At 61.5% G+C, this 97,494-nt stretch carries 93 protein-coding genes, 1 tRNA gene and 1 riboswitch (1 of these 95 only partly in view); of the genes, 40 read left to right on the forward strand and 54 right to left on the reverse strand.

The features are described from left to right. The 3 genes from EE36_RS13000 to EE36_RS13010 all read right to left on the reverse strand — a co-directional run. Window positions 1–540, reverse strand: the start of a protein-coding gene (locus tag EE36_RS13000) for a M23 family metallopeptidase (protein ID WP_005852951.1). 789 nt of this gene lie to the left of the window's left edge; only the first 540 of its 1,329 coding nucleotides appear in the window; it begins with the start codon at window positions 538–540; its stop codon lies off the left edge, out of view. 189 nt (window positions 541–729) lie between these two features. After that, window positions 730–1,539 carry a ferritin-like domain-containing protein gene (locus EE36_RS13005; RefSeq protein WP_005852952.1) on the reverse strand — a complete coding sequence of 270 codons (810 nt, stop codon included), beginning with the start codon at window positions 1,537–1,539 and terminating at the stop codon, window positions 730–732. Beyond that, window positions 1,536–1,997, reverse strand: coding sequence for a peroxiredoxin (locus tag EE36_RS13010; protein ID WP_005852954.1), 462 nt, complete (start codon window positions 1,995–1,997; stop codon window positions 1,536–1,538). The genes EE36_RS13005 and EE36_RS13010 overlap by 4 nt, the downstream gene beginning before the upstream one ends. Window positions 1,998–2,096: 99 nt before the next feature. Here EE36_RS13010 and EE36_RS13015 point away from each other — a divergent pair, with 99 nt between their 5' ends. From EE36_RS13015 to uvrA, 6 genes are all read left to right on the forward strand, one after another. Next, window positions 2,097–5,441 (forward strand): DUF3971 domain-containing protein, encoded by a 3,345-nt coding sequence (locus EE36_RS13015; protein ID WP_005852956.1) that lies wholly within the window; start codon window positions 2,097–2,099, stop codon window positions 5,439–5,441. 9 nt (window positions 5,442–5,450) lie between these two features. Next, the gene (queA, locus tag EE36_RS13020; protein WP_005852957.1) at window positions 5,451–6,515 is read left to right on the forward strand and encodes a tRNA preQ1(34) S-adenosylmethionine ribosyltransferase-isomerase QueA; all 1,065 of its coding nucleotides are present in this window, start codon (window positions 5,451–5,453) and stop codon (window positions 6,513–6,515) included. A 74-nt stretch (window positions 6,516–6,589) separates the two neighbouring features. After that, window positions 6,590–7,852 carry an MFS transporter gene (locus EE36_RS13025; RefSeq protein WP_005852959.1) on the forward strand — a complete coding sequence of 421 codons (1,263 nt, stop codon included), beginning with the start codon at window positions 6,590–6,592 and terminating at the stop codon, window positions 7,850–7,852. An 81-nt stretch (window positions 7,853–7,933) separates the two neighbouring features. Continuing rightward, entirely contained in the window at window positions 7,934–8,500 is a 567-nt protein-coding gene (locus tag EE36_RS13030) for a DUF924 family protein (RefSeq protein ID WP_005852961.1), read from the forward strand. Between the two features lie 107 nt (window positions 8,501–8,607). Then, window positions 8,608–10,002: a dihydrolipoyl dehydrogenase gene (lpdA, locus tag EE36_RS13035; RefSeq protein WP_005852963.1), complete on the forward strand. Its 1,395-nt coding sequence runs from the start codon at window positions 8,608–8,610 to the stop codon at window positions 10,000–10,002. 190 nt (window positions 10,003–10,192) lie between these two features. Continuing rightward, a complete protein-coding gene (uvrA, locus tag EE36_RS13040; RefSeq protein ID WP_005852965.1) occupies window positions 10,193–13,075 on the forward strand; it encodes an excinuclease ABC subunit UvrA in 2,883 nt (960 codons plus the stop codon). Window positions 13,076–13,163: 88 nt separating this feature from the next. Here the strand turns inward: uvrA and EE36_RS13045 are convergent, their stop codons facing one another. From EE36_RS13045 to EE36_RS13065, 5 genes are all read right to left on the reverse strand, one after another. Then, window positions 13,164–13,604 (reverse strand): hypothetical protein, encoded by a 441-nt coding sequence (locus tag EE36_RS13045; protein ID WP_005852967.1) that lies wholly within the window; start codon window positions 13,602–13,604, stop codon window positions 13,164–13,166. A 98-nt stretch (window positions 13,605–13,702) separates the two neighbouring features. After that, the gene (gene mmsB, locus EE36_RS13050) at window positions 13,703–14,578 is read right to left on the reverse strand and encodes a 3-hydroxyisobutyrate dehydrogenase (protein ID WP_039911914.1); all 876 of its coding nucleotides are present in this window, start codon (window positions 14,576–14,578) and stop codon (window positions 13,703–13,705) included. A 2-nt stretch (window positions 14,579–14,580) separates the two neighbouring features. Then, window positions 14,581–15,624 (reverse strand): enoyl-CoA hydratase/isomerase family protein, encoded by a 1,044-nt coding sequence (locus EE36_RS13055; RefSeq protein WP_005852971.1) that lies wholly within the window; start codon window positions 15,622–15,624, stop codon window positions 14,581–14,583. Next, a complete protein-coding gene (locus tag EE36_RS13060; protein ID WP_005852972.1) occupies window positions 15,621–16,763 on the reverse strand; it encodes an acyl-CoA dehydrogenase family protein in 1,143 nt (380 codons plus the stop codon). The genes EE36_RS13055 and EE36_RS13060 overlap by 4 nt, the downstream gene beginning before the upstream one ends. A 117-nt stretch (window positions 16,764–16,880) precedes the next feature. Next, window positions 16,881–18,380: a CoA-acylating methylmalonate-semialdehyde dehydrogenase gene (locus tag EE36_RS13065; protein ID WP_005852974.1), complete on the reverse strand. Its 1,500-nt coding sequence runs from the start codon at window positions 18,378–18,380 to the stop codon at window positions 16,881–16,883. Window positions 18,381–18,613: 233 nt separating this feature from the next. On the opposite strand from EE36_RS13065, the gene EE36_RS13070 reads away from it, so the two are divergent. From EE36_RS13070 to coaD, 3 genes are all read left to right on the forward strand, one after another. Continuing rightward, window positions 18,614–19,510, forward strand: a complete 897-nt coding sequence (locus tag EE36_RS13070) for a LysR family transcriptional regulator (RefSeq protein WP_005852976.1) — start codon at window positions 18,614–18,616, stop codon at window positions 19,508–19,510. Window positions 19,511–19,570: 60 nt separating this feature from the next. Continuing rightward, window positions 19,571–20,005: a CBS domain-containing protein gene (locus EE36_RS13075; RefSeq protein ID WP_005852978.1), complete on the forward strand. Its 435-nt coding sequence runs from the start codon at window positions 19,571–19,573 to the stop codon at window positions 20,003–20,005. An 83-nt stretch (window positions 20,006–20,088) separates the two neighbouring features. Continuing rightward, window positions 20,089–20,583 (forward strand): pantetheine-phosphate adenylyltransferase, encoded by a 495-nt coding sequence (gene coaD / locus EE36_RS13080; protein ID WP_005852979.1) that lies wholly within the window; start codon window positions 20,089–20,091, stop codon window positions 20,581–20,583. A gap of 3 nt (window positions 20,584–20,586) precedes the next feature. Here the strand turns inward: coaD and gap (EE36_RS13085) are convergent, their stop codons facing one another. The 3 genes from gap (EE36_RS13085) to gap (EE36_RS13095) all read right to left on the reverse strand — a co-directional run bounded on the left by gap (EE36_RS13085) (window position 20,587) and on the right by gap (EE36_RS13095) (window position 22,911). Then, complete coding sequence (gap, locus tag EE36_RS13085; protein ID WP_005852980.1) at window positions 20,587–21,588, reverse strand: type I glyceraldehyde-3-phosphate dehydrogenase; 1,002 nt, start codon at window positions 21,586–21,588, stop codon at window positions 20,587–20,589. A gap of 113 nt (window positions 21,589–21,701) precedes the next feature. Further along, a complete protein-coding gene (locus EE36_RS17635; protein ID WP_005852981.1) occupies window positions 21,702–21,845 on the reverse strand; it encodes a hypothetical protein in 144 nt (47 codons plus the stop codon). Window positions 21,846–21,909: 64 nt separating this feature from the next. Then, entirely contained in the window at window positions 21,910–22,911 is a 1,002-nt protein-coding gene (gene gap / locus EE36_RS13095; RefSeq protein WP_005852983.1) for a type I glyceraldehyde-3-phosphate dehydrogenase, read from the reverse strand. Between the two features lie 192 nt (window positions 22,912–23,103). Here gap (EE36_RS13095) and EE36_RS13100 point away from each other — a divergent pair, with 192 nt between their 5' ends. Both EE36_RS13100 and EE36_RS13105 read left to right on the forward strand, forming a co-directional pair. Then, window positions 23,104–24,099, forward strand: coding sequence for a DUF808 domain-containing protein (locus EE36_RS13100; RefSeq protein ID WP_005852984.1), 996 nt, complete (start codon window positions 23,104–23,106; stop codon window positions 24,097–24,099). A gap of 292 nt (window positions 24,100–24,391) precedes the next feature. Next, window positions 24,392–25,438, forward strand: a complete 1,047-nt coding sequence (locus EE36_RS13105) for a transketolase (RefSeq protein ID WP_254655584.1) — start codon at window positions 24,392–24,394, stop codon at window positions 25,436–25,438. A gap of 145 nt (window positions 25,439–25,583) precedes the next feature. Here EE36_RS13105 and tkt read toward each other — a convergent pair whose 3' ends face one another. Continuing rightward, window positions 25,584–27,599, reverse strand: a complete 2,016-nt coding sequence (gene tkt / locus EE36_RS13110) for a transketolase (protein ID WP_037944997.1) — start codon at window positions 27,597–27,599, stop codon at window positions 25,584–25,586. 248 nt (window positions 27,600–27,847) lie between these two features. On the opposite strand from tkt, the gene EE36_RS13115 reads away from it, so the two are divergent. The 3 genes from EE36_RS13115 to EE36_RS13125 are packed head-to-tail and all read left to right on the forward strand — an operon-like array spanning window position 27,848 to window position 29,138. Then, entirely contained in the window at window positions 27,848–28,348 is a 501-nt protein-coding gene (locus tag EE36_RS13115) for a hypothetical protein (RefSeq protein WP_005852990.1), read from the forward strand. Next, on the forward strand, window positions 28,348–28,785 hold the full coding sequence (locus EE36_RS13120) for a cell division protein ZapA (RefSeq protein WP_005852992.1): 438 nt from the start codon (window positions 28,348–28,350) through the stop codon (window positions 28,783–28,785). The genes EE36_RS13115 and EE36_RS13120 overlap by 1 nt, the downstream gene beginning before the upstream one ends. Continuing rightward, window positions 28,782–29,138, forward strand: coding sequence for an MliC family protein (locus EE36_RS13125; RefSeq protein WP_005852994.1), 357 nt, complete (start codon window positions 28,782–28,784; stop codon window positions 29,136–29,138). Before EE36_RS13120 ends, EE36_RS13125 begins: the two co-directional genes overlap by 4 nt. Window positions 29,139–29,242: 104 nt before the next feature. Here EE36_RS13125 and grxD read toward each other — a convergent pair whose 3' ends face one another. Genes grxD through EE36_RS13140 form a run of 3 tightly spaced genes read right to left on the reverse strand, consistent with a single transcriptional unit; the run spans window position 29,243 to window position 30,088 of the window. Beyond that, window positions 29,243–29,605, reverse strand: coding sequence for a Grx4 family monothiol glutaredoxin (grxD, locus tag EE36_RS13130; RefSeq protein WP_005852996.1), 363 nt, complete (start codon window positions 29,603–29,605; stop codon window positions 29,243–29,245). Then, window positions 29,602–29,847: a hypothetical protein gene (locus tag EE36_RS13135; protein ID WP_005852998.1), complete on the reverse strand. Its 246-nt coding sequence runs from the start codon at window positions 29,845–29,847 to the stop codon at window positions 29,602–29,604. Before EE36_RS13135 ends, grxD begins: the two co-directional genes overlap by 4 nt. A gap of 4 nt (window positions 29,848–29,851) precedes the next feature. After that, window positions 29,852–30,088 carry a BolA/IbaG family iron-sulfur metabolism protein gene (locus EE36_RS13140; RefSeq protein ID WP_005853000.1) on the reverse strand — a complete coding sequence of 79 codons (237 nt, stop codon included), beginning with the start codon at window positions 30,086–30,088 and terminating at the stop codon, window positions 29,852–29,854. A gap of 154 nt (window positions 30,089–30,242) precedes the next feature. Here EE36_RS13140 and EE36_RS13145 point away from each other — a divergent pair, with 154 nt between their 5' ends. The 6 genes from EE36_RS13145 (at window position 30,243) to EE36_RS13170 (ending at window position 38,469) form a co-directional block, all read left to right on the forward strand. Then, complete coding sequence (locus tag EE36_RS13145) at window positions 30,243–31,211, forward strand: XdhC family protein (RefSeq protein WP_005853001.1); 969 nt, start codon at window positions 30,243–30,245, stop codon at window positions 31,209–31,211. Then, the gene (locus EE36_RS13150; protein WP_005853003.1) at window positions 31,208–32,191 is read left to right on the forward strand and encodes a molybdopterin-binding protein; all 984 of its coding nucleotides are present in this window, start codon (window positions 31,208–31,210) and stop codon (window positions 32,189–32,191) included. The genes EE36_RS13145 and EE36_RS13150 overlap by 4 nt, the downstream gene beginning before the upstream one ends. 131 nt (window positions 32,192–32,322) lie before the next feature. Continuing rightward, on the forward strand, window positions 32,323–32,808 hold the full coding sequence (locus EE36_RS13155; RefSeq protein WP_005853005.1) for a (2Fe-2S)-binding protein: 486 nt from the start codon (window positions 32,323–32,325) through the stop codon (window positions 32,806–32,808). Between the two features lie 192 nt (window positions 32,809–33,000). Then, complete coding sequence (locus tag EE36_RS13160; protein WP_005853007.1) at window positions 33,001–35,364, forward strand: xanthine dehydrogenase family protein molybdopterin-binding subunit; 2,364 nt, start codon at window positions 33,001–33,003, stop codon at window positions 35,362–35,364. Window positions 35,365–35,517: 153 nt separating this feature from the next. After that, complete coding sequence (locus EE36_RS13165; RefSeq protein ID WP_005853008.1) at window positions 35,518–36,309, forward strand: xanthine dehydrogenase family protein subunit M; 792 nt, start codon at window positions 35,518–35,520, stop codon at window positions 36,307–36,309. 162 nt (window positions 36,310–36,471) lie between these two features. Then, window positions 36,472–38,469 (forward strand): OmpA family protein, encoded by a 1,998-nt coding sequence (locus tag EE36_RS13170; RefSeq protein ID WP_005853010.1) that lies wholly within the window; start codon window positions 36,472–36,474, stop codon window positions 38,467–38,469. Between the two features lie 79 nt (window positions 38,470–38,548). Here EE36_RS13170 and infC read toward each other — a convergent pair whose 3' ends face one another. Continuing rightward, on the reverse strand, window positions 38,549–39,097 hold the full coding sequence (gene infC / locus EE36_RS13175) for a translation initiation factor IF-3 (protein ID WP_037944998.1): 549 nt from the start codon (window positions 39,095–39,097) through the stop codon (window positions 38,549–38,551). Window positions 39,098–39,314: 217 nt separating this feature from the next. On the opposite strand from infC, the gene EE36_RS13180 reads away from it, so the two are divergent. Continuing rightward, the gene (locus EE36_RS13180; protein WP_005853014.1) at window positions 39,315–40,097 is read left to right on the forward strand and encodes a hypothetical protein; all 783 of its coding nucleotides are present in this window, start codon (window positions 39,315–39,317) and stop codon (window positions 40,095–40,097) included. Between the two features lie 111 nt (window positions 40,098–40,208). Here EE36_RS13180 and EE36_RS13185 read toward each other — a convergent pair whose 3' ends face one another. The 6 genes from EE36_RS13185 to cysG form a co-directional block, all read right to left on the reverse strand. Continuing rightward, window positions 40,209–41,045, reverse strand: coding sequence for a ferredoxin--NADP reductase (locus EE36_RS13185; RefSeq protein ID WP_005853016.1), 837 nt, complete (start codon window positions 41,043–41,045; stop codon window positions 40,209–40,211). Window positions 41,046–41,133: 88 nt separating this feature from the next. Then, window positions 41,134–41,547, reverse strand: coding sequence for a DUF934 domain-containing protein (locus EE36_RS13190; protein ID WP_005853018.1), 414 nt, complete (start codon window positions 41,545–41,547; stop codon window positions 41,134–41,136). After that, on the reverse strand, window positions 41,544–42,332 hold the full coding sequence (locus EE36_RS13195) for a phosphoadenylyl-sulfate reductase (protein ID WP_005853020.1): 789 nt from the start codon (window positions 42,330–42,332) through the stop codon (window positions 41,544–41,546). The genes EE36_RS13190 and EE36_RS13195 overlap by 4 nt, the downstream gene beginning before the upstream one ends. Beyond that, window positions 42,322–43,986, reverse strand: coding sequence for a nitrite/sulfite reductase (locus EE36_RS13200; RefSeq protein ID WP_005853021.1), 1,665 nt, complete (start codon window positions 43,984–43,986; stop codon window positions 42,322–42,324). The genes EE36_RS13195 and EE36_RS13200 overlap by 11 nt, the downstream gene beginning before the upstream one ends. Next, the gene (locus EE36_RS13205) at window positions 43,986–44,282 is read right to left on the reverse strand and encodes a DUF2849 domain-containing protein (RefSeq protein WP_005853022.1); all 297 of its coding nucleotides are present in this window, start codon (window positions 44,280–44,282) and stop codon (window positions 43,986–43,988) included. The genes EE36_RS13200 and EE36_RS13205 overlap by 1 nt, the downstream gene beginning before the upstream one ends. Next, entirely contained in the window at window positions 44,282–45,676 is a 1,395-nt protein-coding gene (gene cysG / locus EE36_RS13210) for a siroheme synthase CysG (RefSeq protein WP_005853024.1), read from the reverse strand. Before cysG ends, EE36_RS13205 begins: the two co-directional genes overlap by 1 nt. Before the next feature lie 141 nt (window positions 45,677–45,817). On the opposite strand from cysG, the gene EE36_RS13215 reads away from it, so the two are divergent. After that, on the forward strand, window positions 45,818–46,279 hold the full coding sequence (locus EE36_RS13215) for an Lrp/AsnC family transcriptional regulator (RefSeq protein ID WP_005853026.1): 462 nt from the start codon (window positions 45,818–45,820) through the stop codon (window positions 46,277–46,279). Window positions 46,280–46,303: 24 nt separating this feature from the next. On the opposite strand, the gene EE36_RS13220 is transcribed toward EE36_RS13215, so the two are convergent. Next, on the reverse strand, window positions 46,304–47,488 hold the full coding sequence (locus tag EE36_RS13220; RefSeq protein ID WP_005853028.1) for a cytochrome P450: 1,185 nt from the start codon (window positions 47,486–47,488) through the stop codon (window positions 46,304–46,306). A gap of 71 nt (window positions 47,489–47,559) precedes the next feature. Between EE36_RS13220 and EE36_RS13225 the strand changes: the two genes are divergently transcribed. From EE36_RS13225 to EE36_RS13245, 5 genes are all read left to right on the forward strand, one after another. Then, window positions 47,560–49,326 carry an ATP-binding protein gene (locus EE36_RS13225; protein ID WP_005853029.1) on the forward strand — a complete coding sequence of 589 codons (1,767 nt, stop codon included), beginning with the start codon at window positions 47,560–47,562 and terminating at the stop codon, window positions 49,324–49,326. Beyond that, a complete protein-coding gene (locus tag EE36_RS13230) occupies window positions 49,323–50,552 on the forward strand; it encodes a sigma-54 dependent transcriptional regulator (protein ID WP_005853032.1) in 1,230 nt (409 codons plus the stop codon). Before EE36_RS13225 ends, EE36_RS13230 begins: the two co-directional genes overlap by 4 nt. A 248-nt stretch (window positions 50,553–50,800) precedes the next feature. Next, window positions 50,801–51,802, forward strand: a complete 1,002-nt coding sequence (locus EE36_RS13235) for a DctP family TRAP transporter solute-binding subunit (RefSeq protein WP_005853033.1) — start codon at window positions 50,801–50,803, stop codon at window positions 51,800–51,802. Between the two features lie 112 nt (window positions 51,803–51,914). After that, window positions 51,915–52,595 (forward strand): TRAP transporter small permease, encoded by a 681-nt coding sequence (locus tag EE36_RS13240; RefSeq protein ID WP_005853035.1) that lies wholly within the window; start codon window positions 51,915–51,917, stop codon window positions 52,593–52,595. A 4-nt stretch (window positions 52,596–52,599) separates the two neighbouring features. After that, window positions 52,600–53,976: a TRAP transporter large permease gene (locus EE36_RS13245; RefSeq protein ID WP_005853037.1), complete on the forward strand. Its 1,377-nt coding sequence runs from the start codon at window positions 52,600–52,602 to the stop codon at window positions 53,974–53,976. Between the two features lie 99 nt (window positions 53,977–54,075). On the opposite strand, the gene tpiA is transcribed toward EE36_RS13245, so the two are convergent. The 5 genes from tpiA to rimK all read right to left on the reverse strand — a co-directional run bounded on the left by tpiA (window position 54,076) and on the right by rimK (window position 58,577). After that, complete coding sequence (gene tpiA, locus EE36_RS13250) at window positions 54,076–54,825, reverse strand: triose-phosphate isomerase (protein ID WP_005853038.1); 750 nt, start codon at window positions 54,823–54,825, stop codon at window positions 54,076–54,078. 99 nt (window positions 54,826–54,924) lie between these two features. After that, window positions 54,925–55,269 (reverse strand): iron-sulfur cluster assembly accessory protein, encoded by a 345-nt coding sequence (locus EE36_RS13255; protein ID WP_005853040.1) that lies wholly within the window; start codon window positions 55,267–55,269, stop codon window positions 54,925–54,927. A 138-nt stretch (window positions 55,270–55,407) separates the two neighbouring features. Then, window positions 55,408–56,619, reverse strand: coding sequence for a glycerophosphodiester phosphodiesterase family protein (locus EE36_RS13260; RefSeq protein WP_184582287.1), 1,212 nt, complete (start codon window positions 56,617–56,619; stop codon window positions 55,408–55,410). Between the two features lie 126 nt (window positions 56,620–56,745). Continuing rightward, complete coding sequence (locus tag EE36_RS13265) at window positions 56,746–57,108, reverse strand: SUF system Fe-S cluster assembly protein (RefSeq protein ID WP_005853043.1); 363 nt, start codon at window positions 57,106–57,108, stop codon at window positions 56,746–56,748. A gap of 86 nt (window positions 57,109–57,194) precedes the next feature. After that, window positions 57,195–58,577: a 30S ribosomal protein S6--L-glutamate ligase gene (gene rimK / locus EE36_RS13270; RefSeq protein ID WP_005853045.1), complete on the reverse strand. Its 1,383-nt coding sequence runs from the start codon at window positions 58,575–58,577 to the stop codon at window positions 57,195–57,197. Between the two features lie 229 nt (window positions 58,578–58,806). Here rimK and tgt point away from each other — a divergent pair, with 229 nt between their 5' ends. The 4 genes from tgt to EE36_RS13290 all read left to right on the forward strand — a co-directional run bounded on the left by tgt (window position 58,807) and on the right by EE36_RS13290 (window position 64,370). Beyond that, the gene (gene tgt / locus EE36_RS13275; RefSeq protein ID WP_005853046.1) at window positions 58,807–59,934 is read left to right on the forward strand and encodes a tRNA guanosine(34) transglycosylase Tgt; all 1,128 of its coding nucleotides are present in this window, start codon (window positions 58,807–58,809) and stop codon (window positions 59,932–59,934) included. 105 nt (window positions 59,935–60,039) lie between these two features. Next, the gene (locus EE36_RS13280; protein ID WP_005853048.1) at window positions 60,040–61,137 is read left to right on the forward strand and encodes an alkene reductase; all 1,098 of its coding nucleotides are present in this window, start codon (window positions 60,040–60,042) and stop codon (window positions 61,135–61,137) included. A gap of 295 nt (window positions 61,138–61,432) precedes the next feature. Then, window positions 61,433–63,844, forward strand: a complete 2,412-nt coding sequence (gene lon, locus EE36_RS13285; RefSeq protein WP_005853049.1) for an endopeptidase La — start codon at window positions 61,433–61,435, stop codon at window positions 63,842–63,844. Window positions 63,845–64,004: 160 nt separating this feature from the next. Beyond that, window positions 64,005–64,370, forward strand: a complete 366-nt coding sequence (locus EE36_RS13290; RefSeq protein WP_005853054.1) for an HU family DNA-binding protein — start codon at window positions 64,005–64,007, stop codon at window positions 64,368–64,370. A gap of 201 nt (window positions 64,371–64,571) precedes the next feature. Here the strand turns inward: EE36_RS13290 and EE36_RS13295 are convergent. Then, window positions 64,572–64,647, reverse strand: a tRNA-Val gene (locus EE36_RS13295). Window positions 64,648–65,017: 370 nt separating this feature from the next. On the opposite strand from EE36_RS13295, the gene EE36_RS13300 reads away from it, so the two are divergent. Beyond that, complete coding sequence (locus tag EE36_RS13300; RefSeq protein WP_005853055.1) at window positions 65,018–65,827, forward strand: crotonase/enoyl-CoA hydratase family protein; 810 nt, start codon at window positions 65,018–65,020, stop codon at window positions 65,825–65,827. A gap of 12 nt (window positions 65,828–65,839) precedes the next feature. On the opposite strand, the gene EE36_RS13305 is transcribed toward EE36_RS13300, so the two are convergent. From EE36_RS13305 to thiD, 10 genes are read right to left on the reverse strand one after another with little or no spacing between them, the layout of a single operon-like run. Continuing rightward, window positions 65,840–66,613, reverse strand: a complete 774-nt coding sequence (locus EE36_RS13305) for an ABC transporter permease (protein ID WP_005853057.1) — start codon at window positions 66,611–66,613, stop codon at window positions 65,840–65,842. Further along, window positions 66,610–67,335, reverse strand: a complete 726-nt coding sequence (locus EE36_RS13310; RefSeq protein ID WP_005853059.1) for an ABC transporter ATP-binding protein — start codon at window positions 67,333–67,335, stop codon at window positions 66,610–66,612. Before EE36_RS13310 ends, EE36_RS13305 begins: the two co-directional genes overlap by 4 nt. After that, the gene (gene tenA, locus EE36_RS13315) at window positions 67,332–68,015 is read right to left on the reverse strand and encodes a thiaminase II (protein WP_005853061.1); all 684 of its coding nucleotides are present in this window, start codon (window positions 68,013–68,015) and stop codon (window positions 67,332–67,334) included. The genes EE36_RS13310 and tenA overlap by 4 nt, the downstream gene beginning before the upstream one ends. Further along, complete coding sequence (locus tag EE36_RS13320) at window positions 68,012–68,950, reverse strand: ABC transporter substrate-binding protein (protein ID WP_005853063.1); 939 nt, start codon at window positions 68,948–68,950, stop codon at window positions 68,012–68,014. Before EE36_RS13320 ends, tenA begins: the two co-directional genes overlap by 4 nt. Then, entirely contained in the window at window positions 68,937–69,959 is a 1,023-nt protein-coding gene (locus EE36_RS13325) for a ThiF family adenylyltransferase (RefSeq protein ID WP_005853069.1), read from the reverse strand. The genes EE36_RS13320 and EE36_RS13325 overlap by 14 nt, the downstream gene beginning before the upstream one ends. Continuing rightward, entirely contained in the window at window positions 69,938–70,534 is a 597-nt protein-coding gene (locus tag EE36_RS13330; RefSeq protein ID WP_005853071.1) for a thiamine phosphate synthase, read from the reverse strand. The genes EE36_RS13325 and EE36_RS13330 overlap by 22 nt, the downstream gene beginning before the upstream one ends. Then, window positions 70,531–71,304 (reverse strand): thiazole synthase, encoded by a 774-nt coding sequence (locus tag EE36_RS13335; protein WP_005853073.1) that lies wholly within the window; start codon window positions 71,302–71,304, stop codon window positions 70,531–70,533. Before EE36_RS13335 ends, EE36_RS13330 begins: the two co-directional genes overlap by 4 nt. A gap of 1 nt (window position 71,305) precedes the next feature. Further along, window positions 71,306–71,503, reverse strand: a complete 198-nt coding sequence (gene thiS / locus EE36_RS13340) for a sulfur carrier protein ThiS (protein WP_005853074.1) — start codon at window positions 71,501–71,503, stop codon at window positions 71,306–71,308. Beyond that, on the reverse strand, window positions 71,487–72,482 hold the full coding sequence (locus EE36_RS13345; protein WP_005853076.1) for an FAD-dependent oxidoreductase: 996 nt from the start codon (window positions 72,480–72,482) through the stop codon (window positions 71,487–71,489). The genes thiS and EE36_RS13345 overlap by 17 nt, the downstream gene beginning before the upstream one ends. Continuing rightward, the gene (gene thiD / locus EE36_RS13350; RefSeq protein ID WP_005853078.1) at window positions 72,479–73,285 is read right to left on the reverse strand and encodes a bifunctional hydroxymethylpyrimidine kinase/phosphomethylpyrimidine kinase; all 807 of its coding nucleotides are present in this window, start codon (window positions 73,283–73,285) and stop codon (window positions 72,479–72,481) included. Before thiD ends, EE36_RS13345 begins: the two co-directional genes overlap by 4 nt. A 67-nt stretch (window positions 73,286–73,352) precedes the next feature. Then, window positions 73,353–73,453: riboswitch (TPP riboswitch) on the reverse strand. A gap of 560 nt (window positions 73,454–74,013) precedes the next feature. Between thiD and EE36_RS13355 the strand changes: the two genes are divergently transcribed. After that, entirely contained in the window at window positions 74,014–75,204 is a 1,191-nt protein-coding gene (locus tag EE36_RS13355) for a TAXI family TRAP transporter solute-binding subunit (RefSeq protein ID WP_005853082.1), read from the forward strand. A 101-nt stretch (window positions 75,205–75,305) separates the two neighbouring features. Continuing rightward, the gene (locus EE36_RS13360) at window positions 75,306–77,243 is read left to right on the forward strand and encodes a TRAP transporter fused permease subunit (RefSeq protein WP_005853084.1); all 1,938 of its coding nucleotides are present in this window, start codon (window positions 75,306–75,308) and stop codon (window positions 77,241–77,243) included. A gap of 36 nt (window positions 77,244–77,279) precedes the next feature. On the opposite strand, the gene arsJ is transcribed toward EE36_RS13360, so the two are convergent. Genes arsJ through EE36_RS13375 form a run of 3 tightly spaced genes read right to left on the reverse strand, consistent with a single transcriptional unit; the run spans window position 77,280 to window position 80,377 of the window. Continuing rightward, window positions 77,280–78,533 carry an organoarsenical effux MFS transporter ArsJ gene (gene arsJ / locus EE36_RS13365; protein WP_005853086.1) on the reverse strand — a complete coding sequence of 418 codons (1,254 nt, stop codon included), beginning with the start codon at window positions 78,531–78,533 and terminating at the stop codon, window positions 77,280–77,282. Next, a complete protein-coding gene (locus EE36_RS13370; protein ID WP_005853087.1) occupies window positions 78,530–79,528 on the reverse strand; it encodes an ArsJ-associated glyceraldehyde-3-phosphate dehydrogenase in 999 nt (332 codons plus the stop codon). The genes arsJ and EE36_RS13370 overlap by 4 nt, the downstream gene beginning before the upstream one ends. Window positions 79,529–79,534: 6 nt before the next feature. Then, the gene (locus tag EE36_RS13375) at window positions 79,535–80,377 is read right to left on the reverse strand and encodes a helix-turn-helix domain-containing protein (RefSeq protein ID WP_005853089.1); all 843 of its coding nucleotides are present in this window, start codon (window positions 80,375–80,377) and stop codon (window positions 79,535–79,537) included. A 195-nt stretch (window positions 80,378–80,572) separates the two neighbouring features. Here EE36_RS13375 and EE36_RS13380 point away from each other — a divergent pair, with 195 nt between their 5' ends. Further along, a complete protein-coding gene (locus EE36_RS13380) occupies window positions 80,573–81,376 on the forward strand; it encodes a thioesterase family protein (protein WP_005853094.1) in 804 nt (267 codons plus the stop codon). A gap of 76 nt (window positions 81,377–81,452) precedes the next feature. On the opposite strand, the gene bioB is transcribed toward EE36_RS13380, so the two are convergent. From bioB to EE36_RS13425, 9 genes are all read right to left on the reverse strand, one after another. Next, a complete protein-coding gene (bioB, locus tag EE36_RS13385) occupies window positions 81,453–82,436 on the reverse strand; it encodes a biotin synthase BioB (protein WP_005853096.1) in 984 nt (327 codons plus the stop codon). Continuing rightward, the gene (locus EE36_RS13390) at window positions 82,433–82,990 is read right to left on the reverse strand and encodes a biotin transporter BioY (RefSeq protein WP_005853098.1); all 558 of its coding nucleotides are present in this window, start codon (window positions 82,988–82,990) and stop codon (window positions 82,433–82,435) included. Before EE36_RS13390 ends, bioB begins: the two co-directional genes overlap by 4 nt. 83 nt (window positions 82,991–83,073) lie before the next feature. Next, on the reverse strand, window positions 83,074–83,742 hold the full coding sequence (locus EE36_RS13395; protein WP_083776468.1) for a GntR family transcriptional regulator: 669 nt from the start codon (window positions 83,740–83,742) through the stop codon (window positions 83,074–83,076). A gap of 45 nt (window positions 83,743–83,787) precedes the next feature. Further along, window positions 83,788–84,711, reverse strand: a complete 924-nt coding sequence (locus tag EE36_RS13400) for a nickel/cobalt transporter (protein WP_005853101.1) — start codon at window positions 84,709–84,711, stop codon at window positions 83,788–83,790. Continuing rightward, window positions 84,696–85,346 carry a DUF1007 family protein gene (locus EE36_RS13405; RefSeq protein ID WP_005853102.1) on the reverse strand — a complete coding sequence of 217 codons (651 nt, stop codon included), beginning with the start codon at window positions 85,344–85,346 and terminating at the stop codon, window positions 84,696–84,698. The genes EE36_RS13400 and EE36_RS13405 overlap by 16 nt, the downstream gene beginning before the upstream one ends. Before the next feature lie 76 nt (window positions 85,347–85,422). After that, complete coding sequence (locus tag EE36_RS13410) at window positions 85,423–86,157, reverse strand: ABC transporter permease (protein ID WP_005853104.1); 735 nt, start codon at window positions 86,155–86,157, stop codon at window positions 85,423–85,425. Then, on the reverse strand, window positions 86,154–87,089 hold the full coding sequence (locus EE36_RS13415; protein WP_005853106.1) for an ABC transporter ATP-binding protein: 936 nt from the start codon (window positions 87,087–87,089) through the stop codon (window positions 86,154–86,156). The genes EE36_RS13410 and EE36_RS13415 overlap by 4 nt, the downstream gene beginning before the upstream one ends. Next, complete coding sequence (locus EE36_RS13420; RefSeq protein ID WP_005853108.1) at window positions 87,086–88,258, reverse strand: ABC transporter permease; 1,173 nt, start codon at window positions 88,256–88,258, stop codon at window positions 87,086–87,088. The genes EE36_RS13415 and EE36_RS13420 overlap by 4 nt, the downstream gene beginning before the upstream one ends. 11 nt (window positions 88,259–88,269) lie before the next feature. Continuing rightward, window positions 88,270–89,184, reverse strand: coding sequence for an ABC transporter substrate-binding protein (locus EE36_RS13425; protein ID WP_005853109.1), 915 nt, complete (start codon window positions 89,182–89,184; stop codon window positions 88,270–88,272). 208 nt (window positions 89,185–89,392) lie between these two features. Here EE36_RS13425 and ampC point away from each other — a divergent pair, with 208 nt between their 5' ends. Beyond that, complete coding sequence (gene ampC, locus EE36_RS13430) at window positions 89,393–90,559, forward strand: class C beta-lactamase (RefSeq protein WP_005853111.1); 1,167 nt, start codon at window positions 89,393–89,395, stop codon at window positions 90,557–90,559. Between the two features lie 33 nt (window positions 90,560–90,592). Here ampC and EE36_RS13435 read toward each other — a convergent pair whose 3' ends face one another. Next, window positions 90,593–91,753 (reverse strand): amidohydrolase, encoded by a 1,161-nt coding sequence (locus EE36_RS13435; protein ID WP_005853113.1) that lies wholly within the window; start codon window positions 91,751–91,753, stop codon window positions 90,593–90,595. 123 nt (window positions 91,754–91,876) lie between these two features. Further along, window positions 91,877–92,851: a transcriptional regulator FtrA gene (ftrA, locus tag EE36_RS13440; RefSeq protein ID WP_254655585.1), complete on the reverse strand. Its 975-nt coding sequence runs from the start codon at window positions 92,849–92,851 to the stop codon at window positions 91,877–91,879. Between the two features lie 97 nt (window positions 92,852–92,948). Between ftrA and EE36_RS13445 the strand changes: the two genes are divergently transcribed. Then, window positions 92,949–93,338, forward strand: a complete 390-nt coding sequence (locus EE36_RS13445; RefSeq protein WP_005853116.1) for a nuclear transport factor 2 family protein — start codon at window positions 92,949–92,951, stop codon at window positions 93,336–93,338. 54 nt (window positions 93,339–93,392) lie between these two features. Next, complete coding sequence (locus EE36_RS13450) at window positions 93,393–93,773, forward strand: VOC family protein (RefSeq protein WP_005853117.1); 381 nt, start codon at window positions 93,393–93,395, stop codon at window positions 93,771–93,773. Window positions 93,774–93,833: 60 nt separating this feature from the next. Here the strand turns inward: EE36_RS13450 and EE36_RS13455 are convergent, their stop codons facing one another. Further along, complete coding sequence (locus EE36_RS13455) at window positions 93,834–94,379, reverse strand: YaeQ family protein (RefSeq protein WP_005853118.1); 546 nt, start codon at window positions 94,377–94,379, stop codon at window positions 93,834–93,836. A gap of 323 nt (window positions 94,380–94,702) precedes the next feature. Between EE36_RS13455 and EE36_RS13460 the strand changes: the two genes are divergently transcribed. Continuing rightward, the gene (locus EE36_RS13460) at window positions 94,703–95,173 is read left to right on the forward strand and encodes a (2Fe-2S)-binding protein (RefSeq protein WP_005853119.1); all 471 of its coding nucleotides are present in this window, start codon (window positions 94,703–94,705) and stop codon (window positions 95,171–95,173) included. Further along, on the forward strand, window positions 95,166–97,478 hold the full coding sequence (locus EE36_RS13465; protein WP_005853120.1) for a xanthine dehydrogenase family protein molybdopterin-binding subunit: 2,313 nt from the start codon (window positions 95,166–95,168) through the stop codon (window positions 97,476–97,478). Before EE36_RS13460 ends, EE36_RS13465 begins: the two co-directional genes overlap by 8 nt. Window positions 97,479–97,494 lie beyond the last annotated feature (16 nt).

Raw genomic sequence — 97,494 nt, forward strand, 5'->3', positions numbered from 1 at the left:
AATCGGGGCGGAGGACCCGTTGGCAGCGCGTGTCGCTTTACCTTCGCCGGCGGCGGCCCCTTCCAGTTCGGCGACCTGGGTGCGCGCAGCTTCGCGGTCTTTCATCGTGTCGCGCAGGGTGCTTTGAATGACTTCGATGCCGGTCTCAAGCTCGCGGCGGCGCGTCTCGGATTGCAGCAGCTCGGACTGCATGACCGAAATCTGCTTCAGCGCGGCGTTAAACCGTTCCTGCGCGGCGACGGCCTCTTCCGCGCGTCCATTGCGCTGCGCTGAAAGATCGCTCAACCGGGCCTGATAGGTGCGTTGGTCGCGTTTGGCTTGTTCGCGAAAATTGCCCGACCCAATGCTGTCCATCAGGATCACGGCGGTGGCGACGATCGACCAGGCCACAAACAAAGAGGCCCCGGTGAAGACGAAAAGCTGGGTAACGGGGCGCAGGCGGATAAAGCGTGTGTCGGTATCGGATTTCAGGAAAACGCGGCGTTCGGGAAAAAACCGTTCAAGCGCCGAATGAATTTTGATCGCAAACCTTGTCCGCACGCGTGGTATCCTTGTTCCGTCCCTGTCACAGCACGCAAGGCCCCCACCGCGTGCTGATTGTCACCCGCCGTGCTTAGCCAGTGGGGGTCCGTCGGGCAACCCTTCAGACTTTCCCACCGGCGGTTAATGAAAGTTTAACGACAAATTTGGCAATAAATTGCCGATTCAACGGTTTGGAGGGCGAATATTTTAAACACTCTCGGTCAAGGGCCAGTAAAAATCCGGTGGAATCCCGGCCTCTGCCCGCTTCTCTTCATTGAACGGGGGCTTGAGAACACCGTGGAAATAGGTGCGCACCAGATCGTGGAACGCCTCTTTCGGGTCAAGCTCGTGACGCCCGCACAGGAAGTGGAACCACTTTGACCCATAGGCCACATGCGCGACCTCTTCGGCGTAAATCACCTCAAGCGCGTCGACGGCCTGCGTGGCCTTGGCGCTTTTGAACACCTGAATCATATTGGGCGTCACATCCAGCCCGCGCGCCTCAAGCACCATAGGCACAACGGCGAGACGACCCATGAAATCATCCACCGTATCCTCGGCAGCGCGCCACATACCGGCATGGGCGGGCAAGGCCCCGTAGTGGCTGCCCAAAGCTTCAAGGCAATCGCACATCAGATTGAAATGTTTGGATTCATCGTCGGCGGCGCTGACCCAATCATCGTAAAATCCCATCGGCATTTTAACATCGGTAAAGCGCGCAATAATGTCCCAGTGCAGATCAACCGCGTTCAATTCGATATGGGCCACGGCGTGCAGCAAGGCGATGCGCCCTTCGGGCGATCCGGGCTTGCGGTGGGGGACATCGCGGGGCGACAAGAGTTCTGGCTGGTCGGGGCGGGCGGGGCGCAACGGCGGGTTTGACGTGCCGATTTCCGGTGTCTCGCCTGCGGCGCGGGCAGCCCGCCACTCGGCTGCGTACTTGTGAGAAAGCGCAGTTTTTTCACGGCCATCCGCAGTGCGCAGCACGTTTTCCGCCATTTGGGCCAGCGCGATCATAGCGCGCGCACCGCGTCCAGTACCTCTTCCACGTGACCGGCGACTTTCACCTTGCGCCAGATGCGGGCGATATTGCCGCTCGCATCGATCAGATAGGTGGCGCGTTCGATCCCCATGGATTTTTTGCCGTACATATTCTTTTCGACCCAGACGCCATAGGCTTCGGTCACGGCCCCATCGATATCAGCCAGCAGGGGGACCGTCAGGGCATGTTTGGCCGCAAAACGGTCGTGTTTTGCCATCGTGTCACGGGATACGCCAAAAACCACGGCACCGGCGTCGGCAAATGCTTCAAGATGTTCGGAAAACCCCACGGCCTCCTTGGTGCAGCCCGGCGTGTCGTCACGGGGGTAGAAATACAAAACCACAGCCTTGCCCCGCAGATCGGAGAGCGAAATTTCGCCACCCCCCGTCACAGGAAGCGTAAAGTCTGGTGCAGGTTGGGAAATCTCTGGCATGGGTCACTTTCTTATGTATTGGAAGCCGTTGTCTGCACTGTCATACTAGTCGGGCTTGGCGAAACTTAAACCCCAAGCCGCCCTAAAAACCGGACGCCCATGCCCAACACCAGCGCAGCCCCCCGCAGCCCCAAGCGGAGACGACTTTGGCAAGCCACCAAATGGTCGCTGCTGGTTATTTCGCTGATTGTTGCCACCATCGCGGGGGCTGCCATCTATATGATCCGCAGCCCCATTGTCGTGCCGGAATGGCTCGAGACGCGGATCGAAGAGCGGTTTGCCAAAGATATGCCGCTTGCTCGGATCGGCTTTGGAGAGATGGTGCTGATCGTGGACGAAGGGTGGCGGCCGCGCGTTCGGCTGCGCGACGTGAATATCACCAACCCCCAAGGGGTTAGCTTTGCCGCCTTCCGTGAAGTGCGCGCCAGTTTTTCCATTCAGGGTCTGCTGGCGGGTGATGTGCAGCCGCGCGATATTGCGATGTCCGGGGTGGTGGCCAATCTGCGTCGCGATAAGGATGGCCGCGTCGCGCTGAGCGCAGCAAGCGGGACTGCCCCGGCAGAGCGGCGGGCGGCCACGATGCCGCAGTTGATCGGCCAGCTTGATACGGTGTTCGAGACGAAGGCGCTGTCGCGGCTGCGGTCGATAGAGCTGCGCGCCCTGACCTTGCGCTACACCGATCTGCAGTCCGACAGGATGTGGACTGTCGATGGCGGGCGGCTGTTGCTGGACCGCGAAGGCGATAACCTGCGGATGACGGCCGAGCTCGCCGTTTTGGGCGGGGGGGCGGATGTTGCCACGCTTTCTGCCAACTACAGCAGCAAAATCGGTGATACCGCGTCGCAGTTCGGCGTGAATTTCGATGGCGTGAGCGCGGGTGACATCGCGGTGCAGAACCCAGCGTTTGCTTGGTTGAAAGTCCTGCGCGCGTCTATCTCCGGTTCGGTGCGCAGCAGCCTTGACGAGGACGGTACCTTCGAGCCGCTGAACGCGACGCTGCAGATCGGGGCCGGGGTGGTTCAACCCAATGAACGTGCTACGCCGATCCCCTTTGACGGGGCCCGCAGCTATTTCAGCTATGACCCAGATCAGCGTCTGCTGCGTTTTGACGAGCTTTCGGTCGAAAGCAAATGGGTGTCGGGCCGGATCGAGGGGGCCGCAAGTCTGGGTATCGATGACAGCGGTAAACTGGGCGAGCTGGTCGCACAGGTCCGTCTGCGCGATCTGGTGGCTGACCCTGCCGATATTTATGACGTCCCGGTTTCGATTGAGGGTGCCGACCTAGATGCCAAAATCACGTTCAACCCGTTTCACATGTCCGTCGGCCGTATGGATATCGTTGACGGGGGGACGACGTTGAATCTGTCGGGGGATTTGCGGGCGGGGCCGCAGGGGTGGCAAGTTGCACTGGATGCTGGGTTGAACGCGTTGAAACCAGCGCGCCTGCTTGAGCTTTGGCCAGAAAACGTCAAACCAAAAACCCGCAAGTGGGTGGACGAAAATATCTACGCCGGCGCGTTGAGCGATGTTGACCTTGCCTTTCGCTTGAAGCCAGGCGAGGCACCGCAAGCATACCTCGACTTTGATTTTCAGGGTGCCGAGGTTCGATTTTTGCGCACCATGCCGAATATCACCGACGGCAGCGGTCATGCGAGCCTTTCGCGCAATCGCTTTGTTGTCAGCGTGGATACCGGGGTGATCACACCGCCCGACGAGACGCCTGTGTCGGTGAACGGGTCTTCGTTCATCATGCCGGATGCCACGGTCAAGGACGGCCCTCCCGGCATCGTTCGGTTGCGCGCCGATGCGGACATCACCTCGATCCTGGCGCTGTTGAACCGGCCCCCGTTGCAGGCGATGGACAAGGCCAACCTGCCGGTTGACGTCGCCAATGCACGGGCCCAGTTGGCGGGCACTTTGTCCTTTCCGATGAAAAAAGGCTCTGACCCGAAGCTGACCATCTTCGACATCAACGGAACGCTGGCGGAATTCCAAAGCGACCGCCTGGTCAAAGATCGCGCGCTGCGCGCCGACCAGCTGACATTGAACGCGTCCAACAGCGGCCTGACGATCAAGGGCGAGGGCGCGCTGGACGGCGTTCCCTTTGACGGCGAATGGTCCCAACCCTTCGGGAAGCCGGGCGCTGCGAGCAGTGTCAGGGCAGATATTGCGCTGAACGCCAAAACGCTCGAGACTTTCAAGATCGCGCTGCCCCCTGATACGATCGCAGGTGAAGGGCGGGCGTGGTTCGCGATGGATCTGGTTAAAGGCCAGCCCCCAGATTTTTCTGTCACATCGGATCTGCGGGGTTTGAGCATCACCGTTCCACAGATCGGCTGGACCAAAGCGCGATCCCAGACGGGCACGTTGGAGATATCGGGGCGGCTTGGGCCGGTTCCAGACGTCGATACCTTGAAGATCAGCGCCGCGGGGCTGTCGGCGCAGGGAAATGTCACATTGCACCCAAGTGGTGCGTTGGACAGATTGCATTTTCACCGATTGCAGGTCGGGAACTGGCTGGATGTGCCTGTGGATCTGATTGGGCAGGGGGCAGGCCGCCCGGTGCAGGTGGTGGTGAAAGGCGGCCGTCTTGATTTGCGCAGGGCGGAGCTCGGAAAAAGCAAGCCCAGCAGGGTCGCGAGCCCGCCGATGTTGTTGTCGCTGGATCGATTGCAAGTCACGGATAAAATTGCCCTGACAGTAATGCAGGGCGAATTTAACGTCGCGCGTGGCCTGGATGGACGGTTCACGGCAGCCTTGAACGGGGGTGCGCCGGTTTCGGGTCGCGTCGTACCCAAGGATGGCCGTAGCGCGGTGCAATTGACGGCAACCGATGCTGGTGGCGTTTTGAGGTCTGCCAACATTGCACAACAAGTCCACGGCGGCGCGCTTTCGTTGACCCTGGTACCCGCCGGATCGGGCGGTGCTTTCGACGGTCATGCAGAGATTAAAGACGTTCGTATCAAGGACGCCCCGACGATTGCAGCGCTGGTGAACGCGGTTTCCGTGGTCGGGCTGATCAACGAGTTGAACGGGGACGGGATATATTTTGACACGGTCGAAGCTGATTTTCGCCTGTCTTCCAATCGCGTCAACCTGACCCAAGCCAGTGCGACGGGGGCGTCGCTTGGGATTTCTATGGATGGTGTCTTTGCTACTGACACCGGCCAGATGGCGCTGCAGGGTGTGATCTCTCCTGTATATATGTTGAACGGAATAGCCAGTTTTCTGACCCGCAAGGGCGAGGGTCTTTTGGGTTTCAACTACTCTATCGGCGGGACGGTGCAGAGCCCGTCTGTCTCGGTGAACCCGCTGTCGGGGTTTGTACCCGGTGCGATGCGGGATATTTTTCGCAGCGCCCCTCGCACGACGCCCGCTCAGGATGGGGGGGCTGCCACCCCCGCGCCGCAAAAACCTGTTGCTCAACGCTTTGAGGGGCGCTAACGGGCGCGTATGAAACTCAGTGACTTCGATTTTGAACTGCCCGAGCGTTTGATCGCGACGCGCCCTGCCGTCCCTCGTACGTCGGCCAAGATGCTGGTTGCGCAGGGGGATCATATGACTGACACGACCGTCGCCAATATGAGCGATTGGTTGCGTCCCGGGGATCGGCTGGTGCTGAATGACACAAGGGTCATTCCGGCGCGGTTGTCGGGGCTTCGCCACCGGGAGAGCGCACAGGGTCCGGTGCAGGCGCGTATCGAAGTAACCTTGCTGGAGCCACGGGGCGATGCGGATTGGACTGCGCTGATCAAGCCTTTGAAAAAGCTCAAGATTGACGAGACTGTCGTCTTCAGCGCCGATCTTTCTGCCCGTTTGGTTGGCGTCGAGGATGGGCAGGGTCGACTGCGCTTCAACTGCAGCGGCGACGATTTTGACGCCGCGCTGAATGATGCCGGTGCGATGCCATTGCCGCCCTATATTGCGGGCAAACGTCCGGCAGACGCGCAGGACATGACGGATTATCAAACCGTTTTCGCCAAGAATGCAGGCGCGGTGGCCGCGCCTACGGCGTCGCTCCACTTTGATCAGCCGCTTCTGGATCAGCTCGCGGCGATAGGCGTGTGCTTTAGCCACGTCACCTTGCATGTGGGCGCGGGGACGTTTCTTCCCGTGAAGGTCGATGACATTGCTGACCATAAAATGCACAGCGAGTGGGGGCAGGTGAGCGCGCAGGCAGCTGCCGAAATCTCCGCCACCAAAGCTGCTGGCGGGCGGGTCATACCCGTTGGGACCACTGCCTTGCGGCTGGTCGAGACCGCTGCGCGGTCCGGGAATATCCAACCCTGGGAAGGGGATACCGATATTTTCATTACCCCTGGTTTTGAATTCAATGTCGCAGACGCGTTGATGACGAATTTCCATCTTCCGAAGTCGACCCTTATGATGCTGGTTTCGGCATTGATGGGGCAGAAAACTATACAAAAGATTTACAATCACGCGATTGAATCGAATTATCGGTTTTTCTCCTATGGCGATGCGTCGCTGCTCTTTCCAAAGACGCAAATAAACGCCTGAATGTCGTTCGGGGGGGTGACACCTCTTGGGATCGCCGTCAGGGAGGGGGCTGATCGCGTTAAAGGATTCGTAAGATGTTTCAGGTACTGAGCAGCGCATGGGCGCTTTTGTTGGGCATGTGTTTGCTGATGGTGGGCAACGGCATGCAAGGCACGCTCTTGGGGATTCGCGGCGGGATCGAGGCATTTTCGACCTTCGAAATGTCGATCGTGATGTCGGCATATTTCGTGGGCTTTTTGGGCGGCTCGCGTATGGCACCGGGTATGATCCGGCGCGTCGGTCACGTGCGGGTCTTTGCGGCGCTGGCGTCGATGATCTCGGCTGTTATGATCCTGTATCCGACCTTCCCGAACGTCGCTGTCTGGTCGGTGGGCCGCGTGTTGATCGGCTTTTGTTTTTCCGCGGTTTACGTGACAGCGGAAAGCTGGCTCAACAACGCTGCGACGAACGAAAACCGGGGGCAGGCGCTGTCCTTGTATATGATCGTGCAAACCTTTGGCATCGTAATTGCGCAAGCGCTTTTGCTTACCGCGGACCCTTCAGGCTTTGTCCTGTTCGTTATTCCGTCGGTATTGGTCAGTGTGGCGGTGACGCCAATTTTGCTGTCGATCAGCCCGACGCCCGCGTTTGACACCACCAAACCGATGAGCTTGCGCGAACTGGCCGGCTTCTCGCCCTTGGGGTGTGTCGGCATGTTCCTGTTGGGCGGGGTCTTTTCGGCGCAGTTCGGCATGGCATCTGTCTACGGTGCCGAAGCCGGGCTGACCGTGGCGCAGATTTCGATCTTCGTTGCGACGTTTTTCGTAGGCTCGGTGGTTCTGCAATACCCGATCGGCTGGGTTTCGGACCGGATGGACCGCCGTCTTTTGATCGTTATCACCTCCATCATCGGGGGGATCGGGTCTGTCATCGGCATGCTGCTGGGGCATAACTTTAGCGTGTTGCTGCTGACCGCTTTTGTCGTGGGCGGCATGTCTAACCCGCTGTATTCGCTTCTTATTGCGCACACGAACGACTTCCTTGAGCCCGAGGATATGGCCGCGGCCTCCGGCGGGATGATCTTTATTAACGGGTTGGGTGCTATTCTGGGGCCGGTGATCACCGGCTGGATGATGGGCACCGCGCTTGGGCCGGGCGGATTCTACCTTTTCACGGCGGTTCTGTTCTTTGCTTTGGCGGTCTATGCGTCTTACCGCGCGACGGTACGTCCGGCCATTCCTGCGGATGAAACGGGTAACTACATCCCGATTTACCCCGCTGCGACGACCGTTGCGGTCGAATTGGCACAGGAATATGCGATCGAGAGCGAACAAACCGCCGAAGCGGAGCCGACCTAGACGTTTTGCTAATTCGTTACATCTTGTGTCTAATGAAATTAGAAAAGTTTGATCTTTTCTGTGGTCAAAGGAGGCAAGGCTATGAAAACACCTGAGGACGTACGTCGGTTCTGGCTGGAGGAAACTGGGCCTGCGGGATGGTATGCGGTGGATGATGAGCTCGATGCCGCGATCCGGTCACAGTTTCTGGGCACTTGGTCGCTCATCGGGACCCATCGGTTGGACCATTGGCTGACCGATGCGAAAGGCACTTTGGCCTATCTCATTCTAGCGGATCAGTTTCCGCGCAATATGTTTCGCGGGCAGGGGAAGGCGTTTTCGACCGATCTGCGGGCCTTGCGGGCGGCTCAAACCGCTGTGCGCAACGAATGGGATAGGCTCATTGCGCCGCCTGAACGGCAATTTTTTTACCTTCCGTTCATGCATTCAGAAAGTCTGACCGATCAGGATCACTGCGTGCGGCTGGTCTGTGACCGTATGCCCGAGGCCGAGGAGACGCTTCGGCATGCGCGCGCGCATCGAAAGGTGATCCGGCAATTTGGCAGATTTCCGTATCGCAACAACGCCTTGGGTCGGCGAAGCACCGCCGCTGAAACCGCATATCTTGACGATGGGGGGTATGGCTATACCCTGCGGACACTCACGTAAGTGCGGGTCAGGCAGTTTGATCCTGGATCGGAATTCTCCGAGTTGCTGACGCTCGTGAGATAGTTTACCACTAAACTAAATTTCAATACGTGCTGCGAGGTTGCATAATGGCTGCGAAATCCTTTGATCTGATCGTGATTGGTGCAGGGCCGGGGGGCTATGTTGCGGCCATCCGGGGGGCGCAACTGGGGCTTTCGGTCGCCATTGTAGAGCGTGAGCATCTAGGCGGCATTTGTCTTAACTGGGGCTGTATCCCGACCAAAGCGCTTTTGCGGTCGTCGGAAGTGTTCCACCTGATGCAGCGCGCAAGCGAGTTTGGCCTGAAGGCAGAGAACATCGGCTATGATCTGGAGGCAGTTGTCAAACGGTCGCGCAAGGTTGCGGGGCAGCTGTCCGGCGGTATCGGGCATTTGATGAAAAAGAACAAAGTCTCGGTCTTCATGGGCGCGGCGACGTTAGCGGGCAAAGGTAAAGTGTCGGTTAAGTCGAAAGACGGGGAAGAGACGCTGACCGCCAAGAATATCGTGCTGGCGACCGGTGCGCGGGCACGCAACCTGCCTGGGCTGGAAGCAGACGGAAAACGCGTGTGGATGTACAAGGATGCCTTGCAGCCGCCCCATATGCCGAAAAAGCTGCTAGTGATCGGGTCTGGCGCGATCGGTATCGAATTCGCAAGCTTTTACAATACCTTGGGCGCAGACACGACTGTTGTCGAGGTGATGGATCGTATCCTTCCCGTCGAGGATGAAGAGATCAGCAAATTCGCGAAAAAGCAGTTCGAAAAACAGGGCATGAAGATCATGCAGAAGGCCGTTGTTAAACAACTGGACCGCGCTGATGACAAGGTGACTGCCCATATCGAAACGGGCGGCAAGGTGACCAAGCATGACTTTGACACGGTGATCTCCGCCGTGGGTATCGTTGGCAATGTCGAGGATCTTGGGCTGGAGGATCTGGGCGTGAAAATTGATCGGACCCATGTCGTGACCGATGAATATTGCCGGACCGGCGTCGAGGGGCTGTATGCCATCGGTGACATCGCCGGTGCCCCTTGGTTGGCGCATAAAGCCTCGCACGAGGGGGTGATGGTCGCCGAACTGATCGCGGGTCAACACGCGCACCCGGTCAAACCGGAGTCCATCGCCGGCTGCACCTATTGTCACCCGCAGGTCGCGTCCGTCGGGTATACGGAAGCCAAGGCGAAAGAGCTTGGCTTTGACGTTAAGGTGGGTCGCTTCCCCTTCATCGGGAATGGCAAGGCGATTGCCCTTGGCGAGCCCGAGGGGATGATCAAAACCGTCTTTGACGCTAAAACAGGCGAATTGCTTGGCGCGCATATGGTGGGTGCCGAGGTGACCGAGCTGATCCAGGGCTATGTCGTGGGGCGTCAGCTTGAGACCACCGAAGAAGACCTGATGAACACCGTCTTCCCGCACCCGACCTTGTCAGAAATGATGCATGAATCCGTGCTGGATGCTTACGGACGCGTTATCCATATGTAGCGCTTTGCCCGCGCATAGCGGGGTCCTGATCTTTGCAACGCCCGGTGACATATTCAATGTTGCCGGGCGTTTGCCGTCGTAATGGCAGCCCAAAATGCGCCGCGATAATGTCGTTCCCCTTGTGTTCTTATTTTTTCGTTGGAGAATCCGTAGCACGCACCTATGTACTAAGCGTTAACGGGGGTCCGATATGGCTGAGCTAAAGAACATCGAAGTGCGCGGCGCGCGCGAACACAATCTAAAGAACATCGACGTGGATATTCCGCGCGACAAGCTGGTTGTGATCACCGGGCTTTCCGGGTCGGGTAAATCGAGCCTCGCGTTCGATACGATCTATGCCGAAGGGCAACGGCGCTATGTGGAATCGCTCAGCGCCTATGCGCGGCAATTCCTTGATATGATGCAGAAACCCGATGTGGATCACATCAGCGGCCTGTCGCCAGCGATTTCGATTGAACAGAAGACCACGTCGAAAAACCCCCGCTCTACCGTGGGGACGGTCACCGAGATTTATGACTATATGCGCTTGCTTTTTGCGCGCGTCGGCACGCCCTATTCCCCCGCGACCGGCAAGCCGATCGAGGCGCAGCAGGTGCAGGATATGGTTGATCGCGTGATGACCATGCCCGAAGGCACGCGCGCCTACCTGTTGGCCCCGATCATTCGTGACCGGAAGGGCGAGTACCGCAAAGAGTTTCTTGAGCTGCGCAAGCAGGGCTTTCAGCGGGTAAAAGTGAACGGCGAATTTTACGAATTGGACGAGCCGCCCACGCTGGACAAGAAATTCCGCCATGACATCGACGTGGTTGTCGACCGTATCGTGGTCCGCGAGGGGATAGAGACGCGCTTGGCGGATTCCCTGCGCACTGCGCTTGATCTGGCCGATGGAATCGCCGTGCTGGAAACCGCCCCGACCGAGGGCGAGCCCGAGCGTCATACCTTCAGCGAAAAATTCGCCTGTCCTGTCAGCGGCTTCACGATCCCCGAGATCGAGCCGCGTCTGTTTTCATTCAACGCTCCTTTCGGTGCCTGTCCGTCCTGTGATGGTCTGGGCAAGGAGTTGTTTTTTGATGAACGCCTTGTGGTGCCCGACCAGAACCTCAAGGTCTATGACGGTGCGCTGGCCCCGTGGCGCAAGGGTAAGTCCCCGTATTTCAAGCAAACGATCGAAGCCATCGCAAAACACTATCAATTTAGTGAAAATACGCGGTGGAAAGACCTGCCCGAGAAGGTGCAGCAAGTGTTCCTGCATGGCTCCGGCAAGGAAGAGATCAAGTTCCGCTATGACGAAGGCGGCCGTGTGTACGAGGTCAGCCGCGTTTTCGAAGGGGTGATCCCCAATATGGAGCGCCGCTACCGCGAGACGGATAGCAACTGGATCCGCGAAGAATTCGAACGCTACCAGAACAACCGCCCCTGTGGCACCTGCAACGGCTACCGCCTGCGGCCCGAAGCGCTTGCCGTCAAGATCGGCCCGTCGGATGGCGATAGCGATACGCTGCTGCATGCGGGACAAGTCGTTGAAATGTCGATCCGCGAAGCTTTTGACTGGTGCACCAAAGTGCCCGATTACCTGACCGTTCAGAAGAACGAAATCGCACGCGCAATCCTCAAGGAAATTCGCGAACGTCTGGGATTCCTGAACAATGTCGGGTTGGAGTATCTGACGCTGGCACGCTCTAGCGGGACGCTTAGCGGGGGGGAAAGCCAACGTATTCGGCTTGCGTCGCAGATCGGGTCAGGGCTGACAGGGGTGCTTTACGTGCTTGACGAACCGTCCATCGGCTTGCACCAGCGCGATAATGACCGCTTGCTCCAGACCCTGAAAAACCTGCGGGATCAGGGCAATACGGTCATCGTCGTTGAACACGACGAAGAAGCGATCCGCGAGGCGGATTATGTGTTTGATATCGGGCCGGGGGCCGGTGTGCACGGCGGGCAGGTGGTCAGCCACGGGACATCGCAAGAGGTCGCGAATGATCCGAATTCGCTGACAGGGCAATACCTTACCGGCAAACGCGAGATCGCGGTGCCCGCCAAACGGCGCAAGGGCAACAAAAAGAAAATCCGCGTGGTCAAGGCGACGGGGAACAACCTGCAGAATGTCACGGTCGATTATCCATTGGGCAAATTCGTCTGCGTGACGGGTGTGTCAGGCGGCGGGAAGTCTACCTTGACGATCGAGACCTTGTTCAAGACCGCGTCGATGAACCTGAACGGGGCGCGCCAGACGCCCGCGCCCTGCGAGACCATCAAGGGATTGGAGCATCTGGACAAGGTGATCGACATTGACCAGCGCGCCATCGGGCGCACGCCGCGGTCGAACCCGGCGACCTATACCGGTGCCTTCACCCCGATCCGCGACTGGTTCGCCGGTCTGCCCGAAGCCAAGGCGCGCGGGTACAAGCCCGGACGTTTCAGCTTTAACGTCAAGGGCGGCCGCTGCGAGGCCTGTCAGGGCGACGGTGTGATCAAGATCGAGATGCACTTCCTGCCGGATGTCTATGTCGAATGTGAAACCTGCAAAGGCCAGCGCTATAACCGCGAAACGCTTGAGGTGAAGTTCAAGGGCAAATCCATCGCTGACGTGCTGGATATGACTGTCGAGGACGCGCAGAGCTTCTTTCAGGCGGTCCCCAGCATCCGCGAAAAAATGGATGCGCTGATGCGTGTGGGCCTGGGCTACATCAAGGTGGGTCAGCAGGCGACGACGCTGTCTGGCGGGGAGGCGCAGCGCGTCAAACTGTCGAAAGAGCTCAGCAAACGCTCTACGGGCCGGACGTTGTATATCCTGGATGAACCGACCACGGGTTTGCACTTTGAAGACGTGCGCAAACTGCTAGAGGTGCTGCACGAGCTGGTGGATCAGGGCAATACTGTGGTCGTCATTGAACACAACCTCGATGTCATCAAGACCGCGGACCATATCATCGACATTGGACCAGAAGGCGGCGATGGCGGCGGGCAGGTGGTCGCGACCGGTACGCCTGAACAGGTTGCAGAGGTCGAGGGGAGTTATACCGGCCACTACCTCAAACCAATGCTCGCCCCGCGTAAGGTTGCTGCCGAATAGCATTGCCGCCACTGCGGTAGACACAAAAATGCCCCGTCCTAATCAGGCGGGGCATTTTTCAAGAAATCTTAGGGTTTCGCGGCGCAGTTTAGTTTAGGAGGCGCGATGCCAGACCGATCAGCGCCAGCACATCATTGGTTTGCGGGTCCACGGCATAGACATAGCCGTCGTCCTGAACGTAGCGGTTGTAGCGGGTCAGCCCATGCCGGTGGGGCTGTTCGATCACGACGTAGCGCGTCAGCTTGTCGCCTTTGGCGTGGTGGTGCTTGTCATGCCCTTTGGCAAGATGACGCCCGTTGTCGCTGTGCTGCTTCTCGTGTTTCTTGATCGCCTTTTTGTATTCTTTAACAGCTTTCTTGTGCTGCTTTTGATGCTTTTTGTCATCGTGCTTATCATGCTTGGCCAAGATCACCTGTGGTGCCGCGACATCGTAATGCCCCGACGCGCCATAGGAGGCAGAGGCCGCCTGTACGGCCGGGCTGAAGGCCAGCACGGCGAAGGCGCTTGCGGCGAGGGTAAGGGTTTTCATGCTCGTTCTCCGTTACAGTGTCGATACAGTAACAAACGAACGGCGCGCGGGTTTCCGTCGCTGGGAGGAGACGGCGGGAACCCGCTTGCTTTTCCGTGTCAGCCGTTACGGCCGCGGGTTTCGAAACGGGGCAGCATGGCAGAGAAATCCTTGCCGTTTCCGTCTTCGTTCTCGACGAATTGCGCATAGAGCGCGCGGGCCAGCTCTCCCATCGGGGTGTCTGCATCTGCCATCTCTGCTGCCTGCTGCGACAGCCCAAGATCCTTGAGCATCAGCTCCGCCGCGAAGCCCGGCGTATAGCCATTGTCTGCGGGCGAGGTGGGGCCAACACCGGGGGCAGGGCAATAGGCGTTCATCGACCAGCTATAGCCGGACGAGGTGCTGACCACGTCGAACATCTTCTGCCGGTCCAGCCCCAGTTTATCGGCCAGCGCAAAGGCCTCGCAGGTGGCGATCATGGTGACGCCGAGGATCATGTTGTTGCAAATCTTCGCCGCTTGCCCCGCACCGGCATCGCCGCAATGCACCGCCTTTTGCCCCATGATGTCGAACAGGGGCTTGGCCTTGGCAAAGGCCTGCGTCGACCCGCCGGCCATAAAGGTCAGCGTGCCGCCAGATGCCCCGCCGATACCGCCAGACACGGGGGCGTCAACGGCCATTATGCCTGCATCTTCAGCGGCTTGCGCGGTGTTCTTCGCGCTTTCCACATCCACGGTGGAACAATCGATGAACAGCGTGCCTTGCGCCATATGAGGGATCGCCTGCGCCGCCACTTGCCGCAGGATCGACCCGTTGGGCAGCATTGTGATCACCGCGTCCATGCCCGCCACGGCGGCTTCAAGGCTGTCTGCAACGCGCACGCCCTCTGCCGTGGTGCCCGCCACGTCAAAGCCCGTCACCTCGTGGCCCGCTTTGGCGAGGTTGGTCGCCATAGGCGCGCCCATGTTGCCCAGTCCGATAAATCCGATCTTCATGCTCATGTGGTTCTCTCCAGTGTCAGGGCGTCCCCGGCCAGCGGACGCAGCATCTTGGCTGTCGCGGCAAGGGGGACGTTCATATCGGCATATTGCCAGTTGGGGCTGCGGTCCTTGTCGATGATCGCCGCGCGGATCCCTTCAAGGAAGTCGCCATACTCCATCGCGCGGAAGGTAAAGCGGTATTCCATATCCAACGCCTTCTCGATGCTCAGCGAGGGGCCGCGCAGACGGTGGATGATCTCGACCGTGCAGGCCATCGCCAACGGGCTGCTGCGCTGCATCTTCTTGAGCGTGTCTGCGGCAAATTCGCTGTCGGATGCGCGCAGGGCGTTGAGGATATCCGCCAGCGTTTCGCCGCCAAAGAAGCTGTCGATCTCGGCCGCCTGCGCCTCTAGTGCAGAGGCGGGCGGCGTGGTGCTTGCGGTTTCCAGAATGGCCACATCGCCTGAATTCTCAAGCGCGGCTATCACGTCGGGCCAGTTTAACTCTGCGATGTAAGTGTCTGCGAAACCGGCGTAAATCGCATCTTCACCCTTCATACGTGACGCGGTTGTGCCCAGATATTCGCCCACCCGTCCGGGGGCCAGCGCCAGCATCAGGCTGCCGCCCACATCGGGCACCAGACCGATCCCACATTCCGGCATCGCGATCTGGCTGCTTTCCCCCACTACGCGGTGCGAGCCGTGACAGCCGATGCCTACGCCGCCGCCCATGGTGAACCCCTGCAAGAAGGAGACGACGGGCTTGGTATAGGCGAAGATCTTGGCGTTCAGCCGGTATTCATCCGCCCAGAACTTGCGCCCGTAGGCGTAGTTTCCTTTGGTGCCCGTGGCGTAAAGTTCGGCGATGTCACCACCCGAGCAAAAGGCACGATCCCCTTCGGCGTCAAGGATGATCAGATCGACGTTCGGGTCATGCTGCCAAGCGTCAAAGGCGTCTTCGATGGCCAGACACATGTCATAGGTCATGGCGTTCAGCGCTTGGGGGCGGGTGAGGGTGATCCGTCCCGCGCGCCCTGAAATACGGATGGAGATATCGGTCATCGGTTCTTCAGCATATCCCGCGCCACGATGACGCGCATGATTTCATTGGTGCCTTCAAGGATCTGGTGGACGCGCAGGTCACGCACCAGCTTTTCGATGCCGTAATCCGCCAGATAGCCATAGCCGCCGTGCAGTTGCAGACATTGATCGACGACCTTGCTGCCTGCCTCTGTCACGAACTTCTTGGCCATGGCGCAGAACTTGGTGGCATCCGGCGCGCCCGTGTCCAGCTTCCACGCGGCTTGGCGCAGGAAAACGCGGGCGGCTTGCAGTTCGATCTCCATCTCGGCAAGGCGGAATTGCAGACCCTGAAATTGGTCGATGGGTTTGCCGAATGCTTTACGCTCGCCCATATAGGTGAGCGTGGCGTTCAGCGCAGTCTGTGCAGCACCCAAGGAACATGCGGCGATGTTCAAACGGCCGCCATCCAGCCCCATCATCGCATATTTGAAACCTTTTCCCTCTTCACCCACCAGATTTCCAGCGGGAATGTTGCAATCGTCAAACTGCACTTGGGACGTGGGTTGGCTGCGCCAGCCCATTTTATCCTCTAGCCCGCCAAAGGAAAGCCCTGCCGTCCCGTCTTCGACATAGACGGTGGAAACGCCCGCGGCCCCATCGTCTGAGGTGCGCACCATCGCGACATAGGCGTCGGAATAGCCGCCGCCCGAGATGAACGCTTTGGTGCCGTTCAGGGTATAGCCTTCGTTCGTGCGGGTGCATTTCGTCTTGAGCGCCGCCGCGTCAGAGCCCGATCCGGGTTCCGTCAGGCAATAGCTGAGCACCGTGTTCATGCTCAGGATGTCGGGCATGATCCGCGACTTGAGCTCGTCACTGGCAAAGCTGTCCAGCATCTTGGCGCACATGTTATGGATCGACAGAAAGGCCGCAACTGACGGGCAAGCCATGCTGAGCGCTTCGAACACCAGCGTCGCATCAAGCCGCGTCAGGCCAGATCCGCCCGCATCCTCGGACACGTAAAGCCCGCCAAAGCCCAGCTCTGCAATCTTGGGCCAAAGGTCTTTGGGGATTGTTTCGTCTTTCTCCCACTTCTGGGCGAAAGGGGCGATATGTTCCTGGCCAAAGCCATAGGCCATGTCGAAAATCGCGGTTTGCTCTTCTGAAAGTGCGAAATCCATAAACGGTGATCCCTCCCAAGACCGGTCGAATTGAACGTGTGTTTAATTGTAAGCATGCACGTGGGCGTCGCGCAAGCACCCTCCGGCGGGGGAGCCGCCGGAGGGCGAGGAAGGGGCTTATTCCATCGGCTTGAAGTTGAACTCGCCACCTTCTTTGATGCCCGAGGGCCAGCGCGAGGTCACGGTTTTGGTGCGTGTGTAGAATTTGAACGCATCCGGCCCGTGCTGGTTCAGGTCGCCAAAGACCGATTTCTTCCAGCCGCCAAAGGTGTGATAGGCGAGCGGCACGGGAATCGGCACGTTGATCCCGATCATGCCGACGTTGACGCGCGCCGCAAAGTCACGCGCCGCGTCGCCGTCACGGGTAAAGATCGCGGTGCCGTTGCCCATTTCGTGATCCATCGCAAGGCCAAGCGCCTCTTCATAGGTTTTGGCGCGGACGGTGGACAGAACCGGCCCGAAGATCTCGTGCTTGTAGATGTCCATATCGGGGGTGACGTTGTCAAAGAGGTGCGGGCCGACAAAGAAGCCTTCCTCGTAGCCTTGCAGCTTAAAGTCGCGCCCGTCGACAACCAGCGTGGCCCCCTGATCGACGCCAGTTTGTACCAGCCGTTCGATATTTGCCTTCGCGGCTGCGGTGACCACGGGGCCGTAATCGACGTCATTGCCCGAGGTATAGGGCCCGACTTTCAGCTTCTCGATGCGCGGCACCAGCTTTTCGATCAAACGGTCGGCGGTTTCCTCGCCCACAGGCACAGCGACCGAGATCGCCATGCAGCGTTCGCCCGCCGCGCCATAGCCAGCGCCGATCAGCGCGTCCGCGGCCTGGTCCAGATCGGCGTCCGGCATGATGATCATGTGGTTCTTGGCGCCGCCAAAGCATTGGACGCGTTTGCCATTCGCGCAGCCCGTGCCGTAGATATATTCGGCGATGGGGGTGGAGCCGACAAAGCCCACCGATTGAATGACAGGGTGATGCAGGATCGCGTCAACCGCTTCCTTGTCGCCATTGACGACCTGAATGATACCTTTGGGCAGACCCGCTTCTTCCAGCAGTTCGGCCAACATCAGGGGCACGGATGGATCACGCTCGGACGGTTTGAGGATGAAGGCGTTGCCGCAGACGATGGCGGGGGCGAACATCCACATGGGGATCATGGCGGGGAAGTTGAACGGCGTGATGCCTGCGGAGACGCCAAGGGGCTGACGCATGGAATACATGTCGATGCCGGGGCCCGCGCTGTCGGTGAAATCGCCTTTCAGCAGCTCGGGCGCACCGATGCAGTATTCCACCACTTCCAGACCGCGCTGCACGTCACCGGCGGCGTCGGGCAGGGTCTTGCCGTGTTCGCGGCTCAGCGCTTCGGCGAGCTTGTCCATATCGCGGTTCAGCAGGTCCACGAACTTCATCATCACCCGCGCCCGACGCTGGGGGTTCACCGCGGCCCATGCGGGTTGCGCGGCCATGGCGTATTTCACGGCTTGATCCATTTCGGACTCGTTGGCCAGCGGCACCTTGGCCTGCACTTCGCCGGTTGCGGGGTTGTACACGTCGGCAAAGCGGCCTGACGTGCCTTTGACGTGGGCACCGTTCAGGTAATGGGTCAACTCTTGCATGGAATGCTCCTTCTGTGCGTTTGGCGGCAGGTTAGGCTTGCAAAAAACAAAGCAAAAGAGGCATGGCGTCAAAATCGTTTTGCATTATTGCAAAGCCTTGCGCGGGCTGAAAGGGTAGGGTGGGGCGCTGCCCCCGTCCTTCGGACGTCCCCGGAGTTTACGGGCAAAATCCCGGAGTTTACGGGCAAAATGAAGTCTATGCAGAAAACGAAGCGTGAAAGGAGCCGTGGCCGATGATGGGAAACTGGGACGACCTGCGGCTGTTTCTGGCCGTCGCGCGCGAGCAGAGCCTATCGGGCGCGGGGAAGCTGTTGCGGTTGGACCCAGCGACTTTGGGGCGACGCATGGCGCGGCTGGAAAAGACCATGCAGGCGGTATTATTCGTGAAATCGCCCTCGGGCTACGCGCTGACCGAGGCGGGCGTGCAGTTGCTGGCGCGCGCCGAAGCCGCAGAGCAGGCGATGCGGCAGGCCACGGCGGATGTGGTCGTGCCGTCGGACCAATTGGCAGGGCAGATCAGGATCGGGGCACCCGACGGCTGCGCCAATTATCTACTGCCACAGGTCTGCGCCCGTTTGGTGGCGGATAATCCGGGGCTCGATATCCAGATTGTCGCCCTGCCGCGGGTGTTCAACCTGTCGCGGCGCGAGGCGGATATGGCGATCGGGGTCAGCGCGCCCACGGCGGGGCGGCTGGTTGTGCAGAAAATCGCCGACTACCAGCTGCATCTTGCCGCCGCTGACAGCTATCTTGCCGCGCGTCCCGCGATCCGGACCGTTGCAGACCTGCAGGGGCACCGGTTGGTGGGGTATATCCCCGACATGATCTTTGATCGCGAGCTTGATTATCTGGCGGAGCTTGGCATGACGCGGGTGCCTTTGGCCTCTAATTCCGTGTCCGTTCAGGTGAATATGATCCGGCAAGGGGGCGGCGTCGGGATTGTGCATGATTTCTCGCTTCCTGCGACGCCGGGGGTGACGCGCATCCTGACCGGTGACGTGCATCTGAGCCGCGCCTTTTATTTGATTCGCCACGAAGACGACCGGCGCAATCTGCGTCTGAGCCGCTTTGCGGAAGCTCTGGCGCAGGGCGTCCGCGCCGAAGTGGCGAAACTGGAGGCAATTGCTTGACACGCAACAGTATTAAAGGGAACCTGACCTATAGGTAATATTCTTGCGAAGGGGCCGACCATGCTAGTTTCCCAAATCCTGAAAACCAAAGCGGATGACAGTGTTACGACGGTAAAACCGGGCACGCGTATCTCGCAGGCGGCGGCGATGTTGTCGGAAAAGCGGATTGGGACCCTGGTCGTGTCGGCGGACGGCAAAACGCCCGATGGTATCCTGTCAGAGCGTGACATCGTGCGCACCCTTGGCCGCGAGGGCGGCGGCTGTCTGGACGACACCGTAGAGGCGCTGATGACGCGCGATTTGATCACCTGCGCCAAGGATGAAACCGCGGATGATATCCTTGCCAAGATGACGCAAGGCCGCTTTCGCCACATGCCTGTTTTGGAGGATGGGGTTCTGATCGGCCTCATCTCTTTGGGGGATGTGGTCAAGGCCCGCCTGATGGAGCTTTCGATGGAGAAAGACGCCCTGGAGGGGATGATCAGGGGCCACTAGCCCACCGAAATTGGCGTTGCATCTTCGCGGTGTAAATGCTTGCTTGCACTTCGAATAACGACTTGAAATGACTGGACTCTCCCATGCGCGTAGGCCTTTACCCCGGCACCTTCGACCCTATTACTTTGGGTCACATCGACATCATCCGGCGGGCGGCGACGCTTGTTGATAAACTGGTGATCGGGGTCGCGATCAACCGCGACAAGGGGCCATTGTTCGAGCTGGAAGAGCGTGTCGCCCAGATCGAAGAGGAATGCCGCAAGCTGAACCAGGAGACCGGGACAGAGATCGTGGTGCATCCCTTCGAGAACCTGCTGATCGATTGTGCCCATGATGTGGGGGCACAGATGATCATCCGCGGGCTGCGTGCCGTGGCGGATTTCGAGTACGAGTATCAGATGGTGGGGATGAACCGTAAGCTGGATGACAGCGTCGAGACGGTCTTCTTGATGGCAGAGGCCGAGCATCAGGCGATTGCCAGCCGTTTGGTCAAGGAAATCGCCCGGCTTGGCGGGGACGTCAGCAAGTTTGTGACGCCCGCCGTCAATGCCGAGCTGTTAAAGCGTTTTTCGCAGTAACGATCAGAGGGTTTTCGCAACCTCGCGCGAGGTGTCGAGCATACGGTTCGAGAACCCCCATTCGTTGTCATACCAGCCCAGAACCCGCAGCTGTGTCCCGCTTTGGACAGAGGTCTGATCAAGGGCCACGACACAGGAATGTGAATCGTGGTTCAGGTCGATCGACACCAGAGGACGGTCAACCAGACCAAGGATGCCTTTCAGCGGGCCTTCGGCGGCGGTGCGCAGGGTGGCGTTGACCTCCTCCACCGTGGCTTCTTTCGACAGTTCGACCACCAGATCGACACAGGATACATTCGGTGTGGGCACGCGGATCGCGGTGCCGCCGATCAGCCCGTCAAGCTCGGGCAGCACTTTACCCAGTGTCTTGGCCGCACCGGTGGTGGTGGGGATCATCGACAGCGCCGCGGCGCGGGCACGGTACAGGTCGCTGTGGGCCGTGTCATGCACCGGCTGGTCGCCGGTATAGCTGTGGATTGTGGTCATATGGCCGTGCTTGATGCCGAAGGCGTCATGCAGGGTCTTGGCCAGCGGTGCCATGCAGTTGGTGGTGCAGGAGGCGTTGCTCAGCACCGTGTCTTCGGCGGTGATCAGATCGTGGTTCACACCGTAGACGATTGTTTTCATGGCGTCTTTACCGGGGGCAGAGATGACGACCCGTTTCGATCCATTCGCCAGATGTTTGGCCGCCGCCTCGCGCGTGGTGAAGATGCCGGTGCATTCCAGCACGATGTCCACATCGCCCCAAGGCAGGGCAGCGGGGTCGCGCTCTGCGGTCACGCGGATTGGGCCTTGGCCCACATCCATCGTGTTGTCGCCCAGGGTGACCGGACGGCCAAAGCGCCCGTGGACCGAGTCGAATTCGAACAGATGTGCGTTGGTTTCCAGCGGGGCGAGATCGTTGATCGCCACCACCTGCAAATCATCGTCGCCACGCTCCATCAGCGCGCGCAAAACATTACGACCGATACGGCCAAAGCCATTGATTGCCAATTTGGTAGCCATGGGGCGTCCTCCTGAATTTGATAGCGCTAACATCGACATTTATGACAAAGAGTCAACCTGTGCAGGGCAATATTGCGCCGGAAGCGATCGGAGGGAAGGGGCCGACCGTCGGATCAGCGCCAGAACGCCACCCATTCGATCAGGTCGACAAATTTCTTGGTCAGGAAAATCAGATGTTCGCTGCCATAGATCAGCGCATCAATCCCCAGTGCGGTCAGCAGTACAGCAGCGAGAGAGACAGCGATGGGGGTGTCCATGGGGGCGGTGGTCCTTGCCTGCGGGTGGCCCAGATATGACAGGGCAACCCGCGCGTCGCAAGTCTTAGCCCAGTTTGCCCATGGCAACGGCGACATCGGCCATACGGACAGAGAAGGCCCATTCGTTGTCATACCACGCCAGGACACGCACCAGACGGTTGCCAACGACCTTGGTCTGGTCGGGCGCGAAGATCGACGAATGTTCGGTGTGGTTGAAATCGACCGACACTTTCTGTTCCGCATCATAGGCAAAGACCCGCGACGTCGGGCCGTTTGCAGCGGCGCGCATGGCCTCGTTGACCTCTTCAACCGTGACATCACGGCCTGCCATAAAGGTCAGGTCAACCGCGCTGACGTTTGGCGTTGGAACGCGCATGGCGGTGCCATCCAGCTTGCCTTTGAGCGCGGGCAGCACTTCGCCCAAGGCTTTCGCCGCACCGGTAGAGGTCGGGATGATCGCCATCGCAGCGGCGCGCGCGCGGTACAGGTCTTCGTGGCGGCGGTCCAGCGTCGGCTGGTCGCCGGTATAGCTGTGCACGGTGGTCATGATGCCGCTTTCGATGCCGAAGGCGTCATGCAGCGCCTTGGCCATCGGGGCCAGACAGTTGGTGGTGCAAGACCCGTTCGATACCATCGTGTCCGAGGCCTGCAATTCGCCGTCGTTCACGCCGTAGACCACCGTGCGGTCGACGTTCTTGCCCGGTGCCGACAGCAACACGCGTTTCGCGCCCTGATCCAGATGCACCTTTGCCAGCAGCCCGTCGTTGAACTTGCCCGTGCATTCCAGCACGACGTCGCACCCTTCCCAGTTCAGCTCGTTCATCTGGTAGGTCGACATAACCTCCATCTCTCCGCGCCCCAGATCCAGTGTGCCGTTGCCGACTTTGACGTCATTGGGAAAACGCCCGTGGACGGAATCGTATTTGATCAGATGTGCCGCAGTCTCCAGCGGGCCGGTCGCGTTGATGCGCACCACCTCGATGTCATCCCGGCCCGACGCCGCGATATGTGACAGGGTGCAGCGGCCGATGCGGCCAAATCCGTTGATACCGACTTTGATGGTCATGGGGGCGTCCTTTGGCAAAGATCTGGAACTTTGCCGGTTCTATATCTGGTGGTCGTGAACAGGGGAAAGGGCTAAAACCCCCTAATTTCCGTATGTTAGCGATAAATATTCGTGTTAGCGATAACCCTCAGATCGGCTTTGCCTTCTGCCTGCCCTGCGCTACCCTTACGCCAACAAATATGGAGAGACTGAATGAGCGGCCTATTAGCCCTGTTGGATGATGTAGCAGCGATTGCAAAAGTGGCCGCGGCCAGCGTGGATGATGTGTTCGGCCAGGCCGCCAAGGCCAGCGCCAAGGCCGCGGGTGCTGTCATCGACGACGCCGCCGTGACCCCGAAATACGTCAGCGGCTTCGAGGCCAACCGCGAGCTGCCGATCATCTGGCGCATCACCAAAGGGTCGCTGAAGAACAAGCTGGTCTTCTTGTTGCCCGCCGGTTTGCTCCTGTCGAATTTCGCGCCATGGTTGATCGCGCCCTTGTTGATGTTGGGGGGGGCCTACCTGTGTTTTGAAGGCGCTGAAAAGATCGCCCATGCGCTTGGGGTTGGGGGAAAAGGCCACGAGGATCATCCCCCCGGTGCCGATGAAAAGGTAATCAAGGACCCTGCCAAGCTGGAAGAGCAAAAGGCCAAAGGTGCGATCAAGACCGACTTTATCCTCTCGGCCGAGATCATGACCATCGTGCTGTCAAACCTCGAGGTGTCAAATTTCTGGATGGAGGCAGGCGCTTTGGCCGCCGCCGCCGTGATCATCACGGTCGCGGTCTATGGCTCCGTCGCGCTGATCGTAAAGATGGATGATGTGGGACTTTATATGGCCAAGAACGGCAATCTCGGCCTGACCCGTGGTCTGGGTCGCGGGATCGTGCGCGGCATGCCGTGGTTCCTCAAGGCGCTGACCATTATCGGGACGGCGGCCATGCTCTGGGTCGGCGGATCGATCATCGTGCACGGTATGGAAGAGCTTGGCTTCGGCGCGCTTGGCCACCTGATCCACGACTACGCCGTCGCTTTCGGCCATATGGTGCCGGTCGCGTATGAAGGTGCCGCCGAATGGATCGCCAAAGCCGCAATGGACGGTGTGTTTGGTCTGGCCCTTGGGCTGGTGCTGATCCCCGTCGGCGAAAAGATCATCACCCCGCTGTGGCGCGCGGTCTTCAACCGCAAGGATGCCGGCGCACACGCGTAAACGGGGCGTATATGAGGGAGAGGAAGGGGGCGCAGGTTGCGTCCCCTTTTTTTATGGCTTGCCGGGGTTAATCGTTGGCGCACCTACGAACCTTGCCTATGAAGACAATCCCTAGGTTCGAATGCGGGCTGCGGAAGGAAAAGCCCTTGAGGCTGTCATGCGGTGGAACATTTGCCGCGCCTTGTCGGTTGAGCGGTAAGGCATGGGACGCCATAACGTTCACCCCGACATGTCCATTTTTGAAACTCGGTGCTGGATGCTTGATCCGCCACTCTGATATGGAGGTCTTTTCGTGAAATTCACCCCCCTCGCATGTGCGACCATTCTGGCTTGCGCCGTAGCGCCCGTTCTAAACGCAGGGGTCGCGTTGCCCAGTGCGACAATGTCTTCCCTGACCGTGCCTATGGGGCAGGACTCCCAGATCGTGAAGATCAAAAACGACAAGGAAAAAGGCCCCAAGAAGGCGAAGAAGGAAAAGCATAAGAAGGACAAGCACGGGAAGAAAGAGAAGAAACACAAGAAGAAACACGAGAAACAGGCCAAGAAGCTAGAGAAGAAGCTTGAAAAGCACGAAAAGGTAAAAGTGAAAGTCAAACGGTCGAAGGAGGATCGTTCGCGTATTTCAAACGAGGTTCTCGAAGTGCGCGCACCTGAAGGTCGTGACATGAGCGTGCTACTTGGTGCCGTGCCACTCGCGCTCTTGGGCTCTCAAATCGCCTTTGCTGATGTCCCCGAAGATAAACGGCTGACCTATCGCAACTGCCCACCGGGCCTTGCAAAAATGGACCCACCTTGCGTACCCCCTGGACTTGCCAAAAAAGGCGTGACCTATGAGGAATGGGTGGCATACGACGATAAGCAGCTTGACGCCATCTACCTTGATCAGCGTACGGAATTCTTGGATCGGGACATTGTCATTGGTGACGAAAGGGTGCCGGATCGGGACGTGGTTGTCGAAGAAGATGCAAATCGTGACGTCGTCCTTGACGACGATACCCTGTTGCTCAGCTCGGAACAGATTGCATCGCTTTACGATCTTCGCCCCGCACCGGCAGGCAAGCGCTACGCGTTGATCGATGGCCAGCCTGTGTTGCTCACCCAAGAAGATTACACATCGCTACTGCGGATCAATGAATTGGCGCGGGTTGAAAACCTACCAGACGGCGTGCGCATAGCACCTACAGCGGCGTTGACGCAGAACGAATTGCGCCAAACCTACAAATTGCCACAGCTTGAGACCGGCAATAACTATGCTGTTGTGAATGGTGAACTGGTGACGTTGCAGGACAGCGCATTCGAAACATTGCAACTTATCCGGATCGCGCGCGCCATTTTTTGAGGCCACGCTGAAGCTAGGCCAAGGGGCATGTGCCACGCCTCTCGCAGCTTTTGCCAGGGTCAGACGGCCCGCAACATTGTGGTACAAAAATAGAAAGGGGGAGCAAAATGCTCCCCCTTTTTCGTTGTGACTGTATCCGTTCAGATCACAGCAGCGCTTTGGCCTTGTCGGCAACGTTCTGCGGGGTGATGTCGAACTTTTCGAACAGCTCTTCTGCGGGGGCGGAGGCACCGAAGCGGTCCATGCCGACGAAATCGGCCTTGTTCCACTTGCCACGCTCGCCGGTGAGCCAGCGGTCCCAGCCTTGGCGTACGGCGGCTTCGACGCCGACGCGGACAGGGCCGGCGGGGAGGACGCGGCGGCGGTAGGCTTCGTCTTGGGCGGCGAACAGCTCCATGCAGGGCATGGACACGACGCGTGTGCCGATGCCTTCGGCTTGCAGCAGGTCACGGGCTTTCAGCGCGATCTCGACTTCAGAGCCGGTGGCGATCAGGATGACCTGACGTTTGCCTTCCGCGTCCGCCAGAACATAGGCCCCCTGTTCGGTGAGGTTCTTGTTCTTGTGCTCAAGCCGCACGGTGGGCAGGCCCTGACGGGTCAGCGACAGCACCGACGGTGTCTTCTTGCTGCTCAGCGCGATTTCCCAGGCCTCGGCTGTTTCAACCGTGTCAGCGGGGCGGAACACATAGGTGTTGGGTGTCGCGCGGCTGATGGCCAGATGCTCGACGGGTTGGTGTGTCGGGCCGTCTTCGCCCAGACCGATGCTGTCGTGGGTCATGACAAACACGCTTGGCACCTGCATCAGCGCGGCAAGGCGCATGGCGGGGCGGGCGTAGTCGGTGAAACACATGAACGTGCCGCCGTAGGGGCGGATACCGCCGTGCAGCGCCATGCCGTTCATCGCAGCGGCCATGCCGTGTTCGCGGATCCCCCAGTAGACATAACGCCCACCACGGTTATCCACATCAAACACGCCCAGATCAGCGGTCTTTGTGTTGTTCGAACCGGTCAGGTCAGCCGAACCGCCCACGGTTTCGGTATAGAGCGGGTTCAACACCTCGAGCGTCTTTTCGCTGCTGGCGCGGGTGGCAAGTTTCGGCGCGTTTTCCGACGTCTGCTTTTTGAACGCCTTGATCGTCGCGCTCAGCTTCTTGGGGGCGTCACCGGCCAGCGCGCGGTTGAACTCTTCACGCTTTGTGCGCGACATGGCGTCGAAACGCTCTTCCCAGGCGCGGCGGTCGTCTGCGCCGCGTTTGCCGATCTCTTCCCAGGCGGATTTCACGTCGGCGGGGACTTCGAACGGGCCGGTTGTCCAGCCATAGGCGGCTTTGGCGGCGGCCATTTGGTCCGCGTCGGTCAGCGCGCCGTGACCTTTGGACGTGTCCTGTGCGGCGTGACCAAGCGCGATATGCGTTTTGCAAGCAATCATCGTGGGCAGATCGGATTTGCGCGCCTCGGTCAGGGCGGCGTCGATCTCGTCGGGGTTGTGGCCGTCGATCTCGATGACGTGCCAGTCCGCCGCCTTGAACCGCGCGACCTGATCCACTTTGTCCGAGAGCGATACCGGCCCGTCGATGGTGATGTCGTTGTTGTCCCACATCACGATCAGCTTGCTCAGCTTGTGGCGGCCGGCAAGGGCAATCGCTTCGTGGCTGATGCCCTCCATCAGGCAGCCGTCACCCGCGATCACATAGGTGAAGTGGTCGACGATCTTCTTGCCGTATTGCGCGCGCTGGATTTCCTCGGCCATGGCAAACCCGACAGAGTTCGCGATCCCCTGACCCAGCGGGCCGGTGGTGGTTTCAATCGCATCGGCCAGGAAGTTTTCAGGGTGTCCCGCGGTGCGTGCGCCCATCTGGCGGAAGTTCTTGATCTCTTCGAGGGGGAATTGCTCGTAGCCGGTCAGGTGCAGCAGCGAATAGATCAGCATGGACCCGTGGCCGGCCGACAGGATAAAACGGTCGCGGTCAGGCCACAGCGGGTTGGACGCGTCGAACTTCAGGTGCTTTTCAAACAAGACAGTGGCAACATCCGCCATGCCCATCGGCATGCCCGAGTGGCCGGAATTGGCGGCGGCGACAGCGTCCAGCGTCAGGGCGCGAATGGCGGTCGCTTTGGACCAATGGGCGGGATGGGCTTTGGCGAGGGCGTTCAGATCCACGGTGCAAGCTTCCTTATAAGGGGGAAAAGGGATTGCGCGGATCAATACCAGCCACCCCGCAAAGATCAAGGCCCAGAGGGCATCGCCCGCAGCAGAGCTTTTCCGCCGGGCCAAGGCATTGTTCTTAAAGGGGCAGTATTCCGCCTTTGGTTTCGGTAGGATCAGCGGAAACCACGTTGACCAGCGATTCGATGGTTGGCAAACTGCATTTTACGACTGACATACGACGTTTTACGAGGAACCCTGCGATGAGCGACATAGAACACTTGCAAGGCCGTATTCTGGCGGCGCTTGAAAGGGCATCGCGCGGAGCTGACAAACTGGCCGTCGCCAAGGCGGAGGTCCCCGATCTTTCGGAAGAACTGGCGCAGGAACGCGCTGTCAACGCAGAGCTTTCTGAACAGGTCACTGCCCTGAAAAAGCGGCTGGACGATGAAACCGCCCATCTGCGGGCTGAACTGGCCACAGCACAGGCGCGCAACAACAGTGCGGCCGCGGCACAGGCCCAGACCGAAAAGCTTGATCTGGAAATCCAGCGGGTGCGCCGCGCCAATGCGCAACTGGCCGATGCCTGCGCTGCGCTGCGCGCAGCCAATGCCGAAGGGGTGGGGGACGCCGATCTGATCAATGCCGCCTTGCAGGCAGAGCTTGACGCGCTGCATGCCGCCCGTCGCGCCGATGTGGCAGAGGCGGACGCGATCCTCTCTGTTCTTACCCCGCTTGTTCCCACTGCCGAGGAGTCTGCCTGATGCCCGAAGTTTCCATCTCTATCGGCGGTCGCCAATTCGAAGTTTCCTGCCAGGAGGGCGAGGAAGACTACCTGCACGCCGCAGCCAAGATGCTCGACGATGAAGCGCAGGTGTTGTCGGATCAGGTGGGCCGGATGCCCGAAGCGCGGATGTTGTTGATGGCGGGCCTGCTGCTTGCCGATAAAACCGCCAGCGTCGAGGATAAGATCAAGGAAGCCCGCGCCGAACTGGCAGAGCGTGAGGCAGAACTTGCAAGCCTGCGCAATGTCGTGGTGGAGCCCGAGCGGATCGAGGTGCCTGTCATCCCGCAAAGCGTCACCGACAGCCTAGCCGAAATGGCCGCCCGCGCCGAAGCCTTGGCGAGCGAGATCGAAGACAAGGCTAAAGACAGGGCCCGAGACAAGGCCCGAGATAAGGCCCAAGACGGGGCCCAGTGACCCTGCCGCGCGCCATCGCATTCGGGGCCGCGGCGGCGTGGTGGCTCGGGGTAGGGGGCAGCGCTTTGGCGCAGGCCATGCCGGTCACTGCCACCTATATCTGCGAGCGCGGGGTCGAGGTGCCAGTTTCCTATACCACCCCCGAACACGGGGAGGCGACGGCTGTGCTTTATGTGGAAAACCGCATGGTCACGCTGGTCCGGACCCGCGCGGCATCAGGGGCGCGCTATGCATGGCCCTCGGACGGTTCTGGCTATGTCTGGTGGACCAAGGGGGAAGCCGCGACGCTATTCTGGCATGATGCGGCGGCGGAAGAAGATGTCACGCTCTACGCGGCGTGTCAGGCGCGGTGACGCGTTCTATGCAGGGCGCGCGCAGGTTTGCGTAGCGCGGTTCGGGTGCCCCTTGATCCAAGGCGCACCCGTTTTTTTGTCAGCCGACCGTTAGCTGTTAGCCGTTAGCCGTTGGCTTCGCGGATCTTGTCAGCTGCGTCCTTGTCGAAGGCGACGCCGTTGTCTTCCAGCAGCGTGTCCAACTCGCCCGACAACATCATTTCGGTGATGATGTCACAGCCGCCGACGAATTCGCCTTTGACGTAAAGCTGCGGGATGGTGGGCCAGTCAGAGAAATCCTTGATCCCCTGACGCAGCTCTTCGTCGGCCAATACGTTCACGTCGGTGTAGTCGACATTCATATAGTTCAACACGCCCGCCACACGGGACGAGAACCCGCACTGCGGCATCGTCTTGTTGCCCTTCATGAACAGCACAACATTGTTGGCGGTGATGGTTTCCTGAATTTGCGTCTTTGCGTCGGTCATTTCGATTTGTCCTTTGGTATAAAGCGTTTCGCGTATTCTTGAGGGTCGCGGGGGATGCGGTAGTTGGTCTGATGTCCGCCGCCGCCGCCACCCGAATGATAGGTCGCGTCAATTTCGTGATAGCCCTTGCCCGGCTTTGATCCGCGTTCGGTATCGCGTGTGTGTTTCAGCGCCTGTAGGCCGCGCAGAACCGCCACGATCAGCACCAAGACGCTGAGGATCAGGATCAGGATCGGGTCCACCGGATCAATCCGGCGCTTTGGTTGTCAGCGCCAGCGCGTGCAAATCGCCGTTCGATCCATCCATCCGGCCCTTGAGCGCGGCATAGACGGCACGTTGCTGTTGCACACGGTTCTGGCCACGGAAACTTTCGTCGATGATCATCGCGGCCATATGCACGCCGTCATTGCCTTCGACGGTGATCTTGGCGTTTGGAAAGGTCTCGCGCAGCAGGTCTTCGATTTCGCGGGCTTGCATGGGCATGTGTGGGGCGCTCCGTCTGGCATGTCATTGCCCAAGATGTAGTAGTGTGCAGGGCGGCGTGCAAGTTATCTCCCCGTTATCTCATTGAGCGGGGGCATGGGACGCCCTACATAAGAACAGTCGCCGCCGCGACAAGGTAAGGAGACCACCCGCCATGGAGATTTTCGAGAACGCACCGGAACGCGCCTATGCATGGGCGCAAGCGGGCCGCGGGGCCGCGCTGGCCACGGTGGTGGAGACATGGGGCTCTGCCCCGCGACGGGTTGGCGCGCAGCTGGCCATCGCCGCAGATGGCGAGATGCAGGGCTCTGTCTCGGGCGGTTGTGTCGAGGGGGCCGTGGTGGTCGAAGCGCTCGAGGCGATCGAGGACGGCACGCCGCGGTTGCTGGAATATGGCGTCAGCGATGGCGACGCCTTTGCCGTGGGGCTGGCCTGTGGCGGAAAGATTCGCGTATTGGTCGAACCTGTGGGCGAAAAGGCGATGCCGTTTGACGTTCTGGGCGACCTCGTCCGCGCCCGCGCCGCGCGCCAGCCCGTGGCCTATCAGGTGCCCCTGTCGGGCGGGGTGGGGCGCTTGGTCACGGGCGGCTATGCAGACCGCTTTCGCATGGACCGTTCCGGCGTTGAAGAGGATGGCGATACATTTGTCGCGATCCACAACCCGCCGCTGCGGCTGGTGATCGTCGGGGCGGTACATATCGCGCAAGCCTTGGTGCCCATGGCGCAGGTCGCGGGCTTTGACGCCGTGGTCATCGACCCGCGCGAGGCGTTTGGATCGCAAGCGCGTTTTCCCGATGCACAGGTGATCAACGACTGGCCGGACGCGGCGATGGACACTGTCGGCGTCGATACCCGCAGCGCCGTTGTGCTGCTGACCCACGACCCCAAACTGGACGACCCCGCGCTGCATATCGCACTCCGGTCCGACGCCTTCTATATCGGGGCGCTCGGATCGAAACGCACCCATGCCTCCCGCGTGGCACGGCTGGAAGAGGCGGGGTTTACCGCTGCCGACATCGCGCGCATCAACGGCCCCGTCGGGCTGGACATCGGGGCCGCCAGCCCGCCCGAGATCGCGGTGTCGATCCTGTCGCAGATGATCCAAGCCCTGAGAAAACCGTGAAGTTCGGCCCCATCGACACGGCGCAGGCCGAGGGTGCCGTGCTGGCCCATTCCATCGCATTGCCCTCGGGCCGTTTGCGCAAGGGGTTACGGCTAGAGCCCGCCCATCTTGCCGAGCTTCGGGCAGAGGGCATCGACAGCATCATTGTGGCGCAGCTCGCGTCAGGGGATGTGAATGAAAATACCGCGGCGGCACAAGTGGCGCAGGCCGTGCTGGCGGCGCATCCCCATCTGACGATGACGCGCGCCTTTACCGGCCGCGTGAACCTGCTGGCCGATGGGCCGGGGGTGGCGCAGCTGGATGTGGGCGCGCTTGAAGCGTTGAACGCCGTGCACCCGATGATCACGCTGGCCACGGTCCCGCCGTTCCAGCAGATGGCAGCGGGGGGCATGGTGGCGACGATCAAGATTATCTCTTACGCCGTCGCGCAAAGCGATCTTGCTGCCGCCTGTGATGCCGGACGCGGCGCGATCCGGCTGGTGCCGCCGCAAATCAAGGACGCGACGCTGATCATCACCGAGATTGACGGCGGGGCGGGCGACAAGGGCAAAAAGGCCATCGCAGACCGGCTCTCTGCGCTGGATGTGGATCTGAAAAAAGTCGTCATGGTCCCGCATGAGGTCACCGCCCTGCGCGATGCCATTGCCGCGGCGGATACGGCGCTGACGCTGATCCTCACAGGCTCTGCCACCTCTGACATTGATGACGTGGCCCCGCAGGCCCTGCGCGCCGCGGGCGGAGAGGTCTCGCGCTTTGGCATGCCGGTTGATCCGGGAAATCTGCTGTTTCTGGGGCAGATGGGCGATACGCCGGTGATCGGCCTGCCGGGCTGCGCGCGCGCGCCTGCGTTGAATGGGGCAGATTGGGTGCTGTCGCGTGTGATCTGCGGCATAGAGGTATCCCCGCGCGATATCGCCCGCATGGGGGTGGGTGGCCTGCTGAAAGAGATCGCCACCCGTCCGCAACCAAGACGCGGCTGACCGACCCTGACGCAAGGCCCGTCGCCGCGTCGCACCCGCGAAGTTCAACCCATGCGAAAAATTTCTGTTCTCAACGCCCCTTTGGCGTGCTTAACTCGACCCAACACATGACATAAAACGGGAGGAACATCATGACCGAGGTCAAAATGACCGTGAACGGCAAACCTGCATCCGGTGCCGTCGAAGGGCGCACGTTGCTGGCGTCATTCCTGCGCGAAAACCTGAGCCTGACCGGCACGCATATCGGCTGCGACACCAGCCAGTGCGGGGCCTGCGTGGTTCATGTCAACGGCGAGGCGGTCAAGGCCTGCACCATGCTCGCGGTCGAAGCGGACGGGGCCGAGGTCAAGACGATCGAATCCATGGCCAACCCCGATGGATCGCTGACAGTGATCCAACAGGCGTTTCAGGACCACCACGGGCTGCAATGCGGCTTTTGTACACCGGGCATGATCATGTCAGCCTCGGCGCTGCTGAAAGATAACCCCAAGCCGACCGAGGCAGAGGTCCGGCACTATCTGGACGGCAATATCTGCCGCTGCACCGGCTACCATAACATCGTCAAGGCGATCATGGCCGCATCCGGTCAGGACGTCAGCGCGCTGGCTGCCGAATAACCACCGTGCGACGTGCGGCCCTGTTGATGCAGGGGCGGGAGGACACGGCGCACCCATCCTGAAAACCGCGCTTTCCCACGCGAACGGGGAACCGCAGCAACCCATAGATTGACGACATAAGAATAAAGCCAAACGCAAAAGCCACATACGACGGTACGGACCCGATCCGTGCCCCATAGGGAGGAATTGACCATGCCAAAGGACGGCGGAATTGGTGCCAGCAGCAAGCGGCGCGAGGATATCCGGTTTTTGACCGGTGAGGGGAATTATACCGACGATATCAACCTGCACGGACAGGCGCATGTGTTCTTTCTGCGCTCGGATATCGCCCATGGGGTGCTGAATTCGGTCGATACATCCGCGGCAGAGGGGATGCCGGGGGTCGTGAAGATCTTTACCGGTGCCGATTTCGCCGAGGTCGGGTCGATCCCCTGCGGCTGGCAGGTCACGGACAAGCATGGCGCGCCCATGCAAGAGCCGCGTCACCCCGTGTTGGCCGAAGGCAAGGTCCGCCACGTAGGCGAACCGATTGCGGCTGTCGTGGCGGAAACCCTGTCGCAGGCCCGCGATGCGGCAGAGGCGATCGTCGTCGATATCACCGATCTGCCCGCCGTCATCGATATGAAGCAGGCCGTGCAGGAAGGCGCGCCCAAGGTTCATGACGATCTGACTTCGAACCTTTGCTACGATTGGGGCTTTGTCGAAGAGAACAAGGCCGCCGTGGACAAGGCTTTTGACGACGCAGCCCATGTCACCACGCTGGAACTGGTCAACAACCGTCTGGTCGCCAATCCGATGGAACCGCGCGTCGCCGTCGGCGACTATGCACGCGGGACAGGCGATCATACGCTTTACACCACCAGCCAGAACCCCCATGTGATCCGCCTGCTGATGGGGGCCTTTGTTCTGGGCATCCCCGAACACAAGCTGCGCGTCGTGGCCCCCGATGTGGGCGGCGGCTTTGGCACCAAGATTTTCCACTATCAGGAAGAGGCGTTCTGCACCTTTGCCGCCAAAGCCTGTAACCGTCCGGTGAAATGGACCTCCAGCAGGTCCGAGGCCTTCATGTCCGACGCCCACGGGCGCGACCATGTGACCAAGATCCAGATGGCGCTGGACGCAGACAATAACTTTACCGCGCTGCGCACGGACACTTACGCGAATATGGGGGCTTATCTGTCGACCTTCGCGCCGTCGGTGCCCACATGGCTGCACGGCACCTTGATGGCGGGCAACTACAAGACGCCACTGATCTATGTGAACGTAAAGGCCGTGTTTACGAATACCGTGCCCGTCGATGCCTATCGCGGCGCGGGCCGGCCGGAGGCAACCTATCAGCTGGAACGGCTGGTGGATAAATGCGCCCATGAGCTTGGGGTCGACCCGATTGCCTTGCGGCGGCAGAACTTCATCACCGAATTCCCCTATGCCACGCCGGTCGCGGTGGAATATGACACGGGCGATTATGTGGCCACGATGGACAAGCTTGAAGAGATCGCCGATTTCGCCGGTTTCGACGCGCGCCGCAAGGAAAGCGAGGCCAAGGGCAAGCTGCGTGGATTCGGCGTGAACTGCTATATCGAGGCGTGCGGCATCGCGCCCTCGAACCTTGTGGGGCAGCTTGGCGCGCGGGCGGGTCTGTATGAATCCGCCACCGTGCGGGTCAATGCTACGGGCGGTCTGGTCGTGATGACCGGCAGCCACAGCCACGGGCAGGGGCATGAAACCGCCTTCCCGCAGGTGATCGCCGAGATGATCGGTATCCCCGAAGAGATGGTCGAGATCGTGCATGGCGACACGGCCAACACCCCGATGGGGATGGGCACCTACGGCTCGCGCTCCCTTGCGGTTGGCGGGTCGGCCATGGTCCGTGCCACGGAAAAGATCATCGCTAAGGCCACCAAGATCGCGTCGCACCTGCTGGAAGCCTCGGAAGGGGATATCGAGCTGAAGGACGGGGCCTTTACCGTGGCGGGGACGGATAAATCCGTTGCTTGGGGGGATGTGACGCTGGCTGCCTATGTGCCGCATAACTACCCGCTGGAGGATATCGAGCCGGGTCTGGAAGAGACGGCTTTCTACGATCCGTCGAACTTTACCTATCCGTCCGGTGCCTATGCCTGCGAGGTCGAGTTGGACCCCGAAACAGGCCATGTCACCATTGACCGTTTTGCGGCGGCGGATGACTTTGGCAATATCGTCAACCCGATGATCGTGAGCGGTCAGGTCCACGGCGGGATCGCGCAAGGCATCGGGCAAGCGCTGATGGAGAATTGCGCCTATGACAGCGACGGTCAGTTGCTCAGCGCGTCCTACATGGACTACGCGATGCCACGGGCCAGCGATCTGCCGTTCTATACCGTTGACCATTCGTGCCAGACGCCCTGTACGCACAACCCCTTGGGCGTGAAAGGCTGCGGTGAGGCAGGGGCCATCGGATCGCCGCCTGCGGTGGTGAATGCGGTGTTGGACGCCATGCGATCGGGCGGTAAGGATGTCGGGCATATCGACATGCCTGTCACACCGGCGCGGGTTTGGGCGGCGATGAACGGTTAAGAGGATGAGACAAGGCGGGGGGCTGCATCTTCGCGCCGTGGCGCGAAAAAAATAGGTGCAGCGGGGGCCAGCCCCCGCGCCCCCGGAGTTTATTGGCAAAATGAAGAGAGGCGTTTGGGGCCAAGGCCCGCTCTGAGATTGGAAGGACGCAAGATGTATGATTTTGATGTAGTGAAACCCGCGACAGTGGCCGAGGCGGTCTCGGCATTGGGGCAGGACGAGGCGCAACCGCTAAGCGGCGGGCAAACGTTGATCCCCACGCTGAAGGCGCGCTTGGCGATGCCGTCGGTTCTGGTGTCGCTGAGCGGGATCGAGGACATGCGCGGCGTGCGTATGGGCGATGACGGTCGTCTGTGTATCGGTGGGGGTACCGTACATGCGACCGTCGCCAAAGAGGCAGAGGCACATTACCCCGGGCTGGCCAGTCTGGCCGCGCGGATCGGTGATCCGGCCGTGCGCAACCGTGGCACCATCGGCGGATCGGTCGCGAATAACGACCCCTCGGCCTGTTATCCGGCAGGGGTGCTGGCCAGCGGTGCGACGATTGTGACCAACGCGCGCGAGATCGCGGCGGATGATTTCTTTGAGGGGATGTTCGCCACCGCGCTGGACGAGGGCGAGATCATCACCGAAGTGCGTTTCCCGATCCCCGAGAAGGCGCATTACGAGAAATTCATCCAACCTGCCTCGCGCTTTCCGCTGGTGGCCGTGTTCGTGGCAAAATTCGCGGACGGTGTGCGGGTTGCTGTGACGGGTGCGTCGGAGGATGGCGTCTTCCGGTGGAGCGACGCAGAAGCCGCGCTGAGCGGGAGTTTTGCCGTGGATGCCCTGTCGGGGTTGAGCCTGCCCGGTGACGGCATGATCAGCGATCTGCACGGCAGTGGTGACTACCGTGCGCATCTGGTTGCTGTGATGACAAAACGGGCAGTTGCCGCGCTGACCTAAACCACTCGATACTTCAATGAAAACCGTCCCTTGGGAAACCTTGGGGCGGTTTTTTGCTGTCTGGATGATTATCACTTGCGCAGGGTTGGGAACGATTTTGCAGCACCGGTGTTGTGCCGTAACGCTGCCCGAACGGCGTCCATAACCCCGTGAGGATTAGGAATGTATAAACTTTTGAAATCGACGACCTCTTTGACCATGTGTTTGGCGCTGGCTTTGCCCACAGGTGGTTTTGCCCAGACAACAGAAAGCTGCGTGGCCGAAGGGGAGCAAACCGTGTTCCCATGCGTGCTGCCTGACGGCAGTGTCGTGGCGGATGCGGATCAGATGATGACTTTGCGTGCCGACGGCGATCTGGCGCAGGCCCTTGGTCTTGAGGCGGAAGCCCAGACCGAAGCGCAAGCCGAGCCCGATGCAGAAGCCGCCGCTGAAACCGTAGACGCCGCGGAAGAGCAGGCTGCCGCCGCCGCCGAAGCCGAAGCCGCTGCCACCGCAGAAGCCCAAGCCGCCGCGGAAGAGCAAGCCGCTGCCGACGCGGAGGCCGCCGCCGCTGCCGCTGAAGCAGAAGCTGCTGAGGCGCAAGCTGCAGCCGATGCAGAAGCCGCCGCCGCCGCGCAGGCCGCTGAACAAGAGGCCGCAGAAGCTCAGGCCGCTGCAGACGCACAAGCCGCCGAGGCCGAGGAAGCTGCTGCCGCCGAAGCGCAGGCCGAAGCAGAGCGTGAGGACGCGGTCGCCGCACAGATCGCCGCAGACGCTGAAGCCAAGGCAGCAGCCGAAGCCGAGGCAGAGCAAGACGCCGCTGCGGCGGCCGAAACCTCGGACAGCCCTGAAGCGCAGTCTGCCGAGACACAGGCAGAGGCCCCTGCCGCTGAAAGCGACGCTGGCGTAGAGGCAGAGGCGCAAGCTCAGGCAGAGCCGGCAGAGACTGAGTCGACCGAAGAAACCCAAGCCGAGACCGATGTGCCGGCAGACAGCTCTTCCGACACTGAAACGCAGGCGGAGGCCGACACCCAGCAGCAAACGGAAGAGCAGATCGCCGCTGATCTTGCCGCCGAACAGGCTGCGGAAGAGGCCCGTCAGGAACAGCGCGCCGCTGATGCAGCCGCTGCTGCCGAAGCCGCCGCCGCTGCTGACAGCGGTGAAGCCAAGGCCGACGTTGTGGTAGAAGAGATCACCGAAGAAGACACGCGCGCGTCGAATGAAGAATTTTCGACGGCCGTCACCGGTGACACCTCTGCCGAAGCCAATATGCAAGCCAAAAAGGATGACGACGACGGGCTGAGCAAGTTCGAGAAAGCCCTGCTTGTCGGCATCGGTGCCGTGGCTGTCGGGTCGATCCTGAACAACGGCTCGAAGGTCGTGAGCAACTCGGGTGACCGTCTGGTTGTTGAAGATCCGAATGGGGATCTGCGCGTTTTGAAAGACGATGATGCGCTTGTGCGTCAGGCCGGTGACGAAGTCCGCCGCGAGACGTTCAACGACGGTTCTTCGCGTACCACTGTGATCAAGCCCAACGGCAGCAAGATCGTGACCATTCTGGGTCGGGACGGCACCGTATTGCGCCGGATCAACGTCGATCCGCAGGGCAATGAATATGTGCTGTTCGATGACACCCAAGCCGAAGAACGTATCGTGGTGAACGAGCTGCCTCAGGTCCGCCCGCAGGCCAATACGCTGGCCAGCCAGCAGAACGAGGAAGCGCTGCGTGCCGCGTTGCAAACGCAGTTGCGTGGCGATCAGGCCCAGCGGTATTCGCTGCGTCAGGTGCGTGATGTCCGTCAGGTCCGTGCCCTGGCACCAGAGATCGAGCTGGACGCTGTGCGTTTTGCCACAGGGTCGGCTGCCATCCAGCCTGAACAGGCCCGTGCGCTGTCCAAGATCGGGACCGCGATCAGCAATGCCATCAAGGATGATCCGCGCACTGTGATCCTTGTGGAAGGGCACACCGATGCGGTTGGCAATGCGGGCTACAACCTTGCGCTGTCTGACCGTCGTGCCGAGACCGTTGCATTGGCCCTGACCGAGTATTTTGACGTGCCGCCAGCCAACCTGATCACCCAAGGCTACGGTGAAAGCGCGTTGAAAGTACCGACCGAGACCGCCGAACCCGCCAACCGTCGCGCGGTTGTGCGCAACATCACTGGTCTGCTGCGTCAGTAACCGCGACCTTCAAGACATAGAAAAGCCCCCGCAGGAAACTGCGGGGGCTTTTTGCGTCTCGGGACTGTAAGACCCGGAATTATTTGCTTGGCAGCGGCCCGATGAGCATGACCATCTGGCGGCCTTCCATCTTCGGGAAGTTTTCAACGCGGCCAACTTCTTTGGTGTCTTCGGCAACGCGTTCAAGCAGCTCGCGGCCAAGGTTCTGGTGGGCCATCTCACGACCGCGGAACCGCAGCGTGATCTTTACCTTGTCCCCATTGTCGAGGAACTTGAACACGTTACGCATCTTGACGTCATAGTCATTGGTATCGGTGTTCGGGCGGAACTTGACCTCTTTGATCTCGATGATCTTTTGCTTCTTGCGCGCTTCGGCTTCACGCTTTTGCGTCTCATACTTGAATTTGCCAAAGTCCATGATCTTGCACACGGGCGGGTTGGCATTGGGCGAAATCTCGACCAGATCAAGTCCGGCATCAACAGCCATTTCCATGGCGCGATCCGGTGTCACGACGCCGACGTTTTCCCCATCCGCACCGATCAGGCGGATTTCGTTGGCGCGGATGTTTTCGTTGATGCGCGGGCCGGTGTCTCTTTGCGGCGGCGCGTTATGCGGTCTGCGAGCGATGATGGTCGTCCTTTGATTGTTGTACTGATGTCGAGCACGGAAGGTAAACCTGCTCATGGTCTTCTTCAAGTCGCAAAATGGCGCATATACAGGGTAAAACCGCGTATTTTTGAGGGATTTACCCAAGGGGAAGCAGCGTATCGCGCATTTGACGCTATGTGTCGGCATATAGTATGTGCAGCAGGGGATTAACAAAGTTCAAAGGAACCACAGCATCATGAAAAACCTCATCTGGATTGTCATCGCAGGGGTGATCGCGCTTGGCGCGTACATGTTGTATTCGGGCCGTTCGGTCCAGGAGATTGCGACCGATGCGTCGGATGCCGTCAATGCTCCCGCCGCACTGGAAAGTGCGACCGAAGCTGTGGGCGACGCTGTCGAGGCGACAGAGGGCGCAGTGACCGAGGCGGTAGAAGCCACCACGGAGGCCGCGAATACCGCAGCCGACGCGCTGTCGGAAGCGGCCGAGGATGTGGCCGATGCCGCGGCCGAGGCGGGCGAGGATGCGATGAACGCGGGCAAGCAGATCGCCGAGGATGCAACGCAAGCGGCGAATGATACCGCAGAAGGCAACGCGGAGGTTTCCACCAGCGCAGAGGCCGATGCCATGGCTGCCAGCAGTTCAGAGGCAAGCGATGCCGCCAGCACCACACAAGCGGGCACGGCACCCGCCGCTGACCCGCAAGCCGAAGCAGACGCCGCAGCGGTTCAAGAGGAAGAAGCCGCCGCCGTGGCCGCGACAGATGCACAGGCGAACACAGATGCGGGGGCTGCTGCCGATACAGAAGTTCAGCCCGACGTCACCGCCGATGCCGACACGCCAGAGCAATTGACCACCGTCGATGGCTTTGATCTGGAGAAGGTGCAAACCATGATCGACACCTCTGATCTGCCCGCCACGCAGAAAGCGCTGCTGAAGCAAGGGCTGGTCACCGCCGGTGAAAACCCCGATGCCCTGCGCGCGATCCTCGCACGGATCCGCGAGGCGCTGGCGCTTTAATCGAGGCCCACGCAAAGCTGATCCGCCAGACATGAAAAAGCCGCGCCTCGAAAGAGAGCGCGGCTTTTGTTTTACCTGTGGTGCCCCTTGCAAGGGCACCGCTGCGTCGGATCAGCCGACAAAGGCCTTTTCAACGACGTAGTGTTTGGGGTCGGAGTTCGCCCCTTCCTCTAGCCCGAAACCTTCAAGCACGTCCTTGATATCCTTGTTGAATTCAAGGCTCCCGCACACCATGCCGCGATCGGTGTCGGCGCTGATACCGTCGATGCCGAGGTCTTTGAACACCGTGCCGTCCTGCAGCAGATTGGTGATGCGGCCCATCTTGGGGCTTTGCTCACGGGTGGTGGTAGGGTAATAGACCAGCTTGTCGCCGATCATCTCGCCGATCAGCGGATCATCGGCAAGGCTCTCGACCAGCGTGCGGCCATAGTCCAGCTCGGCCACATCGCGGGTGGTGTGGGTCATGATGATCTGGTCGAATTTCTCGTAGGTCTCCGGTTCGCGCAGCAGCGAGGCAAAGGGTGCAAAGCCCGTGCCGGTGGCGAAAAGCCACAGACGTTTGCCGGGCAGCAGCGCGTCATGCACCAGCGTGCCGACGGGCTTGGGCCGCAGGATGATCTGGTCGCCGGGCTGGATGTGTTGCAGCTTCGAGGTCAGCGGGCCGTCCTGCACCTTGATCGAATAGAACTCCAGCTCTTCGTCCCAGGAGGGCGAGGCGATGGAATAGGCGCGCAGCAGCGGCTTTTGCTTGCCCGTCTCGGGGTGCGGGTCGCCCATCAGGCCGATCATCACAAACTCGCCCGAGCGAAAGCGCAAGGATGCAGGGCGGGTCACGCGGAAGGAAAACAGCCGGTCCGTCCAGTGTTTGACAGAAGTCACGGTCTGCGCGTCAGGCAACGTGGGTACGGGTTTGGCGTCGGTTTGGGTCACTACATTCTGCTCGGTCATAATTTCATCTACGCGCGGATCGCGGCACGCAGCCTTTCTCTAGGGGAAGGGAGGGGGCAGGGAAAGCATCTTGGGGCGAAAACCCCGATCAGCCGCGCAGACGCGCCTGATAATTATGCTCTTGCCAGTTTGCACGGGCCAGCCATTGGTCCTGCGGTTGACGCGCGGCCAGATCATCGGGGATCTCGACCTCGTCAAAGCCCGACCGGCGCGCCATGGCGTATTGGTCCGCAATCACATGACCATGCGCCCGCAGCCGCCCGGTGTAGCCACGCAGACGCAGTTGGCGCGCGATGGTAAAGCCACGCCCGTCGGCCGAGCTGGGGAAGGCCACGCGGATCATCGAGATCGCACCATCCACAGGGATCGTTTCCGGCTGCACGTCAGAGGGGACGTCAAGGGCGGTCGCACCCGCCTCTACGCCTTCAGCAGCATCGAAGGGGGCGTAGGGCGTGGCGAAATCATCCGCCACAAACCCCTGATCATTGATCAACTGTGTCATGTCTTTGCTCCTGTGCGGACCATCTTGCCATCGACAAAATGGATGCCGCATTCTTCTTTTTCAATGTTTCTCCAGCGGCCGGCGCGGGGGTCTTCGCCCGGTTTTACCTTGGTGGTGCAGGGGGCGCAGCCGATGCTGGGGTAGCCTTGGGCCACCAGCGGGTGCCGGGGCAGGCGGTTCTCGTCGATATAATCCGACACGTCTGAGGCCTGCCAATGGGCCAGCGGGTTCACCTTGATCCGCGCAGGCGCATCGGCGGGGGTTTCGACCTCGAAGAACGGCAGGCTGGCGCGGGTGCCGGACTGGAACCGCTTGCGCCCCGTGATCCAACCGTCGAATCCCTCTAGCGCGTGCTGCAGGGGCACGGTCTTGCGGAAGGCACAGCAGGCGTCCGGGTCGCGCAGATGCAGCGTCCCGTCGGGGTCTTTCTCTGCCACGTCCTGCGCCCGGATTGTCTGCACATTGCGCAGCCCCAACCGTTCGCTCAGCTCTTGCTGATAGACCAGCGTTTCAGCAAAGAGCATCTCTGTGTCGATGAACAACACCGGCAGATCGCGTTTCACCATAGAGGCAAGGTGCAACAAGGCGACGGATTCCGCCCCGAAGCTTGAGACAAGCGCCAGATTGGGCACGTTGTCGATCGCGGCACGCAGCACGTCGGTGGCGCTGTGATGGCGCAGGCCATCGTTCAGCTTTTCCACCTGACGGGTCAGCGCTGCGACGCGGTCCGGCCCTTCGGGGAGGATTTTTTCCCCATTTGGAAGTGTCAATTGATCACGCGGCATTGGCTTGTGCTTCCGGGTAGAGGACGGCCTTGAACGGGGCAAGACCGAGGCGACGATAGGTTTGCAAGAAGGTCTCGCCCGCGTCGCTACGCAGGTCGAGGTAACCTTTTACCAACCGTTCAATCGCCGGAATAATGTCGTCGGCGGAAAAGCCCGGACCGGCGCGCTCTCCGATGGCGGCGTTTTCGGTGCCGTCACCGCCCAGAGTGATCTGGTAGTTTTCGACACCGGCGCGGTCGAGCCCGAGAATCCCGATGTGGCCCACGTGGTGGTGGCCGCAGGCATTGATGCAGCCCGAGATCTTGATCTTGAGCGGACCGACATCGTGTTCCAGCTTCAGCTCGTCAAAGCGGGTCGCGATTTCCTGGGCAATCGGGATCGAGCGGGCTGTCGCTAGCGCGCAGTAGTCCATGCCGGGGCAGGCGATGATATCGCTGATCAGGCCGATATTGGCCGTGGCAAGGCCGACCTCTTTCAACGCCGCGTGCAAGGCGGGCAGGTCGCCGCGGTGCACATGGGGCAGGATCACGTTCTGCTCGTGGCTGATGCGCAGTTCGTCATGGCCGTATTCGGCCGCCAGCTCGGCCATACGGTGCATCTGCTCGGCGGTGGCGTCGCCCGGGGTCTTGCCATGGGCCTTGAGGCTGATCGACACGATCGCGTAGGACGGATCGCGGTGGTCGGTCAGGTTGGTGTCGGCCCAGCTTTTGAACACGGGATCGCTGTCATAGGACGCAGTATAGGCGTCCGTCGGGGCGGTCTTGAACGTCGGGCTGGCGAAATCCGCCTCGATCCGCGACAGCATCTGCTGGTCGACGCCGGTGAACTGCGGACGGATCAACGCATAGCGGGCGTCCACCCGTGCGCGGATGTCGTCGATGCCGTTCTCATGCACGGTGATCTTGATTCGCGCTTTGTACTTATTATCGCGCCGGCCCAACAGGTTATAGACCGAGACAATGGCCTCGAGCGTGGGCAGCAGATCTTCGGAACTGACGAAGTCGTAAAGCACCTTGCCGATCATCGGGGTCCGGCCAAGGCCGCCGCCGACGATGACTTGATAGCCGATCTCGCCGTCTTTCTCGACGATTTGCAGGCCGATATCATGGGCCTTGATCACCGCACGGTCATGGGGCGCGCCAGAGACAGCGACCTTGAACTTGCGTGGCAGGAACTGGAATTCGGGGTGGTCGGTGGACCACTGGCGGATCAGTTCGGCCACAGGGCGCGGATCGGCGATTTCATCCGCGGCGGCACCGGCGAAATGGTCGGCGGTCACGTTGCGGATGGTGTTGCCGCTGGTCTGGATGGCGTGCATGTTCACTTCGGCCAGCGCGTCCAGCATATCGGGGACATCACGCAGCTGGGGCCAGTTGTACTGGATGTTCTGGCGCGTGGTAAAATGGCCGTAGCCCTTATCCCATTTGGCAGCGATATCGGCCAGCTTGTGCATCTGGCGGCTGCTGAGCGTGCCATAGGGGATCGCGACCCGCAGCATATAGGCATGCAGCTGCAGATAGAGCCCGTTCATCAGGCGCAGAGGCTTGAATTCATCCTCGGTCAGGGAGCCATCGATGCGGCGTTCGACCTGTGCGCGGAACTGTGCGTTGCGTTCGGCGATGAAGGCATCGTCAAATTCGGTGTAGCTGTACATTATTGAACCTCCTGCTTGCCGTGGGTGTAGTTGCTTGGACCCTTGGCGCGGAATGCTTCGCGGAAATGCGATGGCTTGGGTGTGTCTGTGCTGGTGTCGACATCGGCCAGATAGGCCCCGACGGTCAGGTCAGCTTGCTGGATCGCATCGATCAGACGCACATCGGCGACGGCCTCGTCGGTCAGGACTTCGGCCTCCTCGAGTTTGCGGGTCCAGCCGGTGGCGGTCTGGTAGATCACGTCGCCTTCCAGCAAGGCATTGGCGGTGACGACTTTGGGGGTGAAGGGCTTGGCCATTATGCCATCTCCTCTTGAAACAATTCGGTGGTGGCGCGGGCGGCGGCACGGGGTGCCAGCCCATAGAAAGTCAGGGCGGGGCCGGTCAGATTGGCCGCGTTCAGGTCGGTGGGTAGACGGTCCAGCGTGGTCTCAACAATCCGCTGATCCGCGCGCGAGGCGTTTTCGACCAGCGTGACAGGCGTGCTGCGATCGGCCCCGTGCATCAGCAGGCGGCCTTGGATGAACCGCGCGGATTTCTTGCCCATATAGATCGCGGCGACCTCGCCCGGGCGGGCCAAAGCGGCCCAATCATGATCGGCGAACCCTTTCATGTCATGGCCGGTCAGGAACCGGACAGAGGCGTTGCGCCCGCGTTTCGTCAGGCTTTGCCCGATGGTCGCGACGGCGGCAGAGGCGGAGGTGATCCCCGGCACGATGTGCCAGCCGATGCCATGGGCATCCACGGCGTCGATCTCTTCGTCAAGGCGGCCAAAGATGGTGGCGTCGCCGGATTTCAGACGGACCACCTGGGCCCCCGCTTGTGCGTGTTCGACCAGCAGATCGTTGATGGTTTCCTGCGCGGTGGAGGGGCCGAAGCCTTCCTTGCCCACGTCGATCATCAGCGCCTCGCGGCGGGCGAGTTCGAGGATTTCGGGGCTGATCAGCCGGTCGTAAATCACCACATCGGCCTCGTCCAATGCGCGGCGCGCCTTGAGGGTCAGCAGTTCGGGGTCACCGGGGCCGCCGCCGACAAAAGCGATGTGACCGGCGCGTGCGGCGCGGGACTGGTGGTCGAACAGCAGCGTGTTCAGCGCGTTTTCGACGGCGGCCTTGCCATCCGCTACGGCGCGGGGGCCGGCGGCAAAGTAATAGTCACGCCAGAAGTCGCGGCGCGGGCGGCCAAAGGGCAGGGCGTCGGCCATCTTGCGGAAACCCTTACCGATCCGCGCCAGCGTTCCCAGCGTTGTGGGCAGGCGTTCTTCCAGATCGGCCTTGATCGCACGGGCCAGCACGGGGGCCGCGCCTTCGGTGCCGATGGCGATGGTCACGGGGTCACGGTCGACGATGGCGGGGGTGATAAAGGCGCTGTCGTGCAGATTGTCGACGATATTGACCAAGGCCCCTTCGGCACGCGCAATCGCGGCGGTGCGGGCGTCTTCGGTTTCGTCTTCATCGGCAGCGTAGAAGAGTTTCGCACACAGCACATCGCCGTGCCGCAGGGCGCGGGTGTGCAGCGTCAGACGACCCGCATCGGCCCATGCCGCGATCTCGGGCGCGGGGGTCGAGGCGAAGACGCTGATCTTGGCTTCGGTCTTGAGCAGCAGGCGCAGCTTGGCCAAAGCCGCTTCGCCACCGCCTGACAAGACGATGCGCTGGCCCTTGGTGGACAGGTAGATTGGGAAATGATCCATGTGGTTCGGTCCTTGCGCTTAGCTTGAGCTCTATATAGGAAATAATTCCAATAAGGCGCTAGGTGTCTGGGGATATAAGGACGCACGTTCCATTCAGCCGCGCAAACAGAACAACAGACCACAGAGTGAAGGAAAAGCAGAATGGACGTTCGGATCGATGACGTGGACCGGAAAATTCTAGCGCAGTTACAACGTGATGCCAGCCAGTCATTGGACGATATCGCGCGCGAGGTCGGCAGTTCCAAGACCCCTGTGTGGAACCGGATTCGTAAACTTCGCGAGGCAGGGGTGATCGGGCAGCATACGGTTGTGCTGGATGCAGAGGCGCTTGGCTTCGAGGCGTGTTTCTTCGTGTTGATCCGTACGTCGTCCCACGAGGCCGACTGGCAGGCGGCGTTCCTCAAGGCGCTGAAAAACCGTCCCGAAGTGCAAGAGGCGCATCGGCTGGCGGGGGACATCGACTATATCCTGAAGGTCCGCGTCAAGAACGCCCGCGCCTATGATGCCTTTTATCAGGCGCTGATTTCTGAGGTCCGCGTGCACAACGTCACAGCGCTGCTGTCGATGGAAGAGATCAAATCTACCACGATGCTGCCGCTGTAACGCCGTGTTGCGGGGAGGCGCGACTTAGATCGTCACCATCAACCGTTCCAGCTTGTGGAAATGGTAGGTATTGGCAAAGCGCGGTGCTTCGGCCAATTGCAGGTTCGGCGCATGGTCAAAAAGCGCACGCAACGCGATCTGCATTTCCAGCCGGGCCAGCGGCGCGCCGACGCAGAAATGCAAACCACCGCCAAAGGCCGCGTGGGCCTTGGCCGGACGGGTCGGGTCGAACACATCGGGCTGGTCGTAAAGCGCGGGATCGCGGCCCGCGGCCCCCAGCACCAGTGCAATTTTGCGGCCCTTTTCCAGCATGACATCGCCCAGTTCGATATCCTCGTAGGCGAAACGTTCAAAGACATGCAGGGGCGGGTCGTAGCGCAGGATCTCTTCAACGGTGGCGTTGATCGCATCGGGGGCGAGGGCGCTGGCGGGCGTGTTATTTTCGAGCAAGCAGGCGATCCCGTTGCCAAGCGCGTGTACCGTCGCCTCGTGCCCTGCGTTCAGCAGCAGGATACACGTGCCGATCAGCGCATCCGTGCTCAGTTTTTCGCCGTCTTCTTCGGCGGCGATCAACTGGGTGATCAGGTCGTCACGCGGGTCTTGGCGACGCTCATTGACATAGCGGCGCAGGAAGGCGGTGAAATCGGCGGCGGCGGTATTGGCGGCCTCTTCGGTCGCGCGGGTCCGGCCGATCTGGTAGACGGCGACCATATCATTGGACCAGCGCAGCAGGTCGGGCCACATATCCTCGGGGACGCCAAGCAGCCGCGCGATGATGCGCACGGGCAGCTGGGTGCAAAAAGCGGGGATCAGGTCAAAGGCCTCGCCCTTGGGCAGGTCGGCCAGCAGGGCTTGGGCGATCTCTTCGATCTCGGGGGCGAGACCGGCAATCCGGCGCGAGGTAAAGGCACGCAGCACCAACCCGCGCAGACGGGTGTGGGTTGGCGGCTCTAGCTCGAGCATCGATTGGTCTTCCACCGCATAGAAGTCGCGCATGTGATCGGGGGTGGGCTTGCGCTGGTCGGCAGGGGTCTCGCGGCCCAAACGGCGGTCACGCAGCAAGGCCTGCACCGTCGCCGCATCAAAAGCGGCCATCATCCCGTAGTCTTGCCAGAACAGCACGGGGCCCTGCGCACGTGCGCGCGTGTAGGCAGCATAGGGGTTTTGGACGAAGTCGGGATCAAGCGGGGAAAGGTTCAGTGTTTTCATGGGGCCTAGCAATAGCTGCGGCTCTGGTCTTTGCAAGCGGGTCTGTGCCAAATAACGCCATGACCTCCGGAATGCGCCGCCGCGTCGCGACCTTTGTGCTGTTTCTGATCACCGTGTCGGTCCTCTCCGGCGGGGTCTGGCGCTATGCCTACTTGCAAGGGCTGGATCAGCTTCGCGCGCGGGGGCAGGCGGATCTGTCGCTGGTCAGCGACCGTCTGGTCGGGCAGTTGCAGCGATACCGTGATCTGGCGGTGTTTCTGGCGGATCACCCGCAGGTGGCACAGGTGCTGGACCGGCGTCCGGCGGTCGAGGCACAGGCGTTTTTGCAAGAGGTCGCGGATAAGACCACGGCGCTGGATGTGCAGGTGCTTGACCGATCCGGCGATGTGATCGTCGCGGCACTTGGCGCGGAAGCGGTGCGGGTGCCACGGGCGGATCAACGCTTTGTCCAGCGGGCCTTGCGCGGTGCGCTTGGCTGGGGGCACGGCCCCGCCGCGCCCTTGACCGACCGCGCCTATTTCCACGCCGCCCCTGTATTCGCGCCCGACGGGCAGGTGCGCGGCGCCGTTGTGGTGTCGACTGATCTGAACGGCATCGATTATGACTGGCGCGGCAGCAATCCGGCGGCGTTCTTCACCGACACCGACGGGGTCGTCCAGATCGCAAACCGGTCAGAGCTGCTGTTCTGGGCGCGTCCCCGTGCGGCGCAGGGGCTGGTGCCGCCGGATGGTGCGGCGTTGGATTTCGCGGTGTCTGACGTGCGCGGCCACGAGATCTGGCATATGGGCTGGGGGCCGTATCTGCCCGACGCCGCCTTGCATCTGACCCGCGCCTTGCCGGTGGTGGGGATGACGGGCGAGGTGCTGCTGGATATCGAGGGCGCGCAACGTTTGGCACGGGCACAGGCGGCGGCGGTGGCAGCGCTTTGCCTTGCCTTTGGCGCGCTGCTGTTTCTCGCGACCGAGCGCCGCCGCGCCCTGTCAGAGGCGAATGCGGCGCTTGAGCGGCAGGTCGCCAAACGCACCGCCGCCCTGAACGCCAGCAACACCGAATTGCGCCGCGAAGCGACCGAGCGGGAAGAGGCGCAGGCCGCCCTGCGCCGCGCGCAGGCGGATCTGGTGCAGGCGGGCAAGCTGTCGGCGCTTGGCCAGATGTCGGCGGGCATCAGCCACGAGCTGAACCAGCCGCTGATGGCGATCCGGTCCTTTGCGGAAAACGCGGTGCAGTTCCTTGAGCGTGACCGCCCCGACAGGACGGCTGAAAACCTGACCCGCATCTCGCAGATGGCCGACCGGATGGCGCGGATCATCCAGAACCTGCGGGCCTTTGCGCGGCAAGAAAGCGTGCCGCAGACCCGCGTCGATGTGACCCGCGTGGTCGCCAGCGCGGTGGAGCTGACCCAAAGCTATCTGCGCGACGCAGGCGTGACCCTTGACTACCAGCCCGCCAATGCCCCCGTCTGGGTGCGCGGGGGCGAGGTGCGCTTGGGGCAGGTCTTTGTAAACCTCATCACCAACGCCGTCGATGCCATGAGCAGCAGCGACACCAAACGTCTGAGCATCACAATCGATCCCGCCGACCCCGTGCGGGTGCAGTTCCGCGACACGGGTCCGGGGATCGAGATGCCGGACAAGGTGTTCGACCCGTTCTACACGACTAAATCCGTAGGCGGCGGTGCCGAGGGTGCGATGGGGGGCATGGGGCTGGGGCTGTCGATCAGCTATGGGATTGTGCAAAGCTTTGGCGGGAGGATCCGTGGCACCAACCTTGACGCGGGCGGTGCGATGTTCTCTGTCACGCTGGAACGCGCCGATACGGGCGAGGAGGGGCAGGCATGAGCAGAACCGTTCTTTTGGTCGATGACGATGCCTCTGTCCGCGAGGCGCTGGCTCAGACGCTGGAGCTTGCCGATATTGATGTTGTCGCCGCGGGGTCGTTCGTGGCTGCCAAGGATAGGATTACCGAACGGTTCGATGGCATCATCCTGTCGGACATGCGCATGCCCGGGCGCGACGGGTTTCACCTGCTGGCCTATGCCCATGAGCAGGACCCCGATCTGCCGGTGATCCTGCTGACAGGCGAAGGCGACATCCCCATGGCCGTGCGCGCGATGGAGGCTGGGGCCTTTGATTTCCTTGAAAAACCCTGCGCCCCCGCCGCGCTGGTCACTGTGATCGAACGCGCACTGAAAACCCGCGCGCTGGTGTTGGAAAACCGTCGGCTGCTGCATATCGTGGAAACTGGCGATCCGGCGGCGCGGATGATTTTCGGGTCGTCGGATCTGTCAGAACGGCTGCGCGACAAGGTGCGGCGCGTGGCGCAGGCCAATGCCGAGGTGCTGGTCACCGGCCCGTCGGGGTCTGGTATTTCGAAAGTGGCAGAGGTGATCCACCTATCCTCGCGCCGCTCCAAAGGGCCCTTCGTCAAACGTGCTGCCGCGGGGCTTAGTCCCGATGATGTGACCGATGCGCTGCACGCCGCCTCGGGCGGGTGCCTGTTTCTGGACGAGGTCGCGCAGCTTCCCGCGCAGACCCAGCTGAGCCTGATCGAAGCGCTTGAGCAGGTGCCGGATGTGCGTCTCATTGCGGGCAGTGCGCGGGAGCTACAGTCTTTGGTGGCCGAAGGGCAGTTCCACGCGGATCTCTATTACCGGCTCGAGGTCATGACCGTGCGCATCCCGTCGCTGGCCGAACGCCCCGAGGATATCGCCACGATGTTCCGCCGCTACGTCGATCAGGCGGCAGAGCAGTCGGGCGTGCAGCCCCCCGAAGTGACGCCGCAAATGATCGCGGGGCTGATGGCGCGGGACTGGCCCGGCAACGCGCGCGCGCTGATGTCAGAGGCGATGCGCTTTGTCATGGGGGTCTCGGACGAGGTGACGCCGGATGCGAACCTCGGGCTGGCGGACCAGATGGCACAGGTGGAACAATCCCTGCTGCGCGCGGCCTTGCGCCGTGCCGAGGGGCAGGCGAGTGCGGCGGCGCAGGCGCTGAAACTGCCGCGCAAGACCTTTTATGACAAGCTGGCCCGCTACGGGATTCGGCCCGAGGACTTTCGCAGCTAGCCTGTGCGGATTTTCGCACAACTGCGCTGCACGCTGTGCGGTTATCCGCACAGGCAGCATGCAGCGCGTTGGTATATAACCTTAACTAAATGCACCAACGCTTTGATAAGTAATATGTTTAACGCGATCTTGATCTTTCAACCTCTCTTCCTTGTGAGGACGGCGAAATAACGCTCTAGTAACGCCACCGCATTTGGAACGACCGGATGCCGAGACTTGAAAAACAGTTCTCTGGGAGGAGACATCACATGAAATTCCTGACAACCACTCTGGTGGCTATGACCCTTTCCGTAAGCGCCGGTGCTGTTGCCGCGGCGTGCGACGATGGCGAAGTCGTCATCAAGCTGAGCCACGTGACCAACACAGACCGTCACCCCAAAGGCATCGCCGCTTCCTTGCTGGAACAGCGCGTCAATGACGAGATGAACGGCAAAGCCTGCATGGAAGTGTTCCCGAACTCCACGCTGTACAACGATGACCAGGTTCTTGAGGCGCTGCTGCAAGGCGACGTTCAGATGGCCGCGCCGTCGCTGTCGAAGTTCGAGCAGTTCACCAAGCAATTCCGCATTTTCGATCTGCCCTTCATGTTCAAGGACATCAACGCTGTAGACGAGTTCCAGAACTCCGAAACCGGTGTTGCGATGAAAGAATCCATGACGCGCCGTGGCCTGCTGGGTCTGGCGTTCTGGCACAATGGCATGAAGCAGATGTCGGCGAACAAGCCGCTGAACGTGCCGTCGGATGCCAATGGTCTGAAATTCCGCGTCCAGAACTCTGACGTGCTGAAGGCCCAGATGGCGGCAATGGGCGCATCGCCCCAGCCGATGGCCTTCTCGGAAGTTTACGGCGCGCTGCAAACCGGCGTTGTCGACGGTCAGGAAAACACCTGGTCCAACATCTATGGCCAGAAGTTCTTTGAGGTGCAGGACGGGACAACCGAAACCAACCACGGTGTTCTGGACTACATGCTCGTGACCTCCACCGACTGGTGGGACAGCCTGGACGCCGATGTGCGTGACCAACTGGCGACCATCGTTCAGGAAGTGACCGACACCCGCAACGCGGAATCGTCCAAAGTGAACGCCGAAGCCAAACAGGCGATCATCGATGCCGGTGGTGTGGTCCGTGAACTGGACGACGCGCAGCGCGAAGCCTGGGTCACCGCGATGAAGCCCGTCTGGGAAGAGTTCACCGCAGACGTTGGTCAGGAAAACATCGACGAAGCCCAAGCGATCAACGCCAAGCACTAAACCCTGTTCTGCCCCGTCTGGCGACGGACGGGGCATATCACTTGCGTTAGGCCCCGACATGCCCCGCGGCGTGCGGGCCTGATCCACTCTCCTCTCACAGCGGAGCATTCCCATGTCACATGGTGTTCAATCTCATTCTGCGCTCGGGCGCATTGTCAACGAGCTTGAGGAAACGGCGATTGCCATCATCCTTGGTCTGATGACGCTTATCACCTTTATCAACGTCGTCCTGCGCTATGGTTTCAACACCGGCATTATCTGGGGGCTTGAAGCGGTGACCTTCCTCTTCGCCTGGCTGGTGCTGTTTGGCATGAGCTATGCGGTCAAGGTCACGGCGCATCTGGGGGTGGACGCGGTCGTGAACCTGTTTTCGCTGCCCAAACGCCGTGTGCTCGCGCTGGTTGCGGCAGCGATCTGCGTGGTCTACGGGGCCTTGCTGATGAAAGGCGCGTGGGATTACTGGGCCCCCTTCGCGGGGCTGGACGCCACCACGGGCCGCTGGTTCCCCACAGGCTTTGCAGATAGCCGCGATCAGGCGTGGTATGAAACCGTCGATATCCCCATGCCGGATTGGCTGCGCTTTATCGAGCCGATCATGAACGAGGGCGAAACCTACGGCAAACTGCCACGGTTCATCCCCTATTTCATGCTGCCCTTCGGCATGGCGCTGCTGTTGTTCCGTTTCATCCAAGCCGGTGTGCGTGTCTTTACCGGACAGGCCACAGCGCTGATCGTCAGTCACGAGGCCGAAGATGATATCGAAGCCGTCAAACACATGAACGCGGAGTCCTGAGCGCATGGAAGTCCTTATCCTATTTACCATGATCGTCGGGCTGATGTTGCTGGGCGTTCCGATTGCCGTCAGCCTTGGCTTCTCGTCGATCGTCTTTCTGCTGGTGCTGTCCGACAGCTCGCTTGCGTCCATCGCGCAGACCTTCCTTCAGGCGATGGCGGGGCACTATACGCTGTTGGCGATCCCGTTCTTCGTGCTGGCGTCGTCCTTCATGTCGACGGGCGGTGTGGCCAAGCGGATCATCCGTTTCTCTATCGCGCTGGTCGGACATTTTCCGGGTGGTCTGGCGATTGCGGGTGTCTTTGCCTGTATGCTGTTCGCCGCCCTATCGGGATCATCGCCTGCGACAGTGGTTGCCATCGGGTCCATCGTGATCGCGGGGATGCGGGAAACGGGCTACACCAAGGAATTCGCCGCCGGTGTCATCGCCAACGCGGGCACCCTCGGCATCCTGATCCCGCCGTCCATCGTGATGGTTGTCTATGCCTCTGCCACGGATGTCTCTGTGGGCCGGATGTTCCTTGCGGGCGTTATCCCCGGTCTGATGGCGGGCACCATGCTGATGCTGACCATCTATATCATGGCGCGGGTCAAGAAGCTGCCACAGGGCGAATGGCGCGGCTGGGGCGAGGTCTTTGCTTCGGGGCGTGAAGCGGGCTGGGGGCTGATGCTGATCGTGATCATCCTTGGCGGTATCTATGGCGGTATCTTTACCCCGACCGAAGCCGCTGCGGTGGCCGCTGTCTATGCCTTCTTCATTGCGGCCTTTGTCTATCGCGATATGGGCCCGCTGCACGTCGAAGGCGAGGGGCGCAACCTGTCGCTGATGCGCAAGCCCTTGGCGCTGGTCACTGTCTTCTTCCACCGAGATACCCGCGATACGCTGTTCGAGGCCGGCAAGCTGACCGTCACCTTGATGTTCATCATCGCCAACGCGCTGATCCTCAAGCACGTGCTGACCGACGAGCAGATCCCGCAGCAGATCTCTGCCGCGATGCTGAGCGCCGGCTTCGGGCCGATCATGTTCCTGGTCATCGTCAACGTGATCTTGCTGATTGGCGGGCAGTTCATGGAGCCGTCGGGCCTGTTGATCATCGTCGCCCCGTTGGTCTTCCCCATCGCGATTGAACTTGGCATCGACCCGATCCACCTGGGGATCATCATGGTGGTGAATATGGAAATCGGGATGATCACCCCGCCAGTGGGTCTGAACCTCTTTGTGACCTCGGGCGTGGCGAATATGCCGATGATGAATGTGGTCAAGGCCGCGCTGCCCTTCACCGTGGTGCTGTTCATCTTCCTGCTGATGGTGACTTATATCCCGGTCATTTCGACCTGGCTGCCGACCCTGATGATGGGGCCGGAGATCATCACCCGCTAGGGCGAGACATTACGAGAGAAACGAAAAAGGCGGCGCACCCGATCGGATGCGCCGCCTTTTGTGTATGTCATGCCATGAGTTTATTTAGCAAAATGAAGATCAGGTGGCAGCGAGCGCCTGAAAGATCGGGACGAAATCAGCGGCCCTAAGGCTCGCCCCGCCGATCAGGGCACCGTCCACGTTATCGACTTTGAAGATCTCTGCCGCGTTGTCCGGTTTGACCGAGCCGCCATACAGCAGCCGCAGCGCATCGCTGACATCCGTGCCAAAGCGTTCGGCCAGTGTTGCGCGGATGAAGTCATGCACCTCGACGATCTGGTCAAGCGTCGGGATTTTACCGGTGCCAATCGCCCAGATGGGTTCATACGCGACGACGGTATTCTCGCCGGTGCAGCCGTCGGGCAGGGAGCCTGCAAGCTGTTCGGCGATGACATCCAGGGTGGTGCCCGCGCTGCGATCCGCCTCGCTTTCGCCGATGCAGATGATGGCGGTCAGCCCCGCGTCCCAAGCGGCGCGCGCCTTGGCCGAGACATCGGCATCCGTTTCGCCATAGGCATCGCGGCGCTCGGAATGGCCGATGATCACATAGGTCGCGCCGACCTCCTTGATCATCGAGGCCGAGATGTCGCCAGTGAAGGCACCTTTCGGCTCTGCGTGGCAATCCTGCGCGCCGATGCCAACGGGGGTGCCTTGGGCTTTCGTGACCGCTGGCAGAAGGTAGGGGGCGGGCGGGCAGATCACCGCCTCTGCACGGGTGCTGTCCATTGCAGCGGCCACATCGGCCAACATGTCCAGACCGGCCAGCGTGCCGTTCATCTTCCAGTTTCCAGCGGCAAGCTTGCGGCGCATATGCATATCCTTCATGTGGTTTTTCAAAGGGATACCAGCGCCACCCCGACAGGGCAACGGCAAGCTGCGGTCACGCCCCGCCAGCGCGGCGCGATACCGTTAGCCGAATTTGATGGATTCGCCGCAGCCGCAGGCTTCGGTCACATTGGGATTGCGGAACTTGAAGCCGGATTCCAGCAGCGAGGTTTCATAATCGATCTCGGTGCCGAAAAGGAACATCTGCGCCATTGGCGCGATCATCACGCGCGCGCCGTCCTGTTCGACGACCTCGTCATTGGCGTCGGCCTCGTTCACATACTCCATCGTATATTCCATGCCGGCGCACCCACCCTTCTTGATGCCGATGCGCAGACCGGCATGGCCGGCGGACGTCATCAGCTTGGTGATCTGATTGGCAGCTTTGGGGGTGATGGTGACGGCTTGCTTGCCTGGGATTGCGAACATGCTGAATACTCCTGTTACCGACAAGATAAGGGCTTTGGCGGGGTTTCTCAAGCGGGGGGATGCACAATAGCGAAAGGCCGCCCCCGAAGGGACGGCCCATGTCGTCACGCGCGATTGCGCCGGATCAAACCCCGTAGGTTACAGACCCATGCAGTTGGCATAGTAGGTGACGGTCGCGGGCCAGTCAGAGAAGACCCCCTTGACGCCAGCGTCCTGTGCCAGCACGTCCAGCGCGACCAGATAGTCGCTGTCGTCGGTGATGATGTCGCCAACGGATTGGAAATACCAGCCACCGCCCGTGGACAGCGGACCGGAGCGTTCGAGCGTCCAGGCGATCAGGTTCAAACCGGCTTCGCTGGCTTTCTTGGCATAGTCAGAGGCGGCCAGAGCGCCGTCTTTGTTGGTCAGCAGCATGTTCAGCGACGGGGCCAGATATTGCACGCCTTGCTCTTTCAGCTGGGCAAAATCCTGTGTCCAGGTGCTGGGGTCCTGTTCGTCGAAACCTTCGCTCCATTCCACGAGATAGACGGCCTGTTTGCCGAACTCGGGCTCTGCCTTGATCCAGTACAGCACGTCATCCAGGTTGAACGACTGCGCCCAAACGTCCGAGGCAGGGATGCCCGCGGCTTTGTATTCGTCGATCATCTTCTGCGCATAGTCTTCCTGGCTGAAGCCGTCATGGGGCATCTCGACCGAAGGGGACTTGAGCTCGGGGGTGAATTTCGCGCCGAGGGATTTGAACAGCTCGATCGATTCCGCGTGGGTCATCAGATCGGCACCGTCGCTGTACAGCTGGGTGCGGAAGCTAGCCACGCCGCCCTGATAGTCTTCGGCGGTGGTGGCGGTGGCGTCGGCGCTGTCCATCTTGGGCGTCAGGGTGCGGAACTCTGCCAAGGTGATGTCCGAGGTGCGGCATTCCGCGCTGGCACCTTCTTCGCCCGCAGCCGCGGTGAAGCCGGTGGTGCATTTCTCGGCCAGATCGGAGACGAGGATATTGGTGGTGGTGTGCAGATCGTTTTGCGCATGACGGCAGACCAGTTCGTGATCCGCGGTAAAGGTCACGTCGCATTCCAGAATGCCTGCACCCTGACGGGCGGCGGCAACGTTTGACTGAACGGTATGCTCAGGGAACATCAGCGGCGCGCCGCGGTGCCCGATGGAGAAATCGGATTTGGACGCGGTCTGGCCCATGCAGGACGCCAGCTTGTCCTTGAGGTCGCCATCGGGAAGCTTGTCCACCAGATAGGCAGGACGGGCACCGTATTCGACAGGGACGGGGGTGCTGTGGGCGTCGGCCAGCAGCGCGGTGGGGGCCAAAGCCAAAGCTGTAAGGGCAGTAGTTAGTCGCATGATCGCTCCAAATAAAATCATCTGGCAGCGGTGTGGCTACCCTATGTTACAATGATGCGACCATTGCGTGAAACTCATGTAAAATCAACCGGGACGTGAAATGCGCCCCGGTTTCAGCCTATCGGCTTACATGAAGCCCAGTTCAAGACGGGCTTCGTCAGACATCATATCCATGCCCCATGGTGGCTCCCAGACCAGTTCCACATCAACGGTTTTCACGCCGGGCAGGGGTTCGACCGCATCGGCGACCCAGCCGGGCATCTCGCCTGCGACGGGGCAGCCGGGCGCGGTGAGGGACATCTTGATGTTGACCTCGTTTTCCGCGTTGATGTCGATCGTGTAGATTAACCCCAGCTCATAGATATTCACTGGAATCTCAGGGTCATAGACGGTGCGGCAGGCTTCGGTGATCTGCTCGTACAGCGGATGATCCGTTGACGAGGGCGCAATCAGAGGGGTGCCTTCAAGAGGTTGTGTGCTGTCGGTCATCAGGGCCTCGCTCCTTTTTCTTATCGTTTATATAGGGATTGCAGCGGGCACCGTCCAGAGGGCGGACCCGCGATCCAGTGCGGAAGCTACGCTTTGCGCTTGCGCACCGGCTGCGGCTTTACCCGCGCTTCGATCATATCATAGACCATGCCGACGATATCCTTGCCGGTGGCTTTCTCGATCCCTTCGAACCCGGGAGAGCTGTTGACCTCAAGCACCTTTGGCCCGCTGTCCGACCGCAGCAGATCCACACCGGCAGTGCCCAAACCAAAGGCCCGTGCCGCACGCAGGGCGGTGTCGCGTTCAACCTTGGTGATGCGCACGACCTGAGCGGTGCCGCCGCGGTGCAGGTTGGAGCGGAAATCGCCATCCGCGCCGGTGCGCTTCATCGCGGCCACGACCTTGCCATCCACCACAAGACAGCGCAGATCCTCGCCCGCGGCTTCCTTGACGAAATCCTGCACAAGAAAGTTTGCTTTGAGCCCGCGGAAGGCATCAATCACGGATTCCGCGGCCTTCTTGGTCTCGGCCAACACCACACCTTTGCCTTGGGTGGATTCCAGCAGTTTCACGATCAGCGGCGCGGTGCCTACCAGCGCCATGAGGTTCGACGTGTCCTTGGGCGAGGCAGCAAAAGCGGTGGTCGGCATGCCGATTTTTTTCGACGCCAAGACCTGATGCGCATGCAGCTTGTCGCGGCTCGACAGGATACCGGCAGAGCCGTTGACGCAGTAGGTCCCGATGGTTTCGAACTGCCGGATCACCGCGCAGCCATAGGGCGTGACCGAGGCGCCGATCCGCGGGATCACCGCGTCATAGCGCGGCAGACGTTTGCCATCGTAATGCACTTCGGGGGCCATGGCGTTGATCGCCATATAGCAGCGGGTGGTGTCGATCACTTCGACAGTATGGCCACGGGCCTCGCCGACTTCGACCAGACGCGAGGTGGAATAGTTGCTGGCTTCACGGCTCAGCACGGCGACCCGCAACGCGCGTTTGGGCGCGCGGTGGCGCACAGCGGCGGTATGGTAGACGTCATAGCTCAGATCCGGTTGCAACCGTTTCTCGGTGGGCGAGATGGTGATGTGATCTGTCAGCGCCTGACGGCCCAGCAACATGCGGCTGGTCATGCCCGCACGGTTGGTCAGGGTCACGTCAATGGGCCAGCTTTGGCCTGCGACATCCATCTTGGTCGAGATGACATAGCGCAGCTCTGCCTCGCCATTCGACGAGGTGACCTCGCGCCGGTCAATGATGGGCGCGGAGCAGGTGATGGTGATGTCTTCGTTGCCGGCCACAGGATGCACGTTGAACCGGACCTTGGGCTTGGACGCGGGGCCAAAGACTTCGATGTCATGGGCATGCAGCGCTGATGTGCGCGCGCCGGTGTCGATCTTTGCCTTGATCGCGGGAAGCCCCAATTCGGGAAGGGCGACCCATTCTTCCCAGCCAAACGTCAATTCTTGCATGTCACGCACTCCGGCACAGCTAAATCTCCCGCCGCCTAGCAGGTCGCCCGCGTCTACTCAAGCCACGACACGGGCTTCCAAATGGCATAAATCCCGGGGTCCGGGGCAGCGCCCCGGCGGTTCCGGCTGGACATAGCGCAGATTTACGGTGCTTCCATGACAGCCTTGTGGAACGCGCGGCTAAACTGCGCGATTGCGCCTATGCGGGGGACATCTTATAGCCGCAGTCATGAAAAAATTCTCGTTCGATCTTCAGGCCCGCGATGGTGCGGCGCGTACCGGTGTTATCTCTACCCCGCGGGGCGATATTCGCACGCCGGCCTTCATGCCTGTGGGCACGGCTGCCACGGTCAAGGCGATGATGCCCGAAAGCGTCGCCGCAACCGGTGCGGACATCCTGCTGGGCAATACCTATCATCTGATGCTGCGCCCCACTGCCGAACGGATCGACCGTTTGGGCGGGCTGCACAAGTTCATGAACTGGGACAAGCCGATCCTCACCGATTCCGGCGGGTTTCAGGTGATGAGCCTGTCAGGGCTGCGCAAGCTGACGGAAAAGGGCGTGACCTTCAAAAGCCATGTGGACGGGTCGAAACACGAACTGACCCCCGAACGGTCGATGGAGATTCAAAAGCTGCTCGGCTCCGATATCGTCATGTGCTTTGACGAATGTCCCGCGCTGCCTGCGGATCGCGCGCGGATCGCGGAGTCGATGCGGATGTCGATGCGGTGGGCCAAGCGCAGCCGCGAGGCTTTTGGCGACCGTCCGGGCCATGCGCTCTTTGGTATCCAGCAGGGCGGTCTGGAACGTGACTTCCGCGAGGAAAGTGCCAAGGCGCTGATCGACGTGGGCTTTGACGGCTACGCTGTGGGCGGCCTTGCCGTGGGTGAGGGGCAAGAGGCGATGTTCGGCTGTCTCGACTTCGCCACCGATATGCTGCCCGTGGATCGGCCGCGCTATCTGATGGGGGTGGGCAAGCCGGATGATATCGTCGGGGCCGTGGCCCGCGGGATTGATATGATGGACTGCGTATTGCCCTCACGCTCTGGCCGGACGGGGCAGGTGTTCACGCGTCACGGCGTTGTGAACATCAAGAACGCACGCCACGCCGATGACCCGCGTCCGCTGGACGAAGCCTGCACATGCCCGGCGTGTTCAAACTACAGCCGCGCCTATCTGCACCATGTGTTCCGTAGTCAGGAAATGATCTCGGGGATGCTGCTGACATGGCATAACCTGCATTATTTCCAGGAAATCATGGCGGGTATGCGCGACGCGATTGCGGCGGGGACATTTGACGCCTGGCAGGCTAATTTTCATAGCCAGCGTGCCCAAGGCGACATCGACCCGCTTTAGGAAAACTCTGCGGTGAATGGAATAAACCTTCCGCCCCGTCCTTGCGATGACGGGGCGGAAGGTTAGGTGCTGTAGACAAGAAACAACACCGCAAAGGAGTTTTCCATGACCGAGGCATTATTCACCCCCTTGAAGGTCGGTGGGATCGAGGCCGCGAACCGCATTGTGATGGCCCCGCTGACCCGCAGCCGCGCTGATGACGACAGTGGCGAAGTCGGCGATATGCACGTCGAATACTACGCACAGCGCGCCGGTGCCGGGATCATCATCACCGAAGCGTCCCAGATCAGCGCCGAAGGCAAAGGCTACATCAAGACCCCCGGCATCTACACCGAAGGGCAGGTTGCTGCCTGGAAAAAGGTGACGGACGCGGTGCACGCCAAGGGCGGCAAGATCGTGATCCAGCTGTGGCACGTGGGCCGGATCAGCCATGTGGACATCCAGCCTGACGGACAAAAGCCCGTCGCCCCCTCGGCCATCGCGGCAGAGGTGAAGACCTTTACCAAAGACGGTATGACCCCGACATCTGAACCGCGCGCCTTGGAGTTGGACGAGATGCCGCGCATTGTCGCCGATTATGTCCACGCAACCAAGATGGCGCGCAAGGCAGGCTTTGACGGGGTCGAGGTCCACGGGGCGAACGGCTATCTGCTGGACCAATTCCTCAAGACCTCAAGCAACAAACGCGATGACGCCTATGGCGGGTCGGTCGAGAACCGCGCGCGGCTGCTGTTCGAAGTGCTGGACGGTGTCGTAAACGCATGGGACGGCGATCACGTCGGCCTGCGCCTGTCGCCTTTCTCGCCTGCGAACGGCATCGCGGATGATAACCCGCAAGAGACGTTCACCTACGTCGTGGATGCGCTGAACAAATACAATCTGGCCTATCTGCACATGGTCGAAGGCTCGACCGGCCAGTCGCGCGATCTGGATAGCGGCGAAGACCTTGGCAAGCTGCGGTCGCTGTTCAACGGCGTCTACATGGCAAATAACCTTTATGACCGCGACATGGCGATCGATGCCGTGGCCAGCGGCAAGGCTGATCTGGTGGCCTTTGGCCGGCCCTATATCGCCAACCCCGATCTGGCAAAACGGCTGGAACTTAACGCACCGCTGAACGAGGGGGATACGAAAACCTTCTATGCCGGTGGCGAAGAGGGCTATACCGATTATCCCTTCCTCGAAGAGGTCGCGGCAGAGTAAGCTCGTTAAACGCGAAAAAGCACATTTCCGGCCCGTTTTTTGTCATTCGGGCCGGTTAACCATGGTTCTTGGCGGTTTTCGCGGATAATCATACGATCCGCGCTTGTCTGTCCGCCGGTGGCGGTTCATTCTAGGGCGACCCTTACGCCAGATGGCCCGCATACGAACGGATCACAGCATCATGGGGATTGAAACAGGCGGGTAGGGTCCCCAGATATCCTACTCAGAACAGGAGATGAACGAACGGTCGCCTAAGATAGGGGCCAGTGTCATCTTGCAGTATAAGGAAAAGAGCATGTTAGAGCCTCTGAACGCGTCCTACCCGGTATTGCCTTTGCGCGATATTGTGGTGTTCCCCCACATGATTGTACCGCTTTTCGTGGGCCGCGATAAATCTGTTCGCGCCCTTGAAGAAGTCATGGCCGATGACAAGCAGATACTGCTGTCGAGCCAGATTGACCCCGGCGTGGATGACCCCGATTCCGATGGTATTTTCAACACCGGCGTCCTGGCGAATGTGTTGCAACTGCTGAAGCTGCCCGACGGCACCGTGAAGGTGTTGGTCGAGGGGCAGGCGCGGGTGCGCATCACGGAATACCTTGAAAACGATAGCTTCTTTGAAGCCTCTGCCGAATATCTGACGGAAGAGCCCGGTGACGAGACCACAACTCAGGCGCTGCTGAAGTCCGTCGCCGAAGAATTTGAGCGTTATTCCAAGGTCAAGAAGAACGTTCCCGAAGAAGCGCTGTCGGCGGTGACCGAAGCGTCCGAGCCTGCACGTCTGGCCGATCTGGTCGCCGGGCATCTCGGCATCGAGGTCGAGCAGAAACAAGACCTGCTTGAAACCCTGTCCGTCTCCGAGCGGCTGGAGAAAGTATACGGGCTGATGCAGGGCGAAATGTCCGTTCTGCAGGTCGAGAAAAAGATCAAGACCCGCGTCAAATCCCAGATGGAGAAGACGCAGCGCGAGTACTATCTGAATGAGCAGATGAAGGCCATTCAGAACGAGCTTGGCGATGGTGAGGACGGCAAGAATGAAGTCGCCGAGCTTGAAGCCCGCATCGCGGACACCAAGCTGAGCAAAGAGGCCAAGGAAAAGGTCGACGCCGAGCTGAAGAAGCTCAAGAACATGTCGCCGATGTCTGCCGAGGCCACCGTGGTCCGCAACTACCTCGACTGGATCCTGTCGATCCCGTGGGGCGTGAAGTCGCGCACCAAAAAAGACCTCGCCAAGGCACAGCAGGTGCTGGATGATGATCACTATGGCCTTGAAAAGGTTAAAGAACGCATCGTCGAATATCTTGCCGTGCAACAACGCTCCAGCAAGCTGAAAGGCCCGATCATGTGCCTTGTCGGCCCTCCCGGTGTGGGTAAAACCTCGCTTGGGAAGTCTGTTGCCAAGGCGACGGGGCGCGAATTTATTCGCATCTCGCTGGGGGGCGTGCGTGACGAATCCGAGATCCGCGGTCACCGCCGGACCTACATCGGCTCCATGCCCGGCAAGATCATTCAGGCGCTGAAAAAGGCGAAAACCACGAACCCGCTTATCTTGCTCGACGAAATCGACAAGATGGGTCAGGATTTCCGTGGCGACCCTGCGTCGGCCATGCTCGAGGTGCTTGATCCGGAACAGAACGGCACATTCGTCGACCACTACTTGGAAGTGGAATACGATCTGTCGAATGTCATGTTCCTGACCACGTCGAACAGCTATAACATGCCCGGGCCTTTGCTTGACCGGATGGAGATTATCCCCCTGTCGGGCTATACCGAGGATGAGAAGCGCGAGATCGCGAAACAGCACCTTGTGGCCAAGCAGGTCAAGAACCACGGTCTGAAGGCAAAGGAATTTGCCATTGAAGACAGTGCGTTGACCAGCATGATCCGCTACTACACCCGCGAGGCCGGCGTGCGGAACCTTGAGCGCGAGATCGCCAAGGTTGCGCGGAAATCGCTGACCAAGATCGTCAAGAAGGAAGCCGACGAGATTACTGTAACGGGCGACAACATCGAGGATTTCCTCGGCGTGAAAAAGCACCGCTACGGCTTGGCAGAGCTTGAGGATCAGATCGGTGTCGTAACCGGATTGGCCTATACTTCGGTTGGGGGCGAATTGTTGCAGATCGAAGCCCTGCGCCTGCCGGGTAAAGGTCGGATGAAAACCACCGGTAAGCTTGGCGATGTGATGAAGGAATCCATCGACGCGGCCAGCAGCTATGTGCGGTCGATCAGCCCCAAGATCGGGGTGAAGCCGCCCAAGTTCGACACGCTGGATATCCACGTCCACGTGCCCGATGGTGCGACACCGAAAGATGGCCCCTCTGCCGGTCTGGCGATGGTGACATCGATCGTGTCGGTACTGACCCAGATCCCCGTGCGCCGCGATATCGCGATGACGGGGGAGGTGTCCTTGCGCGGGAATGCGATGCCAATCGGCGGCTTGAAAGAAAAGCTGTTGGCGGCGCTGCGTGGTGGGATCACAACGGTTCTCATCCCGACCGAGAACGAAAAGGACCTGCCGGATATCCCAGACAACGTGAAAGAAGGGTTGACCATCATTCCCGTCAAACACGTGTCCGAGGTGCTGAAACATGCGCTGGTTCGCGAGCCCGAAGCGATCGAATGGGATCAGGAGGCAGAAGATGCCGCCGCAGCAGCCGCACTGGCCCGTCGCAACGCTGCAGGGGATAGCGCCACAGCGCATTAAGCGGCGATCAAACCGACATCAGGCCGCCCTTCGGGGCGGCCTTTTTCGTGCGCGCATCCCCGATTTTCGCGCAGGGCTGTGTCATCCCCAAGCACCGCTGGATTTCCCCCGGTGGCCCCGCTAGGGTTTGGTGAAACCTCCCCAACGGACGAGACGTCAAATGGCCACGCCCAAGAAAACCACCACGCCTAAACCAGCCGCACCCGACACCGCCGCAGCACACGCCGTGGTCGAAGCACCGCGCCCTGTGATCCTCGGCCCCGTGATGCGCAAGAAAGAGCTGATTGACACAGTTGTCGAAAGGTCGGGCGTGAAAAAGCGCGATGCGAAACCGGTTGTTGATGCCATGCTCGCCGTATTGGGCGAAGCACTGTCGGACAGTCGCGAGCTGAACTTGCTGCCGTTCGGCAAGCTGAAAGTGATCAACGAGAAAGAGCTGAAAAACGGCAAGATGATCCGCGTCAAAGTGCGGCAGGTGACACAGGGGCAGGGCGGCGGCGATACCGCTGATCAACCCGACGACTGAGGGCGAAAATCGCTTAAAATCTCCGGCGCAAAGTTACGACGCCCGCAGCAGCCCTTCACCTTGGTGAGGGGCTTTGTCGTATCAAGGTCTTTGCCTTGCTGATGCCACAAGCCGCGCAGGCAATCCCTTGACATCAAACGCATAAAACCCTGTCGCCGTCGGCGCAGGTTGCGTTGGTAGAACTGAATTTTGGTGGTGGAATGGTGGGTCGTGAGAGGCTCGAACTCCCGACATCTTCGGTGTAAACGAAGCGCTCTACCAACTGAGCTAACGACCCGGTAGCGCTCTACTACCCCAAGGTTCAGCCGGGGTTCAACCCCATTTTTGCCGCCCCGGTGATTATTTTCGATTTTTTTCTGACGACGCCCCGGATTGGCGTGGATTCACTCGGTAACATTGCGTTTTCAAACGGTTTTGCCACCTCTGGCAGATTGCGACGGGGCGAATCCTCGCGCCTCCGTTGCCCTTGGGGAAGTCACCGCGCTGAAATCGGCGGATGACCGATAGACGGGCTGTGTTTGGCGCGCTACTCAATGCACAGTCACGTAAAAGGTGGGAGAGCCTTTTGCATATATTCAGCAAGCCCTTGCAGCAGCAAGGCACCGGGGCCGACCACAATTGCCGGCCCCAAAGGAGGAGGAATTCATATGGCCGTTCAGATTGATCCGACCAGCTACCGTAACCTGGACATCAAGGCGCATGACGATGGCGTCTGGGTGGTGACCCTGAACCGTCCCACGAAACGGAATGCCTTGGACATCGACACGATCGAAGAGCTGGTCACCTTCTTTTCCGCCGCACCACGCGCTGGTGTGCGTGCGGTGGTACTGGCGGGCGCGGGGGAGCACTTTTGCGCCGGGCTTGATCTGATCGAGCACCATGACGAAGACCGCAGCCCCGCCGATTTCATGCACGTCTGTTTGCGGTGGCACGAGGCGTTCAATAAGATGGAATACGGCGGCGTGCCAGTGATTGCTGCATTGCAAGGGGCCGTTGTCGGCGGCGGGCTAGAGCTTGCCAGCTCTGCCCATGTGCGGGTGATGGACCAAAGCGCGTATTTCGCGCTTCCCGAAGGTCAGCGCGGGCTGTTCACCGGCGGGGGGGCTACCATCCGTGTGACCGATCTGGTCGGCAAGGCGCGGATGATCGACATGATGCTGACCGGGCGCGTCTATCAGGGGCAAGAGGCCGTCGATCTGGGCCTTGCGCAGTATATCGTCGAAGGGTCCAGCATGGACAAGGCGATGGAACTGGCGCGCAAGGCGGCGCAGAACCTGCCGCTGTCGAACTTTGCGATCTGTAGCGCGGTGAGCCATATGCAGAACATGTCGGCGATGGATGCCGCATATGCCGAAGCTGTGGTCGCTGGTGTGGTTAATACGCAGCCTGACGCGCGCGCCCGCCTTGCGGCCTTTGCCGATAAAAGCGGCGCGCGGGTGCGGCCCAACGCGGAATAAGAACCGAAAGGATCACGCGCGGGTGCTGCGCGTGATCCCGCTTTCGCTGCGCCCTTCGGCATAGCGGGTCAGGCGTTGCGCCAGCAGCCCGACGGAGAGATGCAACAGCACTGTCAAACAGGCGAGCATGATCAACGCGGCGAACATCAGGTCGATCTTGGCGCGGCCATTGGCCAGCAGCATCAGATAGCCCAGCCCCTTTGACGCGCCGACCCATTCGCCAATCACCGCGCCGATCGGCGCATAGACCGCCGCCAGCCGCAGCCCCGTCGCAAGGCTTGGCAGCGCGTGGGGGATTTGCACGTAGCGCATGAACCGCAACGGTCGCGTCCCCATCGATTGCGCCAGATCGCGGTAGCCATCAGGCACGCGGGTCAGCCCGTCGTGAAAGGCCGATGTCACCGGGAAATAGATGATCAACACCGCCATCACGATCTTGGACCCCATGCCATAGCCGAACCACAGCGTCAGCAATGGGGCCAGCGCGAAAACCGGCACGGCTTGGGTAAAGACCAGCAGCGGCAGCAGCAAACGCTCTGCCGTTTTGGACAGCGCCAGATGGATCGCGGTGACAGCCCCCAGGGCGGTGCCGATCAGCAGCCCCAGCAGCACTTCGACGGTGGTGACCCATGCGTTCTCGATCAGCGTCTCACGGGCGCGATAGGCCGCCTGCGCCACGCGCCACGGCGAGGGCAGGATATAGTGCGGCGCGTCGGTCAGCAGCACCGCGGCCTGCCAAAGACCAAGCCCCAGCAGGATCGCAAGCGGTATGTCGTATCGTCTCATGCAGGCATCCCCCGCAGATGGGACAGCAGGGCGCTTTGGCAGGCCCAAACCTCGGGCGCGGTGACGAAACGCGGCGCGGGAAGCGCGGGGACAGGCCAGCTTTGTACGCCCGTGGCAGAGAGGATCAGGATGTGGTCGGCCAGCCGCGCCGCCTCTGCCGGATCATGGGTGACCAGCAGCACGGTCCGCCCGTGCAACAGCTCTGCCGCGAGCTCTTGCATCGCGGCGCGGGTGCCCGCATCCAGCGCCGAGAACGGCTCGTCCAGAAAGACCACCGCGCGATCCTCCAGCAAGGTCCGCGCCAGCGCTGCCCGCTGCCGCATCCCGCCCGACAAGGCGGCGGGTTTCTTATGGGCGTGATCCTGCAGACCGACCCGTGCAAGCATGGCGGAGGCACGGTCCCTGTCAGGCGTGGTCCCGCGCAGCCGGTCGCCGATCATGATGTTTTCGATCACCGTAAGCCACGGTAACAGCAGGTCGGATTGCGCCATATAGCTGATCCGCCCCGCCAGTGGTTGCCCGTCAGAGGCGGTGATCGTGCCGTCAAACGCGCCGCCCGTCTCAAGCCCCAGCAGCAGCCGCAACACCGTGGATTTGCCCACCCCCGACGGGCCGAGCAAGCAGGTCCACGCCCCCGCGGCCAGGGTCATATCCACGTCAAACAGGGGGCGCGCGTCAATCCGGTGTTGTCCCGTCAGACGCAGCGCGGGCGGCGGGGTCATGGCAGGTCCAGCCCCATCTGCCAAAAGCCGACCTCTAGCCGTGTGGCCGTGGAAAAGCGGTTTTGCAGTGCCGCGCGACGGGGGGCGGTTTCAAGGTCACCGATCCGCCGCGCAACCGCCGCGTCGACCATCGCGCCCACCGTCTGGCACAGCGCCTGATAGTCGGGGTCGGCGTAGGTCTCGATCCACTCGGCATAGGGCGTGTCGGCGCTGCAGGTCTGGGCCAGGCGCTGCCCGATCTCCCCATAGCCCATGACGCAAGGCAGCAGGGCCGCCATCAGATCAAGGAAATCCCCCTGCATCCCGGCATCCAGCACATAGCGCGTATAGGCGAGGTTGGCGGGGGCTTCCGTCGCGGTGAAAAGCGCCGCTTCGTCGATACCCGCCGCAGCACAGGTGCGGATGTGCAGTGCCATCTCGTGATTGACCAGCGCATCTACCGTGGCAGCGCAGGTCTTCATCTCTTCCATCGTTTCCGATTTGACCACCGCCATCGACCAAGCGCGAGAGAAATGCACAAGGAAGACATAATCTTGGATCAGATAGTTCACAAAGCAACGGCGCGGCAGGCTGCCGTCGCGCAGCCCTTCGACAAAGGCATGGTGGGTATAGTCTTGCCACTCCTCCGCCGCAGCAGCGCGCCACATCGCGAAGCTTCGGCCATAGTCCGGCGCGGTCATCGGGCGGTCACATCAATGGCGATGGTCGACACGGGCGAGATGTCGGGGATCAGACCCGCGTCATGCAAGAACGTCTCGAATGTGGCGTAGCGTCCGGCATCCATCGCCGTGGGGCGCAGGGCGAAACGGGGCAGCGTGTCTTTCCACGCGCGGGCGTTCAGCTCGTCCTGCAGATCGGCAGAGGTGGCGGCGAAAACCTCCCAGCTTTCCTCGGGGTGGTTCACGATATATTGCGTCGCTTTCTCGGTCGCGGCCAGAAACCGCGCGATCATGTCCTTGTCCATCGTGTCGCGGTTGGCGACGTAGATCAGCTCGTCATAGGGCGGCAGGCCCTCTTCCTCGACGTAGAAACAGGTGCCATCGACGCCTTCGATATCCATCTGGTTCAGCTCGAAATTGCGGAAGGCCCCGATGACCGCATCCACCTGACCGGACATCAACGAAGGCGAAAGCGACCAGTTGACGTTTACCAGCTCCACATCATCCAGCGACAGCCCGTGATGGGTCAGGATCGCGCCAAGCACGGCCTCTTCGACACCGCCGACCGAGAATCCGACCTTTTTGCCCGCCAGATCCGCAGGAGAGGCGATGGGACCATCGGTCAGCGCCAGCAGGCAGTTCAGCGGCGTGGCCACCAGCGTGCCGACCCGTTGCAGGGGCAGACCTTCGTGGATTTGCAGGTGCAACTGCGGCTGATAGGAAATCGCAAGATCCGCCTTGCCTGCGGCGACCAGTTTCGGCGGGTCGGAGGGATCGGCGGGGGCGATGACCTCTACGCTCAGGTCCTGTTCGGCGAAGTATCCTTTTTCCTGCGCCACGATGATCGGCCCGTGGTCGGGGTTCACGAACCAGTCCAGCAGCAAGACCATTTCGTCCTGCGCCAGCGCCGGGCCAGAGGTCAGCGCCAGCGCGGCCAGAATGTTACGAAGTTTCATCGGTTTGTCCTTTCAACGGGGAAGGCTCGCCCACGGCGAGCAGGGTAATGGGGCCATGCCAGTAGCTGGCCAGATGGGTCGCCGCCTGCCACGCGCGCAGGCCCGAACGGCAGGCGATCACCGCGCGGGGCTGATATGTCGGGCGGGGAGCGTTGCGGAGGAAATCGGGTAGGGTGATGCGCTGCGCTGTAGGTGTCGCGGCTGTGGGGGCCTCATCCGGGCCGCGCAGATCGACGACCCAATCGCTTGCGCGGATCTGCGAGGGCGCGACAAAGCCGAAACCGTGGTCAGGCTCCGGCGCGGTATCAAAGCGGAAGCCGCCAAAACGATAGGAGGCAAGATCAAAGCTGATCAATTGCCCCAAAGGGGACGGCGACAGTCCAAGCAGGCAAGCCAGCGCCATCTGTGCTTGTGCGGCACCGATCGTGGCGACGACCGGCCCCATCACCCCCGCCGTGTCGCAGCTGGCCGCGCGGTCCGGCAGATCGGGGAACACCGCCCGCAGCGACGGCGCGCCGCCGCAGAACCCGCCGACATAGCCGCCAAACTCAAGGGCCGAGGCGCTGATCAAGGGCAGGCCCGCGTTCAGGCAATGATCCGACAGCACATAGCTCGCAGCGAAGCTGTCGGCGCAATCCAGCACGAGCGTCGCATCATGGCACAGCTTTGCCACGGTATCCGGCCCAAGGGTCACGGGGTGGGCCACCACGGTGCACGCGCTGTTGCGCGCACGCAGGGCGCGGGCGGCGGCGGTGACCTTGGGCGTGCCGATATCGGCTTCGGTAAAGAGCGTCTGGCGGTGCAGGTTCGACAGGGCCACGTCATCACCGTCCACCAGCGTGATATGCCCCACGCCGGCCCCTGCCAGCAGGGGCAGAACAGGCGCCGCCAGCCCGCCCGCGCCGACCACCACCACCCGTGCCGCCGCCAGCGCCTCTTGGCCCGATGGGCCGACCTGCGGCAGGATCATCTGGCGGACATAGCGGGTCATCGGGTTGCCCCCAGCCATGCGGTGACGCGATCCTCGGGCGAGGGGTTCAGGGTGATGTCGGTCACCGCCGCGACGCAATCGGCACCGGCGTCAAAGGCACCCGCCGCGCGGTCGACCGACATGCCACCGATGGCCACAAGCGGGGTCTGCCCCACCCGTTCACGCCAGTCGCGCAGACGGTCCAGCCCCTGCGCGTGCCACTTCATCTGCTTCAGGATCGTCGGGTAGATCGGGCCGAGGGCGATATAATCGGGGCGCAGGTCCAGGGCGCGGGTCAGTTCGACCTTGTCGTGGGTACTAATGCCCAGACGTGCGCCCGCATTGCGGATGGCGTTTAGGTCGGCGCTGTCCAAATCCTCTTGTCCCAGATGGATAAAATCACACCCTTCGTCGAGCGCGATACGCCAGTGATCGTTGATCACGAGGGTACAGTCATGCTTGGCGCAGAGCGCCTTGGCCTGCCGGATGTCGCGTCGCAGGGCAGGGGCGGGCATGTCCTTGATCCGCAGTTGCACCAGTTTGATGCCAAGGGGCACCAGCCGCTCCAACCAGGCGGCGCTGTCGAAGATCGGGTAGAAACGGTCCAGGGTCATTCCAGAAACGCCTTTCCGATCAGGGGGGTAGAGGGCGCGGCCATATCGCGGGGCGGCATCGGGTCCGCCTCGGCGGCAAGCTGTCCGGCGCGGATCGCGGTGGCAAAGGCCTCGGCCATGGCGGCGGGATCACCGGCTTTGGCGACAGCGGTGTTCAGCAGCACCGCGTCAAACCCCAGCTCCATCGCCTGTGCGGCGTGTGAGGGCAGGCCGATGCCCGCGTCGATCACCAGCGGCACATCAGGAAAATGCGCCCGCATGGCGCGCAGCCCGAAAAGGTTGTTCAGCCCCATCCCCGACCCGATGGGCGCGCCCCAGGGCATCAGCACCTCGCAGCCCGCCCGCAGCAATCTATCCGCGACTACAAGGTCTTCGGTGGTGTAGGGAAAAACCTGAAACCCGTCCTCGCTCAGGATGCGGGCGGCCTCGACCAGACCGAAGACATCGGGCTGCAACGTGTCCTCCTCGCCGATGACCTCGAGCTTGATCCAGCGTGTGTCGAACACCTCGCGGGCCATATGGGCGGTGGTGACGGCCTCTTTGACGCTGTGACATCCGGCGGTGTTGGGCAGTACATGGACGTCTAGCGCGCGGATCAGTTCCCAGAAGTCCTGACCGGCGCGATCCCGTCCGCTTTCGCGCCGCAGCGATACCGTCGCCACCGCCGCGCCGCTGCGCGCAAAGGCGTCTGACAGCACCTTGGGCGAGGGGTATTGCGCGGTGCCCAGCATCAGACCATTGGCAAGGGTTTCTCCGTAAAATGGGCGCATCTCAGCCTCCCTGCATGGGGGCGAGGACTTCGATGCTGTCGCCGGAGGACAGGGGGTGGCTGGCCCGCAGGCTGGCGGGGATAAAGCTGCCGTTGACGGCGGTAGCGACTTTCGCGCCGCCGAATCCTTCGGCCTCTAGCAGGGCGGCAAGCGTGGGCGCGTCGCTGTCGAGCGGGGCACCGTTAAGCTGTAGTTTCATGAAAAATCTCCGGTGTTTTGGCGTCAAGGATCAGGTCAGCCACCATGGTCGCCAGCGCGGGAGCGAGCAGGAAACCGTGGCGATACAGACCGTTGGCGCGGATCAGATTGCCCTGCCGTTCGATGCGCGGCAGGTTGTCGGGGAAGGCGGGGCGGCTGTCGACGCCGATCTCTAGGATCTCGGCCTCGCCAAAGGCGGGGGACAGTGCGTAGGCCGCGCTCAGCAGTTCAAGCACGGACCGCACGCTGGCATGGGCACCGGCGCGGCCTTCGACCATTGTGGCGCCGAGCATGTAGATCCCGTCACCGCGCGGCACGAGGTAGATCGGCACACGTGGGTGCAGCACGCGGATGGGGCGGGTAATCTCGATATCGGGGCAGGACAGCAGCGCCATTTCCCCCTTCACCCCGCGCAAATCAGGCAGATCGGCGCGCGCGTGATAACCGCGGCAATCAACGACGAGGCCGCCTTGCGCCAGCGCTTCGGGGGCGGCCTCGCCCTGTTCGAAACTGGCCCCATCGGCCACCAGCCCGCGCCACAGCTCTGCCAGCGCAATGCGGGGCGACAGGTGGGCCTCGGTCTGGAAATAGAGCCCTTTGGCAAAGCGGTCGCCCAAGTCGGGTTCAAGCGCCGCGATCTCTGCGCCGGTCAGGGTTTGGTGGCTTGTCGTGCGGCGGGCAAAGCGGGTCAGATCGCTGCTGTCCCGCGCCGGAGAGATCACAAGCGACCCGCGTCGGTGCAGCGATGTGGTGCGCTGCCCCCACCAATCCGCCGCCCTTTGGCCCAGCCGGATCACGGGTTCCTCGGCGCTTTCACCTTCGCAAAACGGGGCGAGCATGCCGCCAGCCCACCAAGAACACCCTTGCGGACCGGGCTGGCGGGCTCGGTCGATCAGATGCACGCGCATCCCGCGATCCAGCAAGACACGCGCGATACACAGCCCCGCGACGCCCGCGCCGATGATGGTGACCTGCGTCATGACCAGACCGCGTGGAAGTGATGCACCGGCCCGTGGCCCGTGCCGATATCAAGTTGATCGGCGGCGATGATGGCGCGGTGCAGATAGTCATGGGCGGCCTGTACCGCCGCGCCAAGGGGTTTGCCGTGGGCCAGCCCCGCAGCGATGGCCGCGGCGTAGGTGCATCCCGTCCCGTGGGTATTGCGCGTGTCGATGCGCGGCGCGCTGAGCCATGTGACACGCTCTGCGGTGACCAGTGCGTCGCTACAGATATTGCCCGCGCTATGGCCGCCCTTCATCAGCACCGCCTTCGGCCCCATCTTTAGCAACGCGCGGGCCTGCGTGACCATCTGGTCGGCGCTGTCAGCCTCGGGCTGGTTCAACAGGCGGGCGGCTTCGGGCAGGTTGGGGGTCAGCAGATCGGCGCGCGGCAGGATATCCGCGATCAGCGCTGCGACGGCGTCTTCTTGCAACAGCGCATCGCCGAATTTTGCGATCATCACCGGATCGACCACGATGGCCCCCCGAAACGCGGACAGCGCAGATGCCACCGCCTGAATAATCTGCGGAGAAAACAACATGCCCAGTTTGATCGACTGCACCGAAAGATCGGACAGCACCGCATTGATCTGGGCCGCGACGATGGGGGCGGGGATCTCGTGTACCGCGCTGACGCTGCGCGTGTTCTGCGCGGTCACGGCGGTGATCACGCTGGCGGCATAGACACCATTGGCCGACATCGCCTTGATATCGGCCTGAATGCCGGCACCACCGCCGCTGTCGGATCCGGCGATGGTCAGGGAAATGGGGGTCGTCTTGGTCACATGCTCGCCTTTCGGTGGTGGGCAAGCAGACGCAAGAATGAGCTTTGTGGCGTGGACCCAAGGCCGTTGCACAAAGATACCCGTTCCCTACGCCGGTATTGCCCGGATCAGGTTCGACGGGTCGGTGCACGCACCTCTCAGCCGCCTAGGGCACCCCGACGGATAGATGTTGGAACTGCGGCGCCCGTGGGGGCGTGCAGCGTCGTTGCTTTAGGCGTAGCCAAGTTCGGCAAACGGTGCAAGCCGCAAAATATTCAACCAAAGGTGGCGCAATTTTGGGCAAAACGGGCGCGGTTTGGACAGCCCTCCTGACGCTTGTCAGTCGAAACAACGCCTCGTAACCCAAAGCAACGTAACGTCACATTTCCCATATTCTGCGGTGTTAACCCTTTGGCATCAGCAAACTAGGGGTGATCGCGCAAAGACCCCGCGTGGCTGCGGTATCAAGTTCTGTTCTGCGGTATTGGCATCGAAATATCTTGCCCCTAGGCTGATTGACAGATTGAGTCGGATACCCTCGGGAGGAGGGGGCCGACACTCGGGAGGATGCGTTTTCTGGCCCGTTTTACGGGTCATTCCGGACGCGTCGCGACAAGCATTGGGAGGTGCTGCGTGACATCTGCAAAGATCACATCTGCGTCCTGCGCATGGGCATCCGTAGTTTTTGCGGTGCCTGTGATCCTGCGATCCCGAACAATCCAAAGATGTACAACAGGGAGAGAGACCACATGAAGAATATGACACGTTTTGCCAAGGCCGCTGTCGGGTCCTTTGCGGTATCCATGGCGCTTTCGGGCGTCGCGATGGCGCAGGAGTATGAGTGGCCGCGCATGCTCGTGATTGCCACGCCGGGCACGTCGACAGGCAGCTTTGCCTCGACCAACGGTTGGGGGCCTGCGTTGCAAAAAGAAACCGGCACCACCGTGCGGATCGTTCCCGAAGACAGCGAGCCCATGCGCTACAAACGTTTGACCGACCGCGAAGACATCGCGATCGCGTCGGTTTCCGCGTCGGAAATGGCGTTGCAAGCGGAAGGGGTCGGCGGCTATGCCTCGGCGAAACCCATGCCGCAGCGGATCTTGTGGCACCATAACGACACGCCTTGGGGCTTTGTTGTGGCTGGCGATTCCGATCTGCAAAGCCTTGAAGATATTGGCAAAGGCGGCGTGCGCGTCACCTCGGGGGTGTTCTCGCCCGCGATTGTCTCTGCGATCACACAGGCCCTGCCTGCCTTTATCGGCATGACGCCCGAAGAAGCACAGGAAAAGATCGAATTCGTCCCGGCCTCCAGCTACGGTGAAAACTGTCGTTCGGTTGTCGAGGGGAAGTCCGATGTGGCCTATTGCTCGCCGATCTCTTCCGTCCTGTCCGAAATGGAAGGCGCACCGGGCAGCATCCGCTGGCTGCCGATGGATCCCGCCAACAAAGAAGGCTGGGACGGCTACCTCAGCTACCGCCCCATGACGATCCCCTCGACCATCTCTATGGGGGTGAGCACCGCCAAAGGTGTCGAGTCCATGACGTCGAACTTCGTCTATGCCGTGCCGGTCACCGCAGAAGAAGATTTCGTCTATAACATGGCGAAGTGGATGAATGAATCCCACGACAACTACAAAGGATCGCACGCGCTGGCGACCCGCATGTCGCTGGAGCATTTCCGCAACTTCCTGGATGCCAACCCGATCCCTGTGCACGAAGGCACGGTGAAATACCTGCGTGAAATCGGGGCGTGGACCGAAGAAGACGATGCCTGGAACAACGAGGCCATCGAGAAGATGGACGCGTGGGTCGCGGCACGCAACGCCGGCATGAAAGAGGCGATGGAGCAGGGCGTCGAGATGAATTTCGAGAACCAGGAGTATCTCGACATTCTGGCCAAGCACACCGACGGGCTGGAGCCGTTCCGCTCGCGTCTGTAACGCCGCGCCGGACCGTCATCGACGGCATAAGACAGGGCGGAGCACAGCGTGCTCCGTCCTCCTAAGACACTGCCACAGCGCCCTTATTTTCAGGATCATCCATGTCAGCAACACAACACCCTCCGGCGGCTGAAACGGCTGTCGAACCCTCGTCCGAGACGACGCGACTGGGGGGATTATTCTCGTTCACCAGCATCGCTTTTGTGCTGCTGTGTACCTTTGGCCTCGGGATGGGGCTGGCCTATGTATTCGGCGTTCCCATCGGCGGGCGGCGTCTGATCGAGGGGCAGTATTACTGGGTCTTCATCGGCACCTTCCTTGCGGCGGCGTTCATCGCGCTGCCAGCGGTGAAATCGCACACCCATGTGCCGATCTATGACATCGTGGCGGCCGCCGCGGGCTTTGGCATCTGCATGTGGTTTTCCATGTATGCATGGGAGATCGTGCAGGCGGGTTGGACCAATTTTTACGCGGGCGTCGTGCTTTGGCTGCTGATGCTTGAAATCGCGCGCCGGTCGGGGGGCATCCCTTTCTTGCTCGTGGTGCTGGTGCTGGGGCTGTATCCGTTGGTGGCCGATTACTTCCCCGGTTTGCTGATGGGCATCCCCTATACGTTTGAACGCATGATCGAGGCGCATGTGTTCCGCACCGAAGGGTTGATGGGCATCACCACCAAGATCGTGGCCGAGATCGTGCTGGGCTTTCTGGTCTTTGCGGGTGTGCTAATCGCTACGGGGGCGGGGCAGTTCTTTATCGATCTGGCCAATGCGGGCTTTGGCAAGTACCGCGGCGGTCCAGCGAAAGTATCGATCGTGGCCAGCGCCTTTTTCGGGTCGCTGTCGGGGTCGATTTTCTCGAACATCGCGGGCACCGGGTCGATCACCATTCCGACCATGAAAAAGGTCGGCTACCCGCCCCATTACGCTGGCGCGATCGAGGCCTGTGCCTCGACCGGCGGGGTGGTGATGCCGCCGGTGATGGGGGCGATTGCCTTTGTCATGGCGATCACCATCGGTGTGGACTACGCGACCGTGATGGTGGCCGCTATCCTGCCGTCGGCGCTGTTCTACTTTGGTCTGATCCTGCAAGTCGACGCCTATGCCGCGCGCAAGGGGCTGGTGGGGATGAAACCCGAAAACCTGCCCTCGGCCCGCGAGGTCATGAAGCGCGGCTGGCCCTTCCTGCTGGTCATGATCTTTCTGGTCTGGGGCCTGCTGTATATGCGGTGGGAGTATTACGCCCCGTGGTACGCCAGTGCGCTGATGATCGCGTTGAGCTTCCTGCAACGCGAGACCATGATGACACCTGCGCGCATTTTTGAAACCCTGCGTCAGGTGGGTACGCTGGTCACACAGACCGCAGCGATCATCCTGCCGATCGCCTTTGTGGTCAGCGCCTTGACGATCACCGGTGTGACAGGGTCGATGACCTCGGGGCTGGTCGCTTTGGGCGGGGATAACGTCTATCTCGTGATCGCGCTTGGGGTTTTGGCCTGCTTTATCATGGGCATGGCGGGGCTTGCGATTGTGGCCTACATCTTCCTTGCGGTGACGCTGGCGCCCGCGATCATCGAAATCGGCGGGTTGAACACGGTCGCGGTGCACTTCTTCATCGTCTACTACGCGATGCTGTCGGTGATCACGCCTCCGGTAGGGGCTGCGGCGTTTCTGGCGGCGACGATTGCGGGGGCCAAGCCGATGCTGACCTCATTTACCGCGATGCGGTTGGGGGTGGTGATCTACTTTGTGCCGCTGTTCTTCCTGTTCCAGCCTGCGCTGGTGCTGCAGGGCGATCTGACGCCGCTGATCTATGTGCTGCCGTCGATCATCATCGGCATCACGCTGCTGTCCGGCGGGCTTGAGGGCTATCTGCTGGGCGTCGGTATGGTGCGGCCCTGGTTGCGTCTGCCTCTGGGGATCGCGGGCTTTGCCTTCAGCTTTCCGGGGCTGACGACGACGCTGATCGCGGGTGTCGCCTCGGCCGCGCTTGTCGCGGTGATCTGGCGTGACAACCGCAACGGCGTGGTTGCGGTCCCTTAAGATTGGGCGCGCGGGGACATCCCCGCGCGCCGCAGTTCATGACGTTTGCGAGGGGCGCAGCTGTGCCGTCCCCAAGGCGCTCAGCGCCAGCATTAGCGCCGCGGTGCCAAGGCACAGCGCCAGCCCCCCCAGTTGATAGGTGAAGCCTGACAAAAGCGTGCCTACCAACCGACCGGCCGCGTTGGACATATAGTAGAACCCCACATCCATCGTGACCCGCTTTGCATCCGTGAAGCTGAGGATCAGATAGGAATGAAGCGCCGAATTCACCGCGAAAATCGCCCCGAACACCAGCAAACCGATGACAATCGTGACTGTCAACGCGGGGGACGGGGCAGGCGTGATCCTGACCAGCGCGGCAAGCACGGCAGGCACGACGACCAGCGCAAGGTTCCAGTGTCGGGCCTGCGCGAGCGTGTCGCCCTCGGTCCGGCCTGTGGCCCGCAGTATCTTCGGGGCCCAGCCTTGCACGGCCCCATAAAGGATCGTCCACACCGCCATAAAGCTGCCGATCATAAAGAAAGCCTCCCGCTTGCTTTCGACGCTGCCATCGGAGAGCACGGCGTAGAAATAGATCGGGATGCCCACGACAAACCACACGTCGCGCGCCCCGAACAGAAACAACCGCGCGGCGCTGAGCCAGTTGATATTGCGGTTCTTGGACAGGACTTCGGTGAACTTGGCATCCTTGCGCCCCACGGGCAGGCCCGCGGGCATACCGATAATGACGCCGATCAGGATCACAAACAGGATCGCGGCCATCACCAGCGTCGACGGCACAAACCCCAGCAACGCCAGCATCCCCGCACCCAGCAGAAAGCCAGCGCCCTTGACCGCGTTCTTCGATCCGGTGAGCAGTGCGACCCAGCGGAACAGGCCGCCCCCCGCGGTGGGGGCCAGCAGCTTGACCGCGGATTTAGAGCTCATCTTGGCCAGATCCTTGGCTACGCCTGACAACCCTTGCACCAGCATGACAAAGACGACCGAGGCGGCGACGCTCCATGCCGGATCAAGCTGTGTTAGTGCCAGTAGCGCGACCACTTGCAACGACAGCCCGGCATAGAGCGTCGAGGTCAGCCCGAAGCGCGCCGCGATCCAGCCCGCCGACAGGTTGGTGACCACGCCCGCGATCTCGTAGAGCACAAACAGATAGGCCAACTGTACCGGAGAGAACCCGAGCGTGTGAAAATGCAGCAGCACCAGCATCCGCAGTGCGCCGTCGGTCAGCATAAAGGCCCAATAGGCGGCGGTGACAGTGATATAGGCGGTAAAACCGGCAGGGCGTGTCACAGCTTGCCGCCCACCATCAGCGCCACATCCACCAGACGGTACGCATAGCCCATTTCATTGTCATACCACGCATAGATTTTGACCTGTGTGCCATTCACCACCATCGTCGACGGCGCATCCACGATCCCGCTGCGGGTGTCATTGGTGTAATCCGACGACACAAGCGGGCGTTCCTCAAAGCCCAGAATGCCCTTTAGCGGCCCCTCGGCGGCGGTTTTGAACAGGGCGTTGACCTCTTCCACACTCGTCTCACGCTCCACCTCGAACACACAATCGGTGATCGACGCATTCAGCAGGGGCACCCGCACGGCGTGGCCGTTCAGCTTGCCGGTCAGCTCCGGATAGATCAGCGTGATCGCCGTGGCGGACCCCGTGGTAGTGGGGATCAGGTTGGTCAGCGCCGATCGGGCGCGGCGCATGTCCTTGGCGGGGCGGTCCACGATGGTTTGCGTGTTGGTCACGTCATGGATCGTGGTGATCGACCCGTGTTTGATCCCGATCCCTTCCAGCAGGACTTTGACGACGGGGGCAAGGCAGTTGGTGGTGCAGCTCGCCGCGGTGACGATGCTGTGCGTGGCTGGATCATAGGTGTCGTCGTTCACGCCATAGACGATATTCGCCGTCGGCCCGTCCTTGACGGGGGCAGAGACAACGACCTTTTTCACGCCCGCTTCGAAATAGGGGGCAAGCTTGGCTTCGGTCTTGAACGCACCGGTGCAGTCGATCACCACATCCACACCCTCCAGCGGCAGGTCTGTGATCGATTTGGTGCTGGTCACGGGGATACGCGTGCCGTCGATGGTGATCGCGTTATCCTCTGCGCTGAAGGTCGCAGGCCAGCGCCCGTGGACGGAATCAAACTCCAGCAGATGGGCGTGCATCTCGGGGTCGCCAACCGCGTCGTTGATAAAGGCGATCTTGGCCCCCTGTTCCAGCAAGGGCCGCAGGGCGAGTTTTCCGATGCGGCCAAGGCCGTTCAAAGCATAGGTTGTCATGGTGGTTTATCCTGTGGTCACTGGGTCGGCCCCAATGGCATCGACCCGTTTTTGCAAGGCAGCGCGGTCTAGCGCTTCGAAAGGCAGGGCGGTGAAGGCCAGAAGCCGGTTGTGCAGCGCGCCATATGTCTGCTGGAAGGCCAGCCGGCGTTCCGCTTCTGTCCCTTCGGCTTTGACGGGATCGGGCATGCCCCAATGCCCCGACACGGGCTGGCCGGGCCAGGTGGGACATTCCTCGTTTGCGGCGTGGTCACAGACAGTAAAGACGAAATCCATCTGCGGCGCATCGGCGGTCTGGAATTCAGAGATATGTTTGGACCGCAGCGCGTCGATGCTATGGCCCTTGGCTTGCAGCATCTCGACCGCAAGGGGGTTAAGCTCGGACCGGGGCAGGGTGCCCGCGGAATAGGCGGTGAACCGGTCGCCTGCCATGTCACGCAAGATCGTCTCTGCAAAGATGGAACGGGCGGAGTTGCCGGTACATACGAAAAGCACGTTGAATTTTTTCTGGGTCATCATCTGCGTCCTGTTAATGAGGTCAGAGAACGGGGGCGGGCAGAGATCAGCGCGCCCCCGACAACAATCCACGAACAACCCCGATACGACCTCGCCCGCCGCATCAAGGTTGATGGTATACAAGAGCCGCGTCCCGTCGCGCCGCTGCGAGATCAGCCCGACTTGCGTCAGCGCCGACAGATATACCGACGCCGTGCTGGATTTCAGCGCCAGTACCTGCGCGATTTCCCCCGCAGGCAAAGCATCCGGATAGCGCCGCATCAGCAGGCGAAACACGGCCAGCCGCTGCGGGTGGCTCAGGGTGGCGAGTCGGTCTGTGAGTAGTGATTCCATATTTCATGAATATGTGAAGTACAGATTGGGCGTCAACACCTCTCTTCGATCCCGCCAAAGGTTTTTTGCCGCGGGGCCGCATTTCGGGTGACGTGGCGTTTCAGGGGCAGGGTGTCTTGCGCGCCCTTGGCTTTGCGGGCATCGATTGGGAAACAGCGCGCCCGCGCACGGTGACAGACGTATAAAGGACCCGACATGACAGATGTGACCATGGCCGAGGTATTGGCCACAGCAGAGCAGGACGGCACCGCGCCGCGCTATCAGGTGCCAGAGAACTGGGCGCAGGGGCGTACGGCCTTTGGCGGATTTACCGGTGCCTTGCTGGTCAATGCGGCCCGTCGGGACCGCCCCGATCTGCCCGCGCTGCGGTCGGCGCTGATCAACTTTACCGCGCCCGTGTCGCAGCCGCCCACGATCCATGCCGAAGTGCTGCGCGAAGGGCGCAACATCACCACCATTGCCACCCGCGCTGAAATCGACGGTAAGGTCGCGGCAACGGGCACGTTTTCTTTCGGCCATGCGCAGGAAAGCCAGTTGAGCGTGGGCCATACCGCGCCCGCCGCCCCCCAAGGGCCGGACGACACGCCCTCTTACTTCCCGCCCGCGCTGAAACGCCCGCCGGTGCGGTTCTTTGTCAACTTCGAGGTCAAACTGATCGAGGGTAGCCTGCCGTTTTCAGGGTCCGATCGCGGCTATGTCCGGATCTGGGCGCGGCACCGTGATCCGGCGATGTGGGGCACGCTCGAGGGGCTGATCGCGATTGGCGACGTGCTGCCCCCCGCCGCCTTCCCGATGATGACGCGGCCGGGGCCGAATTCATCAATGAACTGGATCATCAACCTGCTGTCCGATCACGCCAATACCCGCGACGGCTGGTATATGATGGAGACACAGCTGACCGCCGGTAACGGCGGCTATAGCTCTCAGGTCATGCGGGTCTGGAATACGGATGGGGATATGGTCGCAGACGGCATGCAGTCGGTGATCATCTTCGCCTGACGCCACGCTGTCGCCCGATAGGATAAGCCCGGCCCGAGGATATCAGGCCGGGCTTTTGCACGTGTAGGGGGCGGATCTACTGCGCCGCGATCTTGGCCGATCTGGACGCGGGCTTGGCCGGTGCCACATGCATGCCGAGCCGTTGCAGAAGGTCGTTGTCTTTCCACGTGGCGGGGTTTTCGGTGGTCAGCAACTGGTTGCCCACAAAGATCGAATTCGCACCCGCCAGAAAGCACAGCGATTGCAGCTCGTCGCTCATCCCCGTGCGCCCTGCGGAGAGGCGCACGACCGAGGCGGGCATCAGGATACGCGCCAAGGCCACCAGCCGGACCAGCGCAAAAGGGTCGACCTTTTCGGATTTTCCCTGCACCGGCACGCCTTTGACCGCGTTCCACAGGTTCACCGGCACGCTGTCTGGGTGGCTGGGCAGCGTGGCGAGGGTGACCAGCATGCTGATCCGGTCCGCCTCTGCCTCGCCCATCCCAAGGATACCGCCGCAGCAGACCTTGATCCCGCCCTTGCGCACATGTTCCACCGTTTCAAGGCGGTCTTCCATCGTGCGGGTCGAGGCGATCTCGGCGTAATACTCGGGCGAGGTATCGATGTTGTGGTTGTAGAAATCGAGCCCGGCATCCTTAAGCTTGGTCACCTGCTCGGGCGACAGCATCCCCAGCGTCATGCAGGTCTCGAGCCCCAGATCGGCCACGCCGCGCACCATATCGGTCAGCTTGTCCATGTCGCGGTCCTTGGGGCTGCGCCATGCAGCCCCCATGCAGAACCGCTGCGCGCCCGCATCCTTGGCACGTTTGGCGGCGGCGATGACTTCCTCCGCGCCCATCAGTTTGGTCGCTTTGACGCCGGTGTCGTAATGCGCCGATTGCGAACAATAACCGCAATCCTCGGGGCAGCCGCCGGTCTTGATGCTCAGCAGGCTGGCGGTTTCGATCGCCGTGGGGTCGAAATGCGCACGGTGCAGCGTTTGCGCCTGATGGATCAGGTCGGGGAAGGGCAGCGCGTGGATCGCTGCCGCTTCGTCGAGGGTCCAGTCCGTGCGGATCATTGATCACGCCCTTTCAACCGCGACAGGCCCGACAGCAGTGTCGCCACCAGCAGCACCTTGACCACATCGCCCAGCAGGAAGGGGGTCAGCCCTGCGGCCAGCAGCTTGGGCGCGGGCACGAACAGCGCCAGCCACGCCAGACCACCGGCATAGACCACGGTCAGGCCTGCCAGCATCGCCAGCACGCGCCCGATCCAGCCGCGCCCCATCGCCAGCCAGCCGGTCAGACCCGCCGCCACAAGATAGCCCAGCAGATAGCCGCCCGTCGGCCCGACCATATAGCTAAGCCCGATGCCCCGTTCAGGCGTGCCCGAAAACACCGGAAGCCCCGCTGCACCGGCCCCAAGATAGGCCGCCATGGCCGCCAGCCCCAGACGCGGGCCAAGGGTGAGGGCGACAAGAAAGACCGATAGCGTGTGCAGGGTCATGGGCACTGGCCAGAACGGGATCTGGACCTTGGCCCCCAGCGTGATCAGCGCGGCACCGGCCAGCGCGAGGCCAAGCCCCTGCGCGAAGGACGGGTTACGGGGTAGGGATGTAATCGCAAGTGCCATCTGGTTTCCTCCGAGTGATAGCTTTCAAGGTCTATCCCAGTAGGACGAAGGACGCGCCTTCTGGCAATTCAGATTATAGATAATTATCTGAAAAACTCGGAAGTGCTTGAATCAGTTTGATTTTTTAGGGTGCGACTGCGCTTGCCGATCCAGCCCACATGGCGCGAGAGTGTCGTGCAGGCCAGATCCACCTGACCTTTACGCAGCGCGTCGAGGATCAGGCGGTGGTCGTGATCGGTGCGGGCTTCCCAATTTGTCCGCCATGCCCGCAGAATGAACCGCGCGCTTGCCGCTTGCAGGTCGTCGATCGACCGCATCAGCCGCGGCATCTGGCAGGGTTCTAGAATTAATCTGTGAAAACAGCGGTTTGCCTCTTCCCATTCATGTACATTCTGGGCGCTGTCGCCTTGCAGGTTGGCCTTATGCGCCTTGGCGAGGATATCGGGCGTCAGGTTGGGGGCGGCGTGCCGCAGGGCGAGCGCTTCGAGGCTTGCGCGCATTTCGGCGACCTCTCGCAGCTCTGCCATATCGAAGAAAGTGACGCGAAATCCGCGCCTTGGAAGGCTTTCTGCAAGTGACTGTGTCTCTAGCAGACGGAAGGCTTCGCGCACGGGCACATGGCTTGCGCCGAATTCCTGCGCGATGTGGTCTTGCCGCAACCGCGCGCCCGGGGCCAACTGCCCCGAGATGATGCGGTCGGCCAATATGCGCGCAATCCGGGCGGAGTGGGTCTCTGATCTAGGTTGGGTCATGGATTATAGATAGTTTTGGCCGCCCCGCTTGTCGAGCGGGTAAACTCAGATCGCCCGCAGCAGCAATCCGCCCGCCAACAGGGCCACACCAAGCCCCGCGGCAAGCTCGATCAGGGCGGCGATCTGAGCTGCACGGGGGGTACTTGCCCACCCGGCAAGAACGCCGCCGTGCAACGCGCCGGCCCCCAGACCCACGGCGATCGTGATGGTCGCCGTGCCAAAGGCCATCGCAAAAGCACCGGCAATCCCGACGCCCGCGATCCCCATCTGAAGCGTGATGATCAACACGAACAACGCCCCCGTGCAGGGCCGCACCGCGATAGATCCGATCAGCAGCAGCGTCTCGCGCAGGGTGGTTGCCTGTCGAACCTGTTCAGCGGTGGGGCCATGCGCATGGCCACAGGTGGCGCAGATACCTTCATGGTCGTGCTGGTGGTGATCGTGGTGATCGTGGTGTTGATCTTGCGGCGTGGGAAGCGTCGCGCGGAAATGGCGCAGGCCCCGCCAGAACAGCCACAGCCCGACACAGGCAATCGCGCCATAGCTGACGGGGGCCATAATCGCCTCTGTCAGCGAGATCATACGCTCGCGCCCCAAGTGCAACAGGCTCACGCCGGTATAGACCAGAGCCACCGCCGTCACGGCCTGACCCAGCGACGACAGCAGCGCGATCACCGACAGGCGCAGCATCGGCACAGCCTTGGCCGCGCCATAGCCGCCGATCAACACCTTGCCGTGACCGGGGCCTGCGGCATGCACCACGCCATAGGCGAAACAGGCGGACAGCAGGGCGGTTACCGCCTCTGGCTGGCCCGCACGCACGGCGCGCAGCGAGAGGGCGATGCTGTTTTGAAACGCGCGTTGATGCGCCGCAGCCCATTGCGCCAGCCGATCAAAGCCGCCGGTCCACCAAAGCGCGGCAAGGGCGATGACCACGCCCAAGGCGATCACGGTCAGGGCGCGGCGCATGTCACATTCACCGTCGGGGCCATTTGCGCGCCGATATCCGGCAGACCCGCGTCGGAAGGATCGGTCTGGGCATCCAGCTGGGCAAGCTGTTGTTGCAGTGCCTCCATCGTGGCGGTGACGTCGGGCATGGCGACGCGGGCGCGACAGGTCGGTGCGCGCGTGGTGTCTATTGCAGTCGTGATATCGTAGGCGGTGTAATAGGTCGCATCATAGGGTTTGATCGTGATCGCTGTCCCCGCGGGAACTGCGGTTTCCAGCGCGCGGGTGTGCATCGTGGTGATCTGTCCGTTATCAAACTGCGTCGCAATCTCGGTCGGGCCGGACAGCGCGATATTGCTCGCCTCGGCGCTGAGGACCAGATCGCCGTTGAACCCGTCGACCCACTGCATGTCAAAGCCGTTCAGCGTCGCAAGCTCCGTTTCCGTGAGCGCCCCGTCGCCGTCGGTATCAAGGCCCATATCCTCGGTCACCAGCAAGGAATAGAGCGCGTCATATTCCCAGGTCACCCGCACATGGGTCAGTTGCCCTTGCGCGTCGGCGACAAGCGATAGCTGCGTGTCGATAAACACATGGGGGTGCGCGGCCAGCGGCGCGGCCCAGAGGGTGAGAACAAAGGGGGCAAGCTGTCGGATCATAGGGGTGTGATACAAGTCTTGGACAGGGGGCGCAATTGAGCGGGCGGCGGATCGGCGCGCTTCCACGCGGCGCGGTTTACCCACCCATGCGACGGCTAAGGTAACGTTCAAGCTGGGCCATCGCATCATAGATAAGCACCGCAAAAAGCCCCACGATCAGCCCGCCTTGCAGCACATAGGCGGTGTTGTTGGTCAGCAGCCCGGCGATGATGACTTCGCCCAGGGTGCGTGCGGCAACGGTGGAGCCGATGGTGGCGGTGCCAAGGGCAATGACGACGGACAGGCGGATGCCGGTCAGGATCACGGGCAGGGCGAGGGGAAGCTCCACCCGCCACAGGCGTTGCCAGCGGTTCAGCCCCATGCCGCGTGCGGCCTCCATCGTGGCGGGGGGCAGGGTCGACAGGGCGGTGATCGCATTCTCGAAGATCGGGAGCAGCCCATAGAGAAACAGCGCCACCAGCGTCGGCCCCGCCCCGAACCCCAAGGCAGGCACAGCAAGCGCCAGCACCGCGACAGGGGGGAAGGTCTGACCGATATTGGTGATCGTGCGTGACAGCGGCAGGAAGGACGCGCCCACAGGACGGGTGACAAAGATCGCCAGCGTCACCGCCACCAGCGTCGCCGCAACAGAGGCAAGGGCCACCAGCCCCAAATGGCTGAGCGAGAGCGACAGCAAAGAGCTGCGTGCGTAAATGACCGGTCCGCCCGCCGGGGCCAGCGGCGCAAAGAGCGGCGCGAACCAATCGGGCCGTAGCACCAGAGCGAGCAACAGCGCCAGCAAACCGGCGCGTAGCAGGTTGCCCGCTGTCATGCGTGCACCTCGGCGCGGGCGCGGATCGCGTCCAGCGTCACGCGGCCGATGATCTTGCCCTTATCGGTGATCGGCACGGCGCTGCGCCCCGTCCACAGGCAGGCCGACAGCGCGTCGCGCAGATTTGCCTCGCGGTGCAGGGGCGCGCCGTTGGCGGGACCGTCCTCCATCACGTCAGCCAGCGGGGTGAGGGAAAGCAGCCGCAGCGGGCGTTCGACATCGCCCACCATATCGGCGACAAAATCGGTCGCGGGGTGGGTGATGATCTCTGCCGGGGTGGCATGTTGCACCAGCTTGCCGCCATCCATCACCGCCACGCGGTCGCCCAGACGAATGGCTTCCTCCATATCATGGGTCACGAGGATAATAGTTGAGCCGAGCGCCTGCTGGATGCGGCGCAGATCCTCTTGCGCGCGGGTACGGATGATCGGGTCGAGCGCGCCAAAGGGTTCATCCATCAGGATCAGATCAGGGCGCGAGGCCAGAGCCCGTGCCACGCCGACCCGTTGTTGTTGCCCGCCCGACAGTTCAGAGGGGTAGCGGTGGCGAAATTCTTGCGGTGCCATCGAGAAGAGATCAAGCAGTTCGTCCACGCGGGCGTCGATCTTGTCACGGGGCCAGCCCAGCAATTGCGGCACCGCGCCGATATTGCGCGCGACCGTGTGATGCGGGAACAGCCCGTGCCCCTGAATGGCATATCCGATCCGCCGCCGCAGGATATGCGGCTTGACGTCGAGCGTTGATTGCCCGTTGATCCGCACCTCTCCCGAGGTGGGCTCTTCCAGCCGGTTGATCAGCCGCAAAAGCGTTGTCTTGCCCGAACCGGATGTGCCCACAATAACGGTGATCGTGCCGGTATCAATGGTCATCGACACGCCATCGACGGCGCGGGCGCTGTCGTAGATTTTGGTGATATTGTCGATCTCTATCATGGGGTCTCCTTGGGGAGGCGGCGGGTCAGGTCGACCAGAATATCCATCACGATGGCCGCCGTCAGGGCCAGCGCGACCGTGGGCAGCGCGCCCAGCAGGATCAGGTCTGTCGCGGTCTGGTTCAGCCCCTGGAACACGAATGTGCCAAAGCCGCCGCCGCCGATCAGCCCCGCGATGACCGCCAGCCCGATGTTCTGGACCAGCACGATGCGCAGGCCGGTGAGGATCACGGGGAGGCCGATGGGCAGTTCCACGCGCCACAGGCGTTGCGCCGCTGTCATGCCTATTCCGCGCGCGGCGTTCAGGGCTTGCGGCGGCGTGGCGGCCAGACCGGCCACGGTGTTTCCCACGACGGGCAGCAGCGAATAGAGCACCAGTGCGACAAAGGCCGGTGCGAATCCGATGCCCGCGATGCCAATGCTGCGCGCACCGGGCACGGTGGCACCGACCCAGCCCAGCAGGGGGATCATCAGCCCGAACATGGCGAGCGAGGGGATGGTTTGCAAAAAGCTCAGCACCGGCAGGATCGCGCTGCGCAGCGCGGGTTTGTGGTGGCTCAGAACGCCGATGGGAAAGCCGATTAGCCCCGCCATGCCAAGCGACCCGAAGGCCAGCCACAGGTGACGCGTCGCTTCGGACGCGAAGGCGTCACGGCGCGCGGCAAATTCCTGCATCACCGACAGCGGTGCCAGCGCACCAGAGCCGAGCACGACGGACAGGGCCCCCAACACCGCTGTCAGCAATAGTGCGCGCTGAAAGGGCCCCGGTTTCATCGCGGTGATTGCATCGGCCATGAGCAGGGCAAAGATCACCAGCAAGCACCAGAACCCCGCCGCCGGAGAGACCCTTGCGTAATCGCCCGCGCCCTCCAGCAGCGCTGGCGCGCCCTGGACGAGAAGCCACAGCAACCCCGCCAGCCCCACAAGCGGCCCCGCCAGACGCAGTCCCACGTGTCTTGCAGGCAGGCCCAACGCCAGCCCCGCCACGATCGCTGCCAATCCGGGGATCATCTGCGATACGGGGACCACCACCCAGATCGGCACCGCGTCCCCCGCCACGATACGGTTTGCGGCCAGCGTCATAAAGGGGGCCAGCATCGCTGCGGCCCCCAGAACGGCAAATAGAACCCCCGGCGCGGATAGCCGCGCCCGAGAGGTCTGCAAGGACATCGTGCCCCGGATCAGTCCAGCACCCCGGCTTGGGTGAGGTAATCACGGGCCACGGCCTCTGCCGGTTCACCGCCAACCTGAATCCGCCCGTTGAGCTTTTGCAGCGTCGCCATGTCCAACCCCTCGAAAATGGGGTTCAGCACCTCGGGGATCGACGGGTATTCGGCCAGCACTTCGGCGCGGACGATAGGGGCGGGCTCGTAGACGGGCTGCACGCCCTTGTCATCCTCCATCACCACCAGACCTGTGGCACCGACACCGCCGTCGGTGCCATAGACCATCGCGGCGTTCACACCCGATGTGCCCCGTGCGGCGGCCTGGATCGTGGCCGCTGTATCGCCGCCGGACAGGATCACCGTCTGGTCCGCGTTCAGTTCAAACCCGTAGGTATCCTGCATCGCGGGCAGCACCGCGGGGGAGGACACAAACTCGGTCGAGGCCGCGAGCTTGACCGTGCCACCCTGCGCGACCCATGCGCCGAAATCGGACATGGTGGTCAGGTTGTTGTCTTGCGCCACGGGGCCGGTCACCGCGATAGCCCATGTGTTATTGGCAGGGGCCGAGGTCAGCCATGTGACATCGTTTTGCGTGGAGTCGAGCTCGGCCGCGCGGGCGTGTGCGGCTTCGGCGTCTTTCCACACGTCGCTGTCTGCTTCGTTAAAGAAGAAGGCCGCGTTGCCGGTGTATTCGGGGTAAATGTCGATCTGACCGGACAGCAGCGCCTCGCGGACAACCCGCGTGCCGCCCAGTTGCAGGCGGCGTTCGACAGGCAGGCCCGCGTCCTCTAGCGCAAGGGCGATGACATTGCCCAACAGCCCGCCTTCGGTGTCGATCTTGGACGATACGGTGATGTCGGCGGCCGCGGCCGAGGCCAGTGCCGCGGTAAGGGTCGCGGCGGATACGGTGATACGAAGGGAATTTTTCATGAGATGCAGGCTCCTTGGCGTAAAAAGTGACTGGTTTGCACAACTTGAGGATCAAGGTAGCGGGCCAAGCCGGGAAGCCAAGGGAAATTACTGCGAAAGCGGCAAGCGGCGGGGCGCGCACCGGTCCGTCCGCGCATTTTCGCATTTGTGCATCGAAGGCGTGCCGCTTAATGACGTCGGCAACACCCATGAATAGGTCGAAGCAGATATGAAATTCCCCAACCTCGCACTGGCAGTCGTGCTGTCGGTCCCCTTTGCTCTTCCCGCGTCGCTGTTCGCACAAAGCGCCACAAGCGAGCAGATTGTCGATATCGCAGATGCCAGCTTTGCACCGGTAATCGAGCAGTATCGAATCCCCGGATTGGTCGTGGGCATCACCTGGCAGGGGCAGCATAGCTTCTATGCGACGGGTGTGGCGGCGCGCAAAGGCAATGTCGCGGCGACGCCGGATACGATCTTTGAGCTCGGGTCGATCAGCAAGATTTTCACCGCGACGTTGGCCGCATTGGCTGAAGACCGCGGTATGCTTGATCTGGATGCGCCTGTGTCGGACAGCATACCGCAGCTTGAGGGGGCCGCTTTCGGCGCGATAAGGCTGGTTGATCTGTCCACCCATGTCACCGGTGGCTTGCCGCTTCAGGTTCCCGGCGAGGTGGGCAATGTGGCCGAGCTGATCCGCTGGCTAGAGAGCTGGCAACCGCCGCAACCGGGGACACGCAGCTATTCCAACGTCAGCATCGGCTTGCTGGGGCATATCACGGCACAGACCATGGGTATGTCCTTTGCCCAAGCGGCTCAGGATGTGCTGTTTCCCGCGATGGGGCTTGGCAGCACCTATGTCGACGTGCCGGATGACGCGATGGATCGCTATGCCTTTGGCTATGACCGCAAGACGGATGCGCCCATTCGCGTTAACCCCGGCGTGTTGGCAGATGAAGCCTATGGGGTGAAATCGACCGCCCGTGATATGCTGCGCCTGCTGGATCTGGAGCTGGGCCGCGGCGGGGCAAATCCCGCGCTGACCGCAGCGCTTGAACGCACACGGCAGGGGCAGGCAGAGACGGCCTATTACACCCAAGACATGATATGGGAGCAGTACCCTTGGCCTGTCGATGTCGCCAGGATGGAGGCGGGCAACGGTTATGACTTTATCCTGTCGCCCCAGCCCGCGACCCGTCTGACCCCACCGTTGCCGCCGCAGCGCGATGTGATCCTGAACAAGACCGGCGCGACCAACGGGTTCGGCGGGTATGTCGCGCTGCTACCGGGGCAAGACCTTGGGATCGTTGTGCTTGCCAACCGCAACTACCCGAACGAGGCGCGGGTCCGTGCGACCCATGCGCTGATCACCGATTTGCTGGCGACGCAGGACTAGCGGGCTTGGGCGGCGCGTTCAGGAGGGGGCGGGTTACGCCGTCCCCAGAAGATCTCGGGCGATGCGGTCAAAGATCCCGCTGCCGATGGGGATAAGGTCATCGGGGAAGTCATAGTCGGGGTTGTGCAAGGCCGCGTGATCCTCCCCCGGTCCGAGACACAGCATTGCGGCTTTGGCCCCCCAGCCGAATACGCCGAAATCCTCGGAGGCGCGCATGGGTACGTTTTCCTCGCCAAAAGGCACGCCGATCCCCTCCATCGCTTTGGTCGCTACGGCATAGGCGTCTGCGTCATTGATCGAAGCGGCGAAATGGTCATGCACCTCGAAAGAGACGCCAAGACCGTAGTCAGCTGCAATCGTTGATGCGAGATCGCGCGCGGCGGCCTCAAGGTTTTCCAGCCCCGCATCGCCGGCGGTGCGCAGAGTGGCAAACACCTCTGCTGCACCCGGCGCGATGCCGAAAGTCGGCTCTCCTATAGTGACGTGGGTGACGGTGACCAGCCGGAAGTCGTCGTTGCGCGGGCCGCCGTCGCCGTGGCCCAGATCATCCAGCGCGGGGATAAGCCGTGCCACCGCGAGCGCGGGCGATACCCCGTCTTGCGGGTCGGCGGCATGGGCGGTTTTCCCGCTGAGCTTGACCTTGAGCCCCATCGACGCGCAGTTGATCAGCCCCACGCGGGTGGAGACAAAGCCGAACGGACTGCCCGGTTCATTGTGGATCGCAAAGGCCCAATCCGGTTTGATCGCGTCGAATGCGGGATCGCTGACCACCGCTTTGGCCCCGCTGCCGTCCTCTTCCGCGGGTTGGAACATCAGCACCACGCGCCCCGTGGCAACCGGTTTGCGCGCGATCATGCGCCCCAAAGCCAGCAGCATCGTCATATGACCATCATGGCCGCACACGTGGCTTTTGCCCGCGACCTCGGACAGCCAGTCGATATCGCTGTTGCGTTCTTCTATCGGCAGGGCGTCAAGCTCGGCGCGGAACAGGACCGTCGGCCCAGCCGTGCCGCTGTCGAACACCGCCGCGACGCCATGCCCCCCAAGACCTGTCAGGATGCGGGTGGGCGACAGGGGCTTTAGCGCACTAACGATGGTCTTTGCGGTCTCTACCTCTTCGCCAGAGACTTCGGGATGGCGATGCAGCGCGCGGCGAAATTCGGTCAGTTCCACAAGATCACTATTGGTCAACATAAAACGCGACACCTTCTGCTTCGGGGTTTTTGGTATGTTACGTCAAAGCCCTAGCAAACGCGACGGGTGCCGGGTAGCCGCGTTTGTGCGGACGGTGCGGGAAACCGAGCGTAGGGTTCCGGGCTAGGCGGCAGCCCCGAACCTTTCGCGATACCGGATCGGAGGAACGCCCATCAGTTTGCGGAAATCGCGGCGAAAACTCTCGGCCGAGCCGAAGCCGCAGACCTCTGATATATCGGCCAGCGGGATGGCGCTATTTTCCAGCAGTTCAGCGGCGCGGGATACCCGTTCAAGCTTGAGCCAGTTGAGGGGGGTGTCGCCTGTCTCTTCGCGGAACCGGCGGGCCAGCGTGCGTCCGCTGGTCGCGGCGGTTTGTGCCATACGCGCCATCGGCCAGTCCTCGTCAAGTGTGGCGCGGATCATATCCTGCAGCGTCGCAAGACCCGACCCCATCCGCGCCTTGGGCTCGGGGCGGGGCACGAACTGACGCTGCCCGCCATCGCGTTGTGCGGGAAGGACAAGCCGGCGGGCGACAGACGCAGCGACCTGCGCGCCGTGATCCTGCCGAATGATATGCAGCCCCAGATCCAGCCCCGCCGCCGATCCGGCGGAGGTGAAAACCCTGTCGTCTTCCACGAATAGCACATCAGGGTCCACGGATATGTCAGGGTAGCGCGCGGCCAGCTTATCGGTGTAGCGCCAATGGGTTGTGGCGCTTTTGCCTGTCAGCAGCCCCGCCGCGGCCAAGACAAAGACACCTGAACAGATCGACGCGATCCGCGCGCCTTGGGCATAGGCGTCTTGCAAGGCGGCGCATAGCGCGGGCGGGACAGGGGCATCGGCACCGCGCCAGCCGGGCACGATGATGAGGCTGGCTTGCCGCAGCAGATCAAGATCGTCGTGCGCCTCGATCGTGATGCCGCCTGTGGCGCGGATCGGACCGGGTTCGGCCTTAACGGTGGCATAGCGGTACCAATCCGCGAACTCGGGTCGGGGCAGGGCAAAAAGCTCTACCGCGATGCCGAATTCGAAGGTGCACAGCCCGTCATAGGCAAGCGCACAGACCAAGGGGGCGTTTCGGGGCGCGATTTGGGACATTTTGGCAGAATCCGACCGAAGGTTGTCAATATAGCCAGTATCGCGTGTTTCGCAGAAATGGCAATCTTGGATCAGCAACACATACCGGAGGTTTGACATGACCCTGCACCCTGACCTGCTGAGCGCGATAGAGACCTATTTTGACGCGATACACGAGTGTGACACCGACAAGCTGAATGCCGTGTTCCACCCGAGCTCAAGCCTGTTTGACGGTGACAATGGGGCGGTCTTTGTAGAGCCGATCGACAGTTTCAGCCGCGATGTCGGGGCCCGCGTCTCTCCTGCCAGCATCGGGCAACCGCGCGAGGCCGAGGTATTGATGATCGACATGCTGTCGCCGCTGAGTGCAACGGTGAAAATCCGCATCCGCGCCCATGACAATGTCTTCGTCGATCACCTTGGTTTCGTGAAGGGCGCGCAGGGCTGGCAGATTGTATCGAAGATCTGGCATCTTGAGCGGCGCATTGATGCGTCCAGTGCGGTCTGACCGGCGGGGCAATTCGATTTTACGACAAAACCAAACATTTGAAAGGGATAGGAAATGACCAAGATGAATGCCGTAGGATGGTTCGATATCTATGTGGACGACCTTGATCGGGCGGTCGGGTTCTACGAAGCCATGCTCGACACCAAGCTGGAGCCGATGCCAGACCCGAGCGGTGAGATGCAGATGATGAGCTTCCCGACCGAGATGACAGCCTATGGCGCGGGGGGCGCGCTGACCAAAGCGCCTTACGCGGGGCCAGGGGTTGGGGGCACGATTGTCTATTTCATGGTCGAGGATTGCGCCACCCAAGAGAAACGCGCGACCAGCGCCGGCGGCAGCGTCGCGCAGCCGAAAACATCCATCGGTGAGTTTGGCTGGATCCTCGTGTGTCAGGATACCGAGGGCAATATGGTCGGCTTCCACTCCATGCAATAGCGGCACAAGTTTCGCTTACATGCGCGCTGGCGAGGGGTCACCCCCGACGCCAGTAGCGCGTCAGCCCGCTTCTTTCCACGTCTGGGGCGTCAGGTAGACGACGCTGTCATCGACGCTGACCATCACGTCACCGTCCTGAATATGCACGCCAAGCTTCATCGCGCGGCTGGCCAGCTTTGCCAGCGCCGCGGTGTCATGCTCTGCCAGATTGACGACCTCGAGCTTGTCGAAACGGGCGGTGCTGCTGCGGACCTTGTCCCACCAGACCTCTGCGGTTTTGCCGCCATAAGAATAGATCACGACCCGCGCGGATTTGTTGCAGGACTGCCGGATGATCTTTTCACTTGGCAGGCCGAGAGCCACCCAAACGTCGATCTCGTCGCTCAGGCTTTTTTGCCAGATATCGGGTTCATCATCGGTCGACAGGCCCTTTGTCATCTCAAGGTGCTCATGCGCGTTCAGGGCAAAGGCCAGCAGACGGACCATCAGACGTTCATCAGTTTCCGACGGGTGTTTGGCCACGGTCAGCTTGTGCGTCTCGTAGTAGTGGCGATCCATGTCCGAGACCGAAAGCTCGACTTTGTAGATCAGAGAATTTTGCGCCATGACGTTGCCGGACCCTTGATGACCGGACTGTCCTATACAGTCTGGTGATGGGGGGCAGTACCTGCCAGTGACTGGATAAACAAGGCGAGACTGCGCTGTGGAAAATCATGCGTGTGTGAGGGGTGGCGAAATATTCTTTCGCCAAGCGTGCTTTCCGTGTAAGATCATCAAACGCGTATCGCGCACGGACGTCTGACAATCCCGTGATCATCTTGGTCCAGACCTGTCAAAGGGTGCCATGAAACCTATGTTGACCAGTTCGAAACCACGCTGTTATACGCGCCCTCCGCCCTAGGCAAAAATTACCCAAGGACAACGACTTAATGATTGAATTCGAATTGAACGGACGGCAGGTCTCTGTCGACGCAGAGCCGGATACGCCCCTGTTGTGGGCGATCCGTGACGAGATCGGGCTGACCGGCACCAAGTTCGGCTGTGGCATCGGCGCCTGTGGCGCATGTACCGTGCATATCGACGGGACGGCCACACGGTCCTGCATCACCTATCTTTCGGATGTCGAAGGGATGAAGGTCACCACCATCGAAGGGCTGGACGAAAACGGCAACCACCCTGTGCAAGAAGCGTGGCGGAACCTGCGCGTGCCCCAGTGTGGCTATTGCCAGTCGGGTCAGATCATGCAGGCAGCGTCGCTGCTGAAAGACACGCCCAACCCCAGCGATGACGACATCGACGCGGTGATGACCGGCAACCTGTGCCGCTGCATGACCTATCCCCGAATCCGTCAAGCCGTGCGCGACGCCGCCACCGCTATGGGAGGCTCCGACAATGGCTAATTTGATTTCCCGCCTCACAGGCGCACAGACGCAACCCCAGATGACCCGCCGTGGGTTCCTTGTCTCCATGACGGCCGTTGGCGTTGCATTCGGCTTCCCGCAGGCGTCGAACGCCGCGATGAACCCTGCGGTGCCGGATGGCACGCCGGTCACGCCCAATGGCGACACGTTCGAGCCGTCGATGTGGTACTGGATCGACGCCGAGGGTCAGGTCAACGTCAACATCATCCGCGCCGAGATGGGCCAACACGTGGGCACCGCCATCGCGCGTATTCTGGCGGACGAGCTGGAAGTCGCATGGGAAAACGTACACATCACCCATGTCGATACGGCCGAGAAATGGGGTCTGATGGTCACCGGCGGCAGCTGGTCGATCTGGCAAAGCTGGCCCGTCTACCGTCAAGCAGGGGCCGCTGGCCGGACCGCCTTGATCGAAGCCGCAGCGGCAAAGTGGGGTGTTGATGCCTCGGGTCTGACCGCACGCGACGGTGCGGTGACCGATGGCACGCAAACCATCAGCTATGGTGATCTGGTGGCCGAGGGGCTTGACCGCAGCTTCACCGAGGAAGAGCTGGCAGCCCTGCCGCTGAAACCTCACGCTGACCTGCGCCTTGTGGGCCAGGACGTGCATCCGCTTGATCTGGATACGAAAACCACGGGTCAGGCGATCTATGGTCTGGACGCCAAGGTCGACGGGATGGTGTACGGCGTGCCGATGCTGCCGCCGACGCGCTATGGCTCCAAGGTGAATGCCGTGGACGATAGCGGTGCCAAGGACATCAAGGGCTACCTCGAAACCGTGGTGATCGAAGACCCGTCGGGCACTGTGCCGGGTTGGGTTGTGGTGCTGGGCAAAACGCTGCACGCCGCGCGCACGGCGACCTACGAGATCAGCGTCGACTGGACCTCGGGCGAGACGGCGAATGTCTCGGAAGAGGATATCCAGGCGCGCTCGCGCGAGCTGATCCAGGGCGAGGAAGGGTCGATCCTGCACACAGAGCAGCCCGACACGACCGCTGCCTTTGATGGCGCCGCAGATATGCTCGAAGCCGAATACACCACGCAATCCGTGCTGCACTTCCAGATGGAGCCGGTGAACGCCACCGTTTTCCAGAACGCCGATGGTGTTTGGGAAACTCACGCGGGCAACCAGTGGCAATCGCTGATCCTGCCCACGCTGGCCGCCGCTTTGGAAGTGCCCGCCGATAAGATCGTGATGCGCAGCTATATGCTGGGTGGGGGCTTTGGCCGTCGCCTGAACGGTGACTATATCGTGCCCGCAGCGCTCGCCTCGAAAGCGGTTGGCAAGCCGGTCAAGCTGGTGTTCTCGCGCGAGGAAGACGCGCAGTTCGACAGCATCCGGTCGCCGTCCGTGCAAAAACTGCGCATGGCGTTCGACGATGCCAAATCGGTCACGGGTATGGAACACCACGCCGCAGCCGGTTGGCCGACGCAGGTGATGGCACCGGGTTTCATGCCCAAAGGTGTTAACGAAGAACCCTATGACCCCTTTGCCATCGACGGTGCCGATCACTGGTACACGGTGGGTGCGCATCAGGTGCGGGCGATCTCGAACGATCTGGCGAATGCGACCTTCCGTCCCGGCTGGCTGCGGTCTGTCGGACCGGGCTGGACCAACTTCGCGGTAGAAAGCTTCATGGATGAAGCGGCGCATAAAGTCGGTGCCGATCCGCTGCAGTTCCGTCTGGATCACCTGAAGGCCGAAGGCATCAACGCGGGCTCTGCGCCTAACGCGGTTGGTGGGGCATCGCGTCAGGCCGCTGTTTTGCAGCGCGTGGCAGAGATGTCGGGCTATGGCAGTGCAGAGCTGCCAGAGGGCACCGCAATCGGTATTGCCACCACCTATGGCCAGTCGCGCAGCATGCCGACCTGGACAGCGGCGGCGGTCAAGCTGGCGGTTGATCCTGAAACGGGCGAGGTCGATGTCCAGAAGATGTGGCTGGCGTTTGACTGCGGTACCGTGGTGGACCCCGACGGGGCGCGCGCACAATGCGAAGGTGCGGCCCTTTGGGGGCTGTCGATGGCGCTGCATGAAGGTACAAGGATCGAGAACGGCAACGTCATCGACCTGAACCTCGGGGCCTATACGCCACTGCGTCTGGCCGATGTGCCCGAGCTTGAAATCGACTTTGTCGAAAGCACCGAAGTACCCGTTGGTCTGGGCGAACCCGGCACCACCGTGATCGCACCCGCGATTGCCAACGCGATCTTCAACGCGACGGGCGCGCGCGTGCGTCACCTGCCGATCACCGGCGATGCTGTGCTTGCCGCGATGAAGTCCTAAAAACTGATCGGGCGGG

Origin of the sequence: Sulfitobacter sp. EE-36 (genome assembly GCF_000152605.1) — a bacterium.
Lineage (GTDB): Bacteria > Pseudomonadota > Alphaproteobacteria > Rhodobacterales > Rhodobacteraceae > Sulfitobacter > Sulfitobacter pontiacus.

What these genes read in the sequence shown, in the direction of transcription:
- EE36_RS13160 (WP_005853007.1), top strand. Translation starts at nt 33,001, where the DNA reads ATGCCAAAGGACGGCGGAATTGGTGCCAGCAGCAAGCGGCGCGAGGAT.
- EE36_RS13240 (WP_005853035.1), top strand. Translation starts at nt 51,915, where the DNA reads ATGTCACATGGTGTTCAATCTCATTCTGCGCTCGGGCGCATTGTCAAC.
- EE36_RS13255 (WP_005853040.1), bottom strand. Translation starts at nt 55,269, where the DNA reads ATGTTCGCAATCCCAGGCAAGCAAGCCGTCACCATCACCCCCAAAGCT.
- EE36_RS13360 (WP_005853084.1), top strand. Translation starts at nt 75,306, where the DNA reads ATGTCAGCAACACAACACCCTCCGGCGGCTGAAACGGCTGTCGAACCC.
- rimK (WP_005853045.1), bottom strand. Translation starts at nt 58,577, where the DNA reads ATGCAAGAATTGACGTTTGGCTGGGAAGAATGGGTCGCCCTTCCCGAA.
- gap (WP_005852980.1), bottom strand. Translation starts at nt 21,588, where the DNA reads ATGGCTACCAAATTGGCAATCAATGGCTTTGGCCGTATCGGTCGTAAT.
- bioB (WP_005853096.1), bottom strand. Translation starts at nt 82,436, where the DNA reads ATGATCCGCACGGACTGGACCCTCGACGAAGCGGCAGCGATCCACGCG.
- EE36_RS13215 (WP_005853026.1), top strand. Translation starts at nt 45,818, where the DNA reads ATGGACGTTCGGATCGATGACGTGGACCGGAAAATTCTAGCGCAGTTA.
- EE36_RS13320 (WP_005853063.1), bottom strand. Translation starts at nt 68,950, where the DNA reads ATGAAACTTCGTAACATTCTGGCCGCGCTGGCGCTGACCTCTGGCCCG.
- EE36_RS13345 (WP_005853076.1), bottom strand. Translation starts at nt 72,482, where the DNA reads ATGACGCAGGTCACCATCATCGGCGCGGGCGTCGCGGGGCTGTGTATC.
- coaD (WP_005852979.1), top strand. Translation starts at nt 20,089, where the DNA reads ATGCGCGTAGGCCTTTACCCCGGCACCTTCGACCCTATTACTTTGGGT.
- EE36_RS13435 (WP_005853113.1), bottom strand. Translation starts at nt 91,753, where the DNA reads ATGTTGACCAATAGTGATCTTGTGGAACTGACCGAATTTCGCCGCGCG.
- EE36_RS13065 (WP_005852974.1), bottom strand. Translation starts at nt 18,380, where the DNA reads ATGCAAGAGTTGACCCATTACCTGAACGGTGCCCACGTCAAAGGCACG.
- EE36_RS13355 (WP_005853082.1), top strand. Translation starts at nt 74,014, where the DNA reads ATGAAGAATATGACACGTTTTGCCAAGGCCGCTGTCGGGTCCTTTGCG.
- uvrA (WP_005852965.1), top strand. Translation starts at nt 10,193, where the DNA reads ATGGCTGAGCTAAAGAACATCGAAGTGCGCGGCGCGCGCGAACACAAT.
- tgt (WP_005853046.1), top strand. Translation starts at nt 58,807, where the DNA reads ATGAAAAAATTCTCGTTCGATCTTCAGGCCCGCGATGGTGCGGCGCGT.
- EE36_RS13335 (WP_005853073.1), bottom strand. Translation starts at nt 71,304, where the DNA reads ATGCGCCCATTTTACGGAGAAACCCTTGCCAATGGTCTGATGCTGGGC.
- EE36_RS13375 (WP_005853089.1), bottom strand. Translation starts at nt 80,377, where the DNA reads ATGGAATCACTACTCACAGACCGACTCGCCACCCTGAGCCACCCGCAG.
- EE36_RS13415 (WP_005853106.1), bottom strand. Translation starts at nt 87,089, where the DNA reads ATGATAGAGATCGACAATATCACCAAAATCTACGACAGCGCCCGCGCC.
- EE36_RS13260 (WP_184582287.1), bottom strand. Translation starts at nt 56,619, where the DNA reads ATGCGACTAACTACTGCCCTTACAGCTTTGGCTTTGGCCCCCACCGCG.
- EE36_RS13450 (WP_005853117.1), top strand. Translation starts at nt 93,393, where the DNA reads ATGACCAAGATGAATGCCGTAGGATGGTTCGATATCTATGTGGACGAC.
- EE36_RS13155 (WP_005853005.1), top strand. Translation starts at nt 32,323, where the DNA reads ATGACCGAGGTCAAAATGACCGTGAACGGCAAACCTGCATCCGGTGCC.
- tpiA (WP_005853038.1), bottom strand. Translation starts at nt 54,825, where the DNA reads ATGCGCCGCAAGCTTGCCGCTGGAAACTGGAAGATGAACGGCACGCTG.
- EE36_RS13055 (WP_005852971.1), bottom strand. Translation starts at nt 15,624, where the DNA reads ATGACCGATATCTCCATCCGTATTTCAGGGCGCGCGGGACGGATCACC.
- thiS (WP_005853074.1), bottom strand. Translation starts at nt 71,503, where the DNA reads ATGAAACTACAGCTTAACGGTGCCCCGCTCGACAGCGACGCGCCCACG.
- EE36_RS13425 (WP_005853109.1), bottom strand. Translation starts at nt 89,184, where the DNA reads ATGAAAAATTCCCTTCGTATCACCGTATCCGCCGCGACCCTTACCGCG.
- EE36_RS13045 (WP_005852967.1), bottom strand. Translation starts at nt 13,604, where the DNA reads ATGAAAACCCTTACCCTCGCCGCAAGCGCCTTCGCCGTGCTGGCCTTC.
- EE36_RS13220 (WP_005853028.1), bottom strand. Translation starts at nt 47,488, where the DNA reads ATGAAAACACTGAACCTTTCCCCGCTTGATCCCGACTTCGTCCAAAAC.
- EE36_RS13455 (WP_005853118.1), bottom strand. Translation starts at nt 94,379, where the DNA reads ATGGCGCAAAATTCTCTGATCTACAAAGTCGAGCTTTCGGTCTCGGAC.
- EE36_RS13310 (WP_005853059.1), bottom strand. Translation starts at nt 67,335, where the DNA reads ATGACCCCGCCGCCCGCGCTGCGTCTGACGGGACAACACCGGATTGAC.
- EE36_RS13305 (WP_005853057.1), bottom strand. Translation starts at nt 66,613, where the DNA reads ATGAGACGATACGACATACCGCTTGCGATCCTGCTGGGGCTTGGTCTT.
- EE36_RS13060 (WP_005852972.1), bottom strand. Translation starts at nt 16,763, where the DNA reads ATGGATTTCGCACTTTCAGAAGAGCAAACCGCGATTTTCGACATGGCC.
- EE36_RS13370 (WP_005853087.1), bottom strand. Translation starts at nt 79,528, where the DNA reads ATGACAACCTATGCTTTGAACGGCCTTGGCCGCATCGGAAAACTCGCC.
- EE36_RS13120 (WP_005852992.1), top strand. Translation starts at nt 28,348, where the DNA reads ATGCCCGAAGTTTCCATCTCTATCGGCGGTCGCCAATTCGAAGTTTCC.
- EE36_RS13330 (WP_005853071.1), bottom strand. Translation starts at nt 70,534, where the DNA reads ATGACCCTGGACCGTTTCTACCCGATCTTCGACAGCGCCGCCTGGTTG.
- ftrA (WP_254655585.1), bottom strand. Translation starts at nt 92,851, where the DNA reads ATGTCCCAAATCGCGCCCCGAAACGCCCCCTTGGTCTGTGCGCTTGCC.
- mmsB (WP_039911914.1), bottom strand. Translation starts at nt 14,578, where the DNA reads ATGAAGATCGGATTTATCGGACTGGGCAACATGGGCGCGCCTATGGCG.
- grxD (WP_005852996.1), bottom strand. Translation starts at nt 29,605, where the DNA reads ATGACCGACGCAAAGACGCAAATTCAGGAAACCATCACCGCCAACAAT.
- EE36_RS13265 (WP_005853043.1), bottom strand. Translation starts at nt 57,108, where the DNA reads ATGACCGACAGCACACAACCTCTTGAAGGCACCCCTCTGATTGCGCCC.
- tenA (WP_005853061.1), bottom strand. Translation starts at nt 68,015, where the DNA reads ATGACCGCGCCGGACTATGGCCGAAGCTTCGCGATGTGGCGCGCTGCT.
- EE36_RS13460 (WP_005853119.1), top strand. Translation starts at nt 94,703, where the DNA reads ATGATTGAATTCGAATTGAACGGACGGCAGGTCTCTGTCGACGCAGAG.
- EE36_RS13325 (WP_005853069.1), bottom strand. Translation starts at nt 69,959, where the DNA reads ATGGCTGGGGGCAACCCGATGACCCGCTATGTCCGCCAGATGATCCTG.
- EE36_RS13400 (WP_005853101.1), bottom strand. Translation starts at nt 84,711, where the DNA reads ATGCGCCGCGCCCTGACCGTGATCGCCTTGGGCGTGGTCATCGCCCTT.
- EE36_RS13015 (WP_005852956.1), top strand. Translation starts at nt 2,097, where the DNA reads ATGCCCAACACCAGCGCAGCCCCCCGCAGCCCCAAGCGGAGACGACTT.
- EE36_RS13070 (WP_005852976.1), top strand. Translation starts at nt 18,614, where the DNA reads ATGATGGGAAACTGGGACGACCTGCGGCTGTTTCTGGCCGTCGCGCGC.
- lon (WP_005853049.1), top strand. Translation starts at nt 61,433, where the DNA reads ATGTTAGAGCCTCTGAACGCGTCCTACCCGGTATTGCCTTTGCGCGAT.
- EE36_RS13195 (WP_005853020.1), bottom strand. Translation starts at nt 42,332, where the DNA reads ATGCCGCGTGATCAATTGACACTTCCAAATGGGGAAAAAATCCTCCCC.
- EE36_RS13395 (WP_083776468.1), bottom strand. Translation starts at nt 83,742, where the DNA reads ATGACCCAACCTAGATCAGAGACCCACTCCGCCCGGATTGCGCGCATA.
- EE36_RS13115 (WP_005852990.1), top strand. Translation starts at nt 27,848, where the DNA reads ATGAGCGACATAGAACACTTGCAAGGCCGTATTCTGGCGGCGCTTGAA.
- EE36_RS13230 (WP_005853032.1), top strand. Translation starts at nt 49,323, where the DNA reads ATGAGCAGAACCGTTCTTTTGGTCGATGACGATGCCTCTGTCCGCGAG.
- EE36_RS13165 (WP_005853008.1), top strand. Translation starts at nt 35,518, where the DNA reads ATGTATGATTTTGATGTAGTGAAACCCGCGACAGTGGCCGAGGCGGTC.
- cysG (WP_005853024.1), bottom strand. Translation starts at nt 45,676, where the DNA reads ATGGATCATTTCCCAATCTACCTGTCCACCAAGGGCCAGCGCATCGTC.
- EE36_RS13405 (WP_005853102.1), bottom strand. Translation starts at nt 85,346, where the DNA reads ATGATCCGACAGCTTGCCCCCTTTGTTCTCACCCTCTGGGCCGCGCCG.
- lpdA (WP_005852963.1), top strand. Translation starts at nt 8,608, where the DNA reads ATGGCTGCGAAATCCTTTGATCTGATCGTGATTGGTGCAGGGCCGGGG.
- EE36_RS13300 (WP_005853055.1), top strand. Translation starts at nt 65,018, where the DNA reads ATGGCCGTTCAGATTGATCCGACCAGCTACCGTAACCTGGACATCAAG.
- EE36_RS13245 (WP_005853037.1), top strand. Translation starts at nt 52,600, where the DNA reads ATGGAAGTCCTTATCCTATTTACCATGATCGTCGGGCTGATGTTGCTG.
- EE36_RS13445 (WP_005853116.1), top strand. Translation starts at nt 92,949, where the DNA reads ATGACCCTGCACCCTGACCTGCTGAGCGCGATAGAGACCTATTTTGAC.
- EE36_RS13170 (WP_005853010.1), top strand. Translation starts at nt 36,472, where the DNA reads ATGTATAAACTTTTGAAATCGACGACCTCTTTGACCATGTGTTTGGCG.
- EE36_RS13140 (WP_005853000.1), bottom strand. Translation starts at nt 30,088, where the DNA reads ATGCCCATGCAAGCCCGCGAAATCGAAGACCTGCTGCGCGAGACCTTT.
- EE36_RS13200 (WP_005853021.1), bottom strand. Translation starts at nt 43,986, where the DNA reads ATGTACAGCTACACCGAATTTGACGATGCCTTCATCGCCGAACGCAAC.
- EE36_RS13180 (WP_005853014.1), top strand. Translation starts at nt 39,315, where the DNA reads ATGAAAAACCTCATCTGGATTGTCATCGCAGGGGTGATCGCGCTTGGC.
- EE36_RS13380 (WP_005853094.1), top strand. Translation starts at nt 80,573, where the DNA reads ATGACAGATGTGACCATGGCCGAGGTATTGGCCACAGCAGAGCAGGAC.
- EE36_RS13190 (WP_005853018.1), bottom strand. Translation starts at nt 41,547, where the DNA reads ATGACACAGTTGATCAATGATCAGGGGTTTGTGGCGGATGATTTCGCC.
- ampC (WP_005853111.1), top strand. Translation starts at nt 89,393, where the DNA reads ATGAAATTCCCCAACCTCGCACTGGCAGTCGTGCTGTCGGTCCCCTTT.
- EE36_RS13100 (WP_005852984.1), top strand. Translation starts at nt 23,104, where the DNA reads ATGAGCGGCCTATTAGCCCTGTTGGATGATGTAGCAGCGATTGCAAAA.
- EE36_RS13280 (WP_005853048.1), top strand. Translation starts at nt 60,040, where the DNA reads ATGACCGAGGCATTATTCACCCCCTTGAAGGTCGGTGGGATCGAGGCC.
- EE36_RS13410 (WP_005853104.1), bottom strand. Translation starts at nt 86,157, where the DNA reads ATGACAGCGGGCAACCTGCTACGCGCCGGTTTGCTGGCGCTGTTGCTC.
- EE36_RS13235 (WP_005853033.1), top strand. Translation starts at nt 50,801, where the DNA reads ATGAAATTCCTGACAACCACTCTGGTGGCTATGACCCTTTCCGTAAGC.
- EE36_RS13225 (WP_005853029.1), top strand. Translation starts at nt 47,560, where the DNA reads ATGCGCCGCCGCGTCGCGACCTTTGTGCTGTTTCTGATCACCGTGTCG.
- EE36_RS13010 (WP_005852954.1), bottom strand. Translation starts at nt 1,997, where the DNA reads ATGCCAGAGATTTCCCAACCTGCACCAGACTTTACGCTTCCTGTGACG.
- EE36_RS13075 (WP_005852978.1), top strand. Translation starts at nt 19,571, where the DNA reads ATGCTAGTTTCCCAAATCCTGAAAACCAAAGCGGATGACAGTGTTACG.
- EE36_RS13005 (WP_005852952.1), bottom strand. Translation starts at nt 1,539, where the DNA reads ATGATCGCGCTGGCCCAAATGGCGGAAAACGTGCTGCGCACTGCGGAT.
- gap (WP_005852983.1), bottom strand. Translation starts at nt 22,911, where the DNA reads ATGACCATCAAAGTCGGTATCAACGGATTTGGCCGCATCGGCCGCTGC.
- EE36_RS17635 (WP_005852981.1), bottom strand. Translation starts at nt 21,845, where the DNA reads ATGGACACCCCCATCGCTGTCTCTCTCGCTGCTGTACTGCTGACCGCA.
- EE36_RS13185 (WP_005853016.1), bottom strand. Translation starts at nt 41,045, where the DNA reads ATGACCGAGCAGAATGTAGTGACCCAAACCGACGCCAAACCCGTACCC.
- EE36_RS13205 (WP_005853022.1), bottom strand. Translation starts at nt 44,282, where the DNA reads ATGGCCAAGCCCTTCACCCCCAAAGTCGTCACCGCCAATGCCTTGCTG.
- EE36_RS13465 (WP_005853120.1), top strand. Translation starts at nt 95,166, where the DNA reads ATGGCTAATTTGATTTCCCGCCTCACAGGCGCACAGACGCAACCCCAG.
- EE36_RS13025 (WP_005852959.1), top strand. Translation starts at nt 6,590, where the DNA reads ATGTTTCAGGTACTGAGCAGCGCATGGGCGCTTTTGTTGGGCATGTGT.
- EE36_RS13420 (WP_005853108.1), bottom strand. Translation starts at nt 88,258, where the DNA reads ATGTCCTTGCAGACCTCTCGGGCGCGGCTATCCGCGCCGGGGGTTCTA.
- EE36_RS13145 (WP_005853001.1), top strand. Translation starts at nt 30,243, where the DNA reads ATGGAGATTTTCGAGAACGCACCGGAACGCGCCTATGCATGGGCGCAA.
- queA (WP_005852957.1), top strand. Translation starts at nt 5,451, where the DNA reads ATGAAACTCAGTGACTTCGATTTTGAACTGCCCGAGCGTTTGATCGCG.
- EE36_RS13390 (WP_005853098.1), bottom strand. Translation starts at nt 82,990, where the DNA reads ATGGCACTTGCGATTACATCCCTACCCCGTAACCCGTCCTTCGCGCAG.
- EE36_RS13030 (WP_005852961.1), top strand. Translation starts at nt 7,934, where the DNA reads ATGAAAACACCTGAGGACGTACGTCGGTTCTGGCTGGAGGAAACTGGG.
- EE36_RS13290 (WP_005853054.1), top strand. Translation starts at nt 64,005, where the DNA reads ATGGCCACGCCCAAGAAAACCACCACGCCTAAACCAGCCGCACCCGAC.